Annotated in this window: 114 protein-coding genes, 9 tRNA genes, 1 pseudogene and 1 riboswitch (1 of these 125 running past the window's edge); of the genes and pseudogenes, 35 read left to right on the top strand and 89 right to left on the bottom strand. The window is 66.5% G+C overall.

The window, feature by feature from the left end; translation table 11 throughout:
• Nucleotides 1-216, top strand: partial view of an Mth938-like domain-containing protein gene (locus AC5P7U_RS15120; RefSeq protein ID WP_006431648.1) — the 3' portion only. The gene continues 159 nt to the left of window position 1, outside the view; only the last 216 of its 375 coding nucleotides appear in the window; the start codon falls outside the window, past its left edge; the stop codon is at nt 214-216.
• A gap of 27 nt (nt 217-243) precedes the next feature.
• Here AC5P7U_RS15120 and AC5P7U_RS15115 read toward each other — a convergent pair whose 3' ends face one another.
• From AC5P7U_RS15115 to surE, 5 genes are all read right to left on the bottom strand, one after another.
• Entirely contained in the window at nt 244-732 is a 489-nt protein-coding gene (locus AC5P7U_RS15115) for a YqhG/Tai3 family protein (RefSeq protein WP_006431645.1), read from the bottom strand.
• A gap of 180 nt (nt 733-912) precedes the next feature.
• Nucleotides 913-1,698: a peptidoglycan DD-metalloendopeptidase family protein gene (locus tag AC5P7U_RS15110; protein ID WP_197564658.1), complete on the bottom strand. Its 786-nt coding sequence runs from the start codon at nt 1,696-1,698 to the stop codon at nt 913-915.
• Complete coding sequence (locus tag AC5P7U_RS15105) at nt 1,695-2,309, bottom strand: YqaA family protein (RefSeq protein WP_006431543.1); 615 nt, start codon at nt 2,307-2,309, stop codon at nt 1,695-1,697. Before AC5P7U_RS15105 ends, AC5P7U_RS15110 begins: the two co-directional genes overlap by 4 nt.
• Before the next feature lie 18 nt (nt 2,310-2,327).
• The gene (locus AC5P7U_RS15100; RefSeq protein ID WP_006431541.1) at nt 2,328-3,005 is read right to left on the bottom strand and encodes a protein-L-isoaspartate(D-aspartate) O-methyltransferase; all 678 of its coding nucleotides are present in this window, start codon (nt 3,003-3,005) and stop codon (nt 2,328-2,330) included.
• The gene (gene surE / locus AC5P7U_RS15095) at nt 3,002-3,781 is read right to left on the bottom strand and encodes a 5'/3'-nucleotidase SurE (protein WP_008266466.1); all 780 of its coding nucleotides are present in this window, start codon (nt 3,779-3,781) and stop codon (nt 3,002-3,004) included. The genes AC5P7U_RS15100 and surE overlap by 4 nt, the downstream gene beginning before the upstream one ends.
• Nucleotides 3,782-3,990: 209 nt before the next feature.
• Here surE and AC5P7U_RS15090 point away from each other — a divergent pair, with 209 nt between their 5' ends.
• On the top strand, nt 3,991-4,530 hold the full coding sequence (locus AC5P7U_RS15090; RefSeq protein WP_049458012.1) for a Smr/MutS family protein: 540 nt from the start codon (nt 3,991-3,993) through the stop codon (nt 4,528-4,530).
• 69 nt (nt 4,531-4,599) lie between these two features.
• Here AC5P7U_RS15090 and truD read toward each other — a convergent pair whose 3' ends face one another.
• The 10 genes from truD to AC5P7U_RS15040 form a co-directional block, all read right to left on the bottom strand.
• Nucleotides 4,600-5,631 carry a tRNA pseudouridine(13) synthase TruD gene (gene truD, locus AC5P7U_RS15085; protein ID WP_006431486.1) on the bottom strand — a complete coding sequence of 344 codons (1,032 nt, stop codon included), beginning with the start codon at nt 5,629-5,631 and terminating at the stop codon, nt 4,600-4,602.
• The gene (gene ispF, locus AC5P7U_RS15080; RefSeq protein WP_006431485.1) at nt 5,628-6,125 is read right to left on the bottom strand and encodes a 2-C-methyl-D-erythritol 2,4-cyclodiphosphate synthase; all 498 of its coding nucleotides are present in this window, start codon (nt 6,123-6,125) and stop codon (nt 5,628-5,630) included. The genes truD and ispF overlap by 4 nt, the downstream gene beginning before the upstream one ends.
• A 34-nt stretch (nt 6,126-6,159) precedes the next feature.
• Entirely contained in the window at nt 6,160-6,858 is a 699-nt protein-coding gene (ispD, locus tag AC5P7U_RS15075; RefSeq protein ID WP_197564657.1) for a 2-C-methyl-D-erythritol 4-phosphate cytidylyltransferase, read from the bottom strand.
• On the bottom strand, nt 6,855-7,208 hold the full coding sequence (ftsB, locus tag AC5P7U_RS15070; RefSeq protein ID WP_006431483.1) for a cell division protein FtsB: 354 nt from the start codon (nt 7,206-7,208) through the stop codon (nt 6,855-6,857). Before ftsB ends, ispD begins: the two co-directional genes overlap by 4 nt.
• Before the next feature lie 4 nt (nt 7,209-7,212).
• Complete coding sequence (gene eno / locus AC5P7U_RS15065) at nt 7,213-8,505, bottom strand: phosphopyruvate hydratase (RefSeq protein WP_006431482.1); 1,293 nt, start codon at nt 8,503-8,505, stop codon at nt 7,213-7,215.
• A 96-nt stretch (nt 8,506-8,601) separates the two neighbouring features.
• Nucleotides 8,602-8,931 (bottom strand): hypothetical protein, encoded by a 330-nt coding sequence (locus AC5P7U_RS15060; protein ID WP_006431481.1) that lies wholly within the window; start codon nt 8,929-8,931, stop codon nt 8,602-8,604.
• On the bottom strand, nt 8,931-9,278 hold the full coding sequence (locus AC5P7U_RS15055; RefSeq protein WP_197564656.1) for a hypothetical protein: 348 nt from the start codon (nt 9,276-9,278) through the stop codon (nt 8,931-8,933). Before AC5P7U_RS15055 ends, AC5P7U_RS15060 begins: the two co-directional genes overlap by 1 nt.
• The gene (gene kdsA, locus AC5P7U_RS15050) at nt 9,275-10,105 is read right to left on the bottom strand and encodes a 3-deoxy-8-phosphooctulonate synthase (protein ID WP_006431480.1); all 831 of its coding nucleotides are present in this window, start codon (nt 10,103-10,105) and stop codon (nt 9,275-9,277) included. Before kdsA ends, AC5P7U_RS15055 begins: the two co-directional genes overlap by 4 nt.
• An 89-nt stretch (nt 10,106-10,194) precedes the next feature.
• Nucleotides 10,195-11,859, bottom strand: a complete 1,665-nt coding sequence (gene pyrG, locus AC5P7U_RS15045; RefSeq protein ID WP_006431479.1) for a CTP synthase — start codon at nt 11,857-11,859, stop codon at nt 10,195-10,197.
• 400 nt (nt 11,860-12,259) lie between these two features.
• The gene (locus AC5P7U_RS15040) at nt 12,260-12,493 is read right to left on the bottom strand and encodes a hypothetical protein (RefSeq protein ID WP_006431442.1); all 234 of its coding nucleotides are present in this window, start codon (nt 12,491-12,493) and stop codon (nt 12,260-12,262) included.
• A 171-nt stretch (nt 12,494-12,664) separates the two neighbouring features.
• Between AC5P7U_RS15040 and parE the strand changes: the two genes are divergently transcribed.
• The 3 genes from parE (at nt 12,665) to AC5P7U_RS15025 (ending at nt 16,890) form a co-directional block, all read left to right on the top strand.
• Nucleotides 12,665-14,554: a DNA topoisomerase IV subunit B gene (gene parE / locus AC5P7U_RS15035; protein ID WP_006431439.1), complete on the top strand. Its 1,890-nt coding sequence runs from the start codon at nt 12,665-12,667 to the stop codon at nt 14,552-14,554.
• 150 nt (nt 14,555-14,704) lie between these two features.
• Nucleotides 14,705-15,283, top strand: a complete 579-nt coding sequence (locus AC5P7U_RS15030) for a GNAT family N-acetyltransferase (protein WP_197565138.1) — start codon at nt 14,705-14,707, stop codon at nt 15,281-15,283.
• Between the two features lie 110 nt (nt 15,284-15,393).
• The gene (locus AC5P7U_RS15025; RefSeq protein WP_197565137.1) at nt 15,394-16,890 is read left to right on the top strand and encodes a S10 family peptidase; all 1,497 of its coding nucleotides are present in this window, start codon (nt 15,394-15,396) and stop codon (nt 16,888-16,890) included.
• Between the two features lie 210 nt (nt 16,891-17,100).
• Here the strand turns inward: AC5P7U_RS15025 and AC5P7U_RS15020 are convergent, their stop codons facing one another.
• Together AC5P7U_RS15020 and AC5P7U_RS15015 are read right to left on the bottom strand one after the other, a co-directional pair.
• On the bottom strand, nt 17,101-18,222 hold the full coding sequence (locus AC5P7U_RS15020; RefSeq protein ID WP_006431323.1) for an inorganic phosphate transporter: 1,122 nt from the start codon (nt 18,220-18,222) through the stop codon (nt 17,101-17,103).
• Nucleotides 18,223-18,235: 13 nt separating this feature from the next.
• Nucleotides 18,236-18,862, bottom strand: a complete 627-nt coding sequence (locus tag AC5P7U_RS15015) for a DUF47 domain-containing protein (protein ID WP_006431321.1) — start codon at nt 18,860-18,862, stop codon at nt 18,236-18,238.
• A 292-nt stretch (nt 18,863-19,154) separates the two neighbouring features.
• Between AC5P7U_RS15015 and AC5P7U_RS15010 the strand changes: the two genes are divergently transcribed.
• Both AC5P7U_RS15010 and AC5P7U_RS15005 read left to right on the top strand, forming a co-directional pair.
• On the top strand, nt 19,155-20,459 hold the full coding sequence (locus AC5P7U_RS15010) for a hemolysin family protein (RefSeq protein WP_197564752.1): 1,305 nt from the start codon (nt 19,155-19,157) through the stop codon (nt 20,457-20,459).
• A complete protein-coding gene (locus tag AC5P7U_RS15005) occupies nt 20,443-21,102 on the top strand; it encodes an exopolysaccharide biosynthesis protein (protein WP_164085881.1) in 660 nt (219 codons plus the stop codon). The genes AC5P7U_RS15010 and AC5P7U_RS15005 overlap by 17 nt, the downstream gene beginning before the upstream one ends.
• A gap of 92 nt (nt 21,103-21,194) precedes the next feature.
• On the opposite strand, the gene AC5P7U_RS15000 is transcribed toward AC5P7U_RS15005, so the two are convergent.
• The 4 genes from AC5P7U_RS15000 to AC5P7U_RS14985 form a co-directional block, all read right to left on the bottom strand.
• The gene (locus AC5P7U_RS15000; protein WP_006431271.1) at nt 21,195-21,692 is read right to left on the bottom strand and encodes a pyridoxamine 5'-phosphate oxidase family protein; all 498 of its coding nucleotides are present in this window, start codon (nt 21,690-21,692) and stop codon (nt 21,195-21,197) included.
• A gap of 69 nt (nt 21,693-21,761) precedes the next feature.
• Nucleotides 21,762-22,757: an LLM class flavin-dependent oxidoreductase gene (locus AC5P7U_RS14995; protein ID WP_308307928.1), complete on the bottom strand. Its 996-nt coding sequence runs from the start codon at nt 22,755-22,757 to the stop codon at nt 21,762-21,764.
• A 208-nt stretch (nt 22,758-22,965) separates the two neighbouring features.
• Nucleotides 22,966-23,733, bottom strand: a complete 768-nt coding sequence (locus AC5P7U_RS14990) for a sulfurtransferase (protein ID WP_414555014.1) — start codon at nt 23,731-23,733, stop codon at nt 22,966-22,968.
• Between the two features lie 280 nt (nt 23,734-24,013).
• Entirely contained in the window at nt 24,014-24,379 is a 366-nt protein-coding gene (locus tag AC5P7U_RS14985; protein ID WP_006430802.1) for a DUF6164 family protein, read from the bottom strand.
• Between the two features lie 70 nt (nt 24,380-24,449).
• On the opposite strand from AC5P7U_RS14985, the gene AC5P7U_RS14980 reads away from it, so the two are divergent.
• Together AC5P7U_RS14980 and AC5P7U_RS14975 are read left to right on the top strand one after the other, a co-directional pair.
• Nucleotides 24,450-24,884, top strand: coding sequence for an FKBP-type peptidyl-prolyl cis-trans isomerase (locus tag AC5P7U_RS14980; RefSeq protein WP_049456389.1), 435 nt, complete (start codon nt 24,450-24,452; stop codon nt 24,882-24,884).
• Nucleotides 24,871-26,118: a TIGR03862 family flavoprotein gene (locus AC5P7U_RS14975; protein ID WP_197563457.1), complete on the top strand. Its 1,248-nt coding sequence runs from the start codon at nt 24,871-24,873 to the stop codon at nt 26,116-26,118. Before AC5P7U_RS14980 ends, AC5P7U_RS14975 begins: the two co-directional genes overlap by 14 nt.
• Before the next feature lie 70 nt (nt 26,119-26,188).
• On the opposite strand, the gene AC5P7U_RS14970 is transcribed toward AC5P7U_RS14975, so the two are convergent.
• The 4 genes from AC5P7U_RS14970 to AC5P7U_RS14955 form a co-directional block, all read right to left on the bottom strand.
• Nucleotides 26,189-26,650 carry a GNAT family N-acetyltransferase gene (locus AC5P7U_RS14970; protein ID WP_197563455.1) on the bottom strand — a complete coding sequence of 154 codons (462 nt, stop codon included), beginning with the start codon at nt 26,648-26,650 and terminating at the stop codon, nt 26,189-26,191.
• Between the two features lie 85 nt (nt 26,651-26,735).
• The gene (locus tag AC5P7U_RS14965; RefSeq protein WP_197563453.1) at nt 26,736-28,358 is read right to left on the bottom strand and encodes an FMN-binding glutamate synthase family protein; all 1,623 of its coding nucleotides are present in this window, start codon (nt 28,356-28,358) and stop codon (nt 26,736-26,738) included.
• Nucleotides 28,359-28,413: 55 nt separating this feature from the next.
• The gene (locus AC5P7U_RS14960) at nt 28,414-29,700 is read right to left on the bottom strand and encodes a nucleotide sugar dehydrogenase (protein ID WP_197563451.1); all 1,287 of its coding nucleotides are present in this window, start codon (nt 29,698-29,700) and stop codon (nt 28,414-28,416) included.
• A gap of 141 nt (nt 29,701-29,841) precedes the next feature.
• Nucleotides 29,842-30,276: a BLUF domain-containing protein gene (locus AC5P7U_RS14955; RefSeq protein ID WP_006430513.1), complete on the bottom strand. Its 435-nt coding sequence runs from the start codon at nt 30,274-30,276 to the stop codon at nt 29,842-29,844.
• Nucleotides 30,277-30,407: 131 nt separating this feature from the next.
• On the opposite strand from AC5P7U_RS14955, the gene AC5P7U_RS14950 reads away from it, so the two are divergent.
• Nucleotides 30,408-30,494: transfer RNA gene (locus tag AC5P7U_RS14950), tRNA-Leu, on the top strand.
• Between the two features lie 56 nt (nt 30,495-30,550).
• Nucleotides 30,551-31,021 carry a hypothetical protein gene (locus tag AC5P7U_RS14945; protein ID WP_197563449.1) on the top strand — a complete coding sequence of 157 codons (471 nt, stop codon included), beginning with the start codon at nt 30,551-30,553 and terminating at the stop codon, nt 31,019-31,021.
• A 4-nt stretch (nt 31,022-31,025) separates the two neighbouring features.
• Here AC5P7U_RS14945 and hemN read toward each other — a convergent pair whose 3' ends face one another.
• Together hemN and AC5P7U_RS14935 are read right to left on the bottom strand one after the other, a co-directional pair.
• Complete coding sequence (hemN, locus tag AC5P7U_RS14940) at nt 31,026-32,435, bottom strand: oxygen-independent coproporphyrinogen III oxidase (RefSeq protein WP_006430510.1); 1,410 nt, start codon at nt 32,433-32,435, stop codon at nt 31,026-31,028.
• Nucleotides 32,436-32,479: 44 nt separating this feature from the next.
• Nucleotides 32,480-32,920: a group III truncated hemoglobin gene (locus AC5P7U_RS14935; protein ID WP_197563447.1), complete on the bottom strand. Its 441-nt coding sequence runs from the start codon at nt 32,918-32,920 to the stop codon at nt 32,480-32,482.
• Nucleotides 32,921-33,098: 178 nt separating this feature from the next.
• On the opposite strand from AC5P7U_RS14935, the gene AC5P7U_RS14930 reads away from it, so the two are divergent.
• Both AC5P7U_RS14930 and AC5P7U_RS14925 read left to right on the top strand, forming a co-directional pair.
• Nucleotides 33,099-33,386: a hypothetical protein gene (locus tag AC5P7U_RS14930; protein WP_197563445.1), complete on the top strand. Its 288-nt coding sequence runs from the start codon at nt 33,099-33,101 to the stop codon at nt 33,384-33,386.
• Nucleotides 33,383-34,432 carry a 4Fe-4S dicluster domain-containing protein gene (locus AC5P7U_RS14925; RefSeq protein ID WP_197563443.1) on the top strand — a complete coding sequence of 350 codons (1,050 nt, stop codon included), beginning with the start codon at nt 33,383-33,385 and terminating at the stop codon, nt 34,430-34,432. The genes AC5P7U_RS14930 and AC5P7U_RS14925 overlap by 4 nt, the downstream gene beginning before the upstream one ends.
• Before the next feature lies 1 nt (nt 34,433).
• Here AC5P7U_RS14925 and AC5P7U_RS14920 read toward each other — a convergent pair whose 3' ends face one another.
• Together AC5P7U_RS14920 and AC5P7U_RS14915 are read right to left on the bottom strand one after the other, a co-directional pair.
• On the bottom strand, nt 34,434-34,670 hold the full coding sequence (locus AC5P7U_RS14920; protein ID WP_008267971.1) for a hypothetical protein: 237 nt from the start codon (nt 34,668-34,670) through the stop codon (nt 34,434-34,436).
• Between the two features lie 353 nt (nt 34,671-35,023).
• A complete protein-coding gene (locus AC5P7U_RS14915; RefSeq protein WP_080376007.1) occupies nt 35,024-35,233 on the bottom strand; it encodes a helix-turn-helix domain-containing protein in 210 nt (69 codons plus the stop codon).
• 111 nt (nt 35,234-35,344) lie between these two features.
• Between AC5P7U_RS14915 and AC5P7U_RS14910 the strand changes: the two genes are divergently transcribed.
• Together AC5P7U_RS14910 and crcB are read left to right on the top strand one after the other, a co-directional pair.
• On the top strand, nt 35,345-35,746 hold the full coding sequence (locus AC5P7U_RS14910) for an XRE family transcriptional regulator (RefSeq protein WP_040008084.1): 402 nt from the start codon (nt 35,345-35,347) through the stop codon (nt 35,744-35,746).
• Nucleotides 35,747-35,768: 22 nt separating this feature from the next.
• A riboswitch (Fluoride riboswitch) is annotated at nt 35,769-35,832 on the top strand.
• An 82-nt stretch (nt 35,833-35,914) separates the two neighbouring features.
• On the top strand, nt 35,915-36,307 hold the full coding sequence (gene crcB / locus AC5P7U_RS14905; RefSeq protein ID WP_006430497.1) for a fluoride efflux transporter CrcB: 393 nt from the start codon (nt 35,915-35,917) through the stop codon (nt 36,305-36,307).
• Nucleotides 36,308-36,310: 3 nt separating this feature from the next.
• On the opposite strand, the gene AC5P7U_RS14900 is transcribed toward crcB, so the two are convergent.
• Nucleotides 36,311-37,144: an AraC family transcriptional regulator gene (locus AC5P7U_RS14900; RefSeq protein WP_006430494.1), complete on the bottom strand. Its 834-nt coding sequence runs from the start codon at nt 37,142-37,144 to the stop codon at nt 36,311-36,313.
• Between the two features lie 221 nt (nt 37,145-37,365).
• On the opposite strand from AC5P7U_RS14900, the gene AC5P7U_RS14895 reads away from it, so the two are divergent.
• The 3 genes from AC5P7U_RS14895 (at nt 37,366) to AC5P7U_RS14885 (ending at nt 39,616) form a co-directional block, all read left to right on the top strand.
• Entirely contained in the window at nt 37,366-38,442 is a 1,077-nt protein-coding gene (locus AC5P7U_RS14895; protein WP_006430492.1) for an alpha/beta hydrolase family protein, read from the top strand.
• A gap of 90 nt (nt 38,443-38,532) precedes the next feature.
• Nucleotides 38,533-38,733: a hypothetical protein gene (locus tag AC5P7U_RS14890; RefSeq protein ID WP_040008088.1), complete on the top strand. Its 201-nt coding sequence runs from the start codon at nt 38,533-38,535 to the stop codon at nt 38,731-38,733.
• Nucleotides 38,734-38,851: 118 nt separating this feature from the next.
• Nucleotides 38,852-39,616, top strand: a complete 765-nt coding sequence (locus tag AC5P7U_RS14885) for an acyl-CoA thioesterase domain-containing protein (RefSeq protein ID WP_197563441.1) — start codon at nt 38,852-38,854, stop codon at nt 39,614-39,616.
• A gap of 15 nt (nt 39,617-39,631) precedes the next feature.
• On the opposite strand, the gene AC5P7U_RS14880 is transcribed toward AC5P7U_RS14885, so the two are convergent.
• Both AC5P7U_RS14880 and AC5P7U_RS14875 read right to left on the bottom strand, forming a co-directional pair.
• The gene (locus tag AC5P7U_RS14880; RefSeq protein ID WP_049456400.1) at nt 39,632-39,901 is read right to left on the bottom strand and encodes a hypothetical protein; all 270 of its coding nucleotides are present in this window, start codon (nt 39,899-39,901) and stop codon (nt 39,632-39,634) included.
• 125 nt (nt 39,902-40,026) lie between these two features.
• Nucleotides 40,027-40,731 (bottom strand): ArsR/SmtB family transcription factor, encoded by a 705-nt coding sequence (locus AC5P7U_RS14875; RefSeq protein WP_197563440.1) that lies wholly within the window; start codon nt 40,729-40,731, stop codon nt 40,027-40,029.
• A gap of 177 nt (nt 40,732-40,908) precedes the next feature.
• Between AC5P7U_RS14875 and AC5P7U_RS14870 the strand changes: the two genes are divergently transcribed.
• Nucleotides 40,909-41,478 carry a flavin reductase family protein gene (locus AC5P7U_RS14870; protein ID WP_312563049.1) on the top strand — a complete coding sequence of 190 codons (570 nt, stop codon included), beginning with the start codon at nt 40,909-40,911 and terminating at the stop codon, nt 41,476-41,478.
• A gap of 8 nt (nt 41,479-41,486) precedes the next feature.
• Here the strand turns inward: AC5P7U_RS14870 and AC5P7U_RS14865 are convergent, their stop codons facing one another.
• The 6 genes from AC5P7U_RS14865 to AC5P7U_RS14840 form a co-directional block, all read right to left on the bottom strand.
• Nucleotides 41,487-42,032 carry a DUF4124 domain-containing protein gene (locus tag AC5P7U_RS14865; RefSeq protein WP_006430428.1) on the bottom strand — a complete coding sequence of 182 codons (546 nt, stop codon included), beginning with the start codon at nt 42,030-42,032 and terminating at the stop codon, nt 41,487-41,489.
• Between the two features lie 110 nt (nt 42,033-42,142).
• A complete protein-coding gene (locus AC5P7U_RS14860; RefSeq protein WP_006430427.1) occupies nt 42,143-42,640 on the bottom strand; it encodes a GNAT family N-acetyltransferase in 498 nt (165 codons plus the stop codon).
• Between the two features lie 51 nt (nt 42,641-42,691).
• Complete coding sequence (locus tag AC5P7U_RS14855) at nt 42,692-42,991, bottom strand: hypothetical protein (protein WP_197563436.1); 300 nt, start codon at nt 42,989-42,991, stop codon at nt 42,692-42,694.
• 404 nt (nt 42,992-43,395) lie between these two features.
• Nucleotides 43,396-43,469, bottom strand: a tRNA-Cys gene (locus tag AC5P7U_RS14850).
• A gap of 66 nt (nt 43,470-43,535) precedes the next feature.
• Nucleotides 43,536-43,611, bottom strand: a tRNA-Gly gene (locus AC5P7U_RS14845).
• A 142-nt stretch (nt 43,612-43,753) separates the two neighbouring features.
• Nucleotides 43,754-43,829 (bottom strand) — tRNA-Gly (locus tag AC5P7U_RS14840).
• A 128-nt stretch (nt 43,830-43,957) separates the two neighbouring features.
• On the opposite strand from AC5P7U_RS14840, the gene AC5P7U_RS14835 reads away from it, so the two are divergent.
• A complete protein-coding gene (locus AC5P7U_RS14835; RefSeq protein ID WP_197563434.1) occupies nt 43,958-44,359 on the top strand; it encodes a hypothetical protein in 402 nt (133 codons plus the stop codon).
• Entirely contained in the window at nt 44,352-44,801 is a 450-nt protein-coding gene (locus AC5P7U_RS14830; protein ID WP_197563432.1) for a hypothetical protein, read from the top strand. The genes AC5P7U_RS14835 and AC5P7U_RS14830 overlap by 8 nt, the downstream gene beginning before the upstream one ends.
• A gap of 2 nt (nt 44,802-44,803) precedes the next feature.
• On the opposite strand, the gene AC5P7U_RS14825 is transcribed toward AC5P7U_RS14830, so the two are convergent.
• The 7 genes from AC5P7U_RS14825 to AC5P7U_RS14795 all read right to left on the bottom strand — a co-directional run bounded on the left by AC5P7U_RS14825 (nt 44,804) and on the right by AC5P7U_RS14795 (nt 52,094).
• Nucleotides 44,804-45,718, bottom strand: a complete 915-nt coding sequence (locus AC5P7U_RS14825; RefSeq protein WP_197563430.1) for an HlyD family secretion protein — start codon at nt 45,716-45,718, stop codon at nt 44,804-44,806.
• Nucleotides 45,715-46,443, bottom strand: coding sequence for an ABC transporter ATP-binding protein (locus tag AC5P7U_RS14820; protein ID WP_006430188.1), 729 nt, complete (start codon nt 46,441-46,443; stop codon nt 45,715-45,717). The genes AC5P7U_RS14825 and AC5P7U_RS14820 overlap by 4 nt, the downstream gene beginning before the upstream one ends.
• Nucleotides 46,444-46,453: 10 nt before the next feature.
• A complete protein-coding gene (locus AC5P7U_RS14815) occupies nt 46,454-47,593 on the bottom strand; it encodes an ABC transporter permease (RefSeq protein ID WP_006430187.1) in 1,140 nt (379 codons plus the stop codon).
• Nucleotides 47,590-49,053 carry an efflux transporter outer membrane subunit gene (locus tag AC5P7U_RS14810; protein WP_006430186.1) on the bottom strand — a complete coding sequence of 488 codons (1,464 nt, stop codon included), beginning with the start codon at nt 49,051-49,053 and terminating at the stop codon, nt 47,590-47,592. Before AC5P7U_RS14810 ends, AC5P7U_RS14815 begins: the two co-directional genes overlap by 4 nt.
• Before the next feature lie 368 nt (nt 49,054-49,421).
• Nucleotides 49,422-49,497, bottom strand: a tRNA-Gly gene (locus AC5P7U_RS14805).
• A gap of 116 nt (nt 49,498-49,613) precedes the next feature.
• A complete protein-coding gene (locus tag AC5P7U_RS14800) occupies nt 49,614-50,720 on the bottom strand; it encodes an FAD-dependent oxidoreductase (protein ID WP_197563428.1) in 1,107 nt (368 codons plus the stop codon).
• A gap of 162 nt (nt 50,721-50,882) precedes the next feature.
• On the bottom strand, nt 50,883-52,094 hold the full coding sequence (locus AC5P7U_RS14795; protein WP_197563426.1) for an NAD(P)/FAD-dependent oxidoreductase: 1,212 nt from the start codon (nt 52,092-52,094) through the stop codon (nt 50,883-50,885).
• A gap of 285 nt (nt 52,095-52,379) precedes the next feature.
• On the opposite strand from AC5P7U_RS14795, the gene AC5P7U_RS14790 reads away from it, so the two are divergent.
• Complete coding sequence (locus AC5P7U_RS14790; RefSeq protein ID WP_006429988.1) at nt 52,380-52,940, top strand: RrF2 family transcriptional regulator; 561 nt, start codon at nt 52,380-52,382, stop codon at nt 52,938-52,940.
• 59 nt (nt 52,941-52,999) lie between these two features.
• Here AC5P7U_RS14790 and AC5P7U_RS14785 read toward each other — a convergent pair.
• From AC5P7U_RS14785 to AC5P7U_RS14725, 13 genes are all read right to left on the bottom strand, one after another.
• Nucleotides 53,000-53,075 (bottom strand) — tRNA-Gly (locus AC5P7U_RS14785).
• A 146-nt stretch (nt 53,076-53,221) separates the two neighbouring features.
• Nucleotides 53,222-53,851, bottom strand: coding sequence for a CDP-diacylglycerol--glycerol-3-phosphate 3-phosphatidyltransferase (gene pgsA / locus AC5P7U_RS14780; protein ID WP_040008180.1), 630 nt, complete (start codon nt 53,849-53,851; stop codon nt 53,222-53,224).
• A gap of 19 nt (nt 53,852-53,870) precedes the next feature.
• Nucleotides 53,871-55,715 carry an excinuclease ABC subunit UvrC gene (uvrC, locus tag AC5P7U_RS14775; RefSeq protein WP_197563424.1) on the bottom strand — a complete coding sequence of 615 codons (1,845 nt, stop codon included), beginning with the start codon at nt 55,713-55,715 and terminating at the stop codon, nt 53,871-53,873.
• On the bottom strand, nt 55,712-57,124 hold the full coding sequence (locus AC5P7U_RS14770) for a hypothetical protein (RefSeq protein WP_495221231.1): 1,413 nt from the start codon (nt 57,122-57,124) through the stop codon (nt 55,712-55,714). Before AC5P7U_RS14770 ends, uvrC begins: the two co-directional genes overlap by 4 nt.
• Nucleotides 57,121-57,609, bottom strand: a complete 489-nt coding sequence (locus AC5P7U_RS14765) for a low molecular weight protein-tyrosine-phosphatase (RefSeq protein WP_197563422.1) — start codon at nt 57,607-57,609, stop codon at nt 57,121-57,123. The genes AC5P7U_RS14770 and AC5P7U_RS14765 overlap by 4 nt, the downstream gene beginning before the upstream one ends.
• A complete protein-coding gene (kdsB, locus tag AC5P7U_RS14760; RefSeq protein WP_006429926.1) occupies nt 57,606-58,379 on the bottom strand; it encodes a 3-deoxy-manno-octulosonate cytidylyltransferase in 774 nt (257 codons plus the stop codon). The genes AC5P7U_RS14765 and kdsB overlap by 4 nt, the downstream gene beginning before the upstream one ends.
• Before the next feature lie 75 nt (nt 58,380-58,454).
• Nucleotides 58,455-59,474: a tetraacyldisaccharide 4'-kinase gene (gene lpxK, locus AC5P7U_RS14755; RefSeq protein WP_006429923.1), complete on the bottom strand. Its 1,020-nt coding sequence runs from the start codon at nt 59,472-59,474 to the stop codon at nt 58,455-58,457.
• Nucleotides 59,474-61,222, bottom strand: a complete 1,749-nt coding sequence (gene msbA, locus AC5P7U_RS14750) for a lipid A export permease/ATP-binding protein MsbA (RefSeq protein ID WP_006429921.1) — start codon at nt 61,220-61,222, stop codon at nt 59,474-59,476. The genes lpxK and msbA overlap by 1 nt, the downstream gene beginning before the upstream one ends.
• Nucleotides 61,219-61,641, bottom strand: a complete 423-nt coding sequence (locus AC5P7U_RS14745; protein ID WP_004152323.1) for an ExbD/TolR family protein — start codon at nt 61,639-61,641, stop codon at nt 61,219-61,221. The genes msbA and AC5P7U_RS14745 overlap by 4 nt, the downstream gene beginning before the upstream one ends.
• Before the next feature lie 3 nt (nt 61,642-61,644).
• Nucleotides 61,645-62,307, bottom strand: coding sequence for a MotA/TolQ/ExbB proton channel family protein (locus tag AC5P7U_RS14740; protein ID WP_006429918.1), 663 nt, complete (start codon nt 62,305-62,307; stop codon nt 61,645-61,647).
• Nucleotides 62,308-62,310: 3 nt separating this feature from the next.
• A complete protein-coding gene (locus AC5P7U_RS14735) occupies nt 62,311-64,710 on the bottom strand; it encodes a DNA internalization-related competence protein ComEC/Rec2 (protein WP_197563420.1) in 2,400 nt (799 codons plus the stop codon).
• Between the two features lie 59 nt (nt 64,711-64,769).
• Nucleotides 64,770-66,113: a sensor histidine kinase gene (locus tag AC5P7U_RS14730; protein ID WP_006429913.1), complete on the bottom strand. Its 1,344-nt coding sequence runs from the start codon at nt 66,111-66,113 to the stop codon at nt 64,770-64,772.
• 1 nt (nt 66,114) lies between these two features.
• Nucleotides 66,115-66,786 carry a response regulator transcription factor gene (locus tag AC5P7U_RS14725; protein WP_006429911.1) on the bottom strand — a complete coding sequence of 224 codons (672 nt, stop codon included), beginning with the start codon at nt 66,784-66,786 and terminating at the stop codon, nt 66,115-66,117.
• Between the two features lie 145 nt (nt 66,787-66,931).
• Between AC5P7U_RS14725 and AC5P7U_RS14720 the strand changes: the two genes are divergently transcribed.
• Together AC5P7U_RS14720 and AC5P7U_RS14715 are read left to right on the top strand one after the other, a co-directional pair.
• Nucleotides 66,932-67,711 (top strand): MipA/OmpV family protein, encoded by a 780-nt coding sequence (locus tag AC5P7U_RS14720; RefSeq protein WP_006429910.1) that lies wholly within the window; start codon nt 66,932-66,934, stop codon nt 67,709-67,711.
• 30 nt (nt 67,712-67,741) lie between these two features.
• Nucleotides 67,742-68,026 (top strand): hypothetical protein, encoded by a 285-nt coding sequence (locus AC5P7U_RS14715; RefSeq protein WP_006429908.1) that lies wholly within the window; start codon nt 67,742-67,744, stop codon nt 68,024-68,026.
• Nucleotides 68,027-68,078: 52 nt separating this feature from the next.
• Here the strand turns inward: AC5P7U_RS14715 and AC5P7U_RS14710 are convergent, their stop codons facing one another.
• Nucleotides 68,079-68,219, bottom strand: a complete 141-nt coding sequence (locus tag AC5P7U_RS14710; protein WP_008268513.1) for a hypothetical protein — start codon at nt 68,217-68,219, stop codon at nt 68,079-68,081.
• A gap of 161 nt (nt 68,220-68,380) precedes the next feature.
• Between AC5P7U_RS14710 and AC5P7U_RS14705 the strand changes: the two genes are divergently transcribed.
• The 3 genes from AC5P7U_RS14705 to AC5P7U_RS14695 all read left to right on the top strand — a co-directional run bounded on the left by AC5P7U_RS14705 (nt 68,381) and on the right by AC5P7U_RS14695 (nt 69,777).
• Nucleotides 68,381-68,950, top strand: a complete 570-nt coding sequence (locus AC5P7U_RS14705; RefSeq protein WP_197563418.1) for a peroxiredoxin family protein — start codon at nt 68,381-68,383, stop codon at nt 68,948-68,950.
• 100 nt (nt 68,951-69,050) lie between these two features.
• Nucleotides 69,051-69,239 carry a hypothetical protein gene (locus AC5P7U_RS14700; RefSeq protein WP_197563416.1) on the top strand — a complete coding sequence of 63 codons (189 nt, stop codon included), beginning with the start codon at nt 69,051-69,053 and terminating at the stop codon, nt 69,237-69,239.
• A gap of 217 nt (nt 69,240-69,456) precedes the next feature.
• Complete coding sequence (locus tag AC5P7U_RS14695) at nt 69,457-69,777, top strand: hypothetical protein (protein WP_197563414.1); 321 nt, start codon at nt 69,457-69,459, stop codon at nt 69,775-69,777.
• 92 nt (nt 69,778-69,869) lie between these two features.
• Here AC5P7U_RS14695 and AC5P7U_RS14690 read toward each other — a convergent pair.
• From AC5P7U_RS14690 to uvrB, 3 genes are all read right to left on the bottom strand, one after another.
• Nucleotides 69,870-69,944 (bottom strand) — tRNA-Val (locus AC5P7U_RS14690).
• 98 nt (nt 69,945-70,042) lie between these two features.
• Nucleotides 70,043-70,117, bottom strand: a tRNA-Val gene (locus AC5P7U_RS14685).
• 106 nt (nt 70,118-70,223) lie between these two features.
• Nucleotides 70,224-72,248, bottom strand: a complete 2,025-nt coding sequence (uvrB, locus tag AC5P7U_RS14680; protein WP_006429643.1) for an excinuclease ABC subunit UvrB — start codon at nt 72,246-72,248, stop codon at nt 70,224-70,226.
• 170 nt (nt 72,249-72,418) lie between these two features.
• On the opposite strand from uvrB, the gene AC5P7U_RS14675 reads away from it, so the two are divergent.
• Nucleotides 72,419-72,913, top strand: coding sequence for a GspH/FimT family protein (locus AC5P7U_RS14675; protein WP_197563459.1), 495 nt, complete (start codon nt 72,419-72,421; stop codon nt 72,911-72,913).
• Nucleotides 72,914-72,961: 48 nt separating this feature from the next.
• Here AC5P7U_RS14675 and AC5P7U_RS14670 read toward each other — a convergent pair.
• The 11 genes from AC5P7U_RS14670 to grxD form a co-directional block, all read right to left on the bottom strand.
• Nucleotides 72,962-73,038, bottom strand: a tRNA-Asn gene (locus tag AC5P7U_RS14670).
• A 79-nt stretch (nt 73,039-73,117) separates the two neighbouring features.
• Nucleotides 73,118-73,540, bottom strand: coding sequence for a type IV pilin protein (locus tag AC5P7U_RS14665; protein ID WP_006429640.1), 423 nt, complete (start codon nt 73,538-73,540; stop codon nt 73,118-73,120).
• Nucleotides 73,541-73,578: 38 nt separating this feature from the next.
• The gene (locus AC5P7U_RS14660; protein WP_006429638.1) at nt 73,579-77,328 is read right to left on the bottom strand and encodes a pilus assembly protein; all 3,750 of its coding nucleotides are present in this window, start codon (nt 77,326-77,328) and stop codon (nt 73,579-73,581) included.
• A gap of 11 nt (nt 77,329-77,339) precedes the next feature.
• Nucleotides 77,340-77,858 carry a pilus assembly PilX family protein gene (locus AC5P7U_RS14655; RefSeq protein WP_006429636.1) on the bottom strand — a complete coding sequence of 173 codons (519 nt, stop codon included), beginning with the start codon at nt 77,856-77,858 and terminating at the stop codon, nt 77,340-77,342.
• Between the two features lie 2 nt (nt 77,859-77,860).
• Complete coding sequence (locus tag AC5P7U_RS14650; RefSeq protein ID WP_006429634.1) at nt 77,861-79,021, bottom strand: PilW family protein; 1,161 nt, start codon at nt 79,019-79,021, stop codon at nt 77,861-77,863.
• Between the two features lie 2 nt (nt 79,022-79,023).
• Nucleotides 79,024-79,497 carry a type IV pilus modification protein PilV gene (gene pilV / locus AC5P7U_RS14645; RefSeq protein WP_006429632.1) on the bottom strand — a complete coding sequence of 158 codons (474 nt, stop codon included), beginning with the start codon at nt 79,495-79,497 and terminating at the stop codon, nt 79,024-79,026.
• Nucleotides 79,494-80,009: a GspH/FimT family pseudopilin gene (locus AC5P7U_RS14640; protein WP_006429631.1), complete on the bottom strand. Its 516-nt coding sequence runs from the start codon at nt 80,007-80,009 to the stop codon at nt 79,494-79,496. The genes pilV and AC5P7U_RS14640 overlap by 4 nt, the downstream gene beginning before the upstream one ends.
• A gap of 160 nt (nt 80,010-80,169) precedes the next feature.
• Nucleotides 80,170-81,558 carry a nucleotide 5'-monophosphate nucleosidase PpnN gene (ppnN, locus tag AC5P7U_RS14635; protein ID WP_006429576.1) on the bottom strand — a complete coding sequence of 463 codons (1,389 nt, stop codon included), beginning with the start codon at nt 81,556-81,558 and terminating at the stop codon, nt 80,170-80,172.
• Nucleotides 81,559-81,810: 252 nt separating this feature from the next.
• Nucleotides 81,811-85,065, bottom strand: a complete 3,255-nt coding sequence (locus AC5P7U_RS14630) for a TonB-dependent receptor (protein WP_197563412.1) — start codon at nt 85,063-85,065, stop codon at nt 81,811-81,813.
• Between the two features lie 232 nt (nt 85,066-85,297).
• Nucleotides 85,298-86,074: an SDR family NAD(P)-dependent oxidoreductase gene (locus AC5P7U_RS14625; RefSeq protein ID WP_197563410.1), complete on the bottom strand. Its 777-nt coding sequence runs from the start codon at nt 86,072-86,074 to the stop codon at nt 85,298-85,300.
• Complete coding sequence (gene grxD, locus AC5P7U_RS14620) at nt 86,071-86,391, bottom strand: Grx4 family monothiol glutaredoxin (RefSeq protein ID WP_006429513.1); 321 nt, start codon at nt 86,389-86,391, stop codon at nt 86,071-86,073. The genes AC5P7U_RS14625 and grxD overlap by 4 nt, the downstream gene beginning before the upstream one ends.
• A 121-nt stretch (nt 86,392-86,512) precedes the next feature.
• Between grxD and AC5P7U_RS14615 the strand changes: the two genes are divergently transcribed.
• Entirely contained in the window at nt 86,513-87,091 is a 579-nt protein-coding gene (locus AC5P7U_RS14615) for a Fe-Mn family superoxide dismutase (RefSeq protein ID WP_197563408.1), read from the top strand.
• Between the two features lie 113 nt (nt 87,092-87,204).
• Here the strand turns inward: AC5P7U_RS14615 and AC5P7U_RS14610 are convergent, their stop codons facing one another.
• From AC5P7U_RS14610 to purE, 3 genes are all read right to left on the bottom strand, one after another.
• Nucleotides 87,205-87,546 carry a carboxymuconolactone decarboxylase family protein gene (locus AC5P7U_RS14610; RefSeq protein ID WP_006429504.1) on the bottom strand — a complete coding sequence of 114 codons (342 nt, stop codon included), beginning with the start codon at nt 87,544-87,546 and terminating at the stop codon, nt 87,205-87,207.
• Nucleotides 87,547-87,658: 112 nt separating this feature from the next.
• The gene (locus tag AC5P7U_RS14605; protein WP_197565088.1) at nt 87,659-88,807 is read right to left on the bottom strand and encodes a 5-(carboxyamino)imidazole ribonucleotide synthase; all 1,149 of its coding nucleotides are present in this window, start codon (nt 88,805-88,807) and stop codon (nt 87,659-87,661) included.
• On the bottom strand, nt 88,804-89,307 hold the full coding sequence (gene purE, locus AC5P7U_RS14600; RefSeq protein WP_005412808.1) for a 5-(carboxyamino)imidazole ribonucleotide mutase: 504 nt from the start codon (nt 89,305-89,307) through the stop codon (nt 88,804-88,806). The genes AC5P7U_RS14605 and purE overlap by 4 nt, the downstream gene beginning before the upstream one ends.
• A 58-nt stretch (nt 89,308-89,365) precedes the next feature.
• Between purE and AC5P7U_RS14595 the strand changes: the two genes are divergently transcribed.
• The 4 genes from AC5P7U_RS14595 (at nt 89,366) to AC5P7U_RS14580 (ending at nt 92,007) form a co-directional block, all read left to right on the top strand.
• Nucleotides 89,366-89,635, top strand: a complete 270-nt coding sequence (locus AC5P7U_RS14595) for a Trm112 family protein (RefSeq protein ID WP_005408847.1) — start codon at nt 89,366-89,368, stop codon at nt 89,633-89,635.
• Nucleotides 89,632-90,483 carry a carboxylating nicotinate-nucleotide diphosphorylase gene (nadC, locus tag AC5P7U_RS14590; RefSeq protein WP_197565087.1) on the top strand — a complete coding sequence of 284 codons (852 nt, stop codon included), beginning with the start codon at nt 89,632-89,634 and terminating at the stop codon, nt 90,481-90,483. Before AC5P7U_RS14595 ends, nadC begins: the two co-directional genes overlap by 4 nt.
• Nucleotides 90,484-90,587: 104 nt before the next feature.
• Nucleotides 90,588-91,589 (top strand): DUF2272 domain-containing protein, encoded by a 1,002-nt coding sequence (locus AC5P7U_RS14585; protein WP_197565086.1) that lies wholly within the window; start codon nt 90,588-90,590, stop codon nt 91,587-91,589.
• Nucleotides 91,590-91,656: 67 nt separating this feature from the next.
• Nucleotides 91,657-92,007 (top strand): DUF3301 domain-containing protein, encoded by a 351-nt coding sequence (locus AC5P7U_RS14580; RefSeq protein WP_049436544.1) that lies wholly within the window; start codon nt 91,657-91,659, stop codon nt 92,005-92,007.
• Between the two features lie 87 nt (nt 92,008-92,094).
• On the opposite strand, the gene AC5P7U_RS14575 is transcribed toward AC5P7U_RS14580, so the two are convergent.
• The 7 genes from AC5P7U_RS14575 to AC5P7U_RS14545 form a co-directional block, all read right to left on the bottom strand.
• Entirely contained in the window at nt 92,095-92,547 is a 453-nt protein-coding gene (locus AC5P7U_RS14575) for a ClpXP protease specificity-enhancing factor (RefSeq protein ID WP_053511667.1), read from the bottom strand.
• Between the two features lie 84 nt (nt 92,548-92,631).
• Nucleotides 92,632-93,267 (bottom strand): glutathione S-transferase N-terminal domain-containing protein, encoded by a 636-nt coding sequence (locus tag AC5P7U_RS14570; RefSeq protein ID WP_005415948.1) that lies wholly within the window; start codon nt 93,265-93,267, stop codon nt 92,632-92,634.
• Between the two features lie 134 nt (nt 93,268-93,401).
• Nucleotides 93,402-94,151, bottom strand: coding sequence for a cytochrome c1 (locus AC5P7U_RS14565; protein ID WP_197564751.1), 750 nt, complete (start codon nt 94,149-94,151; stop codon nt 93,402-93,404).
• Complete coding sequence (locus AC5P7U_RS14560) at nt 94,144-95,403, bottom strand: cytochrome b (RefSeq protein ID WP_006429450.1); 1,260 nt, start codon at nt 95,401-95,403, stop codon at nt 94,144-94,146. Before AC5P7U_RS14560 ends, AC5P7U_RS14565 begins: the two co-directional genes overlap by 8 nt.
• Nucleotides 95,403-96,023, bottom strand: coding sequence for a ubiquinol-cytochrome c reductase iron-sulfur subunit (gene petA / locus AC5P7U_RS14555; protein WP_004151998.1), 621 nt, complete (start codon nt 96,021-96,023; stop codon nt 95,403-95,405). The genes AC5P7U_RS14560 and petA overlap by 1 nt, the downstream gene beginning before the upstream one ends.
• A gap of 192 nt (nt 96,024-96,215) precedes the next feature.
• The gene (locus AC5P7U_RS14550; RefSeq protein ID WP_006429448.1) at nt 96,216-97,139 is read right to left on the bottom strand and encodes a lytic transglycosylase domain-containing protein; all 924 of its coding nucleotides are present in this window, start codon (nt 97,137-97,139) and stop codon (nt 96,216-96,218) included.
• 46 nt (nt 97,140-97,185) lie between these two features.
• Complete coding sequence (locus AC5P7U_RS14545) at nt 97,186-98,154, bottom strand: helix-turn-helix transcriptional regulator (protein ID WP_053511664.1); 969 nt, start codon at nt 98,152-98,154, stop codon at nt 97,186-97,188.
• A gap of 80 nt (nt 98,155-98,234) precedes the next feature.
• Here AC5P7U_RS14545 and AC5P7U_RS14540 point away from each other — a divergent pair, with 80 nt between their 5' ends.
• On the top strand, nt 98,235-98,855 hold the full coding sequence (locus tag AC5P7U_RS14540; RefSeq protein ID WP_197564750.1) for a glutathione S-transferase family protein: 621 nt from the start codon (nt 98,235-98,237) through the stop codon (nt 98,853-98,855).
• Between the two features lie 106 nt (nt 98,856-98,961).
• Entirely contained in the window at nt 98,962-100,377 is a 1,416-nt protein-coding gene (gene miaB / locus AC5P7U_RS14535) for a tRNA (N6-isopentenyl adenosine(37)-C2)-methylthiotransferase MiaB (protein ID WP_197564749.1), read from the top strand.
• A 73-nt stretch (nt 100,378-100,450) separates the two neighbouring features.
• On the opposite strand, the gene AC5P7U_RS14530 is transcribed toward miaB, so the two are convergent.
• From AC5P7U_RS14530 to AC5P7U_RS14505, 6 genes and pseudogenes are all read right to left on the bottom strand, one after another.
• Nucleotides 100,451-101,563, bottom strand: coding sequence for an ABC transporter permease (locus AC5P7U_RS14530; RefSeq protein WP_495221230.1), 1,113 nt, complete (start codon nt 101,561-101,563; stop codon nt 100,451-100,453).
• On the bottom strand, nt 101,560-102,483 hold the full coding sequence (locus AC5P7U_RS14525; protein ID WP_006429369.1) for an ABC transporter ATP-binding protein: 924 nt from the start codon (nt 102,481-102,483) through the stop codon (nt 101,560-101,562). Before AC5P7U_RS14525 ends, AC5P7U_RS14530 begins: the two co-directional genes overlap by 4 nt.
• Before the next feature lie 20 nt (nt 102,484-102,503).
• Nucleotides 102,504-103,460, bottom strand: a complete 957-nt coding sequence (locus AC5P7U_RS14520; RefSeq protein ID WP_197564748.1) for an HlyD family secretion protein — start codon at nt 103,458-103,460, stop codon at nt 102,504-102,506.
• 368 nt (nt 103,461-103,828) lie between these two features.
• Nucleotides 103,829-105,196, bottom strand: coding sequence for a hypothetical protein (locus AC5P7U_RS14515; RefSeq protein WP_197564747.1), 1,368 nt, complete (start codon nt 105,194-105,196; stop codon nt 103,829-103,831).
• Nucleotides 105,197-105,471: 275 nt separating this feature from the next.
• Nucleotides 105,472-106,908, bottom strand: a complete 1,437-nt coding sequence (locus tag AC5P7U_RS14510) for a hypothetical protein (RefSeq protein WP_197564746.1) — start codon at nt 106,906-106,908, stop codon at nt 105,472-105,474.
• Nucleotides 106,909-107,024: 116 nt separating this feature from the next.
• Nucleotides 107,025-107,756: pseudogene (locus tag AC5P7U_RS14505) on the bottom strand (phospholipase D-like domain-containing protein); the annotation flags it as partial.

Here is a 107,756-nt window from a genome sequence, read left to right as displayed (position 1 = left end):
CTGGCCGACCTGGAGCCGATCCTGGCACTGAACCCGGCACTGATCGTGCTTGGCACCGGCGACCGCCAGGTGTTCCCGCCGGCCGTGGTGATGGCCGCCTGCCTGTCGCGCGGCATTGGCCTGGAAGTGATGAACAATCCGGCCGCCGCACGCACTTTCAACATCCTGGCCGCTGAAGGCCGCAAGGTCGCCGCCGCCTTCATCCTGGAAGGCTGAGTTCGAGTCGCCGGGTGCGCCCCGGCGCTAGCTGCCCGAAGCTGTGCAGCGGAAGGCCGAGAACGCCTTGAGCCGGCCAATCAGGTTGCCACCCTGCCCCCAGCGGATATCCATGACCTTCCAGTCGCGGTCCTGCCGCTGCAGCAGGACCCGGTCGGTCCAGTGATAGTCGCCCACGGCCATGTCAACGCGGATCCAGGTGGCGTCACCGCTTGATCGGGGCATTCCTGCGGATATCGTTTCCGGCCGATCCGGTGCCAGCAGATACGGGCTCTGGTCGAGCATGTGCGGCTTTTCGTCGCGCGCGGCCAGCGTGCTGCAGGCCCTTTCGTAAGCGCGCTGGGCATCAATGGCCGCGCGCAGGGCATCGCCCAGCAGTGGCGGAATGGCTGTTTCGTTCGACGCCGGCGCCTGGATGGCGTCATAGAGACGGGTGACCACGTCACGCGGATCGCTGGCGGCTGCGGCCAGCGGCGCGACGATGAGCAGCGCGAGAGCGGAAGCAAAGCGGAACATGCGGCACCGGGGCGGATGGGACCACTCAAGAATGCCGGGTATTCCATCCGCAGCAAAGGTGAGCCTGCGACACACAAAATCGCAAGCGACCGCATCTCTGCGCTACCCGAGTCGAGCATGGCTCGACGCTACAGGTCAGGAGGGCCGGGCATGGCCCGGCCGCTACCTGATCCAACGGCGTCAGCGTGCCGGCAGGTACTGCTGCGGGTCGACCGGCTTGCCGTTGTAGCGGATCTCGAAGTGAACCATGTCGCGGTTCGCACCGGTGCGGCCCATCTCGGCGATCTGCTCCCCCGCCTTCACGCTCTGGCCTTCATTCACCAGGCGCTTGCGGTTGTGGCCATAGGCCGACAGCCACTGGTCGCTGTGCTTGATGATGATCAGCTCGCCGTAGCCGACCAGGCCGGCGCCGGAATACACCACCACGCCATTGGCCGTGGCCTTCACCGGCTGGCCGCTGGTGCCGGCGATGTCCACGCCCTGCTTGGTCGCGTCGCCGGCCACGTAGCGGCCAACTATCGCGCCATCGGCCGGCCAGCGCCAGGCGATGTTGCTCTTCACCGGACCCGCCGGTGCGGTGGTCGGCGCGGTGCTGCCGGCAGTGCTGCCACCGGAACGCGGCGCGGTGACCACCGTGGTCGGCGCGCGGCCGCCGCTGGCACCGGCCGGATACAGGCGGATCACCTGCCCCGGATGGATCGTCGAGGGGTTGTCCAGGCTGTTCCAGGCGATCAGATCGGCCGGAGTGATGTCGTGGATGCGGGCCAGCGCATAGATGGTGTCACCCTTGCGCACGACCACGGTCTGCCCCGGCTTGGGCACCGAGGTCTTTGGCGTGGTCACGCCCCCGCTGCTGCCGCCGCCACCGGGGCGGACCACAGTCGCGGTGCCACAGGCGGCCAGGGTGGAAACCAGCAACGCCAGCGCGCCGATGCGCACTCCCTTGCTCAGACGATCAGGACTCATGCGAACTTCGACCTCCATACAAGCCAGGCGATCAGCACCACCACCAACGCGGTGGCGATCCAGCCCAGCGGTTCAATCCAGCGGCGCAGCGCCGCTTCGGCACGCGCGCCACCGATCCGGATGACCGCGGCCAGCACGTACACGCGCTTGCCACGACCGATCAGCATGCTCAGCAGGTACTGCGGCATCGGTACGCCGACGATACCCGATGCCCACGTGAAGACCTTCATCGGGATCGGCATGAAGCCGCCCAGCACCAGGAAGGTGAACACCGCCCACGGCGATTCGGCCATCTTTGCCTGCACGGTGGTGATGCCCTGCTCGATCGCCGGCAGCATGCCCAGCGCCTCGAACAGCGGCTTGATCGCCTCGAAGGCGAAGTGACCCAGCGCGTAGCCGACCACGGCGCCGACCATCGACCCGGCCAGGCTGAGCGTGGCGAACCACCAGCCGCGCTTGGGCTGGGCCACGCACATCGGCGCCAGCATCACCTCCGGCATCACCGGGAAGATGATCGCTTCGAAGAAACTCAACACCGTCAGGTAGGTCGGCGCGCGTTCGTGCGCCGCCCACTTCATCGCCCGCTCGTACAGCGGCCCGAAAATCTTCATGCAACCCTGCTCCGTGGATTAGTCGAGCATGCCAGACAGCAGCGGCACGAAGGTGACCGGCGCCAGCACGCGTTGTTCGATGCTGCCGTCGGCCTTGCGGTCCAGCTGTACCAGCGACTGCGCTCCGGGGCCGCCGACCGGCGCCACCAACCGGCCGCCCTCGGCCAGCTGTTCGACCAGTGCGTCAACCAATGCCGGCGCCGCAGCAGTGACCACGATGGCATCGAACGGGCCGTGCTCGGCCCAGCCGACGCGGCCGTCGTCATGCTTGGTGCGGATGTTCATGCCCAGCGCACGGAAGCGCTTGCGCGCCTGCCGCAGCAGGTCTCCGATGCGCTCCACGGTGTAGACCTCCAGGCCCAGCGCGCCGAGGATGGCCGCCTGGTAGCCGGAACCCGTACCGACCTCCAGCACCCGCTTCGGCGCACCCTGCAGCACCGCCTCGGTCATCCGCGCCACGACCCACGGCTGTGAAATCGTCTGGCCGTGGCCGATCGGCAGCGCGGTGTCTTCGTAGGCGCGCGAGGCCAGCGCCTCGTCAATGAACAGATGGCGCGGCACCACCCGGATCGCATTCAAGGTGGGCTCGTCGACGATGCCAGCCTCGCGCAGGCGATCGACCAGGCGATCACGCACGCGCTGCGAGGTCATGCCGATGCCGACAGCTTCCGGCTGCAGGCGCAGGCGTGGACTCATGCCGGCCGGTCCAGTGCGGCGCTGAGGCCGCCGACCCAGCTGGCCACCTTCTCCAGCGCCTGGTAGCGGGTCAGGTCGACCTGGATCGGGGTGATCGAGATATGCCCGGTGCGCACCGCGTGGAAATCTGTGCCGGGGCCGGAGTCCTGCTCACGACCAGCCGGGCCGATCCAGTACACCTCGTTGCCGCGCGGGTCCTTCTGCGCGATGCAGCCTTCGGCGCGATGGCGGTTGCCGAGCCGGGTGACTTCAAAACCCTTGACCTCGTTCCACGGCAGGTCCGGCACATTGACGTTGAGGATGGTGTCGGCCGGCAGCGGATCGGCCTTGAGCCGGGCGACGATTTCCACGGCGGCACGCGCAGCGGTCTCGAAGTGCTTCGGATCGTGGTTGCGGCTGACCAGCGAGACCGCCACTGCCGGCAGGCCGAGGAAGCGACCTTCCATTGCCGCCGAGACGGTGCCGGAATAGATCACGTCATCGCCCAGGTTGGCGGCGTTGTTGATGCCGGACACGACAATGTCGGGCTCGAACTCCAGCAGGCCGGTCAGCGCCAGATGCACGCAGTCGGTGGGCGTACCGGCCACCGAAACGGTGTAATGGTCGATGCGCTTGAGGCGGATCGGCAGGTCCAGAGTGAGCGAGTTGCTGGCGCCGGAGCGGTCGCGGTCGGGTGCGACCACCGTGACTTCGTGGCCTGCCTCGCGCAGGACCGAGGCCAGCATCCGGATGCCTGCGGCGTCGACGCCGTCGTCGTTACTGACCAGGATTCGCATCTTCGATTTAACCGCTTGATTTTCCAAGAATTCGATTCCGTCACCGTGCAGTGTGGGCGGGACCGCCGTACTCCCCTGCGGAAGCCGTCGACCCTGCAAGGGCATCGTCTATTGTGCCGCATGCGAGCCGCGGGTCCTACCCTGCCGGCAGTCAGGGCCGACATCGAACCGTCATAGGCAGACCTGCGCCGGCGGTTTACCCTGTGCGCATGTCGCACCCTGAAGACGAAGATCCAGCCGCCCTGTTCCGTGCGGCCATCGGCGAAGTGACGCCGCTGCGCAAGGATGCCGAGCCGGCCCCGGCCGCGCCGCGGCCCAAGCCGCGCGCGCGCATGGCCGAACGCGACGAGGCCGAAGCGGCTGGCGAGTTCGCCCGGCTGCTGCGCGACAGCTCGCCACTGGAAGCCGGCGACGTGGCCAGCTATCGGCGCGACAACCTGCCGCCGCGCCTGTTCCAGCGGCTGAAGCGTGGACAGTACTCGGTGCAGGACGAACTGGACCTTCACGGCGCCACCGCCGCGCAGGCCGAGTCACTGCTGCGTCAGTTCCTGCTGGAGGCGCATGCTCACGAATATGGTTGCGTACGCATCATTCACGGCAAGGGCCTGCAGTCAGATGGCGGCGCGCCGGTGCTGAAGAACCTGGTCGATCGCCATCTGCGCCTGCGCAACGATGTGCTGGCGTTCCATTCGGCACCGACCGGGCAAGGCGGTACCGGCGCAGTGCTGGTGCTGCTGGCGCGCAGATGAAAAAGGGGACGGAGGGAATTAAGTCGTTTGTGCCACAAGCGACTTAATTCCCTCCGTCCCCTTTTTCAGTCAGGCCTGCGATGCGTCTTCGACCGGGCCGAGTTCGTGCAGTACCGCGGTGGCGTAGCAGCCCGGCGGCAACGCGAACGACAGCTCCAGCACGTCATCGGCCAGCCACTCATGCTGCAGCAAGGCCGGTCGCAGGCGCAGCGCGCGGCGCTCCTGTTTCAGGCGTGCGTCTTCCAGGCCGGCCCGCAGCGCTTTCGATTCCTCATCGTCCAGCGCGCCCAGTTCGAGCTCACGTGCAGCATCGGTGCTGCGCAGCTCGCCCTCGCCCCACAGCGGTGCGCTGGGATGGATGTCGAAGCGCGCCAGGCGTTCGGCCAGCACATCGGTATAGGGCTCGGGGCCGAACACGCTGCGGCTGCCGTCCAGCATCCACACTTCCCCGTCCAGCGGCTGGTCCCAGCTACCCTGCTCCACCCGCGCGGCCAGCACGCGGTTGAACAGTGCGGAACGGGCAGCCGACAACAGCAGCGAACGCTGGTCCTTGCGCATGCGACGGCCACCGAACATCGCCAGGGCCGCAGGCACGTTGCCGCCGTCGCGGCCGAAGCGCTGCTCACCGAACCAGTTCGGCAGGCCTCGCTCGGCAATCTGCTGCAGGCGTTCGCTGATCGCTGCGCGATCCCCCTTCACGTCGCGCAGCACCAGCTTGAAGCGGTTGCCGGCCAGTGCGCCGCGCTGCAGCTTGCGGTTGTGCCAGGTGGCGTCGAGCACTTCAATCTCATCACTGGCCAGCGCGGCGAGATCCGGCGCGATGCGTTTGGGCAGGTGCACGCTGAAGCGCTGGGTGGTGACGGCGTGGCGATCCTTCATGCCGGCATAGCTGACCGCCATTTCCGGCAAACCGGCCCACATCGCCAGCAGCTTGGCCACGTGCACGGTATTGGCACCGCGCTTGCGGATGTGCAGCAGAAGGTGCTCGCCTTCGCCGGTGGCCTCGAAGGCCGGCAGTTCGTCGACCTGGAAATCTTCAGGGGTGCTGCGGATGCGTGCAGTGAGCAGCGGCGCGCCAAACGCCAGCGGTACCGGAATCATGCCGCCACCAGCAGCACCACCGCCTGTGCGGCGATGCCTTCACCGCGGCCGGTGAAGCCGAGCTTTTCCGAGGTGGTGGCCTTGACGCTGACCGCATCCAGCGGCAGTTGCAGCAGCCCGCCGATGCGCTCGCGCATCGCCAGCGAATGCGGGCCGACCTTGGGTCGCTCGCAGATCACGGTGATGTCAGTGTTGCCGACGCGCCAGCCGCGCTCGCGCAGCAGGCTGTCGCAGTGGCGCACGAACTCACTGCTGTCGGCGCCCTTCCAGCGGTCATCACTCGGCGGGAAGTGCTGGCCGATGTCACCCAGTGCCAGCGCACCGAGCATGGCATCGCACAGGGCATGCAGGATCACGTCGCCATCGCTGTGCGCGAGCACGCCGCAGCTGTGTGGCACGTTCACGCCGCCAAGCATGATGTGATCGCCCTCGCCGAAGGCATGGACGTCGTAGCCCTGGCCGATGCGGACGGGCGGGAACGGTGCGGTGCTCATGGATACTACCCTTGCTGCAGGGCCGCGCGGGCAATCAGCCGGCGCGGCGGGAAAGTACGAATTCGAACCGGTCCAGATCGGCCGGGGTGGTGACCTTGAAGTTGTCTTCGCTGCCTTCCACCAGCAGCGGGCGCTGGCCCTGGCGCTCCATGGCCATGGCCTCGTCGGTGACCTCGACACCAGCGGCCGCAGCCTCGGACAACGCACGGCTGAGCTGGTGGCGGCGGAACAGCTGCGGGGTCAGCGCACGCCACAGCCGTTCGCGCGGCTCGGTGCCATCGATGCCACCATCGTCGCCCGCACGCTTGAGCGTATCGCGCACCGGCGCGGCCAGGATCGCGCCGACCGGATCGGCACGGCCCACCTCAAGCAGGCGACCGAGATCGGCCAGCGACAGGTTCGGCCGCGCGGCGTCGTGGACCAGCACGAACTCATCGGCGCGCACCGACTCCGGCAGCGCCTGCAAGCCGGCCAGTACCGAAGCGGCGCGGGTCGCGCCACCGATGCAGGTCAGCACCGGCTTGCCCGCCCACTCGTTCCAGCCCGGCCAGTCGGCGTCGTCCTGCCCGACCACCACCATCGCCCCGGCCACGGCCGGATGCGCCAGCAGGGCGTCCAGAGTGTGGGCGAGCAGGATCTGCCCGCCCGCCTGCAGGTACTGCTTGGGCAGTGGCGCGCCAAAGCGGGTGCCTCGGCCGGCGGCCGGAACCACCACCCAGATCGCCGCGCTCACGGCACGTCCGCCGGATGTTCGGCGGCCTGGGCATTGGCACCTGCCGCAGACTGCGCCGGTGCAACCGGCGCATCTTCGACCACGCGGTAGAACTTCTCGCCGGGCTTGATCATGCCCAGTTCGCTACGCGCGCGTTCCTCGATGGCGGACTGGCCTTCCTTGAGGTCCTTCACTTCGGCAGCAAGCGCATCGTTGCGCTGCTGCAGGCCCTCATTGTCCCGCTCCTGGTTGGCGACCTGCGCTTCGAGCATCATCACTTCACCCGAATTGCCCGGACCGAACCAGAAGCGGTACTGCAGCCAGCCCAGCAGCAGGGCCAGCACCAGCAGCATCCAGCGCCAGTCGCGCATCGGCTCAGCGCTTCAGCGAAACGAACGCGTCACGACCGGCGTAACGCGCGCCGGCACCAAGGGCTTCCTCGATGCGCAGCAGCTGGTTGTACTTGGCCACGCGATCGCTGCGGCACAGCGAGCCGGTCTTGATCTGGGTTGCGGTGGTGGCAACCGAGATGTCGGCGATGGTGGTGTCTTCGGTTTCGCCCGAACGGTGCGAGACCACGGCGGCATAGCCGGCACGGTCGGCCATGGCGATCGCTTCCAGGGTTTCGCTGAGGGTGCCGATCTGGTTGACCTTGATCAGGATCGCGTTGGCGGTGCCCGAGTCGATGCCTTCCTGGAAGATCTTCGGGTTGGTCACGAACAGGTCGTCACCGACCAGCTGCACCTTCTTGCCAATGCGATCGGTCAGCAGCTTCCAGCCGGCCCAGTCGTTCTCGGCCAGGCCGTCTTCAATGGTGATGATCGGGTACTGCGCGGCCCAGTCGGCGAGGAAGTCGACGAACTGCTCGGAGGTCAGGCGCTTGTTCTCGCCGACCAGGTTGTACTTGCCGTTCTCGAAGAATTCGCTGGAGGCCACGTCCAGGCCCAGCAGCACGTCTTCACCGGCGGTGTAGCCGGCCTTGCCGATCGCCTCGAGGATGGTGTCCAGCGCTTCGACGTTGCTGCGGAAGTCCGGTGCGAAGCCGCCTTCGTCGCCGACCGCCGTGCTCAGGCCATGGCCCTTCAGCACCGACTTCAGCGAATGGAAGATCTCGGTACCGGCACGCAGCGCTTCGGAGAACGAGGTGAAGCCCACCGGCAGCACCATGAACTCCTGGAAGTCGACGTTGTTGTCGGCATGCGCGCCGCCGTTGATGATGTTCATCATCGGCACCGGCAGCGACGGGGTCACGCCGGTCTTGGCGGCCAGATACTGCCACAGCGCCTGCTTGCTCGATGCGGCAGCAGCGTGCGCGGCCGCCATCGAAACACCCAGCAGCGCGTTGGCACCCAGGCGTCCCTTGTTCTCGGTGCCGTCGAGGTCGATCAGGCGACGGTCAAGGCCAGCCTGGTCGGTGGCTTCAAAACCCTTCAGCGCGTTGGCAATGGCACCGTTGACGTTGTCGACGGCCTTGCGCACGCCCTTGCCCAGGTAACGGGTCTTGTCGCCGTCACGCAGCTCGACCGCTTCCTTGGTGCCGGTCGAGGCGCCGGAGGGAACCGCGGCACGACCGAACGAACCGTCCTCCAGGATGACTTCGGCTTCCAGCGTGGGGTTGCCACGGCTGTCGAGGATTTCACGGGCGTGGATGCTGCGGATCGTACTCATGGTCGGGCCGGTTACCTGTATGGAGAGGGGGCGACAAAACGAATGCCGCGTGATTATCCCCGGCTGCCCGCCACTTGCCAAATGGCCTGATCGGCGTCAGCCCCAGCTGGACCCGATCACGATCAGGACCAGCGACAGCAGCATCACCAGCAGCGCACCGGCAATGGCTGCCCAGATGGGTCCACGCTGCCGTCGCCAGGCCAGCACCATCGCCACCAGACTGCCGACGAACGACAGGCCGAGCATGACCAGAGCGGCCAGAATCCAGTACTGCATGGCCCGCATGCCGTGGTTGCCGTCACCCGGCGAGCCGAAGCTGGCCGCAAAGGCCAGTACGCCCAGCAGGAGGGACGCCCACGCAGGCACCGACAGCCCCAGCGCGATCAGGCCCCAGGGCCAACCGCGCGCCGACGCGCTCGTATTCATCAAAGAAGACCGTAGAACAGGGCGCCCAGCCACAGCGACAGCAGGATGATCGCCAGGCCCGCCGCCACCTTGCCGCGATTCAGCCGCCAGGCCAGTACGGCGGACACGGCGCAGCCCACGGCAGCCAGCAGCTCTGCCACCATCAATGCCATGAAATATGCGCGCAGATTGATCGCGCTGCCGCCATCACCGGGCGGCCGCACCGACGCGGCGCCGATCAGCACCAGGCCGAACATGCCCACCGTGAACAGCACCGCCAGGCCGAGTGCGATCAAGCCCCACGGCCATTGCGTCCAGTACCGACGGTGACGCTGGGCGTCCAGCGCCACCCACGGGTCGCGACTCACGCGAAGCGCGAGAAGCCGTGCTTCTTGGTCACCGCATCGAGCTCCATCAGGGTCTCGAGCAGGGCTTCCATCTGATCCAGCGGCCACGCATTGGGGCCATCGGACAGAGCCTTGGACGGATCCGGATGGGTTTCGGCGAACAGGCCGGAGATACCCACCGCCACCGCCGCACGGGCCAGCACCGGCACGTGCTCGCGCTGGCCGCCCGAACTGGTGCCCTGGCCGCCCGGCAGCTGCACCGAATGGGTGGCATCGAACACCACCGGGCAACCGGTATCGCGCATCACCGCCAGCGAACGCATGTCGCTGACCAGGTTGTTGTAGCCGAAGCTGGCACCGCGCTCGCAGACCATGATCTGCTCGTTGCCGGTAGCCTTGGCCTTCTCCACGACCGGCTTCATGTCCCACGGCGCCAGGAACTGGCCCTTCTTGATGTTGACCGGCTTGCCGGCCGAGCACACCTTGCGGATGAAGTCGGTCTGGCGGACCAGGAATGCCGGGGTCTGCAGTACGTCCACCACCGAGGCCACTTCGTCCATCGGGGTGTACTCGTGGACGTCGGTCAGCACCGGTACGCCGATCTGCTTCTTCACTTCGGCCAGCACCTTCAGGCCTTCTTCCATGCCCGGGCCGCGGAAGGCAGTGCCCGAAGTGCGGTTGGCCTTGTCGAAGCTGGACTTGAAGATGAAGTTGACGCCGAGGCGGTCGGTGATCTCCTTCAACTTGCCGGCGGTATCGAGCTGCAGCTGCATCGACTCGATCACGCAGGGGCCGGCGATCAGGAACAGGGGCTGGTCCAGCCCGACCTCGAATCCACACAGTTTCATGGCGTTTCCTTGTTGTCCGCAGCACCGGCCATGCCGGTGCGCTGGGGGTTGAAGCATGCAGGATGGGGGCCGAAGCCCCCATTCACAAGTCAGGCGCGCACTTCGGAAAGCAGCTTGCCGCCCGCCTTGCGCTCACGCGCGGCACGGATGAAACCGATGAACAGCGGGTGGCCGTCACGCGGCGTGGACAGGAATTCCGGATGCGCCTGGCAGGCCAGGAACCACGGGTGCGCATCGCGCGCCAGCTCGACCACTTCCACCAGGGTGTCGTCCATCGACTTGCCGGCGATCACCAGGCCCGCATCCTCCAGCTGGGTGCGATAGCGGTTGTTGAACTCGTAACGGTGGCGATGGCGCTCGGCGACTACATCCTTGCCGTACAGCTCACGGGCCAGCGTGCCCGGCTTCAGGCGCTGTTCCTGCAGGCCCAGGCGCATGGTGCCGCCCAGGTCGCTCTTGTCGTCACGCTTCTCGACGTCGCCGGTAGCGGTGCGCCATTCGGTGATCAGGCCGATCACCGGGTTCGGCGACTGGCGATCGTTCTCGGTGCTGTTGGCGCCTTCCAGGCCGACCACGTTGCGGGCGTAATCCACGACCGCCGCCTGCATGCCGTAGCAGATGCCGAAGTACGGTACGTGCTGCTCGCGGGCGAACTTCGAGGTCAGCACCTTGCCTTCAAAACCACGGTCGCCGAAGCCACCCGGCACCAGGATGCCGTCGACGTCGGCCAGCGCGGCCATGTCGGTGCCTTCCAGGTCCTGGGCTTCCAGCCACTTCAGGTTGACCTTGGTGCGCTGGCGCAGGCCACCGTGCTTGAGCGCCTCGCCCACCGACTTGTAGGCATCCTGGTGGTCGACGTACTTGCCGACCACGGCAATGGTCACTTCGTCCAGCGGGTGCAGGGTCGCGTCGACCGCGTCCTCCCACATCGACAGGTCGACCGGACCGGCCTTGTCGGCCAGCTTCAGCTGGTTGACCACGATCTCGTCCAGGCCCTGCGCGTGCAGGCCGGACGGAATGCGGTACAGCACGTCCACGTCCGGCACGCTGATGACGGCGCGTTCGGAAACGTTGGTGAACTGCGCGATCTTGCGGCGCTCCGAATCCGGCACGGCCTGCTCGGAACGGCACAGCAGCACGTCCGGCTGGATGCCGATCGAGCGCAGTTCCTTCACCGAGTGCTGGGTCGGCTTGGTCTTCAGCTCGCCGGCGGCGCCGATGTACGGCACCAGGGTGAGGTGCATGAACAGCGCCTTTTCCGGGCCGCGCTCGGTGCGTACCTGGCGGATCGCCTCCAGGAACGGCAGCGATTCGATGTCGCCCACGGTGCCACCGATCTCGACCAGGGCCACGTCGTAGCCTTCGGTGGCTTCGTCGATGCAGCGGCGGATCTCGTCGGTGATGTGCGGAATGACCTGCACGGTCGCGCCCAGATAGTCGCCGCGGCGCTCCTTGCGGATCACGTTCTCGTAGATGCGGCCGGTGGTGACCGAGTTCTTGCGGCTCAGGCGGGTGCGCACGAAGCGCTCGTAGTGGCCCAGGTCAAGGTCGGTCTCGGCGCCGTCGTCGGTGACGTACACCTCACCGTGCTGGAACGGACTCATGGTGCCCGGGTCGACGTTGATGTACGGGTCGAGCTTCATCATCGTGACCTTCAGGCCACGGGCTTCGAGAATGGCGGCCAGTGACGCCGCGGCAATGCCTTTGCCGAGCGAGGACACCACGCCGCCGGTTACGAAAATCAAGGGAGTCATGGCTGCAAGCATCCTGTCTGGAAATGGAAAACGGCAGCACCACGCGCGCCCTGGGGGCGGGCATGGAGCCTGAAGGGGGTTTTCCGGTTCGCCGGGGCAGCGAGGGAGGTGCGCAACCGTGCGGCGGCAGGCGCCGGACGGGGACCACCGTGCGAGGTCGGGGCGGCCGTGCCGGCCCTATCGACCGTCACCTGCGACCCGCATTGCTGGCGACCACGCATGGTCGCGCCAGCCCATTCGCAAAGGGTGGACACGCACTTACTCCCGGAAAGCCGTAGTTTACAGATTGATGGCCGCCAACCCAAGGGGCAGTTGCGGCCAACACCCAAAAGAAACGCCCCGCTGAGCGGGGCGTCGGGGAGCGAATCCCTTGCGGCAAGGGCTTCGGAGGGCGGAAGGATTACTTCTTCTTCCGTGCCTCTTCTTCCTCTTCCTGCTGCGGGGCCGGCTGGCCCTGCGCCTTCATTTCGGCAGTGGCCTGCGCGCGGCGCTTGGCCTTGGCATCCGCCTCGGCCTGCGCCTTGTCGGCCTGGTCACCCTGCTGCGGGGCCGGCTGGCCGGCGTTCTGTGCCACCACCAGCGGCACTGCAACGGCGGCAGCGGCCAGGATCGCAATGGTCAGCAACTTCTTCATGAGGTCCTCCTCGCGGTATGGCTTGGACGTTTCGACCCAACCGGGGTCGCCGGCGTTCAGATTCCAGCGGCTGCCATTTTACCCCCTCCCCGGCGCCGAGGCTGAACCGCAGGCGTGCAAATTCCCCGTCCACACCGCACACTTGCGCGTCGCTCCGCGCTTTGAAGATAGATGAACGCACGCTATAACGCCGCCGATATTGAAGTCCTGTCCGGCCTTGACCCGGTCAAGCGCCGTCCTGGCATGTATACCGACACCGCGCGCCCGAACCACCTGGCGCAGGAAGTGATCGACAACTCGGTGGACGAGGCCCTCGCCGGCCACGCCCGTTCGATCGAGATCACCCTGTACAAGGACGGCAGCGTGGAGGTCAGTGATGACGGCCGCGGCATGCCGGTGGACATCCACCCGGAAGAGAAGATTCCGGGCGTCGAACTGATCCTGACCCGCCTGCATGCGGGCGGCAAGTTCAGCAACAACAACTACACCTTCTCCGGCGGCCTGCACGGCGTCGGCGTCAGCGTGGTCAACGCGCTGTCGACCCTGGTGGAAGTGCACATCAAGCGCGAAGGCGCCGAACACCGCATCACCTTCCGCAACGGCGACCGCGCCACCCCGCTGGAAGTGGTCGGCAGCGTCGGCAAGAAGAACACCGGTACCCGCGTGCGCTTCTGGCCGGACCCGAAGTACTTCGATACGCCCAAGTTCGCCGTGCGCGCCCTGAAGCACCTGCTGCGCGCCAAGGCGGTGCTGTGCCCGGGCCTGACTGTCAAGCTGACCGACGAAGCCACCGGTGAAGTCGATACCTGGTACTACGAAGACGGCCTGCGCGATTACCTGAAGCTGGAACTGGGCGAGCGCGAATCACTGCCGGCCGACCTGTTCGTCGGCAACCTGAAGAAGGACACCGAGGTGGTGGACTGGGCCGTGGCCTGGCTGCCGGAAGGTGAACTGGTACAGGAAAGCTACGTCAACCTGATTCCCACCGCGCAGCACGGCACCCACGTCAACGGCCTGCGCACCGGCCTGACCGAGGCGCTGCGCGAGTTCTGCGACTTCCGCAACCTGCTGCCGCGCGGCGTCAAGCTGGCCCCGGAAGACGTGTGGGACCGCGTGTCGTTCGTGCTGTCGCTGAAGATGACCGACCCGCAGTTCAGCGGACAGACCAAGGAACGCCTGTCCTCGCGCCAGGCCGCCGGCTTCGTCGAGGGCGCGGCCCACGATGCCTTCAGCCTGCTGCTGAACCAGAACGTGGAGCTGGGCGAGAAGATCGCGCAGATCGCCATCGAACGCGCCAGCGCGCGCCTGAAGACCGAAAAGCTGGTCGTCCGCAAGAAGGTCACCCAAGGCCCCGCGCTGCCCGGCAAGCTGGCCGACTGCATCAGCCAGGACCTGTCGCGCACCGAGCTGTTCCTGGTGGAAGGTGACTCGGCAGGCGGCAGTGCCAAGCAGGCCCGCGACAAGGACTTCCAGGCGATCATGCCGTTGCGCGGCAAGATCCTGAATACCTGGGAGGTTTCCTCCAACAGCGTGCTGGCCTCGGAAGAAGTGCACAACCTGGCCATCGCCATCGGTTGCGACCCTGGCAAGGATGACATCAGCGGCCTGCGTTACGGCAAGGTCATCATCCTGGCCGACGCGGACTCGGACGGCCTGCACATCGCCACGCTGCTCACCGCGCTGTTCCTGAAGCACTTCCCGGCGCTGGTCGACGCGGGCCACGTGTTCGTGGCGATGCCGCCGCTGTTCCGCATCGACGTGGGCAAGCAGGTGTTCTACGCCCTGGACGAGGAAGAAAAGCGCTCGATGCTGGACAAGATCGAACGCGAGAAGATCAAGGGCGCCATCAACGTGACCCGCTTCAAGGGCCTGGGCGAGATGAACCCGCCGCAGCTGCGTGAATCCACCATCCACCCGGATACGCGCCGCCTGGTGCAGCTGACCGTGGACGATGGCGAGCAGACCCGCTCGTTGATGGACATGCTGCTGGCCAAGAAGCGCGCGTCTGACCGCAAGGGTTGGCTGGAGACCAAGGGCGACCTGGCTTCGTTGGAAGTCTGACGCCATCCTCTGGTAGTGCCGGCCGCTGGCCGGCAGTCGAGGTTGCCGGCCAGCGGCCGGCACTACCGGTCCCTCCGCTCCGGTGCCATCCGCCCCCATCGGCAAACCCGGCAGCGCCATAATGCGCGTCCATCCGCGTGGACCACCGTATTGGCCAGCCACTCGCAGCTGTTCCCCGGCCTGCCGCTGCACAGCGCGCGGCTGGTCCTGAGCCCGATCCGCCGCGACGACGCTGCCGCGTTGTTCGTACTTCAGTCGGACCCGGACGTGATGCGCTGGTGGAACCACCCGGCCTGGACGCGACCGGCCGAGGCGCGCGAACAGATCGATGACGATCTTGCCGCCCATGCCATCGGCACCCAGCTGAAACTGGCCGTGCGCGAATCCATGGACGGCCCGGTGCTCGGCATCTGCGTGGTGTTCGCCGTGGACCGAGACGCCGCGCGCGCCGAGATCGGCTATCTGCTGGCGCCCGACCAGCAGGGCCAGGGCTACATGCACGAGGCGCTGCAGCAGGTGCTGGCCTATCTGTTCCGCACGCTGCGCCTGCATCGGGTCGAAGCCGAGATAGACCCGCGCAATGCGCCCTCGGCACACGTGCTGGAACGGCTGGGCTTCCACCGCGAGGGCGTGCTGCGGCAGCGCTGGCGCATCCAGGGGAAACTGGCCGACTCGGCCGTCTATGGCCTGCTGGCCGATGACGACGCGGCTGCCGCCCTGCCCGCTTGACCCAATCTGGCCGCTGGGAGCTGCAGCCTGCGGCCATGCCTTTGGACACATACGGCGCGGCCCTCCCCCGGCCTAGCATCGGAACCCCCTTCCGCTGCCGAAACGGTGCCATGAAGTCCCTGCTGCATATCGCCGCGCTCTGCGTCGGCCTGCTCATCGCCCCTGCCAGCGTGCTGGCCGCGCCCGACGCCGAGGCCAAGTCCGACCCGAAAGACGACAAGACCGAAGCGCCCGCGCTGCCAGCCGATGCGTCGGCGCGCCAGAGCATGCGCCTGGCCGGCCGCACCCTGGACTACACCGCCACCGTCGGCACCCTGCCGGTGCGCGATGCCAAGGGCAAGGTGATCGCCGACGTGGTGTTCACCGCCTACACGATGCCGGGCAAGGACCGGCCGGTGACCTTCGCGCTCAATGGCGGCCCCGGTGCGTCGTCGGTCTACCTCAATATGGGCGCGATCGGGCCCAAGGTTGTGACCTTCGGTTCGGAAGGCGACAGCGCCTCGGCGCCGGCCACCCTGCATGACAACCCGGGTACCTGGCTGGACTTCACCGACCTGGTGTTCATCGATCCGGTCGGCACCGGCTTCAGCCGCGCGCGTATCGGCGATGACGAAGCGAAAAAGCAGCTGTACAACCCCGGCGCCGACATCGAGTACCTGTCGCGCTCGATCTACGACTGGCTGCTGCGCAACCAGCGCATGGCCTCGCGCAAGTACCTGACCGGCGAGAGCTATGGCGGTTATCGCGGCCCGCGCATCACCCACTTCCTGCAGACCCGGCTGGGCGTGGCGATGAACGGCCTGGTGCTGGTCTCGCCCTACCTGAGCCCGACCCTGGAAGACAACGCCGATGTCTCGCCGATGGCCTGGATGCAGACGCTGCCGTCGATTGCCGCAGCCCACCTGGAACGCCAGGGCAGGCTGACCGATGCAGCGATGCGCGAAGTGGTCGAGTACACGCGTGGCGACTACGCGACCGCATTGATGAAGGGCCGCAGCGATCCGCAGGCGACCGAAGCGATGCTGCGCCGGGTGACCGAGCTGACCGGGCTGGACCCGCAGTTCGTGCGCCGCGCGGGCGGCCGCCTGGAGACCCAGGCCTACCTGCGCGAAGTGTTCCGCGACAAGGGCACGCTGGGCAGTCGCTACGATTCCAACGTGACCGCATTCGATCCGTTCCCGAACGATCCGGAGCAGCGCGCCAATGATCCGCTGCTGGACAGCATCATCGCGCCAACCACCACGGCGATGGTCGACTTCGTGACCCGCGTGGTCGGCTGGAAGGTGGATGCGCGCTACCAGGCACTGAACTACGACGTGAACCGGCTGTGGGACCGCAATGGCGAGCTGCGCCAGGGTGCGGTGACCCAGCTGCGCCAGGCGGTGGCGATCGATCCGCATCTGCAGGTGCTGATCGTACATGGCTGGAACGACCTGTCGTGCCCGTTCATGGGGTCGATCCTGACCGTGGACCAGATGCCGGCGATGGGCAGCAACCCGGATCGCGTGCAGGTGCGCAGCTATCCGGGCGGGCACATGTTCTACAGCCGGGCGGACAGCCAGGCGGCGTTCCGCAGGGATGTGCAGGCGATGTTCCAGCGTAACTGAGGGAGTTCCCGGCCGGGCCTGCGGCCCGGCACCCGCTGACGGCAACGGCAAAAGCTGGGTTTCCGTGGATTGGCGAGGTGGGGTGGGGTTGATCGTCTGTTGTTGGTGGGTGTCGACCTTGGTCGACACGATGGAAGCGGAAAAATTCTCCGCCCATGAAAAAAGCCCGCCGGAATCCGGCGGGCTTTTTCGTTTATCAGGCTGCTGGCCTCAGGTCCAGCCGAACAGCTCGAACAGCTTCAGGATCAGGTAGGCACAGCCACCGGCGGCCGGGATGGTCAGGATCCAGGCCCAGACGATGCGCTCGATCACGCCGAACTTCAGCGAACGCGGGTTCTTGGCGAAGCCGACGCCCATGATCGCGGTGGAGATGCTGTGGGTGGTCGAGACCGGCATGCCGAAGTGGGCGGCCAGGGTCAGGATGGTGGCCGAGCTGGTTTCCGCGGCGAAGCCGTGGATCGGATGCAGCTTGACCATCTTGTGGCCCAGGGTCTTGATGATCTTCCAGCCGCCCGAAGCGGTACCGGCGGCCATCACCACCGCGCAGGTCAGCACGATCCACATCGCGATGCCGTCACCGGCATGCGCGTCCGGGTGCATGAAGGCCAGCCATGACGGCAGGTCGTTCAGTGCGCCGGTGGCTTCGGCACCAATCAGCGTCATCGCGATGATGCCCATGGTCTTCTGCGCATCGTTGTGGCCGTGGGCAAAGCCCATGTAGGCCGCCGAAGCGATCTGCGCCTTGCCGAAGAACGCGTTGACGATGCGCGGACGGGCCAGGCGGCCGATGGCACCACCGATCTTGGCCAGGCCGGCGATCAGCCCCCACAGCAGCACCATCACCACGATGCCAAGCAGGAAGCCGGCAATCGGCGAGGTGATCATCGGCACGAACACCTTCCACAACAGGCCCTTGTTCTGCGCCCAGCTGCCCAGGCGCTCGGACCAGATCAGCGCGTCCCAGTTGTTGTGCGCAGCGGCCAGGCCGGCGCCGCAGAGGCCGCCGATCAGCGCGTGCGAGGACGAAGACGGCAGCCCCTTCCACCAGGTGATCAGGTTCCAGATGATGCCGCCCAGCAGGGCGCACAGGATCACCTGCGGAGTGACGTCGACCACGTTGGTGTTGAGCAGGCCCGAGGCGATGGTCAGCGCCACCGCAGTACCGGTCAGTGCACCGATGAGGTTCATGAAGGCGGCCAGCATCACCGCCCAGCCGGGCGAGAGCACCTTGGTCGCCACCACGGTGGCAATGGAGTTGGCAGTGTCGTGGAAGCCGTTGATGAACTCGAAGACGAGCGCGGCCAGGATCACCACCAGGACAAGGGTCAACATGCGGCGGCGTCCGTCAGCTGTTCTTCAACACGATCTGGTATGCCACCACGCCGGCCTCGCGGCAGCGGTCGATGGCCTTTTCCAGGATCTCGAAGAATTCCTTCAGCAGGAACATCTGCAGGTTGTCCAGGCGGCCCGAATAGATGTCGCGGTACAGCTCGAGCATCAGCCGGTCGGCCTCGTTCTCCAGCGAGCGCAGCTTCTCGTTGAGCGCGGTCATCCGGTCCAGGTTCATGTGGCGCAGGTCGGCCACCATCTCCACCACCACACTGGCAGCCTGCTCCAGCATCGCCGCGCGCGGCGCGAAGTCGATGTGCTCCAGGTGGGTCGTGGCCAGCGAATAGCGATCGGCGAACTTCTCGATCTGCTTGGGAATCTTGTACAGCGCCGAACCCAGCGCTTCGATGTCTTCGCGCTCGATCGGGGTCATGAAGCTGTCCACCAGCGCCTGGCTGATCTTGTCCGAGGCCGCGCGTTCGCGCAGGCGGGCCAGCTTGAAAGCGTCCAGCGCCGGCTGGCGGTCGGCCTCGCGCAGCATGGAATGCAGCGCCTTGGCGGCGTCGGAAGCCGCGACGGCGGCCTCATCGAGCAGGGTGTAGAACTGTTTGCCGGAACCGAAAATGGTCTGCAGAGAGAACATTGAGAAACCTGTCAGCCGTCGCGGGAAGGACGGCACCAGACGGAATTATGACGGCTAGATGACCATCTCGGGTATCCCTGCCCCCTTTCCGGGCCTTGGCCCGCCCAACCTGAACAGGCAGTTGCCACCCTGCCACGCCCCTTTGCTAAGATGCCAGCGCGCCTTCGGGCGCACCTTATGGACGACGACCCTTATCCCCCAGCGCCGCGCCGGACCCCGCTCCTGAGCGCCAGCCGCCATCGCAAGCACCCGCCCTCCCTGCCACCAACCGGGGACGACGCCCGTGTTTGAAATGATCCTGATTGTCTTCGCGCTTGTTCTGCTGAACGGCTTCTTCGCCATGTCCGAGATGTCGGTCATGACCTCACGCAAGAGCCGCCTGAAGCAGATGGCCGCAACCTCCAAGCGGGCCGCCAAGGCACTGGAGCTGTCGGAAAAGCCGGAGAGCTTCCTGTCCACCGTGCAGATCGGCATCACCGTGATCGGCGTGCTGACCGGCTACCTCGGCGGTGAAGCGCTGGGCGAGGCCTTCGCCGGCTGGATCCAGGGCCTGATGCCGGGTTTTGCCTACGCTGGCAACGTCGGCACCGCACTGGCGGTGAGCCTGATCACCTTCATCACGCTGATCTTCGGCGAACTGGTGCCCAAGCGCCTGGCGCTGACCCGCTCGGAGGCCATTGCCGGCCTGGTGGCGATGCCGATGAGCTGGCTGGCCAAGCTGGCCCTGCCCTTCGTCTGGCTGTTGTCGAAGACCACCCAGCTGGTGCTGCGCCTGTTCGGCCTGGGCAAGGATGAAGTCGCCTCGGTAACCGAAGAAGAGATCCGCATGCTGGTGGCCGAAAGCCACGAGGCCGGCGTGATCGACGCCCACGAGCGCGACATGATGAACCGTGTCATGCGCCTGGGCGACCGCACCGCCGACAGCCTGATGACCCCGCGCAACCGCATTGCCTGGCTCGACACCCAGGCCGGGCTGGAGCGCAACCTGGAGATCATGGCCGAGCACGAGTTCTCGCGGTACCCGGTGTACCGCGACAACGACATGGACGTGGTCGGCGTGCTCGAGCTGAAGTCGCTGGCCACGCGCATGGCGCGCGGCGACACCGCGCTGTTCCAGACCCTGCGCGAGCCGCTGTACGTTTCCGAATCGACCCATGCGATGAAGCTGCTGGAGATCTTCCGCGAGGAACAGCAGTCGATGGCGCTGGTTGTGGATGAGTACGGCGAGATCCAGGGCCTGGTGACCATCAGCGACCTGATGGGGGCGGTGGTCGGCCGCCTGCAGGCGGTGGAGAACGCCGACGAGGATGCGCTGGTGGTGACCCGCGAGGATGGCTCGCTGCTGGTGGATGGCTCGCTGCCGATCGAGGACCTGCGTGAGCTGATCGGCAGCAACGACCTGCCCGATGCCGAGGACGGCGACTACTACACGCTGGCCGGCATGTGCATCCACTACTTCGGCCGCATCCCGCATGCCGGCGAATACTTCGACTGGGCCGGCTGGCGATTCGAAGTCGTCGACCTGGACGGTGCGCGGGTGGACAAGCTGCTGCTGCGCACGCTGTCCGACGAGCAGGCCGATGAGCTTACCGCCTGAGGCCGGCCAGGGTCCGGGCGCCGAGCGCCCGGCCTACCGCAACGAGGGCATCCGGACCCTGCTGGAGATGTTCGCCTCGGGCGACCCGGCCGAGCACATGCCGCTCGGCCAGATCCTGTGCAACCTGCAACAGAGCGCGTTCGGCGTGTTCCTGTTCGTGGCGATCCTGCCGTCGTTCATCCCGATCCCGGGCATGGGCGGCGCGGTCAGCGGCCCGCTGGTGATCCTGATCGGCCTGCAGATGCTGTGCTGCCTGCGGCGCCCCTGGCTGCCCGGCTTCATCGCCCGGCGCGGGCCGAAGCGCGGCACCATGCACCGCTTCCTCGACCGCATCGACCGCCCGCTGCGGCGCCTGGACAAGATGCTGAAACCGCGCCTGTCGCAGCTGCTGACCCCGCTGCCGGCGCACGCGTTTACCGGCCTGCTGCTGGTGCTGTTGGGCGTTCTGCTGTCGCTGCCGATCCCGTTCACCAACTTCCTGTTCGGCTTCCAGCTGCTGCTGTTCGCGCTGGCATTGCTGGAACGCGATGGCGCGCTGATGCTGTTCAACTGGATTGCCGCGCTGGCGGCCATCGCGTTCTTTGGTTTCAGTTCCGGGCAACTGGTGGGCTACACGGTGGAGCTGTTCCAGCGCTGGTTCTGAACCGGAGCCCGGTAGAGCCGGCCGCTGGCCGGCTGCCACGTTTGCAGGATTGCCGGCCAGCGGCCGGCACTACCGGTACCGGACATCAGCCATCAGCGCAGGTCGATGAATCCGTTGTCGGCCAACTGTCCCGGTTCGTCCTGCACCGCCGACAGCACGAACGTCAGCGCCTTGCCCAGCAGCGTACCCGGGCCATCCCAGTACTCGGCCGAATCGGCCCGCACATGGATCAGGCGCAGGTTGGGATCCTCCTTGCCACCAGGGAAGAACAGCTTCATTGCCGGCGACCACAGTTCCTCGATCTTCGCGCGATCATCCACCACGCGAGCGCGACCGGACACCGACACATACGTGTTCTTCGAGGGCGAGGCATAGGCCACGTTCACCCGCGGATCGAGTGCGATCTCGGCCACCTTCGGGCTGTCGGCGGTGATGACGAACCACAGGTCACCGCCGAACGCGACCTGCTGGGTGGCCAGCGGCCGGCTGTAGAGGCGGCCATCCACCCCGGTGGTGGTGAACATCGCCACCTCCACGTCCTTGATCAGTTCGGCCAGCTGGGCGATGTGTTCGGCACGGGTATCGGCCATGGGGGGGGCTCCATTGGGATGAGCCCCCATCAGACGCGGTGTGGCTGCAACAGCCCGTGACGCAAGTGTTCAGCCCGCGTGGCGAGCGTGCCAGGCGTGCATCGCCAGTTCGAACGAACGCAGGCGCGCACGGTGGTCATACAGGTTGGCGGTGAGCATCAGTTCGTCGGGCGCGTGCCGTTCGACGAAGGCGGCGATGCCGTCGGCCACCTGCTGCGGATCACCCAGCACGGTGCAGGCCAATGCCCGCTCCACGCCCAGTTTTTCATGCGGTTCCCAGAAGGTTTCGATGTCGTCGATCGGTGCCGGGATCTTGCCCGGGCGACCGCGCCGCAGGTTGACGAAACTCTGCTGCTGGCTGGTGAACAGGCGGCGCGACTCGGCTTCGCTGTCGCTGGCAACAACGTTCAGCGCCAGCATCGCGTGCGGCTGCTTCAGCGTGGCCGAGGGGCGGAACTCGCGGCGATAGACCGCCAGCGCTTCGTCCATCACGTCCGGGGCGAAGTGCGAGGCGAACGCGTACGGCAGGCCCATCGAAGCGGCCATGCGCGCCCCGAACAGGCTCGAACCCAGGATCCAGGTCGGTACGCGCAGGCCGCCACCGGGAACCGCCTGCACGGCCTGGCCGGGCTGCACCGGCTCGAAATAGTGAAGCAGCTCGCGCACGTCCTGCGGGAACTGGTCGGCACTGTCGAAGTAGCGGCGCAGAGCGCGTGCGGTGGGCTGGTCGGTGCCGGGCGCCCGGCCCAGGCCGAGGTCGATGCGGTCGGGATACAGCGAGGCCAGCGTGCCGAACTGTTCGGCCACCTGCAGCGGCGCGTGGTTGGGCAGCATGATGCCGCCGGCACCGACGCGGATGCGCTTGGTGCCACCGGCCACATGGCCGATCAGCACGGCCGTGGCCGCACTGGCGATGCCGGGCATGTTGTGGTGTTCGGCCAGCCAGTAGCGGCGGTAGCCCAGCGCATCGGCGTGCTGGGCCAGTTCCAGCATGTTGGCGAAGGCGGCGGTGGTGTCACTGCCCTCGCAGACCGGGGCCAGGTCGAGAATCGACAACGGGATCATCAGCGGTTTTCCGTCACAGGATTCCCCATGCATGGGGTCGGCCAGGCACGGCGGCCAGTGACGATGGCGGGATGCTGATTCCTGCGGGATGGGTTCAGGGCCCGCCGGGCAGGGCCTGGGGCGCCACGCGTGTCGGGTAGTGCCGGCCGCTGGCCGGCAGACAGACAGCCCTTGCAGCCGGCCAGCGGCCGGCTCTACCAAAGTGCGGTCAGAACGCGCTGGGGCGCGGTTCGGGCAGTGGCTGGTCGACCATCGGCTTCAGCTCGGCATCCAGCGCCACGCGCTCGTCGAACACGAAACAGCGGCCTTCGTAGCCCTCGCCACCGACGTCCTCGAAATAGCCGAGGATGCCGCCGTCCAGCTGCAGCACGTTGTCCATGCCGTCGTTGACCATCCACAGTGCGGCCTTCTCGCAGCGGATACCGCCGGTGCAGAAGCTGACCACGGTGCTGCCCTTCAGCGCCTCACGGTGCGGCGCCAGCGCCTCGGGCAGGTCGGTGAACTTGTGGATGGGCAGCACCAGTGCATCCTTGAAGGTGCCGTATTCCACTTCCTGCAGGTTGCGGGTGTCGAGCATCACCACCGGCTTGCCGGCGTCGTCGTGGCCCTGCCGCAGCCAGCGCTGCACCGTGGCCGGATCGACCGCCGGAGCACGCGGGTACTCCAGCGGCTGGCCATCATCGCGGCGGAAACTGATGATCTCGTCCTTCACCTTGGCCTTCAGCCGCGCAAACGGCTGGTGCTCGCTGAGGCTGGTCTTGACCCGCATATCGGCAAAACGTGCATCGGCGTGCAGCGCCGCGTAGAAGCCCTCGACCGACGCCGGCGCACCGGCGAGGAACAGGTTCAGCCCCTCGCCCGCCACCAGGATCGTGCCCCGCAGCCCAGCCGCCTCGGCACGCGCCAGCAGCTGGTCGCACAGGACCTGGGGAGCGTCGATGACGGCGAAATGGTAGGCGGCGGTATTGGCGATCATTCCGCCATTTTAGCGCCAGACCATCCCAGGAGCGGACTTGCCCGTTCATCCACGCATGGCATGGATCTGCGGAAGACCGCGGAGACTGTCAGGGCGGGGCGGTGTGGGCAGGCGGGACCGTTGGCGCCATGGATGGCGCCATCGAGCCCCCAGGGATGGGTTTACGGCGTGTCCCGCCTGCCCACACCGCCCTGCCATCCCACGGAATGCCTGCTTTTGCTGTTGCCGGCCAGCGGCCGGCACTACCGGGTGCCGGGTGCAACCCGGCCGGAAGCCCCCTTTACCCCCGCAACAGCATGAACGGCAGCAGCACCAGCGCCGCCGCGCCCGCCATCCCCAGCAGCACCAGCACCACGAACACCGGCCGCCTCCGCAACAGGCTGCCGAACGTCTCCGCCGTGCCGTCGCGCAGCGCCTGCTCGCGTTCTGCACGCACGCGCTCGCCGCGCGCGCCCTGATACTCGGCCATCAGCGCCTTCGCACGCGGATGATCGGCATCCTCGCGCAGCCACAGGCCGCCGTTGGAGATACCCCAGGGGCTGGGTTCGGTGCGATACCAGGCGATGCCATGCTGATCCAGCAGCGTGCAGACATCGGCATATTCGTCGTCGCCGACGTTGCGCAGATTGAGCAGAAGTTTTGCCATGCTCCCATGATACCCGGCACCGATGCGCTACCCTTGCCGCCCTCACCCTGCGCCCTTCCGGAGACGCCCGATGCGCCGCCTGCTGCTTCCCCTGCTGCTGTCCCTCGCCGCCGCTGGCTGTTCGACCGAGCCCTCCGGCCCGCCGCCGGGTGGCACCCTGACCACCTTCGAGCGCATCGACAGCGTGCCCGGCACCGGTGCCGAGGCTGTCGCCGGCAGCAAGGTCACCGTGCACTACACCGGCTGGATCTACGACAACCGCACCGAGACCAGGCACGGCAAGACCTTCGACAGCTCGGTCAGCCGCGGCGAACCGTTCACTTTCGCACTCGGCGCCGGCCAGGTCATCCGTGGCTGGGATGAAGGCGTGGCCGGCATGAAGGTTGGCGGCAAGCGCACGTTGATGATCCCGCCGGACTACGGCTACGGCGACCGCCGGGTCGGCCCGATTCCGGCCGGCTCGTCGCTGGTGTTCGACGTCGAGCTGCTCGATGTCAAACCGTAATACCGCAATGCAGCGTCGGGTCGCCGTGATCGGCGGTGGCCCGGCCGGCCTGTTCGCCGCCGAGCGCCTGCGTGCGGCCGGGCTGGACGTCGACCTGTACGAGGCCAAGGGTTCGCCCGGCCGCAAGTTCCTGATCGCCGGCAAGGGTGGGCTCAACCTCACCCATTCCGATCCGCGGCCGCTGTTCGACAGCCGTTACCGCGAGCAGGCGGCGGCCGTCGGCCAGTGGCTGGACGGCTTCGACGCACAGGCACTGCGTGACTGGGCCGCCGGTTTCGGCGTGGAGACCTACGTGGGCAGCTCCGGCCGCGTGTTCCCGGTCGACCGCAAGGCCGCGCCACTGCTGCGCGGCTGGGTGCGCCGGCTGAAGGAACAAGGCGTACGCCTGCATGCCAACCATCGCTGGATCGGCTGGAGCAACGACGGCGCGCTGCGCTTCGTCACCGAAGCGGGCGAGATCGATGTCCATGCCGATGCCACGGTGCTGGCGATGGGCGGCGGCAGCTGGCCGCAGCTGGGCAGTGATGGCGCCTGGGTAGCGCCTCTGCAGGCCCGTGGCGTGGACATTGCGCCCCTGCAGTCGGCCAATTGCGGTTTCGACGTGGAGTGGACGCCGTTCTTCGCCCAGCGCAATGCCGGCGCACCGTTGAAACCGGTGGTTGCGCACTGGATCGACCTGGCCGGACAGCCGCAATCGTTGCAGGGCGAATGCGTAGCCAGCGAATACGGTATCGAAGGCAGCCTGGTCTACGCGCTGGCGGCTGACCTGCGCGAGACCATCAACCGCGATGGCCACGCCATGCTGTGGCTGGATCTGGCGCCGGGCCGCGACGAGGCACGCCTGCTGGCCGACCTGTCGCGCCCGCGCAAGGGCCGCAGCTTCGGCGAGCACCTGCGCCGGCAGGCCGGCCTGGATGCAGTGAAGGCGGCGCTGGTGTTCGAGATCCTCGGCAAGGAGGCCGGCAACGATCTGACTGCCGTGGCCTCCACGCTCAAGCGGCTGCCGTTGCGCCTGCTGCGGCCACGACCGATGGCCGAAGTGATCAGCACGGCCGGTGGCGTACGCCTGGATGCACTGGATGATGGCCTGATGCTGCAGGCCTTGCCCGGCGTGTTCTGTGCCGGCGAGATGCTCGATTGGGAGGCTCCGACCGGCGGCTATCTTCTTACTGCCTGTTACGCCAGCGGCCTGCGTGCGGCGGAAGGTGTGATCGGATGGTTGGCCGGGCGGTAAAGCCTGCCCTGTAGAGTCGAGCCATGCTCGACTGGATGGAAAAGGAGTCGAGCCTACAATCGCCGGGCGGTCACCACGGCCGGCGCATGCTCACCGAGGCCAGCGCCACGCCGCTGGGATGCGGGTAGGCTTCCTCACGCACGGTAATGAAGCCCTGCCGTTGGTAGAACGGCACGGCATTGAGCGAGGCCGACAGCACCACCTCACGCTCACGGTCGGCCATCGCCAGCAGGCGCTGCATCAGGGCCTGGCCGATCCCCTTGCCGCCCCGGTCCGGATCAACGAACAACGCATCGACTTCATTGGCATCGGTATCGAACACGCCGAAGCCAAGCAGGGCGCCCTGCGCATCCTCGGCCACCACGCAGCCGCCCTGCCCCAGCAGCCGCGCGTACTGCGACGGCGGTGGCGAGGCCGACCAGGGCGCGATCACCTCCGGCGGGTAATGGCTGCTGCAGGTCTCGCGCACACACCGCGTGCGCAGCGCCCACAGCGTGGCTACATCATCGGCCGTGCCTGTTCTGAACTGCATGACATCTCCTTGTAGAGTCGAGCTTGCTCGACTGTTCTTCGTTCCAGGCACGCAGTCGAGCATGGCTCGGACTCTACAACGGCAGCTACCGAGACTTGCTGGCGCGCAGTGCCTGGATCTTCGGCGGCGGCTGGAACGAGTCGCTGCGCGCATCGGCCCAGAATGCATGGAACACCGCGTGGTCGGGCACCTTGTGCAGCAGCTCGCCCGGTTCCAGGTAGCGGTACAGGGAGGCCAGCGAACGGATCTCGACCGGCGAAACGCGACGCAGGATGTGCTCAGGCCCCAGTTCGGCCGGATCGTTCAGCCCGGCCGCACACAGCAGTTCCTTCAAGGCATGCAGTGTGTGCTCGTGGTAGCTGTGCACGCGCGTGGCCTTGTCTGGTGCGTCCAGATGCTTCCAGCGCGCCGGATTCTGGGTGGCGATGCCGGTCGGGCACTTGTCGGTGTGGCAGCTCAACGACTGGATGCAACCCAGCGCGAACATGAAGCCACGCCCGGCATTGCACCAGTCGGCGCCCAGTGCGATGGTGCGCGCGATGTCGAATGCACTGGTGATCTTGCCGGCCGCGCCGATGCGGATGCGCTCGCGCAGGTCCAGGCCGACCAGCGTGTTGTGCACCAGCAGCAGCGCTTCGTGCATCGGCACGCCGACGTGGTCGACGAACTCGGCCGGTGCCGCACCGGTGCCGCCCTCGGCACCGTCGACCACGATGAAGTCGGGAAGCAGACCGGTTTCCTGCATCGCCTTGGCGATACCGAACCATTCCCAGGGGTGGCCGATGGCCAGCTTGAAACCCACCGGTTTGCCACCGGACAACTCGCGCAGGCGCGCGACGAACTGCAGCAGTTCGACAGGTGTCGAGAACGCCGAGTGACGCGACGGCGACACGCAGTCCACGCCCATCGGCACGCCACGGGTCACCGAGATCTCGGCGGTCACCTTCGGTGCCGGAAGCACGCCACCGTGGCCCGGCTTGGCGCCCTGCGACAGCTTGATCTCGATCATCCTGACCTGATCGCGGGTGGCGTTGGCGACGAAGCGCTCTTCGCTGAAGGCACCCTTTTCGTCACGGCAACCGAAATAGCCGGAGCCGATTTCCCAGACCAGATCGCCGCCCATCTCGCGGTGATAGGGCGAGATCGAGCCTTCGCCGGTGTCGTGGTAGAAGCCACCGCGGCGCGCCCCTTCGTTCAACGCACGGATCGCATTGGCCGACAGCGAGCCGAAGCTCATCGCCGAGATGTTGAACACGCTGGCCGAATAGGGCTTGGCGCAGTTGGCGCCGATCAGCACGCGGAAATCATGCTTGGCGATGGAGGTGGGTGCCAGCGAATGGTTGATCCACTCGTAGTCCACCGCATAGGTGCTGCGCAGGGTACCGAACGGCACCGTGTCCATCTCGTTCTTGGCGCGCTGGTAGATCAATGCACGCTGCTGCCGCGAGAACGGCACGTCTTCCAGGTCGCTCTGCACGAAGTACTGGCGGATCTCCGGGCCGATCGATTCCAGGCCGTAGCGGAAATGCGCCATCACCGGATAGTTGCGGCGCAGCGTGCTGCGCTTCTGCAGCAGATCCCAGGTCCCCAGCGCCACCATCGCGGCAGTCAGGCCGACGCCCCAGTACCAGGCCGGCCAGATCGTGGCCAGCCACAGGCATATCGGGAACATCAGGATGGCGAGCAGGTAGACGATATACCGGTGCATGGCTTTCCTCGGTTGCAACTGTCCCCGAGTCTACCGCGCCGCCCGTCCGCCGGGTTTACAGGCGATCGTCAACCACGTTGCGCGGCCAGGCCGATTTCACGTCGTAGACCAGTCCCCCGGGGGCCAGCAGGCCCCGGATCTGGGCTTCATCCATCGCCTTGAAACGGGCATGGGCCACTGCCAGCACCACTGCGTCATAGCTTCCCGCCACGGGTTCGGCCAGCCAGTGCACACCTTCATCGGCCAGCGCCGCGGGGCCGACCCACGGGTCACTGACTTCAACCCGCGCACCGGCATCGCGCAGGCGCTGCGCAAGCTCCAGCGCGCGGCTGTTGCGCAGGTCAGGGCAATCCTCCTTGAAGGTCACGCCCAGCACCAGGATCCGCGCCTGTGCCGGCGCACGACCATGCTCGGCCAGCATCGCCAGCACGCGCGCCGCCACGTGCTCGCCGACACGGTTGTTGACCTGCCGCGCGGTATGGATCAGGTCCGGGTGGTAGCCCACGCTCTCGGACTTGTGCAGCAGGTAGTACGGGTCCACGCCGATGCAGTGGCCGCCGACCAGGCCCGGCCGGAACGGCAGGAAGTTCCACTTGCTGCCCGCCGCATCGAGCACATCCTGGGTATCGATGCCGAGCCGGTCGAAGATCAGCGCCAGTTCGTTGACCAGCGCGATGTTGACGTCACGCTGGATGTTCTCAACCACCTTGGCCGCTTCGGCCACGCGCATCGACGGCGCCGGAAACGTGCCCGCCGCGATGATGCGCTGGTACAGGCCATCGATCACCGCAGCGGCTTCTGGCGTCGAACCGGAGGTGATCTTGCGGATGTCGGACAGGCGCCGCTGGCGATCGCCGGGGCTGACCCGTTCCGGGCTGTAGCCGCAGGAGAAATCCTGGTTGAAGCGCAGGCCCGAGCCCTGCTCCAGCAGCGGCACGCAGACTTCCTCCGTGGTGCCCGGATACACCGTGGATTCGTAGATCACCAGATCGCCCTCGCGCAGATGGCTGGCGATCAGGCGGGTGGCCGAACGCAGCGGCTCCAGATCGGGCTGCTCGCAGGCATCGATCGGGGTCGGCACGGTCACGATGTAGACATTGCAGGCATCAAGCAGGGCCGCATCGCTGCCGTACTGCAGCTGATGCGCGCTGGCCAGCTCTTCAGCCTCCACTTCCAGCGTGTGGTCCTGGCCCCTGCGCAGCTCGGCGATGCGGCCGGCATCGATATCGAAACCCAGGGTCGGCCAGTGGCGACCGAACGACACCGCCAGTGGCAGGCCGACGTAACCCAGGCCGATCACTGCCAGGCGCGGCGCCACGGCCGCCGCGACCGGCGCGCTCATCGGCGCATTTCCTGCAACGGATGCAATCGCGCTCGCGTTGCCATGGCTTCGGCCCACACACTCATTCGCTGTACCACTCCGGGAAACCCACACCAGAAAGGCTACAGCCTAAGGCCCCGGCGCGCCGCCGCCAAGGCGGGCTCAGGAGCCCAGCGCGACCGCCGCCGGCTCCAGCTCGCCGTCTGCGCCGGTCCAGGCCTGCAGCAGGCGTTCGAAGCCACCACTGCCGAGCAGGAAACCCGGCCATGCCGCCTCGACGATCTGCGATAGCAGGTCCGCCTCGATCCTGCGGGTACCCATCGACCAGCGCGGAAACGCCCGCTGCAGCACCGGTGCCCGGCACAGCATCTTCACCTGTCCATGGCTGCGCGCATTGACGATGCGCTGGAACACCGAATCGATGCCATCTTCCGGGCCTTCCAGATACTGCAGGAAACGCGTCCCATCGAACATCAGGACACCGGTGACACCCGCTACGCGATTGAATGCCGTGGCATCGGCCAGCAGGCGATCAAGATCGGTTGTCTGCAGATCGGCACGGGCCTCACTGGCATAGGCAATCGCGTGTAGCGACATCAGGTGGCTCCCCCCCTGGGAACGATGGCTGGGACTATGACATGAATAGGAACGACAGTTAAGCACGCCACTCCCCCTGGAGGATCAGGCCACGGCGCGGTGGGTGGGCTACAATCGGCGCCGCGCTGCAGGCCCGGATGGCGAAACTGGTAGACGCATCGGACTTAAAATCCGCCGGGGGCAACCCCATGCCGGTTCGATTCCGGCTCCGGGCACCAACATCGCAGCACAGGATGGCGTCCGCCCTTCGGGGCATTGCACAAGGAACCCGCACATGAAGACTTCTGCCCTGATGCTTGCCCTGCTCTGCACCTCCAGTCTTCCGGCGATGGCGCAGTCGTCGCTGACCCAGCGCGTGACGTCCGATACGTCCCGAACGGAATACAGCGACGGCTCCACGGCGACAAGCAGGCGTGACATCTCCGGGAACGTACACCGCCGCTACAGTGATGGCAGATCGTCTTCGACGAGACAGATCGACATTTCGGGGAACACCCGCACCGAGTACAGCGATGGCAGTTATTCGACCTCGAGCAAGGACAGCTCCGGCAACGTCCGTACCCGCTACAGCGACGGCAGCACCTCGTACTCGCGCACCGATATCGGTGGAAGGACCCGCACCGAGTACAGTGACGGCAGCTATTCCACCTCCTATACCGACATAGGCGGCCGGGTCCACACGACCCACTGCGGCTATGGCATGGCCGCTCGCAATCCGGAGCGCGGTGTCGGCAGGAAGCGCTGAGTTTTCAGATCGCACGCGAGTAACGCGGCTGCTCATGCGCCGCGCGCAGGTACGGATCGAAGCACATCGCCAGCAGCCGCAGCAGCGGCCGTCCCGGCTCGCTGGCACGCACCACGCCCTCGCGATACTCCGCCAGACCGTCCTCCTGCAGCCGCTGCACCGACCGCAGGTCTTCGGCGAAGTACCGCTCGAAATCCACGCCGTGGCGCTGGCCCAGCACAGCGCCATCCACCTCGCCCTGGCACATCAGCTGCTGGATCAGTTCCGCGCGCAGCTGGTCGTCGGCGCTCAATGCCACGCCGCGCCAGACCGGCAGCTGGCCCTGGTCCACCGCGTCCTCCCACGACGGCAGGTCGCGCGGATTCTGGCTGTAGGTGGCACCAATGTGGCTGATCGCACTCACGCCCAGGCCCAGCAGATCGGTATCGGCGTGGGTGGTGTACCCCATGAAATTGCGATGCAGCTGGCCTGCGCGCTGCGCGCGTGACAGATCCTCTTCCGGCAACGCGAAGTGATCCATACCGATGTACTGGTAGCCAGCCGCGGAGAGCTTCTCGACCGCCAGGCCCAGCAGCGCCAGCTTGTCTTCCGGCGAGGGCAAGCGGCGTTCGTCGATCTGCTTCTGTGCGCGGAACAGGTGCGGCAGATGTGCGTAGCCATACACCGCCAGGCGATCCGGGCGCAGGGCCAGCACCCGCTCAAGGGTACGGCCGAACCCCTCCAGGCTCTGCCCGGGAAGGCCATAGATCAGGTCAACGTTGACCGAGCGCATGCCGCTGTCGCGGCAGGCCTGCAGGATATCCAGCGTCTGCTGCACGCCCTGTATGCGGTTGATCGACTCCTGTACGTGCGGATCAAAGTCCTGCACACCCAGGCTGGCGCGGTTGAAACCCAGCCGCGCCAGCATGGCGACGTCGTGGGTATCGATGAAGCGCGGGTCGAGTTCGATCGAGAAATCACGCTGTGGCGAATCGCTGAAATCGAAGCGGCGGCGCAGGCCTTCCACCAGGGTGGTCATCGCCTCGGCATCGAGGAAGTTCGGTGTGCCCCCGCCCAGGTGCAGCTGGATGACCTCACGGCCGTCCTCGAACTGCGGCGCCAGCAGGTCGGCCTCGGCCAGCACGCGCGAGACGTAGCTGTGGCCACGGCCGCGATCGCGGGTGATCACCCGGTTGCAGCCGCAGTAGAAGCAGGGGCTGGAACAGAACGGCACATGCACGTACAGCGACAGCGCGCGGGCCAGCTGGTTGCTGTCGGCGATCGCCTGACGCAGTGCCGGCGCGTCGAAGCCGTCGTGGAAATGCGGCGCGGTCGGGTACGAGGTATAGCGCGGCCCGGGCCGATCGTGGCGGCGCAACAGGTCGGGGTCGAAGGTCCAGGCCAGGCCGCCGGCAGCGGGAGAGAACGTGTCCATGGCGCCAGCATCGCGCCGGGCGGCCGTCGCCGCCTTGACCCAGATCAATCCTTGGCGGGGATGCCCAGCACCGGCAGGCCGACCTGCGGCCAGCGCAGCATCTGGTAGCGTTTCCAGAAGGTGTCACCGATGCGTGCGGCCACGTCGTTGGCCAGCGCCTGCATCGGCGGGTTGTTGCATTCGGCGGTGGTGATGCGGAACAGCACCAGCCAGCGGTCGAACAGGTCCTTGTCCAGCTCGATGGCCATGTGCTTGGACATCGGCGAGCCCTTGAAGCGACGGGTAGCGCGCAGCATCGCCGACCAGAAGTCGACCAGCTGCGCCAGGTGCTCCGGCCAGTCGTGGACATGTGCCTCGAACACCGGCCCCAACCGCTCTTCTTCGCGCACGCGCGCATAGAAGTCGTGGACCAGGCGGGTCACTTCCTGCTCGGTACACAACTCGAGCGAGGCAACGGGGATGACAGGCGGAGGCGTAGCGTTCATCGGGTACCCAAAGCGTGCCGGCAGTGTGCCGCAGCCGGCCGGCACCGCCGTTGATCCAGATCAATGTCGGCGCAGTTCGCTGCCCCTAGGCTGGCACGCTTGCAGGAAGCATGCCCTGCGGATGCTGCGCCGGATCAGGCGGAGTATACGCGCCGCCCCCTTTCCGATCCGGGACAGCATGAACAGACCCTCCCTCAGCCGTCGCCAGCAGTTGGTCCAGCAATGGGGCGCGATCCTCTGGCCCAGTTTCATCGCTGCCGGCGTGGCCAGCGTGGTGTTCTTCGCCTTCGTCGATCCGTTGCGCCTGCAGGCCATCAGCTTCCCGGAAACCACCATCAGCCGCGAGCTGGGCTATACCGCAGGCTTTTTCATGTTCTGGACGGTGACGGCGCTGTCCAGCGCGGTCACCTGGTACCTGCAACGGCCGATGCCAAGCGACGACGACGACGAGCTGCCACTGGGATGAGTACGCCCTGCTCCGCGACGGCACGCCCGCGACACTGGCGAAGCAACCTCAGCGCAGGCCTGCTTGCACTGTTCTATACCCTGCCCTGGTTGCGCTGGGACGATCATCAGGCCGTGCTGCTGGACATCAATGCCCGGCGCTTCGACCTGTTCGGCTGGACGCTGTGGCCGGGTGACGTCGGAGTGATGATCGGTCTGTTGGCGGTGCTGGCGGTGAGCCTTGCGCTGCTCACCCATCTGGCCGGACGCATCTGGTGCGGCCATGCCTGCCCGCAGACGTTGTGGCGAGGTGCCTTCGACTGGATCGGCCGCACCGTGTCCCGGGCACTGCCGCCGGCACTGGCGCGGCCGGCCACGCAGCTTGCATGGGGCCTGCTGTCGTTGTGGACCGGAATCACCTTTGTCGGCCTGTTCAGCCCGATCGCCGGGCTGGTGGCTGCCGCGCCGCACGCCGCCTGGAGTGGCGGGGAAACGTTCTGGGTACTGTTCTACGCCGCTGCCACCTGGGGCAATGCCGGCTTCCTGCGTGAGCAGGTCTGCCGTTCGCTGTGCCCGTTCGCACGCCTGCAGCCATTGCTGACCGATCCACACACACCACGCGTGCTGTATGACGCCCGTCGCGGCGAGCCACGCGGAGCGCGCCCATTTGGCCAGGGCGGTGTACTCGGTCGCGGCCGTGGTCTGCTCGACCCGACCACCGCGCAGGACTACGCGTTTCGTGCCGCGCATCCGCTGCTGGCAGGACCGATGCCGACCTTCAGCGCTGACCGCCTGGGTGACTGTACCGACTGCAACGCCTGTGTCAGCGCCTGCCCGATGCAGCTGGACATCCGCCAGGGGCCGCAGGCCGATTGCCTGGCCTGCGGCGCCTGCCTGGACGCCTGTGCACAACAGCAGCACCGGGCTGGTTTCGGGTCGGGGCTGCTGCGCTACTGCAGTCCGCAGGTGATGACCGGCCAGCCGCCGCGCTGGTGGCGACCGCGGACCCTGGCCCTGTTGTCTCTGCTGCTGGCGCTGCTTGCCTGTGGCGCTTGGCGCCTGCTCTGAATCAGCGCGGCCCGTCGGCGTGCGGCGGAACCAGCTGCGCACGGCGGACGATGCCCAGCTGCTCGATGATCAGCGCCATTTCATTGGTGACTTCGGTACGCTCGGTGCCCTGCGGGACCAGGCGATCGAGCACCTGCTGGTAGGTATCCCAGAACGCCGGACCGCATCCGTGTTTGTGATAGCTGGCTTCCAGTTCGCGGCGTACCCGTTCAGCCAAGCCATGCATGCCGTATTCCATACGACCTCCGTTGGACTTGTTCTGCATCGTTGACGGTCTACCGACTCACTTGCGTGCTACTGAAAGACTCCCGGGCTTCACGTCCGGTTGATGCCAATTAGTCATAAATTTCACGACAGGTCAATTACATGCATCGACTTTCGTGATCGAAATTATTAATCGTTCACAAAACAACATACGGTGCCCCGGCCATGCCGGATGGGTTGAACCCGACGTGCCACCTGCCCGGCAGACGACGACCTTCTATTGACCACACTGATCGAGTTCTCTGGAACCATCGAATTTGCCCATTTTGCTAAGTCTACTTAGCAAATGCCGCTTAGTGTGCTAGATGCGACAAAACACGGCGCAAATCAGATGGATTCGCTGCCTGGCGCGTCGGTTGCAGGGAACAGATGCGGGTAGCGCTGACGCAGGATGTACTGCCGCAGGGCAGGAATCGGAAGGTCCTTAGGCCATTGCGACACTGCGGATCGGCTTATGCCAAAGAAGCGGGCCAGTTCGGCATCGGTCCTCAGTCCCAGCCGGGTACGCACCTGCCGTTTGCTCCAGAATTCGGTCACGGTCGGTTCTTCTGTTAACCAGACTTATTCTTGCGGCAAGGTTTCTTGGCATTCCACGCGTTAAGCTGGCTTGCATAGATGAATACTCTCGGCCAACGACTCGCCGCCGCCATGAAGAAAGCCGGGCACCCTCGCCCGGCCGACCTGGCCCGCGCCGCAAAATCCACAACGGCAACCATCAGCAACTGGCTCAATGACCATGTGAGCGCCTCCCATGTGAAGGCCGCACAGCTGTTCCGCATTGCGGACGCAGCCAAGCTGGACGCGCGCGAGCTGCTGTACGGGGTGACCGGGCGCGGCGTAGGCGAACCCGGCAATGCCTACATCCCCAGCCAGGCCCATCTGGATGTCTGGCAGGACGCCTACGAGCTGGTCAGCCACCTGGTGGCCGAGAACGGGCTGGAGATCGACCACCGTCGCCATGCCGCGCTGGACCTGCTTGCGTTCGAGCTGTTGATGGATGGCTTCAGCCGCAGCAAGGTCGCCCGCGTACTGACGACCTCGATGACGTAAACGCACTGCCGCTGGTAGCATGGGCCGCGATGGGGATGGAGCTCCCCCGATAACCGCCTGCAAGGGCTGATGGCTCCTGCCAAGACGAACCCGGTGTTCGTCGACGGCAGGCCGTGCCTGCCCTCGGCGTTCGCCATCGGACCTGCGAACCCGTACTCGAGGCACACGATGCAAGCGTTGAACAATTATTTCCTGGTCTTCATCGGAGGCGGCCTGGGTGCCTGCCTGCGCCACGCCTGCAACCTGATCGGCGCCCGCGTGGCGGTCGGCAGCCCCTGGCCCTGGTCGACCTTCCTGATCAACATCAGCGGCGCGCTGCTGATGGGCGTGGTGGTCGAGGCTTTTGCCCTGCGCAACGGCGCTTCACCCCAGCTGCGACTGCTGCTGGCCACCGGCATTCTGGGCGGTTACACCACGTTCTCGACCTATGCGCTGGAGATCGGCCTGCTGCTGCAGCGCGGCCAGCATGGGCTGGCAGCGCTGTACGCCGGGGGCTCGGTGGCCCTGGGCCTGGCGGGCCTGTTCGGCGGCATGAAGCTGGCCCGGCTGGTGCTGGGCTGACGATCAGGCAGCGCTGGCGCGCGCCTGCACACGCCATTCCCGGGGCGACTGCCCGGTGTGTGCCTTGAACGCCCGCGACAGGGCGGCCTCGCTGCCATAACCGACGTCGTCGGCGATCCGCTTCAAAGGCCGGCCCTGGCGCAGTGCCTGCTGGGCCAACCCCACCCGCCAGCCCTGCAGGTAGTGGCCCGGCGTGGTACCCATCGCCTCGCGGAAACTGGCCGCGAACACGCTGCGCGACATGCCCGCCACATCGGCCAGGTCTTCCAGCGTCCACGCCTGTGCGGGCGCTTCGTGCATCGCCACCAGCGCCAACCGCAGGCGCGGATGACCGAGCCCGGCGAACAGGCCACCACGCATCTCGCCACCTTCCATCAGCTGGCGCAGTACCTGGATCATCACCACCTCGAACAGCCGGTTGACCATTGCCGCACGCCCGCAGCGCTGCTCGAAGGCCTCTTCGAACAGCAGCTCCAGCGCGGCATGGCCGCCGTACAGATCGGCCAGCGGCAGGCAGATGAAATCGGGCAGCGCAGCGCTGATCGGATTAAGCCGGCCGCCTTCGAAATGCAGGTTGGCGCAGGCCATGTCGGCACCCTGCTGCGGTTCGGTGATGAACCGGTGGGGCATCGGCCGGGGGTACAGCAGCAGGCTGGGGGCGTCGACCTGCACCGTCTGCGAGCCATGGCTGACCTGCAGCGGGCCCCGCCGCACCAGGTGCAGCTGGCCAGCCTCATCCTCGCCTTCCAGGGTGTTGATGCCGCACAACGCGCCGGCATGGAACACCGAGGCGGTGACCGAGAAGCGTTCGAGCAGGATGGCGAGGCGGTCGACCATGACAGGACTCCAGATCAAACGGAATTACTTCAATACGACAGATCGTATCGGATTCACCGCGCCACTGGGCGAACCGGCCGGCGGCTCTACCTGAAAGTGCCGCGAGGGCTGCATGGCCGTGACGGCCACGCGACCGACCGGCACTTCCCTGCGGCAATGCAGCGCGCGCAGCATTCCCGGGGCATCTATGCTCGGCGCCATTCCCGGATGGAACGACCACGATGCGCTGCTTGCTTCGTTGCGCCCTCGCTCTCGGCCTGCTGCTGCCGTCGACATCGTTGCTGGCCGCGCCAGCCACTGCACCACGCGCACTCAGTGGCGAACTGCAGGGAGCGCCGTGGCGCCTGGACGTGCCGGCCGGATGGAACGGCGACCTGGTGATGCTGGCGCATGGCTATGAGCCGGTGGGCGTGCCGCGCACCACGCCGATGACCGCCAACGACAGCACCGCAACACTGCTGGCCGCCGGTTACGCAGTCGCGCAGAGCGCGTATTCCAGCCAGGGTTGGGCCGTAGCCGATGCGATCACCGACATGGAGCGCCTGCGCCGGCACGCGCTGGACGAACTCAAGCGCGTGCGCAGCACCTGGATGCTCGGATTCTCGATGGGCGGCGCGGTGGCCATCGCCAGCCTCGAGCGATATCCGCAGCACTACGCCGGGGGCGCCTCGCTGTGCGGCGCCAACCTCAGTGGCGAGCAGATCGCCGCCAACCTGCTGACCACGCTGGTCGCGTTCGATTACTTCTTCCCCAACGCAGACGGCCTGCCGACCACCGGGCTGGCTTCGCCGGAAGCGGCCGCGCTGCCACAGGCAACCCTGTATCAAGGCATTGCCAATGCGCTGCAGCGGAACCCGGAACATGCCGCCGTGCTGGCCAGGCAGTTGCAGGTCTCTACTGACGCGCTGGCCGGTACGATCAGCCTGCACGCACTGGTCCTGCACGAACTGGCTGCGCGCAGTGGCGGCATGCCGGTGGGCAACAGGGGCGTGATCTACCGCGGCTTCGGTGACGATACGGCGTTCAATGCCGGTGTACGGCGTGTCGACGCCGTGCCTGCCGCGCAGGCCGATGTCCGCACGAAGCTGGCACTGAGCGGTGCCTTGAAGCGGCCGTTGGTGATCCAGTTCAACCACAACGATCCCACCATCGTGCCGCACATGCAGGCGGTGTATCCGCAGCTGGCGGCGCAAGCCGGCGCACGGCCCTTGCCACGGGTCCTGCCTGCGGCGGGCGCCGGGCATTGTGGTTTCTCTGAAGCCGACGTGCTCGAGGCGTTGAAGGCTGCACAGCGGTGAAAACAACGCGTGTCGCGGTGCGTCAAGGCCGCGCTGGAAGGACTGCTATGGTAGCCCCGCCCATTGATGGGCAGACAAAGGACTGACGTGATGATCAAGACGACCTTGAAGACCGTGATGCTCCTTGGCATGGCCGTGACCGGCCTGGCCTTCGCCGCAGGACCCTGTGAATTCTGCAGCCAGCAGTACGAGTACTGTCTGCGCGCAAACTCAGGCCCACTGGCCAAGACACCCGCAGAATGCCTGGCCCAGTACAAGATGTGCCGCGAAATGGATTGCCAGTCGTCCTGACCGGCATCCGGCCGGCTCCTGCGGGAGCCGGCTCCTCCCGCTGCGGTGCCGAACGCTTACGATGCAGAGACCGGTGGAGTTCCTGCCACCTTCCTTCCCTGCTGAAGCAACGCACTCGATGGCCTTCTTCGAACGACTGAGCGAGACCCGCTACCTGCCGACCGAACATACCGGCGGCGCCTGGAACATCCGCGAGCAGCACATCGCGCCGGCGATCGGCCTGCTCGCCCACCACCTGGAGCGTGATGCCGCGGCGCGTGGCCATGGCTTCCTGATCGCGCGCCTGTCCTACGACATCCTCGGCACCATTCCGATCGAAGCGATGGAGGCCGACGTACAGGTGCTGCGAGGTGGCCGCACCATCGAGCTGGTCGAGGCCACGCTGCGGCATGACGATCGCCCGGCTCTGCGCGCGCGCGCCTGGTTGATGCGCCCGAACGACACCGAGGCGATCGCCGGCACGCCGATTCCAGGCATTGCTCCACCGGAATCGATGCCGGCGTGGGACCCGGGCACGGTCTGGCCCGGTGGCTTCATCCAGAGCATCGAGATCCGTCGCCACGACCAGGGCCCCGGCCGCGCAACCTACTGGGCACGCGCAACACAGCCGCTGCTGGATAGAGAAATGGTCAGCCCATTGGCCCGCGCCGCGACGCTGTTCGACCTGTCCAACGGCATGGCGGTACGTGCCGATCCGAAGGAGGTCGCCTTCCCCAACCTGGACCTCACCGCTCACCTGTTCGGCATGCCCGAAGGCGAGTGGCTGGGCTTCGACACGTCGGTGTCGTTCGGCCGCCTCGGCATCGGCCTGACCAGCACCGTGCTGCATGATGCGCGCGGCCCGATCGGAGCACTCGGCCAGGCGCTGACGGTGCGCCCGTAAACGCAACGGGCGGCGTCAGCCGCCCAGCGTACCCATCGTGAAGGTGTAACCCGAACTCATCAGGAACTCGCGCATGCGCATTTCCGCGCGGCGCGGTGAGGCCAGATTGGCCGGTGCATACAGCGCGTAGACCACGCCCGCGCCCTCAACGGCCTCGCGGCGCACCCCGCAGTGCCGGGTCTCCGAAGCAATCACCCATCCATCCTTCAACCGGTCGGGGCCAATCGACTGGCCGTTCATCAGCCGGAACGTCAACCAGCGTACTTCCGCAGCGGATTTGTTCATTGCCGGCGCCCCGGCTGTGTATTGCGATTCATCGTGTCCTTGCTCGCCATTGCAGCTCCCTAAGACTTGGAACTCGACCATAGCGCCTCCCCATGTCGCGGGCGGATGAGACTGGTCAACGCCGCTCAGGATGGCAGGCCAAACCGCTTCCACAGCGCCTCGCGCCCGGGCGGTGTCAGTCGCAGTTCTCGCCGGCCGTCCACGCGCCGCAGCCAATCATTCTTCACGAAGCTGTCCAGCATCGCCTCACCGACCAGCCCGGCCAGATGCGGGCGCCGCTCCGTGCAATCCAGGCAACCGCGGCAATAGCGTGCGGGCTTGCTGGTTGCAGGGCGCTGCAGCACCTCGACCAGCGGCTGGCCGAGCGCCTTCAGGAACTCGGCCCCCTCCGGAGTCACTTGCCAATAGCCATCACACGGCAAAAGGTGCCCGGCCTGCAGCAGGCGATCGGTGATGGCCACGGCATGCACACCCGCCAGATGCCTGTAGCAGGAGCGCGCCTCGCGCAGCGCCGGCATGCTGCGCGACGCAGCCGCGGTGCAGGACGGCGTGCGGTCGGCAACCCGCAGGATGCCCTCCAGCATGTCCGCGACCTCGGTGGACGCCAGTCGATGGTAGCGGTGGCGGCCCTGCGGGATGGCGACCAGCAGATCGCCTTCGATCAGGCGACGCAGATGCGTGCTCGCCGTCTGTGGCGTCACCCCGGCCACCCGCGCCAGTTCCATCGCGGTGTAGGCGCGGCCATCCATCAGCTGCAGCAGCATCGCGGCGCGTGCCTGGTCACCGACCAGGGCACCGACGCTGACAAGGGAACCGGAGGTGTGGACCATGCCGGCATTGTGGCATGCAAGGCCCAGCCGACAGTTCGATGCAGGCCGAAGCATTGCCGGCCCGCCTCGGCGCACAGTCACCACCCCGCTCTTCCGAGAACCGCATTGACGAATCCTTCGATCCCGCGTCGGCGCATCACCCCTTCGGTCCTCTACCCGGGAACGCCCGTCGTGTTGATGACCACGCTCAATCCAGACGGCAGCAGCAACATCAGCCCGCTCTCATCGTTCTGGGCACTGGGCAACCGGGTCGTGCTGGGGCTCGGCACGCAGGGCCAGGGTTATCGCAACCTGCAGCTGCGCAACGAGTGCGTGCTGAACTTTCCCTCCTCTGCGCAGGCGGCCCAGGTCGAGGCCATCGCGCGCGCGACCGGGCGTGACCCGGTGCCTGATGCCAAGCAGGCGATGGGCTATGTGCATGTCCGCGACAAGTTCGCGTTGGGCGGCTTCAGCAGCGTGCCGTCCGCCCAGGTGGCACCTGCGACGATTGCCGAATGCCCGTTGCAGGTGGAAGTCACGGTGATGGCGATGCACGCACCCAGCGAGGACGATGGCCAGCACTTCGTGATCGTCGAAGGCCGCGTCCGCTGCGTGCATGCGCATGAGGCGATCACCCATGCAGGCAGCCAGCACATCGATGTCGCCCGCTGGAAACCGTTGATCTATCTGTTCCGCCACTACCTGGGCGTGGGTGAACCGGTCGGGCGCAACTTCCGGGCGCAGACGCCGGAGCAGGCTCCGGCGTAGCGGCCGGATCAGCGCGAGGTCGCGGGCGTGTTGCTGAACGTGTCGCGCACCGAGCGCTCCCGTTCGCGGCGGGTCGCAGCGCACTGCTCGCGTGCGTTCGACATCTGGGTATCCGCGGCAACCCGCTCCGCACTCATCGATTGCTGCAGGCTGGCGATCTGTGCACGAATGCCTGAATCCTGGGTGGCACCGGCCAGTTGGGTGCCCGCCGTAGCCAGTTGCCGGTTCAGTTCAGCAATCTGGCGGCCCATCTGTTGGCTGCGTGACTCCAACGGGCCGTAGATGCGGGAGCGCTCGCCCTGCACGCAGTTGCGCTCGGCGATACCGGCGTCGGCCAGCGCGGTGTTCTGGTACACGGCGGCGCGGTTCGACGCCTCCCCCGCAGATTCGGTCGAGGGACGGGTGGAGCGCAGCTTCATGGGCTCAGCACCGGCGGCGCATGGATTCTGGCTGTACACCGTTTCCCCGGATGCGCCCTTGCACTTGTAGACCTGGGCCGACGCCAGCGGCGCGCCACCCGCCATCAGGGCTACCGCAAGCAGAATTCCCTTCATCCCTCACCTCTCCCTGGTTCGCAATGGACCACCAGCGCACGATACGGCGGATCGGGGATGCCTGCACGTGCCGCCGGGCTGTCCTGGCATTTCGCAGGCCCCCTCGGCCGTCAGGCCAGTGCAATCCAGTACGACACCATGTCCACATAGCGGCCATCGCGCTTCACCGCGCGCGGCTCGATGCCGGATTCGATGAATCCCAGCGACGCGTACAGTCCGCGCGCGGCAGCGTTGTCTGCCAGCACCGTGAGGGTGAGCGACTCGATGTCCTCCGCGCGTGCGGCGGCAAATGCCCCAAGGAACAGCTGCCGGGCGATTCCGTGCCCACGATGCCCTGCGCTCACGTGGACGCTGTGAATTTCCGCCGTGTGCCGCCGTGACAAACGTACGGGCCGCACATAGCGCAGGAAGCCAACCAGCTGTGCCTGGTCAAAGGCGCCGAAGTAACGGGTATGGGCGTCATCAAGTTGAGTCCGCATCACCTGTGCGGTCTCACCGCTGGCCTCGGCCAGCGTGGACAGGAACGCAGCGGGTGATTCACGCAGTGCCTGCAGGCGGGCTGCCCACAGCGTGTCCGCGTCGTCGTGTTGCAGTGGCCGGATCAGCATCCCGCGTGCCTGTAGGCGTTCGTGCGCAGTGGCCAGCGTAGCAGTCCGACCTCAGCGACGTGCATGCACCCGGCGCAATTCCAGCGCAGCGAAGGTGTACCAGCCGAACGCCGGCAGCAACGCAATGCGCTGGGTCAGGCCCCGGTACGGCGGCGGATCAAACCCGGACGTCATCAGCCACAGGTAGCCCATGCCCAGCAGCGACGTCGCCGGCGCCACCCAGGCCATGCGCGGGGATGCGTCGGCACCGAGTGCCACCTGGAACAGCAGCGGGGTCAGGATCGAGAAGATGCCGATGGCATACAGGCCGTGCAATGGGCTGCCGGTGGTGAAGGCGCCGTTGCTGAACATGGCGGCGCCGAACAGCACGGAGGTGAGCGCAGCAGGCGCGAATCGCCGCCCCCGGCAAGCAGCGCCAAGCTGAAGAGGATGATGGCCGCTCCACTCAGCATCGGCGCGGCCTGCAACGCTCTGGCCGGCAGGCCCGGCATCAGCCCCAGTTCGCTCAGATGCTGTGACATGGAGTCGTAGCCAGGCACCGTGAACGCAAACCCGATCAGGGCCAGCATGGCGCCCAGCGGAAGGTACTGCGCTTGCCGGATCGCTGCGTCACGCATGGGGCACACCACCATGGGCCAGGGAACGCGGACGGTAGCAGCTGTACCTGTGCGGGTGCATATGCAGTTTGGCAGGGGCACTTCGCGAGGGGCTGCACAGAAAAGAAAAAGCCCTGACCGGAGTCAGGGCTTTTCAATTGGAGGCCTCAAGCGGAATCGAACCGCTGTAAACGGATTTGCAATCCGGTGCATAGCCACTCTGCCATGAGGCCAACGTACTGCGCGCCAGGAACAGGGCCCTGACAAGACAAAACCCCAAGATGGGGCCTGTCGGAACATGGAGCGGGAAACGAGACTCGAACTCGCGACCTCAACCTTGGCAAGGTTGCGCTCTACCAACTGAGCTATTCCCGCGTAAGCCGACATGGTACCGGAAATCCGGGACACACACCAGCGATTTCACTTTTCTGACTGCGCGCAAAGCCTTGTGGCCCAACGTGCCCCGCCTTGCCGTGGCGGGAGAAAAACAAGGCCCCTACCGGGGCCCTGTAGAATCTGGAGCGGGAAACGAGACTCGAACTCGCGACCTCAACCTTGGCAAGGTTGCGCTCTACCAACTGAGCTATTCCCGCAGATTCTTCGACCTGCGTCGAAGGAGCGCTATTGTGTCCAAATTCCTTCACGCCGTCAACAGTCTTCACACGATGCGGTCACGGGCGTCCGCACTGGGGTACGCTGCCCCGCCCAGCTCCCTTCGGCCATGTTCCTTCGCGGCAAGCCCCTGTTGATCGCCCTGCTGCTGCACCTGCTGGTGGCACTGCTGTACTGGGCGCTGATTCCGCTGGGGATGAACGCCTATCGCGACCATTTCGGATTCACCTCCCATCGCGACATCGGCCTGGGCATCGCCCAGTTCCACCTGTTCTGGATGTTCCTTGCTGCCCAGCCATTGATCGCAGTGCTGCGGCCGCTGTTCGCGAAGCTGCTGGTACTGGCGATCCCGCTGGCGTTCGCGACGTGGACGCTGATGCACAACCATCCGCTGCGCCTGCTGTATTTCACCGTCGGGCCCGGCCTGCTGGCGCTGGCCGCCATCGCGGTAAGCCTGCGCTGTTCGCCTGTCGGAACCTCACGCCCCATCACGGACATCGCCGATGCCTAGACGCTACGTCCGCCTGTTCTGGCTGCTGGTCTCGCTCACCTGGCTGGCACTGATCGCCGCGCTGGTCAATGCCGGCTTCACCCCGGACTACTGGCTGCTGCATCGCCTCGAAGGCATCGAGCCGCGCTACCCCACCAGCAGCGTCATCGTATTCGCGTTGCTGGGAACGGTTGAGCTGGTCGTGGCCGCACTCATCGTGCGGCCCTGGAAGCTGAAGCGGCTGTGGCTGCGCCTGCTGATCGCCTTCGCCCTGCTGCTGGCGTGGTCGGTACCGTGGATGCTGTCGGCCATGCACCAGCCTCCGGTGCACGGCATGCACCTGCTGTGGTTGCTGCTGCTCGACGTAGCCCTGCTGCTGGCACTGTGCGGGGTATCAGCAGTGAGTGCCTGGCGGGCGCTCAGGCACCGCGCGGGAGACGGCGCGGCCCCGCTGCAACGCTAGGGTTACCTCCGGAACTCCACCCGCACATGCTGGCCGAAGCGCGCCTTGGCCGTGCCGTCGAACTCCAGCACGCACTCCACCACCTTGGCCACACCGCGCCCCGCGTCTTCGGGCAGGCGTGCCTGCGCGAACACCGGGCTGATGCGCACCACATGTGCGGACGGCAGCGTACTTGTGTTCTCGGCGCCGTCGCTATCCGGCACTACGGTGGCCTTCATGCCCACCTGCACCGCGTCGGCATAGGCGGCGCTCAGTTCTGCACGCACCTGCAGCGGCCGTGCCGGCAGCAGCGAGATCGCCGGCTTCCCCGCCTGCACGAAGGCGCCGAGACCCGGCACCTGCCCGACCACGGTGCCGGCCTCCGGTGCGCTGAGCGACATCTGCTGCAGTTTCAACTTGGCGTGTTCCAGCTTGTGCTGGGCCATGTCGACCTGCGCGCCGGCCACGTCGACGTCGGCACGCACGCCGGCCAGCTGCTGCTTGGCCGCATCGGCCTGCTGGTTGGACGACACGCCTTCGCTGGCGCCCGTGGACAGGCGGGTGGCGTTGCGCTCCAGTTCGCGCAGCTGCGCCTGGCTGCCCTTCAGACGGTCATTGGCCAGGGCGAGATCGGCGGTGGCCATCGCCACCTCCTGCTGCAGCAGGGCACCATCCAGCGACAGCAGCAACTGCCCCTTCTTCACCGTGGCGCCCTCCTTCACCGGCGCGGCGGTGATCGAACCATCCACCGGCGGCGCCAGCGCGATCAGGCCACCCTCGACGTCGATGATGCCGCGCGCCACGGCGACCTTGCCGGCGGTGGCAGTGCTTGCTTTACCTGCAGGTGCCTGGGCGGGCGCGTCCCTGGAACAGGCGCCAAGCAGCAATGCCGCGGACAGGGCCAGGCTGAGGGGGAGCAGGTGCGACGTCTTGGTCATGGGGCGGACTCTACAGTTTCGTTCTGGCGGCGGTCATCACGGACCATGCCGTCTTCCATGGCGATCACCCGATCGGCATGCCGGATCAGGCGCGGATCGTGGCTCACGCACAGCACGGTGGCGCCATGCGCGCGTGCATAGCGATGCAGGATGTCGATCACGCGCTGGCCGTTCTCGGCGTCCAGCGCGCTGGTGGGCTCATCGGCGAAGATCAGCGTCGGTGATTTGGCGAAGGCGCGGGCGACCGCAACGCGCTGCTTCTCGCCGCCGGACAGCTGCGCCGGGCGCATATGGCTGCGATGGCTCAAGCCGACTTCTTCCAGCGCCCTGCGGGCCAGCGGCTCGCTTTCGCGATTGCTCATGCCACGGTAGCCCAGCGGCAGCTGCACCTGTTCAAGCGCAGTCAGCGCAGGGAACAGGTTGAAGCCCTGGAACACAAAGCCAACGTGGTGCAGGCGGAAACGCTCGACCTCGCTGCGGGTCATGTGGCCCACATCCTGGCCCAGCGCATGCACGCGGCCACCATCCGGTGAAGACAGGCCAGACAGCAGCGACAACAGCGTGCTCTTGCCGCAGCCGGACGGGCCCGACACCAGGGTCAGCTCGCCGGGGTAGATGTCCAGCGACAGGCCGCGCAGCACGGGCACCTGCACATCGCCGGACATGAAGCCCTTATCCAGTGCGTCTGCCTGCAGGGTCGGGGCGACGGCGGGTGTGGAAGTCATCGGCCGGTCCTCAACGCAGCAGCAACGATGGATCGGAGCGGACCACGCTGCGGACCGCCATGATGCTGGACAGCATGGCCATCACCGCGACCAGTGCCACGCAGCCGATGATGACCATCGGCGTCAGCTGTACCGGCACGCGCTGGGTCTGCGCGATCAACAGCACGACGGTGCTGAACGCCGCCGCCAGCAGCATGCCGACGCCGCCGATCAGCAGCGCCTGCTCGAACACCACCCGCGCCAGCGCATAGCGGCCTGCGCCGAGCGCATTGAGCGTGGCGTATTCGCGAACCGAGCCGGCCACTACCGAAGCAAACGACTGGTTGGTGATCACCGCGCCGACGAAGCAGACGATGACCGCCATGAACAACACCGCGATGCCGGCACCGGTATCGAACAACCAGTACTGCTGCGAGCGGCTGGCAAACTCGGGCGCCGTCCAGAACTCGACCGGCGTCGCCTGGCCCATCGACGCGGCCAGACGATCGCGCACGCGGTCGGCCAGCTCCGGCGAACGCAGGCCCGCCACGAAATAGGTACTGCCTTCATGCGGGTCGGTACCGGCGATGGCACGCGCGGTATCCAGCGACGCCAGCACGTTGACGCCACCAAGGCCACGCAGCCCCGGTTGTGCGGCGACCACACGCACCGCCTTGCCGTTGATCCAGGCACGGTTGTTCTGCAGGTCCACACCCAGCGTATCCAGATCGGCACTGTCGACGATCACCGCGCCCGGCTCGCGCAGCTGCGCGCGCAGGTCGGCCGGCAGGATGCGCGCGAACATCATCGCGTCATCCTGGGTGGAGATACCGGACAGATACACCGAGACGTTGCCGGTGCCCTGCGCACTGGAGCGCCATTCGCCATCGACCCATTCGTAGGGTTCGACGCGGGTGACATCCGGGTCCATGCGCAGGTGGCTTTCCACGTCCGCGCTGATCGCGTGGCCGTAGTTGACGCTCTGGGTGCCGGGAAAACCGGCCCAGATGTCGGCCGAGGACGCCTTCACGTAGATCGCGGCGGTACCGAAGATGCCCAGCACCAGCGCCGCCTGCACGATCAACAACACACCGGCGAAGCACATCGCCAGCACCACCGGCAGGAACCGGCGCCACTCGTAGGCCAGGGTCTTGCGGGCCAGTGCGATCATTGCGACTCGCCCTCCGCCTCGACCGGCAGCGGCGCGCCGCCCAGGGCGCGGTACAGCGAGGCGAATGCCAGCACACGCGCACCCTGCGCACCGATCAGATCGGCCTGCGAGGACAACGCAGCGCGCTGCGTGTCGAGGCCATCGAATTCGCTGGACAGGCCCAACTGCACCTGCCGCACCTGGCGCTTGACCTGCTGGCCGGCAGCATCATTGGCCGCACGCAGCGACTGGATGCTGCTGTCCTGGCGTGCCAGGCTGCCCAGTGCGCCCTCCACTTCGCTCACCCCTTCCAGCACCGCCTTGCGGTAGCCGAGCAGTGCAGCATCCAGCTGCTTCTCATCGGCATGGAAGCGTGCACGACGCTGGCCCCAATCCCACAACGGAATATCGATGTACGGGCCGATCGAGGGACTGGAGTCGGAATTGGAGCGGGCGTTCTGGGTGAGGTTGTAGGCGTACAGGATCGAACCGCCGAGGCTGACCCGCGGATACATCGCCGCACGTGCGGAACCCTTGCTCGCCGCAGCCTGCATCACTTCCGATTCGGCCAGCAGGATCTGCGGACGGTGACGCAGCAGATCGGCCGGTACCTGCTGCAGCGAGAATGCGCCCAGCTTCGGCGGCGTGCGATAGGCGCGCCAGGCCGGGTCGGGGCCATCGCGGCCCAGCAGCAGGGCCAATGCTCGGGCGGCATTGTCCGCATTCTCGCGGGCCTGCGCCGTCGCCGCGCGGGTGGCTGCCTGGCGAGCCCGCAGCCGATCAAGTTCGCCCGGCTCATCCAGGCGCAGGCGCTGGCGAACCAGCGCCAACTGCTCGCCGCGATCATCCACCGCCTGCTGCCGGGCCAGCAGGTCCTGCTGGGCCTGCGCCACTGTCAGATCCAGGTAGCTGCGCACCACGTCGGCGATCACCGCAACCTGCGCAGCACTGCGCAGCGCCTCGGCATTGCCGGCCGAGGCCTGCGCGCTCAACTGCGCACTCTCGGCGGCACCGAACAGGCCCAGGTCCCAGATCGCTTCAATGCCCGCATGGAAGTAGGTATCGACTGCGGCGGCGTCCTGCACCTGCTTGGCGCTGGCCGAGATCTCCGGCAGGAAGCGTGAGTCCGACGTGCCGGCGACGATCCGCACCGCCTGCAGGCGCAGCGTGGCCTGCTGCAGGTCGAGGTTGCCGGCAATGGCCTGGTCCACCAGGCCATCCAGCGCCGGGTCGGCCAGCACCTTCCACCATTGCCTGGCGTCCACCGCCACGCCCTGCCCCTGTGGCACCTGGGCCCAGGCGCTGGGCGTGCGGTCGGGCAGGTCCGGCACCGGTACCGACATGCAACCCGCCAGGGCCAGGCTGGCCAGCAACGCGCCGGGGCGCAGCACCGCCTGCAGGGAGAATCCGCGCCCGGTCCTGGGCACTGCCACTGGAGTGATACGCCTGACCACCAGCCCGCCAACGTGTAGAAGGAGCATGAAGGCTACCGTGCGATTGTGGAGCGAACATGGAGAAATGGTCCGAAAAACGTCACAGCACGCGTGCGGTTCAGGCAACGCTGGCGTTGGCCTTTCGCCAGCCTTTCACCACATGGGACGCGCAGAACGCTGGTGCAGATTCCAAGCCATTGAACCCTGCTGCCGCCCACCCCCGAGCCTTGCACCCGCGATCGTCCCCACGACCGCACGCCCGCCATTCCGATTGCGATACTGATGTCGGGATCATCCCGCAGGCGCACTGATACCACGCCTTCCATGAAGATGCCGTGGCCTGACTGTAGCGAGTGCAGCAGCCGGCATCATGACAAACGAAAAACGCCCCCTTGCGGGAGCGTTCTTCTTGAATCTGGAGCGGGAAACGAGACTCGAACTCGCGACCTCAACCTTGGCAAGGTTGCGCTCTACCAACTGAGCTATTCCCGCAGATTTCGTTCGACCTGCGTCGAAGGAGCGCTATTGTGTCGATATTGCTGCACGGCGTCAACAGGGATTTTCACGTCACATGTGGGGTCGCACTCGGGCGTCACGGCCGGCTCCCTTCACATGCGAAGACCGCGACGGTGGAAGTAGATCTGCTCGGCGATGCGCCGTGTAGCCGCCGTATGCAGCAATGCGTTGAGCGGCCAATCGGCCTGCAGATGATCCATCGCCCGGCGCAGCAGGCGCTTGCCGCGGAACGCCGGCGCCGCCTGCCGCGCCACCCGCTCCGGCTGCGGGCCGCTGCCCCGCAGGTGCCGACCGATGGCATCGCCCACGGCCCAACCGTGCCGCCATGAGGAATGGATGCCGCCGGCCGAGAGCGGCGAGACGATGCCCGCGGCGTCGCCGGTCAGGATCACGCCAGGGCCGGTGATCGGGCCTTCCGGCCGGCCGCACGGCACCAGGCCGGCGCGGGTAGCCGAAGGCCGCGCGGCGGGCGGAATGCCGACCACATCGCGCACGTGCTCAAGGAAGCCATCGATATCCGGCGGCCGCACCTGTGCCGGGTCATGGCGCAGTGCCAGGCCGACCTGCAGGCCCGTCGGATTCTGTGCGACCCAGCCGATATAGCCCGGTGCGAAGCGCTTGCTGACGAAGCAATGCAATGCATCGCCCTGCGGCAATTGCAGGCCAGCGAACTCGCGCTCGACGCCGTAAAGGTTGTCACGCACCTGGCCGAGGCCGGTTCGCTGGGCCACGCGCGAACGCGCGCCATCGGCGCCGACCAGGTAGGCGCAGCGCCCCGCTCCCTTCACCTGCCAGCCGTCGCCACTGCGACGGGCATCGGTGAAGGACTGTTGCAGTCGCAGGTCCACGCCATTCGCGCGCAGCTCACTGGCCAGCCAGCGCATCAGGCTCGGCGTATCGGTGGTGAGAAAGTAGTAGCCCGGCGCAGCCAGCAGCACGCTGCGCAGGTTCGGCGCATACAGGCGCACATTCGCAACGCGTTGCACAAGGTGTTCGGGCATTCGACCCAACCAGGTCTGCTCCATCGCTTCCTTCACCACGATGCCGGTGGTGTGCAGGCGTTCGCCGGGATCGGCTTTGCGTTCCAGCACGCAGACGCGCAGGCCGTACTGGACAGCGGCGAGTGCGCAGGCGGCACCGGCGAAACTGGCGCCGACGATGACCACGTCATGGTCGTAGGTGGAGGGGATGTGGGGCATCGCTGCATCACCGGCTGGAAACGAGGAATACAGCTTCAGTCCAGCGCATGGTGGGACGATGGGATGACGGTGAAGTGGGGATGAAGCGATGCCCTGCGCGTGATGCACCGGAAGAGCAACGCTCCCTTCGGGGAGCGTTGCCTGCAGAGCGTCCTGGCGCTATCAGGCGACCACGATCCTGAGCGGGTCGGCCAACGCAAGGATCTCCGCACGCTCACCACTAGGCGGATAGATCCATTCGGTGTTGATGCGGGTCTTCAGCGCCTTGGCTTCCGCACCGGACAGCACGACCTGGCGATCCCAGCCTTCGGTGTAGACGGCACCCCACGGCCCCAGGTCCAGGCAGGTCACGTACTTGGGCTGCGCATACGGAATCATCGCTTCCCCGATCAGATCGGCTGCAACATTGTGGCCAGCCGAGCGTCCCAGGTTCATCGCGTGCTGGCAGGACATCGTCGCTACGTTGCCATCGTCGTCCGTGGCGGCATGCGCGCAGTCGCCGGTGGCGAACACCGCATCGACGCCCGTCGCCTTGAGGGTGCGATCCACGTGCAGGCGACCCACGGCGTCGTGCTGGCCGGGGATCTGCGTGGTCAAGGCGCTGGCGCGTGCACCGGCCGTCCAGATGACGGTCGCGGCGTCGATGCGCTCACCGTTCTCAAGGGTCACGCCGTTGGCATCCACGCAGGCCACGCCCGACCCCAGCTGCCAGGAAACACCGAGCTCGGTCAGGGCCTGGGTGATGACCGGACGCGGACCTTCGCCGAGGTCCGGGCCCAAGTCCTCGGCGCGCTCGACCATGATGACGTTCACTGCGGCATCGGCACCGAGTACGTCGCGCAGGCGCGCCGGAATTTCGGCTGCGGTTTCGATGCCGGTGAAGCCGGCGCCCGCGATCACCACCGTGTTGCGTCCTGCGCTTTCCGGGCGGCCGGCAAGACCCTCCAGATGCGCCTGCAGTCGTGCCGCGTCGGCGATCTGATCGACATTGAAGGCGTGCTGCTGCAGGCCGGGAATCGGCGGGCAGTTCAGGCGGCTGCCAGCGGCCAGCACCAGGCGATCGTAGTGCAATGCCTGCGTTGCGGCATCGGCTCCCACGCCCACCACCTGCACTTGCCGGTTGGCGACGTCGATGTGCTCGACGCGGCCGGCAAGGTAGCGCACGCCGACCGCATCGAAGATGGCCTGCAGCGGCGCCTTCATGCGCTCAGGTCCCTTTTCGTAGAGGCGTGGGCGCACATGCAGCTCCGGCGACGGCGCAACCAGCACGATCTCTACATCACGGCGCGCCGCCTGGTCGAGAAGACGGGCGGCGGCGAGCGCGCTCCACATGCCGGCAAAGCCGGCGCCGATGACAAGAATGCGTTGGGACACGGAGGGAAATCCTTCTGGGAATCAGGGTTCAGGCGCCCGGGTGCGCGGACGGCACGGGCGTGGGCGGTGTGCTGCAGCGTCGTACCATATAACGCGGATCATATGAGTCCGCATTATGTCGCGCAAGCGCCTGACGGCGGCGCGGTTCAGGCCGACGCCTTCCTGCCCTACTCCTTTTCCCCACCACAACGCCAATGAAATCAAAGATCTGCATGAAGTTCCGCAGGGTTGCGGCGGGTAACTCAGGCCCCTATAGTCCGCGTTATATTTTTCTGGATCGGTCCCATGGCCCACATCGGAACGGGCGTCGAGTACGCCCTGCACTGCCTGCTCTGGCTGGTCCCGCCGCTGGAACAGCGGCCCAGCAGCCGCGACCTCGCCGAACTGCAGGGCGTGCCGGCAGCGTTCATGGCGAAGATCTTTCCGAAGCTGGAGAAGGCCGGCATCGTCGAGTCCACTGGCGGCATCCGCGGCGGCTACCAGCTGGCGCGTGCGCCCGAAGACATCAGCGTGCTGGATGTGGTCGACGCCGTTGAGGGACAGAAGGCGCTGTTTGATTGCCAGGAGATCCGCGGGCGCTGCGCGCTGTTCGATGGCAGTCCACCGCGCTGGGCCAACCGCGGCGTGTGCGGCATCCACGCGGTGATGATCAATGCACAGAAGGCGATGCGCGAAGAACTGGCGCGTTCCAGCCTGGCCTCGATTGCCGAGGGTGTGCAGGGCAAGGGGCGCCCGGCGAGCTTCGCAGGCGATGTGCAGGAGTGGTTTGCCGACCGCCAGGCGGCACGCGAGGAAGCGCGCATCACCGGCATGCGTGCGCGCACGTCGACGCAGGACGACGATTGATCGCAGTGACGCGCACGCAAACGAAAAACGCCCCCTTGCGGGAGCGTTCTTCTTGAATCTGGAGCGGGAAACGAGACTCGAACTCGCGACCTCAACCTTGGCAAGGTTGCGCTCTACCAACTGAGCTATTCCCGCTTGGGAGGCGAAATTCTACCTGTTCCAGGAATGGCGTCAAGCGGTTTTTTCAGGCGAATGCGAGGCACCTGGCATTGCCCATCTACGCCTGGCATGGATGCATGCCTTTCCAGTAGATCCACGCCATGCGTGGATGTCGCGCCCGATCAACCGTTGCCCAGCTTCTTCTGCCGCGAACGCTCGCGCGCAGCGCGCTCGTCCTCGCGCAGGCTCGGCCAGGCGGCGTGCAGGTACTGCAGGCCCGACCACAGGGTCAGCACGGCGGCAATCGCCAGGGTCCAATCGCCGATATGGAACACCGGCCAGCCCATCCAGATGTCCTGCACCGGTACGTTCGGCGCCACCGAATACAGCAGGCACAGCAGCGCGACCATCTGCGCGGTGGTCTTGACCTTGCCGATCATCGCCACGCGTACCTTGGCACGCTGGCCCAGCTCCGCCATCCACTCGCGCAGCGCCGACACCGCGATCTCACGGCCGACGATCACCGCCGCCCAGAACGCCATCCACGGCGTCGGATGACCCTGCACGATCAGGAACAGCGCCACTGCCACCATCAGCTTGTCCGCGACCGGGTCCAGGAACGCGCCGAACGCCGACTCCAGCTGGTAGCGGCGTGCGATCCAGCCATCGAGCCAGTCGGTGATCGCGGCCAGGCCGAAGATCGCCGCCGAAGCGAAGTTGGTCCAGGTGTAGGGCAGGTAGAACACCAGCACCAGCACCGGGATCATCACGATCCGCAACAACGTCAGCCAGGTGGGGAGGGTCAACTTCATGGCGTGCGTGCTTCTCTCTCTACTCGGCCGCATCGGGCGTGGCCAACCCGTGCAGGTTAGCGTAGATACGTGCCGCGAGGGCGTCATTGATGCCTTCCACCTTGGCGATTTCCGCTTCGCCAGCGGCTTTCAGGCCCACAAGGCCACCGAAATGCTTGAGCAGGCTGGCACGGCGGCGCGGCCCGATACCGGGGATGTCCTCCAGCTTGCTGGTCATCCGCGCCTTCTGCCGGCGGCCGCGGTGGCCGGTGATGGCGAAGCGGTGCGCCTCGTCGCGCACCTGCTGGATGAACTGCAGCGCGGGATTGGCAGCGCCCGGGCGCAGCTCGCGGCCGTCGGGCATCACCAGCGCTTCATGGCCGGCGCGGCGCTCCACGCCCTTGGCCACACCCACCAGCAGCACGCCTTCCACGCCCAGGTCTGCCAGCGCCGCCTGCGCCTGCGCCAACTGGCCGGCGCCACCGTCGATCAGCAGCACGTCCGGCAGCACGCCCTGCTCTTCCACGGCACGGCGGAAGCGGCGGTCGATGGCCTGGCGCATGGCGGCGTAGTCATCGCCCGGCTCGATACCGCTGATGTTGAAGCGACGGTACTGCGCGCGCACCGGGCCGGCGGCGTCGAACACCACGCAGGAGGCCACGGTGGCTTCGCCGAGGGTATGGCTGATGTCGAAGCACTCCACCCGCTTGACCGGCTCGGCCAGGCCCAGCATGTCGCGCAGCGCATCGCTGCGTGCGTGCTGTGCGTTGCGGCTGTTGAGTTCGGTGGCCAGGGTCAGCTGCGCGTTGCGGCTGGCCAGTTCCACATAACCGGCACGCTCGCCACGCACGTTCCACTTCAGCTGCACCTTGCGATCGGCCGAGGCCGACAGCGCTGCGACCAGCAGGTCGGCATCGGGAATCTCGCGGTCCAGCAGGATCTCGCGCGGCGGCTCGAATTCGATGTAGTACTGCGAGACGAACGCAGCCAGGACTTCTTCCGGGCTTTCCTCGCCATTGGTGCGCGGGAAGAACGGACGGGTGCCCAGGTTGCGGCCATCACGGAACGCCAGCAGCAGCACACAGGCCTGCGAGCCCTGCATGGCCACCGCCAGCACGTCAAGGTCGGCGGCGCGGCCATCCACGTACTGACGGGTCTGCATGCTGCGCAGCGAGGAAATCAGATCGCGCAGGCGCGCGGCCTGCTCGAATTCCAACGCCTCGCTGGCCGCCTGCATCTGCTCGCCCAGCTCGCGGGTCAGCTCGTCGCTCTTGCCTTCCAGGAACAGCGCGGCACGACGCACCGACTCGGCATATTCGGCTGGCGCCACCAGTTCGACGCAGGGCGCGCTGCAACGGCCGATCTGGTACTGCAGGCACGGCCGCGAACGGTTGCGGAACACGCTGTCCTCGCAGCTGCGCAGCTTGAACAGCTTGTGCATCAGGTTCAGCGTCTCGCGCACTGCGGTGACGCCCGGATAGGGCCCGAAATAGCGGCCGGGAATGGCACGTGGACCGCGATGCAGCGCGATGCGCGGCCAGTCCTCGCGGGTCAGCAGCACATGGGGATAGGTCTTGTCGTCGCGCAACGAGACGTTGTAGCGCGGCGACAACGACTTGATCAGCTGGTTTTCCAGCAGAAGCGCCTCGGCTTCCGAGCGCGTGACGGTAACGTCCATGCGCGCGATCTGCGAGATCATCGACATGATCCGCGCGTTCTTCGGGCTGCCGTTGAAATAGCTGCCGACGCGGTTGCGCAGTGCACGCGCCTTGCCCACGTACAGCAAGGTGTCGTCGGCCGCGTACATGCGGTACACGCCGGGCGCGGTGCTGAGATGGGCCGCAAAGGCCTTGCCGTCGAAGGCCGGGGCGGGAACGTCGGTCATTCGCTGATCGGCACTTCGCTGAGCACGCCACTTTCAGGGTCCAGGCGCAGTACGGCGTGGGCGTCGGTCTCGGCGATCCACACCGCGCCTGCGCCCACGGCCAGCCCGGCCGGGCCCTGCAGGCGACGCGGCAGCGGCTGGGTGGTGAGTTCGCCACCGCCCAGGCGAAGCGTGCGCAGGCGGCCGTTGCCGGAATCGGCGATCCACAGCAGTGGAGCGTCCGGACTCAAGGCGATCGCCTGCGGGAACTGCAGGCGGGCCTGCGCGCGCGGGCCATCCTCATTGCCGAAGCGCCAGGGCCCCTGCCCGACCAGCGTCTGCACCAGATCGCCGCGCAACTGCAGCGCACGGATCGAGGAACCCAAAGCGTCGGCCACATACAGCACCTGCTGCACCACCGCCAGCGCGGTGGGCTGGGCGAAGGCGGCCAGGTGGCCACTGCCGTCGCGCTCGTCGATGGCACCACTGCCGGCGCGCCACTGCAGGCTGCGCTGGCCCAGGTGATAGCTCCAGATGCGGTTGTCGCCGGCCATGGCGATATGCAGCTGGTTGTCGGCGATGGCCAGGCCGATCGGATGGTCCAGCGATACCTGCCGCGCCTGCGCAACCGGGCCCTCTACCGGCGCGCCGGGGCGGCCGTTGCCGCACAGCGTGTCGACGATGCCGGTGAGCAGGTTGATGCGTCGCACCGCATGGTTGCCGGTGTCGGCCACGTACAGCGCGTCGCGTTCAAGGACCAACGCCTGCGGGCGATGGAACGCCGCCTCGGCAAGGTTGCCATCCATGAAATCGGCGGTGCCCAGCCCGAACTGGCGCAGGATGCGGCCACCATGGCTGCATTCGAGGATGCGGTGATGGCCGCTGTCGGCGATGTACAGGCGTTCGGTGCTGACAGCCAACCCCAACGGAAAACGCAGGGCCTGGCGCGGCTCCGGATGCAGTTCGCTGCCTCCCCGCGGCGGCGCCGAAGGGGCGCCCTGGCACAGCGCGTTCAAGGCACGCTCAAGCTCACCGGGCGCGCCCTGCCCGACCAGCCGTTGCTGCTCGCGGCCCTGCGCGTCCAGCAGCACCATCGTTGGCCAGGCGTTGATGCCGAAGCGACGCCAGCCATCCCAGTCGGCATCCAGCAGCAGCGGCATCGTCAGGCCCTGCCGGCGCAGCAGCGTCAAAGCGGCCCCCGGGTCGCGCTCGAAATCAAAGCGCGGCACCTGCAGCACCAGCGGCTGCAACTTGCCCGGGTGGCGTGACAGCCACTGGCCGAACTCGGCCAGCCGCTGCGCGCTCCAGGCGGAGGCGGCGTTGACGAACAACAGCGCCACCGGCCGACCGCGCAGTTCGGTCAGGGTGCAGGGGGTGGCGTTGAGCCAGGTGGCGAACTCGGGCAGGTCCGGGACGGGCTGGACGTTCATGGCCCGATTATGCCGGAGTCGGCGTCATGCAACAGTCGTGCCACGGCACGTTCTGCCGCAGTGTCGACCAGCGTCCAGACCTGTTCGAAGTGATCGTTGCTACCGGTGTAGGGATCCGGGATCGCGACTCGCCCCTTCCCGCCCGACCACGGCAGGTACAGCGCCAGCCGCTCGCGCTGGGCGGGCGTCGCCAGCCGAGCGGCATCACGCATATTGGCTTCGTCGGCGCACAGGACCCAGTCGAAGCGGTCGAAATCCACGGCCCGCAGCTGGCGTGCACGCAGGCCACCAATGTCCACGCCGTGCCCGGCCGCACAGGCGATCGCGCGCCGATCCGGCGGCTCACCGACGTGCCAGTCACCGGTACCGGCCGAGTCGACCTGCACCTGGCCGGCCAGCAGCGAGGCGTCCAGGCGTGCGCGCAGCGCACCTTCGGCCATCGGCGAACGGCAGATGTTGCCGAGGCAGACGACCAGCAGTCTCATCGCGCGGCCATCGCCTGCAGCAGCGCTTCGGCGCGCTCGAGGTCCTCGGGGGTATCGATGCCCGGCGGGAACGGTTCCGGCGAGATCGCCACGCTGATCGGATAGCCGGCCTCCAGCACCCTCAGCTGTTCCAGCGATTCGACCTGCTCCAGCTGGCCCGGCGGCATCGCCGCGAACTGCTGCAGGAAGCCGGCGCGATAGCCATAGATGCCGATATGGCGCAGCCAGGCATGGCCGTCCGGCAGGGTGTCGCGGCCGCGGGCGAAGCCATCGCGGTGCCAGGCGATCGGCGCACGGCTGAAGTACATCGCCTCGTTGCGCACGTTGCGCACCAGCTTGACCACGTTCGGGTCGAACAGGGTGTGCGCGTCCTCGACGGAGGTGGCCAGGGTCGACATCGGCGCATTGCCGTCGACCAGCGCGTCGGCCACTGCCCGGATGCCGGCCGCAGGCGCGAAAGGTTCATCGCCCTGCAGGTTCACCACCACGGTGTCGTTCGCCCACCCGGCAATACGCGCGCACTCGGCCAGGCGGTCGGTGCCGGACGCGTGCGACGTCGCGGTCATCGCCACCTTCACTTCGGCCAGCCCGGACAGCGTGTCGGCAATGCGCTGGTCGTCGGTGGCGACCCAGACCTCGCCAGCGCCCGCCTGCAGCGCGCGGCGCGCCACGTGCAGGACCAGCGGCTCACCGCCCAGCAGGCGCAGCGGCTTGCCCGGCAGCCGCGATGCGGCATAGCGGGCCGGGATGGCGACGACGAATTCGGTCATGCGGGCGGTACTCGGCAGGCTCGTTGCAACAGGAATGCGGCCGGCGACGGGTGAATGCAAGCGCCGCCGCGCCACTCAGTTCGGTCTCAGCTTGTCCAGGCGGTCGGTCAGCGCCACCCAGAACGCAGCAGGCAGCTCGGCGCGCAGCGGGACGGCGTAATGCCAGTCGTTGCCGAACTGACGGCACTTCACCGCGTCCTTCTCGGTCATCAGCACCGGCAGCTGGCTGCCGAAGGACAGGTCCTGCGGCTGATACGCCTGATGGTCGGCGAAGGCATGCGGCACCACGCCGATGCCACGCGCGCGCAGCATGTCGAAGAAGCGCTGCGGATGGGCGATGCCGGCCACCGCGTGCACACGCTGGCCCTTGAAATACGACAGCGGGCGCGCACGGCCACCGGCCAGCGGCTGCGCACTGTCGATGTGCAGGGCCATCGGCCACTGGCCGAATCCACAGGCCTGGGCGGCGGCGTCCTCATCGGCCTGGCCGAGGTTGACCACACGGAAGTCGCACTCGGTAGCGCGGCTGACCGGCTCACGCAGCGGCCCGGCCGGAATCATCCGGCCATTGCCGTAGCGGCGCTGGGCATCGACCACTTCAATCTCGATGTCGCGTGCCAGACGATAATGCTGCAGGCCATCGTCGCAGACGATCACATCGCATCCTGCCTCGATCAGCGCCTTGCCAGCGGCAACGCGGTCACGGTCCACGCGCACCGGCACGCCGGTCTTCCACGCGATCAGCACCGGTTCGTCACCGCCCTTGGCGGTCGGCGTGTCGGCCTGCACCCACAGCGGCTTGTCGGCATCCTCGCGGCCATAGCCACGGCTGGCCACGCCCGGCTTCCAGCCGGCGGCGCGCAGCCGCTCGACCAGGGCGATCGTCAACGGCGTCTTGCCGGTCCCTCCCGCAGTGATGTTGCCCACCACGATGACCGGCACCGGCAGCGTGTAGTGCTTGCGCCAGCCGCGCCGATAGGCACGCCGGCGCAGCGCGGTCACACCGGCGTACAGCGGCGCCAGCAGGCGCATCGCCCAGGGAACCGGGCTGCCGTCATACCAGTAGGGCGGGGTCTGGGTACCCTTGCCAGCCATCAGTCCTGCCTTTCGCGGAACTGCATGCTGTGCAGATGCTGGTACAGGCCGCCCATGCCCAGCAGCTCCTTGTGGGTGCCACGTTCAACGATGCGACCGTGGTCCATCACCAGCACCTGGTCGGCATGCTCGATGGTCGACAGGCGGTGCGCGATGACCAGCGTGGTGCGCTCGGGCATCAGGCGCTGCAGTGCATCCTGTACCAGCCGCTCGGATTCGTTGTCGAGCGCAGCAGTGGCTTCATCGAGGATCAGGATCGGGGCATCACGCAGGATCGCGCGCGCGATCGCCAGGCGCTGGCGCTGGCCACCGGACAGCAGCGCGCCGTTCTCGCCGACCGGGGTCTGCAGCTGCTGCGGCAAGCGCGCGATGAATTCCCACGCATTGGCCGCTTCGGCGGCCGCGCGGATCTGATCATCGGTCGCGTCCATGCCATAGGCGATGTTGGCGCCGATGGTGTCGTCGAACAGCATGACCTTCTGCCCGACCATCGCCACCTGGCGGCGCAGATCGGCCAGCGGATAGTCGTCCAGCGCCACGCCGTCGAGGGTGATGCGCCCGCCACTGGGTTCGTAGAAGCGCGGCACCAGCCGGATCAGGCTGGTCTTGCCGCTGCCGGATCGGCCAACGATGGCGGTCACCGTGCCCGGCTTGGCAACGAAGCTGATGTCATCCAGCGCGATGCCACTGTCGGCGCGGTAGCGCAGCATGACGTGCTCGAACGCCAGTTCACCCTGCACGCGCTGCACCGTGTTGCGGCCTTCGTCGCGCTCGACCGGCATGTCGAGGATGCCGAACAGGCGCTCGGCAGCGGACACGCCACGCGAGATCGAGGACTGCACGCTGGTCAGGCGGCGCAGCGAGGGAATGATCGCGGTCATCGAGATCATCAGCCCCATGAACTGGCCGGCATTCAGACGGCCGGCAAGCGCTTCGCGGGTCGACACCCAGACGATCACCGCCAGTGCCAGCGCGGCCAGGAACTGGACCACGCTGGACGCGCCGGCACGGGTGATTTCCACCTTCATGTTCAGTGCCAGCATGCGGTTGGCCAGGCGCGAGTAACGCGACATCTCATGCTGCTGGGTGCCGTGCACCTTCACTTCCTGCTGCGCGGCCAGCGACTGCTCGGCGGTCTGCGCCATCGTGCCCATGCCGTCCTGGATGCCGCGGCTGATACGCCGGTAGCGCTTGCCGACGTAGGACACGATCACGCCGATCATCGGCACCACCACCAGCATCGCCACGGTGACCTTGACGCTCATCTGCAGCATCACCGCCAGCATCGCGATGATGGTGAGGGTATCGGCGACCACGGTCTTGAGTGCATCGGCGCTGGCCTGGGTGACCTGCTCGGTGTCGAAATTCAGGCGACTGACCATCACCGGGGTCGATTCGGTATCGAAGTGCGAGGACGGCAGGTGCAGGTACTTGGCCAGTACCTGCTCACGCAGGTCGCGCACCACGCTGCGGCCGGTCTTGGCCAGTGCGTAGTCGCTGACCCAGGTGGCGGCACTGCGCATCAGGAACAGGCCGAGGATGGTCAGCGGCAGGATCACCGCCATCCTTGGCTCGGGATTGACGAAGCCGCGGTTGACCAGGGGCTCCATCAGTTTGGTGAAGAAGTAGCCGGCCACCGACTCCACCGCCATGGCGATGACAGCGGCGACCATCAGCACCCAGTAGGCACGGGTATATCCCAGCAGACGCTTGTAGATCGGCCACACCGGCGCGTGTTTGGAACTCATGGACGCACCTCGGGTGCTGTTGCAATGGCAATACGTCGGAAGCCGAGCTGGCCCAGCGCATCCTGCGCGGTCACCACGGCCTGGTAGGGAGTGCGTGCATCGGCGCGCAGCAGCACGGTCTGCTCGCGATCACTGCCCGCCACGGCGGCAATGGTCTGCTTGACCGACTCGACGTCGCTGCGCAGCACTTCCTGGTCATTGATGAAATAGCGGCCCTCGGCGTTGATCAGCACGCTGAGCGAGCGCGGCGGCTCGTTGGTCTGCTGCTGGCTGGCGGTCGGCAGCTGCACCTGCAGCGTCGAACGCGCGTCGAACGTGGTGGTGACCACGAAGAAGATGATCAGCACCAGGATGACGTCGATCAGCGGCACCAGGTCGATATGCGGCTCATCCTGTGACCGGTCGTTGCCGATACGCATCGATCAGGCCTTCGCCGTGGCAGCGTTGGATGAACGCACCGCTGCGGCCGGGTTCATCACCCCGGGGCGGCCGTCGAGCGTATCCAGCAATGCGCTGGCTTCCTGCTCCATCTCCACCACGTAACCATGGATGCGGCCCTTGAAGTAGCGATGGAACATCAATGCCGGGATCGCCACGATCATGCCGGTGGCGGTGCAGACCAGAGCCTTGCCGATACCACCGGCCAGCTGGTTCACGTCGCCCACGCCGTGGTCGAGGATGCCCAGGAACATCTGGATCATGCCGATCACCGTGCCGAGCAGGCCCAGCAACGGGCCCGCCGAGGCGATGGTGCCCAGTGCGTTGAGGAAACGTTCCATGCGGTGCACAAGGTGGCGGCCGGTGTCCTCGATGCGCTCGCGGATCTGGTCACGCGGGCGATTGCGCGCTTCCAGCGCGGCGGCCAGCAGCGCGCCCAGCGGCGAGTTGGCACGCAGGGTCTGCAGATGGGCCGGATCAAGCTTGCCGCGCGCGGCCCAGTTGCGCACTTCCTGGCCGAGGCCGGGCGGCAGCACTTCCGTCCGCCGCAGGGACCAGAAACGCTCCAGGATGATCGCCAAAGCCAGTACGCCCAACAGCAGCAGCGGCACCATCGGCCAGCCACCGGCCTTGACCAGTTCCCACACGTTTCAACCCTCCGGCCCAACGGCCGCTTGTTCGATCGACGATAGGATAGCAGCCGACCGCGCCCGCCCAGCGGCATCCCACCAACGGGATGCGTGGACACGCTGTTCACGCAGCTGCAGCCCTTGCGCGCCAAGCCATACGCGGATCGCCCCGGCGTCGGCGGTCGCCAGCACCTCGGCTCCCTGCGCCTGCCAGCGCTGGACCACCTCCCGGCGCGGGTGGCCGAAGCGGTTCTGGTGCCCGGCCGAAACCAGCGCCAGCCGCGGTGCCACCGCCGCCACCCATCCCGCGCTGGAGCTGCCGCCGCTGCCATGGTGCGGCACCAGCACCACGTCGGCCTTCAACGCCGCTGGTGTCGCCTGCAGCAGTCGCTGTTCCGTCGACCGGCCGATGTCACCGGGCAGCAGAACAACGCCATGACGGCTGGCGATGCGCAGCACGCAGCTGTCTTCGTTGCCGGCCTGGCGGCTGCCGGGCGCCGGGTGCAGTACCTGGAAATCAACACCGTCCCACTGCCAGCGCATTCCCTGCTGGCACGGCAGGGCCCCGGCAATCGCACTGCCGGGCGGGGCCAGCGCCTGCAGCCTGGGCAGTTGCCGCCGCAGGCTGGGCAGGTTGCCGATGTGATCCAGATGGTCATGGCTGAGCATCACCTGCTGGGGAGGCCCCTGGCCCAGCGCGCGCAGGGCCGGGACCAGGATCCGTTCATTGCCGTCGCCGCCGTTCGGCGGCCCGACGTCGTACCAGAGCGCGTGCTGCGCCGTGCGCACCAGCACCGCCGCACCCTGGCCGACATCGTGCACCAGCAGCTCCAGCTCGCCCTCTGCGGGCGCCTCGCGCGCCGGCCACAGCAGCGGCAGGCACAGCAACAGACCGCTGAGTGCACCGCCTGCCCCGCGCGGCAGCAGCCACCAGAACACCCCCAGCAATGCCGCCGGCACCGCCCAGACGGGCGCTTCGGCCAGCCACCACATCGCCCGCGGATGCAGCGCCAGGGGCTGCAGGGCCTGCCAGCTGAGCTCGAACAACCCAGCGGCGGCACGCCACGCCCATCCGCCCGCGCCGTCGTGCAGGGTGTGAAGAGCGGTCCCCAACAGCGACAGCGGCACCACCAGCAGCGTCCACCACGGGATGATCGGCAGATTGACCAGCGGCCCCAACCGCGCGGTACCGCCGAACAAGGCCACGCACAGGGGCAGCAGGCCCAGGCTGGCCACCCCCTGCGCCGCCAGGAAGCCGCGCACGCCACCGCCGATGCCTTCCGGCCCGGTGCGCGGCAGGCACCACAACAGCCACAGCACCCCGCCAAAGCTCAGCCAGAACCCCGCCGACAGGACCGACATCGGCGCCGGCAGCAGCATCACCATCGCAGCCAACGCCAACCCCTGCCCCGCAGCAACCGGGCGGCGTCCGGCCCGGGCCAATGCAACCAGGCCGATCATCAGTGCCGCGCGCACGGTCGGCAGCGCGCCGCCAGCCGCAACGGCATAGGCGGCCGCGGCCAGCGCGGCGCCCCACGCGGCGGCCTGCGGCCGTGGCCGGACCCGCCCCAGCGCCGGGCACAACCACCACGACACGCGGCACAACAACACACCGAATCCAGCCACCACGCCCACGTGGAATCCGGAAATGGCGACCAGATGGGTCAGGCCCAACGCGCGCAGGTGCTCCCAGTCGGCATCGGACACGCCACGGGTGTCGCCCAGTGCCAGCGCCTGCACGAACCGTGCAGCCGGATGCGCCACCTGCGTGGCAATCGCGGCGCTGCTGCGTTCACGCCAGGCCTGCAGGCCCCGTGCGGGCAGCCGCTCACGAGCGCTTGCCGGATCACGAACCGTGCCATTGCCGGAAATGCCCCGCTGCAACGCATGCCGCTCGGCATCGAAGCCACCCGGATTGATCCGTGAACGCGGCGCCCGCAGGCGCAGTGACAATTCCCAATGCGCCCCGGCGCGAACCGCATGGCGCCCTCCCCCGCCGCCAGCGCTTGCAGGCCCGCGCCACGGATCGTTCCAGGTGACCTGCAGGCGCGTGCCGCGCAGCGATGGGAGCGCCCCGGCCTCGTCCACGTGCAGCAGGAAACGTGTGTAATCCGGCCCGCTGTGTGGAAGGTCGACGACGCGTCCCAGCACCCGCACGTCCTGCGCCGGCGCAGCGGGAGGCATCTGCCGGTGCAGCGCCCAATGCCCGTGCAGCGTCGCCCATGCCAGCCCGAACACGGCCATCGCCCAGCCCCGGCCCCGCCAGCGCGCCAACCAGCCGGCAACAGCGGTAACCGCCAACGGCGCACACAGCCACAGTGGCAGCAGCACCGGCAGCTGCATGCAGGCCAGCGCGCCCAGCACCAGCCCTGCGGCACTGCCCCCACCGAACAGGGGGGGAGCGGATCGTTCGGAAACCATCCGTGCAGCCTGCAATCGGCCACGACGGCTTGCCTATCGGGCAACGCCCCGCGCGGCTGTCAGCGCCGAACGGTGCCGCGATGGAAATTGACCCGGAAGCTGGCGCCGCCGCCGGTCGCTTCGCCGACACTGACCGAGCCGCCGTGGTGCTGCACGATCTCCTTCACCAGATGCAGGCCCAACCCACTGCCACTGCCAGCCGCGCGCAGCCGGTGGAACGGCTCGAAGATCGCCTCGCGATCATTGACCGGAATGCCGGCACCCTGATCGCTGACCTCCAGCAGGCCGCGCTCATCCAGGCGCACGCAGATGGTGCCGCGCCCGCCACCGTGAACGATGGCGTTGTGCACCAGGTTGGCGATCACCCGCCCCAGCGCCAGGCTGTCGCCGTGGATCCACACCGGCGCGTCCGGAGCATCCACCTCGAAGCCATAGCCCGCCCCTACCACCAGCGGCGCCAGCTCGGCAGCGGCTTCGCGCACCAGCAGCGCCAGGTCCAGCCGTTGCAGCGCACCGACATTTCGGTCAAGCCGCTGCAGGTCGAGCAGATGCTCGGCCACGTTGCCGAGGCGGGCAACGTCGGTGAGCAGCTGTGACTTGAGTTCGCCCTGCGGCAGCTGTGACAGGCGCGCCTGCACCACCGCGATCGGCACGCGCAGCTCGTGTGCGGCATCGGCGAGGAACTTGTCGCGCGCCGCGTAGCCCTGCTGCACCTTGTCGATCGCATCGTTGAACGCTTCCACCAGCGGCGCAACCTCGGTCGACACCAGCTGCGCATCCAGCCGCGCGCCCGGCTGGCCGATATCCAGCTCCTTGGCCTGCTGCGCGGAACGCCGCACACCGCGCATCGCGCGGTGGATCACCGTCGGCATCACCAGCAACGTGACCACGATCAGCGGCAGGAAGAACCACAAGCCGATCAGGCGCAACACCATCAGTGCGCCATCCAGCAGCCCACCCTTCGGTGCGCCCCCCACCATCACCGTGATGCGCCGACCATCCTCGTTGCGGATCATCACCCTTGCCACATCCAGGTAGGGCGGCACCAGCGAACCGAGTTCGGTGGCACCCAACGCCGGCAACCGTGCCAGCAACGGCGCGTGGATGGCCGGAATCGTGCCGCGTTCCAGCCAGATGCCCTTGTCATCGACCGCCGCGAACCAGAGATTGCCTCCCGCATCCGCGTCCAGCCTGCGCCAGCGCGCCTCGTCCAGCATCAACCTGCCGCCCTCACTGTGCACGGCCTTGGCCACCGCCTCGGCCATGAACATGTCCATGCCCCAGGAGTCCTTGTCACCCCAGGTCAGGATCAGCGCGACCACCGCGAACAGCACGGTGAATGCCTGCGCCAGGAACAGCCGCCAGGCCAGGCCGAGCGTGATGGAACGGATCGGGCGCGCCATCTCAGGCCTCCGCCAGCAGGTAGCCGACGCCCCGGATCACGTGGATCTCCACGCCCGCCCCGGCCTGCTGAAGCGCCTTGCGCAGCTTGGAGATGTGCGCGTCGAGTGCATTGGACTGGATCTCATCATCGAAGCCGTAAACCGCCGCTTCCAGTGCGCTGCGGGTAACCGTGCGCCCCTGCCGCATCGCCAACGCCTGCAACACCAGCACCTGCCGGCGCGGCAGCGGCAGCGGCTGGCCTTCCACCTGAGCCTGCAGCGATTCGAAGTCGAATTCGAGCCGTCCCAGCCGCAGGCTCGGCGTCACCATCGCAGACGGCCGCCGCGACACCGCGCGGATGCGCGCCATCAGTTCCTCGATCGCCACCGGCTTGACCAGATAGTCATCGGCACCGACGTCCAGCCCTTCGACCTTGTCCGACAACGTGCCCTTGGCCGTCAGCATGATCACCGCCAGGTTCGGGCGCAGTGATCGCGCAGTGGCGACAAAACCGGCGCCGTCACCATCGGGAAGCTGGCGGTCCAGCAGCATCAACTGGTGCACCGGATCGCGCAGCGCGATGGCCGCCTCGGCCAGGCTGCCGACCACGTCGGCCACCACGCCCTGCCGCTCCAGGCCCGATTGCAGGGCACGGGACAGATCAGGATCGTCTTCGACCAGAAGGATGCGCATCAGGGACTCGGCTGCCGGAAACGGTGCCGATCATAGTGCCTGGCGCCTGCTTTGGGCGTCATTGCGTGCCGATTGCCCAGGCGCAATGTTCTGACAATGTTGGGCCCGCACCATGCACAGCCATCCCCCGCAAAGTGGCTGATCGATGCCGTCGCTGTCCCCGACCCTGCTGCGCCCCCTGCTGCGCCCCCTGCTGTTCTCCGCTGCCATCGGCCTGCCGTTGATCACGCAAGCCGCCGACCGCAGCCCGGGCGTGCAGGCTGGCATCACCGCGGGTGCGACGTCCGGCGCGTATGCGCACTACGACGTCAAACCGCTGGTCGTACCGGCGATTTCCTGGCAGGGCCAGCGCTTCTTCGCCAGCCCCGGCTCGCTGGGCATGTATCTGTACAAGGGCCAGGGCCTGCGGCTGTCGGCAGCACTGACGCCGTACACGCTGCGCTTCAAGACCGACGACGTGAATGATCCGCAGCTGCGCCGCCTGCACAGCCGGCAGATGTCGGCCATGGCAGGAATCAACGGTGAATACAGCGCCGACTGGGGCATTGTCGAGGCCGGTGTGATGCGTGAGATCACCGGGCATGGCGGTGGTTTCGAATCGCGCCTGCATTACAGCTATCCGATCCAGGCCGGCCGCTTCACCTGGGTGCCACGGGTGGGCGTGGTGCACTCCAGCGCACGCCTGCTGGACTACTACTACGGCATCAGCGACGAGGAAGCACTGCGCTCGGGCTTGGCAGCCTATCGCCCGGGTAGCACGACATCACCGAGCCTGCAGATCGCGGTCAGCACGCCGCTGGGCACCAAGTGGCGTGCAACAGGCGTGGTCGCCAACCAGTGGTTCGGCGATGCGGTGAAGGACAGCCCGATGGCACGACGTGGTACACAGACGTCGGCCTTCGTTTCCCTGATGCGCTCGTTCTGATCGAGCGCCTGCTACGGACAAGGACCCCCCATGGCCTCCGTCTCCCCTGCTGCAGAAGCGCACGCGATCCTGCGTGCTCCCGACCTGGAAAGCGCCGAGCGCGCCTACCTGGGACTGATGCCCGACCTGGAACACGTGAACGCGCTGGCGCGGCGCGCCCTGGGACTTTCGCGCGTTGCCGATGCGGCGCGCGGCTACGCGCTGTCGATGACCCTGGTCGGGCTGCGCCTGCAGGAACTGGAAATGGGTGAGGCCATCGCGAAGGAACAGCGCCAGGCGACCCTGCGCAGCCTGCGCCAGGCCTTCAACGCCTGAGCGCAGGGTAGCAACGGCGCCTGCAGCCGGTGCTGCAGCGCCGCGCAAGGACTCAGCGGAAGGTGGTCCAGGCCAGGACCGCAGCCAGCAGGGCCACCCAGACCACCGCCTTGAACGTGCCCTCCAGCATGTTGCCGCCGAACAGCAGTTCAAGCACTGGATTGGGCCGGGACACCGGGACATGATCGCTCATCGGGAAATCCTTCTGGTAATGAGGGAAGGCAGGCGCGCATGCCTGCGCGGGTGCCACTCTAGTACAGGCGCGGCTCCCGTGCGCGCGTGGCGAACATCGACTTAACATCCCGTGCGCCAGTTCCGGTATGTTCGGGCCAACGCTGCGTTCAAGGATGATCGATGATCAAGCGCGTCCTGTTCCCCGTTGTGGCCCTGTTGCTGTCGGCGCTGATCGTCGCGCTGGGATGGCAGAACCGCCAGCTGCGGCAGATCAACCAACAGATGGCCTCGCAGCTGCAGGACATGCGGCTTGAAACACACGGCCTGGCACTTGGCAGCCTCGCCGCCCCGCTTGCACTGGCGACCACGCAGCAGGCCCGCGTGCAGATTGGTGGCCCACGCGCCACCCCGCAGATCCTCTATTTCTTCTCCACGGCCTGCCGCTACTGCCTGGCCTCGATGCCACATGTGCGGAAGATTGCCGCTGCACGGGGCGCCAGTGAGCTGATCGGCGTGGGCCTTCCTCCCTACGACGAACTGGCCGGCTACGCCGGCACGCACGATCTGCGCTTCCCGATCGCCATCGACAGCGGAGGCGATGCATCGAAGCGCTATCGCGCAACGGTCACGCCGATGCTGATCGTGCTGGGTAACGATGGCAGCGTGGCCTACAAGCATGTCGGCCAGCTTGATGAGCAGGTCGTACAGGCCGCCATGACGTCGTTGGCGCCGGACCTTGCCCTACCCTGACCAGACAGACCCCGATACCTCGTCATTGCTCCCGCGCCACCACTGGCACTCACGTGCCTTCGGCAACTGCAACACCACAACGCCAACCAAGGAGATACACATGATCGGAAAGAAAGTCCTTTCGTCCGTCGCCGGTATCGTCGTTGTCGCGGCCATGGCCTTCGGCGCCACCCAGGCCTTTGCCGTCGCGCCCAAGACCGGCTACGCGCCGGGCTGCGAACCGCACCCGAGCTGTCCGTTCGGAAATTCCGGCAAGCCCGGCCAGGTACTGTGCTGTGATCCGTTGTAACCCCATCCGTTCCGAAGCCCGGGTTCTCTGACCCGTTGCCACCGCCGCGACGCTGTTCCAGCTCCGCGGCGGTGGCAGGGCCAGGGGGATCATGGCCCCCCCGGATTCATCCTCCCCGGACAGGCTTGAAGCGCGCTTTACCGGCTTTCGTCGCATACCGGTTTCACCGCGCAGGAGGCAGTGCCACGCTGGACTCCCTTCTCCGGAGCACCGTGCCATGCCGATGCTTGCCCTGCTGCTGTTGTGCGCTGGATTGTTCGGCCGCGACGCCGACGCCGGGGATACCTCACTACGCCGCCAGATCCTGCAGGCCGACGCCGAACACGCAGGTGCGCCGGCGGCACGCGATCCGGCGACCCTGCAGCTGTACCGGCTGCGCCAGGACCGCGTTCTGCGTGTTGGCTACCAGCCTCTGGCCGCAGACGGCCAGCAGCGGCGGTCCAGGTCGGCGCGCTTTGCGCAGGTCTGGGAATGCGTCGAAGGCCATTGGAAGCTGCAACGCGTGATCAGCCTCGATGAATGGGTCGCCCAGCGCTGATACGCAGCGAGGCAACCCTCACACATGAAAAAAGCCGGCCAAGGCCGGCTTTCTCGTGATCCACCGCTGCACCGGTCATGCCGGGAGCCAGGTGGTGGGCGGTACAGGGTTCGAACCTGTGACCCCTACCATGTCAAGGTAGTGCTCTACCGCTGAGCTAACCGCCCATCTTGTTCTTGCCGCCCGAAAGCTGGCCTTGCTACGTAAAAACCCGGCGCCAGGGCCGGGCTTTGCAGTTCACGACAGCCCCTTTCCAGAGACTTCGTGGTGGGCGGTACAGGGTTCGAACCTGTGACCCCTACCATGTCAAGGTAGTGCTCTACCGCTGAGCTAACCGCCCGTTTTGCTTCTGCATTTCCGCGATTGCGTCGGTGCAGGCCGCGTATATTACGGATGCCAGCCGTGAAGCGCAACACTTTTGTGAAGATGCGGCTGCCCTGCCACGTTCAGCCCAGGCTGGCTTCCTTCAGCTGCCGGATCTGGTCGCGCACGCGTGCCGCATCCTCGAACTCCAGGTCCTTGGCATGCTGGTACATCTGCTGTTCCAGCGCCTTGAGCCGGGTGGCCAGCTGGGCCGGGCTGAGCGACCGGTAGTCGGCCCCTTCCTCTGCCACGCCTGCCCGGCTCTTGCCCTTGCCCTTCTTGGCTTCCTTTTCGGCCGCATCGGAACGGGCGCCTTCCAGCACGTCGACAATCGGCCGCGCCACCGAGCGCGGCACGATGCCGTGTTCCTCGTTGTACTCGACCTGCTTGGCGCGGCGGCGGTCGGTCTCGTCGATCGCCGCCTGCATCGAACGGGTGATCTTGTCCGCATAGAGGATCGCCTTGCCGCGCACGTTGCGCGCCGCTCGGCCGATGGTCTGGATCAGCGAGCCGGTGGAGCGCAGGAAACCCTCCTTGTCGGCATCGAGGATCGCCACCAGCGACACCTCGGGCATGTCCAGGCCTTCGCGCAGCAGGTTGATGCCGACCAGCACGTCGAACTTGCCCAGGCGCAGGTCGCGGATGATCTCCACGCGCTCGACCGTGTCCACGTCCGAATGCAGGTAGCGCACGCGGATGCCATGCTCGGTGAGGTACTCGGTGAGATTCTCCGCCATGCGCTTGGTCAGCGTGGTGACCAGCACGCGGTCGCCAGCCTTGATGCGCTCGTTGGCCTCGCTCATCAGGTCATCGACCTGGGTACCGACCGGGCGGATCTCCACCACCGGGTCGATCAGGCCGGTCGGGCGCACCACCAGCTCGGTGATCTCGTCACCCGCTTCACGATATTCATAGGGACCGGGCGTAGCCGACACGTAGATCGCACGTGGGCAGCGCTCTTCCCACTCCTCGAAGCGAAGCGGACGATTGTCCAGCGCAGAGGGCAACCGGAAGCCGAATTCGACCAGGGTCTCCTTGCGCGAGCGATCGCCCTTGAACATCGCGCCGATCTGCGGAATGGTCACGTGCGATTCGTCGATCACCAGCAGTGCGTCGGGCGGCAGGTAGTCGAACAGGGTCGGCGGCGGCTCGCCGGCATTCTTGCCGGTGAGGTGACGCGAGTAGTTCTCGATGCCGTTGCAGAAGCCGACCTCGGCCATCATTTCGATGTCGAACTGGGTGCGCTGGGCCAGGCGCTGCGCCTCGACCAGCTTGTTCTCCGCGTACAGCTGCTCCAACCGCTCCTTCAGCTCGACCTTGATGGTGTCCACCGCCGCCAGCACTCGCTCGCGGGTGGTCGCGTAATGGGTCTTCGGGTACACGGTGAAGCGCTGCATGTTGCGCAGCGTCTCGCCGGTGAGCGGGTCGAACAGGGTGATCTTCTCAACCTCGCCATCGAACAGCTCCAGGCGCAGCGCCTCGCTGTCCGACTCGGCCGGGAACACATCGATCACTTCGCCGCGCACGCGGAACGTACCGCGCTGCAGTTCGTACTCGTTGCGCGTGTACTGCAGCTGGGTCAGGTGATTGATCAGGTCGCGCTGGTCGATGCGCTCGCCCTTGGACAGGATCAGGCGCAGCGACAGGTAATCCTCGGGTGCACCCAGGCCATAGATCGCCGATACGGTCGCCACCACGATCGCATCCGGGCGCGACAACAGGGTCTTGGTCGCGGCCAGGCGCATCTGCTCGATGTGCTCGTTGATCGAACTGTCCTTCTCGATGAAGGTGTCCGATGACGGCACATAGGCTTCCGGCTGGTAGTAATCGTAGTAGCTGACGAAGTACTCCACCGCGTTGTGCGGGAAGAACGCCTTGAACTCGCCATACAGCTGCGCCGCCAGCGTCTTGTTCGGCGCCATGATCAGCGTCGGCTTCTGCACGTTCTGGATGACGTTGGCGATGGTGTAGGTCTTGCCCGAGCCGGTGACGCCCAGCAGGGTCTGCTTGGCGATGCCCGCTTCGAAGTTGCTGGTCAGCTTCGCGATGGCATCGGGCTGGTCGCCCGCCGGCGAGTACGGCGAGACGAGTTCAAAACGGTCGCTCATGGTGTTGCCAGTTCCCGGGAAGGGTGAGTATACGGGGCCAGGAGTGACGGCCGGCTGAGGGGTTTCCGGGCAGCCGAGCGCGGCGCTGCCTGATGGCGCAGTCCCTGCGCGGCAGCGAGGCTGGATGCATGCGCCTCCCTCCTGCTTCCAGCCCCGACACGCAGCACGGCATCCATCTGCTCGAACTGCTGGTGGTGGTGGCGGTCCTTGCTGTCCTGCTGGCAGCCGGCTGGCCCGCGCTGCGGGAACTGATGCTGCATCAACGGGCGGAATCCACCCGCCTCAGCCTGCAGTCCGGTCTGGCCACCGCGCGCTACCAGGCCATCATGCGCAGTGCGCTGATCGGCCTGTGCGCAAGCCCCGACGGGTACCACTGCGGCGACGATTGGAGCCAGGGCTGGATCGTGTACAGGACCGATGGCCGGCGAGAGCCCCCCTCCTCCACCGACTCCATCCTGCTGCACCAGTCCGGCCTGTCCAGCGTCAGGATCAGCGCGGCCAGCAGCAGCGGCCGGCCGCAGATCTACTTCCAGCCGGATGGCCGCAGTCCCGGTGCGAACCTGACGCTGCGCATCTGCGCGGACGACCGGGAGCACGCCCGGGTCATCGTCAGCAACAGCGGCAGAATCCGCTCGACCCGCAGCCAGGACGGCCCACCCTGCTGACAACAAAAAAGGCCTGCGGATAACCGCAAGCCTTTGATGCGTAATGCTTGGCGCCCGAAGTTGGACTCGAACCAACGACCCCCTGATTAACAGTCAAGTGCTCTAACCGGCTGAGCTATTCGGGCGGGGAGGCGCATTGTAATCACCTCGAACAGAGAGTGCAACACTCTTTCACGCACCCTTGCAGGCAGCTTCCCGCTCGCGTCACCAGCAGTCGGACAGTGTTGCCTGCGACGTCTTCACGTTGGCCTGGTTGAGCGTCAGGTCGCCACATTTGTCCTTGGTCTGGGCATTGGCCGCCGCTGCAGTGAACGTGAACGTCGACTGCCCGGTCTCCATGGACAGGGTGTAGGCCGCGGTGCCACCCTCGCGTGGCGAGTTGATGGACTCAGCTCCGCCGGGGAAGGTGAAGCCCACATAGGTGTTGTTGATGGTGTGGTAGCGCTCGGCCAGCTGCGCGTACTCCACCAGATCGGCCTTGGCCTGCGCACGCCGCGACTTGAGCACATGCGCGCTGTAGTTCGGATAGGCGATCGCAGCAAGGATCGCCACAACCGCCACCACGATCATCAGTTCGATCAGGCTGAAACCGCGGGCCAGGCGGCCCGCCATCCACGGTGTACGCATTGCGGTGGCTCCTGGTGCCTGCAAAGAAGGAACGTCGATCACTGGATCTGCCTCCACGACTGGCGACCGCAGGGGTACGGCAGGTACATCGGCTCCGCGCCAGCCACCGAAATCTGCATCATGCAGGCATCGCCCGGGGGCTTCGGCGGCGGACTGCCAGGCTTGCCCGGGTCCGGCGGCGCCAGCCGTGGCACCACCGAAGTGGTGACATCCCGCACCGGCGCGTTGCCGCCCGTACTCAAGGGCACGCCAGCCGTGCCTGCGCCGGGCGACGCGCCATCAGGAGCACCAAAGCGCACCTGTGACATCGCCGCCTCGCCACTGCTGGCCTGCAGGCCGAACACCCAGTTCGCACCATCCACCGAACAGCCCTGGGACTCTGAAGGAATGTAGGTCGGCATGAACACCACACCCGAAACAATGCGCGGATTACCCACCGCACGCTCCTTGCCTGACAGCGTCACAGTCCAGCCACGACTCTGCGCCGGAACAGTCCCTGGCGAAAGGGTGCGCATGCCATTGTCGAACTGTGCCGTGAACGGACGCAGGTTGGCTGAGGTCAGCGTCGTTCCGGGCTGCCCGGCGTCGGTGTCGTTGATGCCATACAGCGCCTGCACCGCCGCGTCGTTCTCATCGCCGTAGTAGGAGAAGCTGCCGGTGCCGAAGATCAGCATCACACCACCGGAGGCCCCCGTGGTCACCGTCATGCCACCGGTAATCGGCTGGCGGTAGGTCCGCTGGTCGCTGCGATCGACATGGGTATCGGTGGTGAACAGCGGCGCCGTCGGTGCTGCATCATCGCGCAGGTCGAATTTCCAGATCGCACCCCGCTTGTCAGCAGCATAGACGGTATCGGCCAGGCCGTCGCGCACCCGGTCGTTCTGGCTCGTCCCACCCCAGCGATCGACCACGACGATATTGCCCAGGCCATTATTGCCGGCAGGCAGGTTCTGACCCGACTCGACCGCCTCGATCATGCGGATGGTCGGCGTGCTGCTGGCCAGCATGTCGACAACGAACAACACGGCCTTGCCACTCCTGCTTTCATAGCCGTTGCCAAATATCGCGCGGAAGCCCACCGAACCGTCGGCGTTCTTCATCGGCACGATCACCGGCTTGCCCAGCACGTGGCCGATGTTGGCGCGCACCTCTTCATCCAGTGCGGCGTTGAGATCGCTGATCTCCCACAGCAGCGAGCCGGAACCGCCGAACTGGGCAGGATCGGACACATCCAGTGCGAACACGCTGCGCCCGCCAGCTCCGGCCGTGCCTACCAGCGAGGTGGTCCAGCCGTTGCTGCCATAGGTATCGCTGACCGTCACCGGGCCATCGACGTAGTAGCGATGCTGGAAGCGCTGGACGTTCTGGTTGGTGGGGTCGTTGGGCAGCAGCAGGTTGCCCATGTGGCCCAACGACGTGGACGGAATGTACGCAAACAGCTCCTTGCCACCTTCACCATCCATCTCCCCGTCGGCCCCCATGCCGCCATCGAAGGCGTGCAGCATGCCGTCGTTGGCAGCGGCATAGACCATATACCTGTGGTCATTGCGCTTGGTGACCATGTAGTCGGCATAACTGGTGCCCATCGAGCCTGGCAGGCGGCGGAAACCGTAGTCATCCAGCGGCGAGCTCAGGGCCGGGGTGGAGGTGATGATGTCGCCCAGTACCGTACTGCGGTCGCGCAACTTGCCGCCGTTGCGCTTCTCATGGCTGACATCTCCGCGCAGGTATGCCACTGCCGTCGTCGAGTCCGTCGCCAGTCCTTCCAGTTCCGAAGCGCTGCAGATCAGGATGCCCGGATACATCACACCCGACTTGTCGCACAGATTGGCCAGGCTGACATTGCCACCGGTGAAGTCCACCAGCGCACCATCGCGCCAGAAGCGAATGCGGCGCGATGCGGCCGCCGGCATCTGCGCGGCCGCTTCCCACGCTTCTTCAGAAACGATTGCGCGGGTGGTCGCATCAACCTTCAGCTTGAAGGCATGCAGCTTTCCATACCAGTCCGTGCCGTTGTTGGTTGCCTCGTAGAACGGCTCCACCGACAGCGAGCCCACGCCGATGCGCGCACCGGTCAACGAACGCGAACCGGACGGCGTTGCGCCCTGGGCGACGTTGCTGATGATACGACGCATGGCAGCAGTGATCTCGCCCGGGCGCGTGGCATTGACCATTTCGCCGTGGCTGTCATACACCGCGTTCCACAGCTCGTCGACTGCCTCCGGCTTGAGGTTCTGCGTTGTGGTCGGGAAATTGGGCTTTGTCACGTAGGGGTCAGGACTCAGGACCCAGGGCCGCTCCGGGTCCGGCAGGTACTTGACGCCGAACTCCTTGCCCTGCGTACCCAGCGTCACACCGTAGAAATTCATGTGCAGCTGCTTGTTGCAGTCCAGTGAAGCGTCCGGACTGGAACCCTTGCACTCTGCAGGAACCGGCACCGAACCGTTATCAAGCGAAGGAACCAGAGGGCCCTTGTAGTACGGTGCCACCAGATCCTTCATCAATGTCGTGTTTCCATCTTCATTGATGTAACCATCGGTGAACAGCATGCCCGCATTCTTCTGGCAGGCCAGAAGCACAGGAGCCCCTTCATCCGTGCGCTGGAACTGCTGGCCCAGGTAGTCGGCGGCAGAACGATTGGGCGTACTGTCGTCGGCCCGCATTTCACGGGTGATTTCGCTGAGCAGCTTCGCCCTTTGCGACTCGGTCGTCATGTCGAACATGGTCACTGGACGTCGACCATTGATGCGGAACCAGCCCACTCGCAGATTGGTGGTGTCATACAGCGCATTGGTGGCTGCGCCGATCAACGCCTCGCGGCGAGTCCGGTACAGGCTGAACCAGTTTGCGAAGCTCTGCATGGCATTGTCGTACTTCGCTTGGTTATTGCCGAAGTTCGCAAGCTTGATCTCGTACTTGTACAGCGTCCCCGGCCGGCCACCCGGCGAACTGGCAATAGCTACCGGTGTGGCGGTATAGCCGTAATCCGCAGGAAGCGTAGCGGGATTCTCAAGGAAGAACGTCGCCGGGTAGAAAGCCACAGCAGCGTCGCAGCTTGAGCTGTTGATGGAAGTCTCACGGGTGACTCTGTCAAACGTTCCCTCCCCCTGCACAGCTCCACCGCTCAAGCTGCACCGGCCGCGCTCGATACGGGTGCCTACCGGCAGTTTCATCCCGGAACGGAAGCGGAATCGCCAGCTTCCCGAATCCCTGCCGCCAGTCTGCATGCTGGTCAACAGCGAGTCCGCCGTCAGATTCAGCGCACCACCGATCTTGGCGGGCGCGCCGGCCGGCCGGGGATCGAGAGGAGCACTGGCCGCTTTGATCTCCAGGTAATTGGAGGTTGCCGGTGCAGACAGTCCCGTCTTCCAGCCCGGGTAGCTCTCACGGGGATCGTAATAGGATGAATTGACATCTGGCGAACGCGCGAATCCAAAGTTATCCAACGGCGGGATAGCCACATTGCTATCCCGCCCATAACTCGGAAACACATACAGGTAACGCTGCCCCGAACCATCGAATCCGTTGGCTATTCCCTTGTTGTAGAAGCTGCTGCCATCCCAGCGATAAGCACCGTCGCGCGTATTGTTCAGCGTTTCCCACAGCATCGAACCGGAATCGTCCAGCGCCATCAGGAACGCTGGCGGCGTCTGCACCTGGATGTTAAGCGGCGCCTGTGCCAGCGTGCCCTGGGCCTGGGCGGCCATCAGGCTGTAGATGAAGTAGCCTCCCCCCAGCGCCAGTGCGGCGCCGCCTGCGGCCATGAAGCGGAATTTGCGCGAAGCCATGGCCTGCGTCCTCAGAGTTTGAATACGGTGTCGATCACCACCGACGACGAGCTCGCATCGGCATCGTCGGTAGCGAACCCGGTGATCTGGTAGATCGGTGTGGTGTCGTCCAGCGGCCGGCCCATGTCCAGCGACGATTCGCCGACTACGCAGCTGTCGATCTGCCGCACGTTGACGGCCGGCGCCGTCTCGTCGCGCCGGTCCTCCGCCCAGCTGGCCGGATCGAAGCCGTCATCGCAGACACGCGATACATCCCCCGCCTGCAGCAGGCTGCCCTCGCTCACGCTTTCGCGATTGGTGATCTGCTCGACCGAACGCTCGGCCGCCCGCACCACGCCTTCCGAATTCTGGAAAGCGCGGTTGGCCGCCCGGTAGTTGGCCGCCATCTTTTCCTGCATGCCGGCCACCTGCATGCCGGCAATTCCGAGCAGCGCCAGCAGGATGAGCATCACCAGGGCCACATACAGCACCGCACCGCGCTGCTGGGCGGGAGCGGCGACAGGCCGGAAGGAACGCGGGAAAGGAGTCATGGTCAGTTTCCGAACAGGCGATTGCGCAGCGCAATCGACACTTCATAGCTGGAGCGGTAATGACCGTCGGACTTGTCGCCGTTGGCAAAGCCCACGCCGAGCACAGACAGCGCATTGGCCGAGCGGGTCGAGGACGACGGCGACGGACTGCGTGCCAGCAGCCCCACCTGCACCTGCCCCACGCGCAGCCATTGAGCGGCACCCGCGGCATCGGCATCGGTGCTGACGCCGTCGGCCGCAGCAAACTGCGTGATGTTGCCGGCCGGTGGCGTGTCCAGGCCGATGTTGGCGGTGTTGTCCAGGCCGTACATCAGCTGCAGGCTTTCGATGCCTTCCACCAGTTCTTCGTTGATCGAGTAGGCGCCATCACTGTCGGCGCGCGCGCGGCGCAGGCCCGGCTGCTTCGTCTCCGGATTGATGCCCACGTAATAGACCATCGACTCGGCGCGATACAGCATTGTCTGCCCGGTGGGCTGCGCGGCATAGCGCGACAGGTCGAGCGAGGCGGCGGTGACCCGTGCGGCGCTCAACGTGCCCGCGAACACATCCGCGTGGCCGCAGTCGGCGATGCCGAACAGCGTCGGATCGCCCACGCCACCGCCGGTCAGGCGGGCGACGCGGGTGCTGTCCATGTCCAGCAGCGCGTTGCCGCCGTCCGCGGAAATGGCCGTGACCGGCACGCCTTCCGGCGCGAAAAAGCGCAGGACCAGCACATCGCTGCCGCCGGCCGGTGCCGGGATGAGCCCTTCGATCGCGGTAGGCAGACCGGTCGGAGCCGACCAGTCCGCCCCCAGCGTCAGACTCCCGCCCGGCGTCGTCTCGGGCGCGTCGAAGCCCTGGATGGACACGCTGAAATCCAGCGGACTGCCATCGCCCGAGGTTGCCCCCAGGTGTGACACCGGGTCGCCCTGGTTCTTCACCACATGGGCCTGGTCGTTGACGCATCCCATGTGTCCGGCCATGCGGATGTCGCGCTCCAGGAAATCCAGCGCGAAGCGCGCGTTTTCCTGCACGCGGGAAGCGCCCTCGGACAGGCGGGAGGCCGTCTGCGAGGCGATGAACACCTGGACCACGCCCAGCATCAGCACAAGGCTGATCACCAGCGCGACCATCAGTTCAACCAGCGACAGGCCGGTCATGGCGGCACGACGGTTCATGGCCATGCTCACAGCTCCGTATCCAGGGCGAAGGTGGTGGCCTTGTCCGGATCGTCCGGATCCCAGCGCTGGTCGCCCCAGCTGACGGCCACCTTCACCTTGCCGCCGTTGTAGGTGACTTCCGCGCCGGCGTCATCACCCAGCGCCTTCACCACCTGGCACTGCCAGCGCGCGACCTTGGCGGAAATGGCGACGTCGCCGGTGTCGGCACTGCATGCCTTCTCCGCGGTCTTGCTGCCTGCCGCGAACGACGCAGTGGTGTACCACGCCGCCTGGTAGCGGTTGCTGCGCATCTGCTCGGTCAGGTCATAGGCAAGATTGGTGGCCTGGGTGCGGTAGTTGGCGCTCTGCACGAAGCGGACGTTCATGGTCTGCAGCAGCGCGAAACCCAGCAGGCCGAATGCCAGCACGATGATGGCGATCAGCACTTCGAGCAGGGTGAAGCCCCCTGCCTGCCGCGCGCGGATGGAACGGGATTTCATGGGCAGGCTTCCTTGGTGCTGCGGATCTGCCCGGAGGCGTTCACCGTCAATGTGCGCTTGTGCAGCGCGTCCTTGCTGCAGACATCCGGCTCCAGCAGGATCTCCTGATCGGTGCTGGCCCTGCGGCGCCCGCGGCCGTCGAAGGCGATCACCTCCGACGGCCCGCTGACCGTCAGCTTCGGACTGCCATTGACGAAGCGCAGGACGGTCTCACCCGACGACATCTCGCCATCACCATTGGTATCGGCGAAGGCCAGCATGCCGCCGGACCAGCTGCCGTCGCAGCTGGCGCCATCGCTGCTGCCGCACACGCCGCCGCCGCGGTTGCTGCGGATCGCCTCGCTGCGGGCCAGGCTGAGCAGGCCCAGGATTTCATTGTTGCCCGAGGTCACCCGGCTGGAACGCAGGGTGCCCTGGAAGCTCGGAAACGCGATCGCGGCCAGGACCGCCACCACGGCAATGGTGACCATCAGTTCGATCAACGTGAAGCCGCTTTCCCGGCGCAAAGACATTGGACGCTCCCCAGCGTATTGATGGCCACGATGGGCCATCGCCCTGCCACCGGCAAGCGGCGGCAGGATGAACGGTCAATCCGGGACGACGGGCGTCAAAGGCTTGACGACCCGCCCTCCCTTTCCGGCCCGGCGCGATCCCCATCGCGCCGGTGCAGGCTCAGGCCAGCACCTGGTAGCAGGGCTGGTATTCGCCGGAGATCTTCATCCGGCGCTGCTCGACGAAGGCGCGCAGCAGCGCGTCCAGGGCCTGCATCATGTCGGTGTCGCCATGGATCTGGAACGGCCCGAACTGCTCGATGCGGCGCATGCCGTCTTCCTTCACGTTGCCGGCCACGATGCCCGAGAACGCCCGGCGCAGGTCGGCCGCCAGCGCGTGCGGCGCACGCCCGTGGTGCAGGTCCAGCGCGGCCATCGCCTCGTGGGTCGGCACGAACGGCTGCTGGTACTCCCACGGAATCTCGATCGACCAGTTGAAGAAGAACGAATCCTTCTGCGCCAGGCGGTGTTCGCGCACGCGCTTGATGCCGTTGGCCATCTTCTTCGCCACCGCCACCGGGTCACCGATGATGATCTCGTAGCGCTCGGCGGCTTCATCGCCCAGGGTCAGGCGGATGAAGCGGTCGATCTGCTCGAAGTACGGCGCGGCCACGGTCGGGCCGGTGAGGATCAGCGGGAACGGCAGGTCCTTGTTTTCCTCGCGCAGCAGGATGCCGAGCAGGTACAGGATTTCTTCGGCGGTACCGACGCCACCGGCGAACACGATGATGCCGTGGCCGATGCGGACGAAGGCCTCAAGGCGCTTCTCGATGTCCGGCATGATCACCAGGTGGTTGACGATCGGGTTCGGCGACTCTGCGGCGATGATGCCCGGCTCGGTCAGGCCGATGTAACGCGTCACGGTACGGCGCTGCTTGGCGTGGGCGATGGTGGCGCCCTTCATCGGGCCCTTCATCGCGCCCGGGCCGCAGCCGGTGCAGATGTCCAGGCCGCGCAGGCCCAGCTCGTAGCCCACCTGCTTGGTGTACAGGTATTCGTCGCGCGAGATCGAGTGGCCGCCCCAGCACACCACCAGGTTCGGATCACCCGGGTTGAGGATGCGGGCGTTGCGCAGCAGCCCGAACACCGCGTTGGTGATGCCTTCGGACGACTCCAGCTCGGCCGCATAGGCCGGGCCCATCTCGATGGCCATGTAGGCCAGGTCGCGCACCACCGCGAACAGCAGTTCGGCGACACCGCGGATGATCTCGCCATCGACGAAGGCCATCGCCGGCGCGTTGACCAGGTCGATGCGCACGCCGCGATCCTGCTGCGCCACCTGGATGTCGAAATCGGGATACAGATCGCGCGCCGCACGCGGATCGTCAGAGGCACTGCCGCTGGTCAGTACGGCCAGCGCGCAGCGGCGCAGCAGCTCGTGCATGCCGCCGGCGGAGGCATCGCGCAGGCGCGCCACTTCGGCCCGCGACAGCACATCCAGCCCACCGCGCGGGTAGATCCGTGCGTCCTGCACCGGCAGCGCACGGGCTGCTTTTTCGTTCGTGGTCATATCCAATTTTTCGCTTCCTTCAAGGTTTCCGACTGTACTGCCGCCCCCTTAAAAAGCAAAACGGCCGGGAAACCCGACCGTTGGATATATGCTGCCCGTGATCACCTGCCTGGGACCGCTTCGGCGGCATTGGCGCCGCGCACATTTCTGGATGCTACGCCCATGCAGAGCCGCCCGCAAGGACTTTCGCCTGAACGGAAAACGGCCGGGTTTCCCCGGCCGTTTCCATTTACATCATCAGGCTCTGAAGGATCAGAACTTGTACTTCAGGGTCAGCTGCATCGACCAACGCGACACGCCGGTGTTGCCCTTGTCGTTGTTGTTTTCCTGGATGGTCGGGGTATCGGTGCTGCCGGTGAAGTTGTAGATGTACTTGCCGGTGGCCGGATCGATACCTGCGTAGCTGGCCACGCGGGCGGTCGAGTTGAAGCCGTAATCTTCGATGCGGCCCCACTTCTTGTTGAGCAGGTTGCCGACATTCATGATGTCCAGCGCCAGCTCACCCTTGTGCTCCTTCACGAAGCCCGGGAATTCCTGGGCAATGTGCAGGTCGAAGCTGTTGACCCACTTGGTGCGGAAGGCGTTGGCCGGGGCGATCTGGCCCTGGTACTTCGCCAGCTGCGGGTTGGCGGCCAGCCAGTCGAAGAAGGCCTTCTCCATCGCCGCGCCGCCGGTGAACTTGACGTCGCCCGGGCCGTTCGGCACATAGAACAGGTCGTTGAAGTAGCCGGCACCGGTGGTGGCAGCGGCATCGCCGTTCATGTCGTTGTAGTAGATGTAGCTGAACGGACGACCCGAACGACCTTCGTAGAACAGGCCCACGGTGGTGTTGTAGTTGCCGAAGAACGCCTTCTTCCAGTTGATCGAACCGGTCACGCGGTCCTTGATGGCGTAGCGCGAATCATAGGCCACGTTCTCGTTGGCGGTGCCGATCAGGGTGCTGCCCCAGTTGGAGGTGTTCTGCGAGCTGGTCAGCGGGCTGACTTCCTTCGCGGCGGTGTAGGTGTAAGCCAGCGACCAGCCCCAGTTCTCGGTCAGCGGCTTGTTCAGGCCAGCGGTGAACTGGCGGCTGCTGCCCTTGTCGGTGTTGCGCATCAGCAGCACGTCGCCCATGTCATTCGGACGGTTGGCCTTGCCACCCACGGTGCCACCGCCGACGGCGGTCGCGCCTTCGCGGATCGAGCAGTTGGTGCCGGCGCACGGCACGTAGCCTGCATCATTCCAGTACAGCTCGCGACCGTCCTGGCCGATGCGGGTGTAGGACGGGCCACCGGCGTTCTTGTACAGGTCCAGGCGCTCGAAGTAGATGCCGCTCTTGACCTTGGTGTACAGGAACTCAGCCGACGCGACGATGCCATACCACGGCAGCTCGTGGTCGAAGGCAAGGTTCGACTTCCACACCGACGGCAGCTTCAGGTCCGGCGCAGCGATGTCGACGTTCTGGCGAGCACCGGCACCCGCAGCCGGGATGTACGGCGGATTGGTGTTCGGGGTGAAAATGCCGGTCTGGTTACGAACGGTGTACTCGGTGTAGTTCAGGCCGGTGTTCTGGTAGGCGCCTGCCAGCCACACGTTCGGGGCCGCGCCACCGAACAGGCCCACGCCGCCGCGCAGCTGGGTCGGACGATCGCTGTCGAAGGTGTAGTTGAAGCCGAAGCGCGGCTGCACCAGCTTCTTGTCGGGCAGCTTGGTGTTGTCGTAGCCGTACAGCTCCATGATGCGCGGGTTGTACAGGCGCTGGTTGCTGAAGTCCGGCATGTCGATGCGGACGCCGCCCTGCACGGTCAGGTTGCTGTTGACCGCCCAGCTGTCCTGAATGAACAGACCGGTGTTCTTCAGGGTGTAATTGGCCGGGATGTCGTCGTAGCTGCCACCCGCGCGCGGGGCACGCACCACGTACTGGTTGACGCGGCCCGCTGCGAAATCAGCCAGGTTGTTGAACACATACGCGCCGTTGACGTTGCGGCCGTAGTAGTTCATCAGGTCGTTCTTGGAGTAGTCGAAACCGAACTTGACGGTGTGGTCGCCGATGTACCAGTTGGCGGCACCGAAGGCGCTCAGCTCCTTGCTCTCGACCGCATTGACATGCGAGTTCTGCTCGGTACCGAAGTACAGCGAGTCATTGCCGCTGGCACCGAAACCACGGACCTGGATCTGCGGCAGGCTGGACGGGGTGGTACGGACCGAGGTGTATTCCTTGTGCGAGATCTTGAACTCGGTCGAGAAGTTCTCGGACCAGTCGCTGAACAGTTCACCCATCCAGGATTCGTAGGTCTTCGGCTGCTGGTACCAGAAGGTGCTCAGCGAGATCGCGCTGTTGCTGATCTGCGGGAAGCGGACGACGTTCTGCTCAAGCTTGTTGTAACGCACCGCGGCGCGGTGGTTCTCGTTGATGTTCCAGTCGATCTTCAGCGCGTACTCTTCCACCTCGGTCTTGTTGGCCGGGGGATTGAGCGAGCCTGCGTCGAAGCCGTAGCCAGTGGCGATCTGCTGCGCACGGGTGATGTCGGCATCGGTGATGGTGCCCTTGCCGTACGGCGAATCGGACAGGCTGACGCCCGGAGCCGAGCGCTCCATCTTCTCGTAGTTGGCGAAGAAGAACAGCTTGTCCTTGACGATCGGGCCGCCGAAGGTCATGCCGTAGGTCTTCTCGTCATCGAAGCCGTTGAAGCGGACGCCGTCCAGCTCCTTGCGGACCATGTCCTTGTCGCGGTACGCGTAGTACACGGTGCCGCCGAAGTTGTTGGTACCCGACTTGGTCACCGCATTGATCACCGCACCGGTACCGCCGGCGATGGTGGTGTCATAGTTGGCGATGTCGATGTTGATTTCCTGGATCGCATCCATCGACACCGGCTGACGCTCGGTCGGCAGGTTGTTGGATTCCAGGCCGAACGGGTCGCCGGCGCCGATGCCGTCGATGCGGATGGCGTTGTAACGGGTGTTCTGGCCACCGACCGAGATCGCGCCGTCAGCCTTGCTGACCTGCGAGATGCGCGGATCCAGGCGGATGTAGTCCTGGATGTTGCGGTTCACCGACGGCAGCGACTCCAGCGTCTCGCGGTTGACGTTGGTGCCGGTGCCCATCTTGTAGGCGCTGAACAGGTCGCTGCCCACGGCAGCGGCAACAACATTGACCGCGTCCAGGTTGGTGGCAGCCAGGTCACCGCCCAGGTTGGCGTTGACGGTGTTGACCTGGTTCAGGTTCAGGTAGACACCTTCTTCGGTCTTGGTGCCAGCACCCGGCTTGGTGATGGTGATGGTGTACGGACCACCCACGCGCAGGCCGCGCGCATTGTATCGACCCGACGCATCGGTGGTGGCACGCGAAACGGTGCCCGACTCGGTGTGGGTGATGGTGACTTCAGCACCGGCGACAGGCTGGCCTGCGGCGGACATCACCTGGCCGCCGACACCGGCGGAGGTGCTCTGGGCGAAGGCGGGAGCGGCGGCGAGTGCAGCCACGAGACCAAGGGTAAGCTTGGACATCCGGAGTGGGTGGGTCATTTTTCGGTAGCCTCGATGCGAGTTGGCGATGGCGGAAAAAAAGCGCATCCAAACAGCCCTGCGGGTGGCTGGTCGGAGAGTTATCTGGGGTTCCCTACCGCTTGGCTGAAGGCAGCCATAACGGTTAACACTAGATTAACACGCTACGCCATCAATGTGACGGTTGTGCGACAAACGGCACCGGATCGCAACGCAATCGTGACGGGTTCTTCACTCCGTCTTTCCCCGGAACTCACCCGCCGGGGAATGCTCCACTGGCATCGAGAATCTGGCCCCGCCAGGCCTGACCGGCCAGGGACAGCAGGGTCACGGCGGCCGCGGCCGCCTGCCCAGGCCCCTGAGCCGCCGGATCCTGGTCAACCGAATAGGCACGGGCACGCAGCGCCGTGCGCAGCGGCCCCGGGTACAGGCCACTGACCCGCACCGGGCTGCGGCCGAGTTCGTCGTGCAGGCTGGTGATCAGGCCACGCAGGCCATGCTGGGCCACGCCGTAGCCGCCCCAGTAGGCCTGCCCGACCCGCTCCGGAGCGTCGACGGCAAACACCAGGGCGGCATCCTCACGTTGCCGCAGCAGCGGCAGGCAGGCCTGGGCCAACCACGCCGGGGCGGTCAGGGTGACGTGCACCGCGCGGGCGAAACTGGCAGGGTCGGCCAGCTCGAACGGCGTCAGGCCGGGGAAATGCGCGGCGCAGACCAGCAGCCCGTCCAGCCGCCCCAGCTCGCGCTGGAGCGCCTGGGCCAGCTCGGCATAGTCATCCGGGCCTGCCCCTTCAAGGTCCAACGGGTACAGCAGCGGTTCCGCGCCGACGGCCTGGACCTGGGCGTAGACCCGATCCAGCCGGCGCGGCTTGCGCCCCAGCAGCACGACCGTGGCCCCGGCGGCCGCAGCAGCCACCGCTGCGGCACTTCCCAGCCCACCGCCGGCGCCGGCAACCAGCACCACGCGATCCTGCAACGGGCGGCCATCGAGCGCCCCGTCGGTCGGTGACGTCGATGGCCAGGCACTCATCCCTGGGTCGCCTCTTCGACGATGCGCTTGAGCTCGCCGGATTCGAACAATTCCAGAACGATGTCGCAGCCGCCGATCAGTTCACCGTTGATGAACAGCTGCGGGAAGGTCGGCAGGTTGGAGAAGCGCGGCAGGTTGGCGCGGATCTCGGGCTCCTCGAGCACATTGACGGTGCGCAGGGTGGCAGCGCCGGCCGCCATCAATGCCTGTACGGCGCGGCTGGAGAAGCCGCACATCGGGTACTGCGGGGTGCCCTTCATGAACAGCACGAGCGGGTAACGATCGACCTCGGCCTGGATTTGCTGCATCACCGCCACAACCACACTCCTTGCTTCGCCGGACAAACCGACCGCGGTGGTCGGCTAGACTGCCCACGGTAGCCGCCATTGTAAGCGGATGGAACCGGCTGCCGCCGCCCCTCTGGCCACGAACCTGTCCATGCCCGTCGAATTGCCCACCCTGCCCTACCTTTCCGGCTCCCTGCAGCCGCATCTGTCCGCACAGACCCTGGAACTGCACCACGGCCGCCACCACCGCGCCTATGTCGATGCGGTCAACGCCGGCATCCTGGGCACCGAGTGGGAAGAAGCGTCACTGGAAGAGATCGTCCGCCACGCCCAGGGCAAACTGTTCGATGCCGCCGCCCAGGCCTGGAACCACGGCTTCTACTGGCAGTGCCTGCGCCCTCGCGGTGGCGGTGAGCCGCAGGGCCGGCTGGACGAACTGGTCAAGCGCCAGTTCGGCGACGCGCAGCGCCTGCGCGAGGAATTCAACCGCACCGCGCTGGGCCTGTTCGGCTCCGGCTGGGTCTGGCTGGTGCAGCACCCGGGCGGGCAGCTGGGCATCCAGGCCACCCGCAATGCCGGCACCCCGCTGACCGGCGACAGCACCCCGCTGCTGTGCTGCGACGTCTGGGAACACGCGTACTACACCGACTACCAGAGCGACCGTTCGCGTTACCTGGATGCGTTCTGGCAGATGGTCAACTGGGAATTCGCCGAGAGCCAGCTGCGCTGAGGCGGCTGTTCGACCGGGGGTAGTGCCGGCCGCTGGCCGGCAACCCACCGGGCGCTCAAGGATGCCTGGGCTGCCGGCCAGCGGCCGGCACTACCGGGAAACCGAGCGTGGCACTACGCGCTCTCGTGCGCAGCCACCGCGTCCATCACCCGTGCCGAATACACCAGCGCGGCGCCGGCATTGAGCGACACGGCCACGCCCAACGCTTCGGCGATCTCCTCGCGGTTGGCGCCGTGCTTCAGCGCAGCGTCCACGTGCACGGTGATGCACCCGTCGCAGCGGGTGGTGACCGCCACTGCCAGTGCGATCAGCTCACGGGTCTTGGCATCAAGGTGGTTGGTCTGGGCGCCCGCGTTGGACAGGGTGGCGTACCCCTTCACCGTATCCGGCGAGAGCTTGCCGATCTCGCCGATGCGGCCCTTCAGTTCCTTGCGGTAGGCATTCCAGTCAAGCATGGTCGTGACTCCTGGGAAAGGAGTTCCACGCTATCACCGGGAACGTTGCGCCGATGCCTGCACCGGCGCGCCACATCGTTGCATTGCCGGCCAGCGGCCGGCACTACCGGGCTCAGCGCTTGCGCAATGCGTGCACGGCCGGCGCCACCTGGGCCTGACGACCCAGCTCCAAGCCGACCTGGTCCAGCGCATCGGCCAGTGCCGCAGCATCATCATCGCGCAGCGTGGCATGACCGACCTTGCGGCCCTCGCGTGGCTCCTTGCCGTAGTCGTGCCAATGGCCGCTGGCCTGGCCCAGTACCGGCGCCGGGTCCGGCATCGTGCCCAGCCAGTTCAGCATGCAGGCATGCCCAAGCATGCGGGTGCTGCCCAGCGGCAGGCCCAGCACGGCGCGCAGATGGTTCTCGAACTGCGAGGTCTCGCTGCCTTCGATGGTCCAGTGGCCGGAGTTGTGCACTCGCGGCGCCATCTCGTTTGCCAGCAGCTCGCCGTCGCGGCAGAACAGCTCCAGCGCGAACACGCCCACGTACTGCAGGTGCTCTGCAACGCGGCGGGCATAGCCGATCGCGGCCTGCTGCTCGGCGTCGGACAGCACGGCCGGCGCCACGCTGGCGGACAGCACGCCGTCGACATGCCAGTTGCCGGTAACCGGCCACGCCTCGAAGCTGCCATCGCGGCCACGCACGGCGACCACGCTGACCTCGCGCTGGAAGGCCACGAAGCCCTCCAGGATCAGGCCCGTGTGCTCGACCTGCGCACCCAGCGCATCCCACGCAGCGTCGATGTCGGCCTCGCTGCGCAGGCGGAACTGGCCCTTTCCGTCATAGCCGAGGCGGCGGGTCTTGAGAATGCACGGCAGGCCGAACGCGGCCACCTTCTCAGCCAGCTCGTCGCGGCTGCGGATGTCGGCGAAGGCCGGCAGCGGGATGCCCAGCTGCTGGAACAGGGTCTTTTCGCTCAGCCGGTCCTGGGCCACGGCCAGCGCGGCCGGCGGCGGGTAGACCGGCACGCGGTCGGCCAGGAACTGCGCGCTGTCGGCGGGCACGTTCTCGAAATCGAAGGTGACCACATCCACCTTCGACGCGAAGTCCGCCAGCGCCTGGCGGTCATCGAAGGCGCCGACCGTCAGGGGCGCCAGCGGGCCACTGCAGGCGTCGGCCGCCGGATCGTACAGTTCGAAGCGCAGTCCCAGCGGCGCACCGGCCAGGACCATCATGCGGGCGAGCTGGCCGCCGCCCAGGATGCCGACGGTCAGGCTCATTGGCGCGGGTCGTCGTGGGCCATCACGTCTTCGGTCTGGCGCGCACGGAAGGCGTCGAGCGCCTGGCCGATCGCCGGCTGGTCGCTGGCCAGCATCGCTGCAGCGAACAGCGCGGCATTGGAGGCGCCGGCATTGCCGATGGCGAAGGTGGCGACCGGGATGCCGGCCGGCATCTGCACGATCGACAGCAGCGAATCCATGCCGTTGAGGGCCTTGGACTGCACCGGCACGCCCAGCACCGGCACGGCGGTCTTGGCGGCGATCATGCCCGGCAGGTGCGCGGCCCCGCCGGCACCGGCGATGATCGCGCGCAGGCCACGCGGGCCCGCCTGCTCGGCGTAACTGAACAACACATCCGGCGTCCGATGCGCGGACACCACCTTCACTTCGAACGGAACACCCAGGGCTTCAAGCTTCTGGGCGGCGTGCTGCATGGTTTCCCAGTCGGAACGGGAACCCATGACGATGCCGACAAGCGGCGCGATCGGGTTGGGGGTCATTGGCCGTCACCTGCCTTAAAGACGTATTCTAGCCGTCTTCCACGCAAGACGAAGAACCATGGATCGCAAGCTGCTCGACCTGCTGGTGTCGCCCGACACCCGCCAGCCCCTGTCCCTGCTGGATGGCAAGGGCCTGGAAGCCCTCAACAAGGCCATTTCCGCCGGCGCGGTGAACAAGGCCGATGGCAACCCGCTGGCGCAGCCGCTGCGCGAAGCGCTGGTCACCCGCGACCGCAAGCAGGTGTTCCGCGTCGACGACGGCATCCCGGTGCTGCTGGCCGAGGAAGCCATCCCGACCGCCCAGATCGCCGACTTCCCGGCCGCATGAGCGCGCTGCCGACGCCGGATGCGGCCGTTGTCGCCGCCGATGTCGCGCGTGCGCTGGCCGAGGACCTGGGCAGCGGTGACGTCACCGCCGCCCTGCTGCCCGACCAGGCCGACAGTGCCTACCTGCTGTGCAAGCAGGATGGGGTGATTGCCGGCCGGCCCTGGTTCGACGCCACCCACCGTGCGCTCGACCCGGACGTGCGCATCGAATGGCAGGTTTCCGAAGGCGACGCGGTCACCGCAGGCACCGTGCTGGCCCTGCTGTACGGGCGCAGCCGCAGCCTGGTCAGCGCCGAGCGCACCTCGCTGAACTTCCTGCAGACGCTGTCCGGCACCGCCACCACAACCGCCCGCTATGTGGCCGCCGTGGCCGGTACCGGCACGCGCATCCTCGACACCCGCAAGACCCTGCCCGGCCTGCGCCTGGCGCAGAAGTACGCCGTGCGCTGCGGCGGCGGCGACAACCACCGCTTCGGCCTGTACGACACGGTGATGCTGAAGGAAAACCACATCCGCGCCGCCGGTTCGCTGGCCGCCGCGGTCGCCGGCGCGCGCCGGCAGTGGCCTGCGCTGCCGCTTGTGGTCGAGGTGGAGGATCTGGCGCAGCTGCGCCAGGCCCTGGAGGCGGGGTGCGAACGCATCCTGCTGGATGACTTCAGCCCCGACCTGCGCCGCGAGGCCGTGCGCATCACCGCCGGCCGTATCCCGCTGGAAGTCTCCGGCAGCGTCGGCCTGGGTGGCCTGCGCTCGATCGCGGAGGATGGCGTGGACTGCATTTCCATCGGCGGCCTGACCAAGCACGTGCAGGCCATCGATCTGTCGTTGAAGCTGGGCCCGCCGCCGGGTTGAGGTGGCGGTCGCATGGTGCCGGCCAGCGGCCGGCACTACCACTCTCACACCCTGCGTTCACGACGGCACTGCGACGCTGCGGCCATCCCCCACAGGAGCCGCGCATGCGCCGGATGCTCTTGCCTGCCTGCCTTCTGCTCGCGGCCGCCCCCTTTTCCGCAGCGGCTGCGGAGGCCTGTGACGTACCGCCCCGCTACGGCCTGAGCCCGTTGGCAGTGGCCATCCGCAATACCGCCTGCAATGAACACCGGCTGTGGTTCCGGCCTTTCATCGATCGCGATGGTCGCGCTGCAAGCCTCAGCGTCACCGAGGCCGAGAGCGAGCATCTTGCCGACAACGGCCTGATCGCCTGGCAGCGCGTAGCCGGCTATTGGCGCGACAGTGGCACGCTCAACGCGATGGGCAGCATCGCCGGCGCCAGCAGCTGCCTGGCGCCACTGGGCACGCGCTACACCGACAGCGACTGCCGCGCGTTCCTGGTCGACAACCCCTGGTCTGCCGCCTTCATTTCCTGGGTGATGGTGCGTGCCGGCGTGCCCGGCTTCAACACCTCGCCGCGCCACATCGACTACATCCGTGCCGCCTACCAGGGCGGCCCTTCCGGCGTGCCCTATCGGCTGGTCGATCCCGCGACCGCAAAGCCCGCGCCGGGCGATCTGCTGTGCTTCCTGCGCGACCGCAGCACCACGCTGAGCTACAGCGGGCTGGTACAGGCGCTCGGCAACGGTTCGGTCGGCCACTGGAAATCACATTGCGAAGTGGTGGTGGCGGCCAACCTCGGCGGCGATCAGACCCTGTATCTGGTGGGGGGCAACGTGATGAATACCGTGGCGATGCGGCTGCTGCCGCTGGACCGCACCGGGCTGATCCAGCTGCCGCCGGCACGCGAACGCAGCAGCACCGGCATCGACCCCAGCTGCACACCGGGCCGCGAAGACGAATGCAGTTTCAACCGCCAGGACTGGGCCGCGCTGCTGCAGCTGACCGCCACCTCGCCGTTGTTGATGCCCTCGCCCACTGCGACGCCGATGCAGACCGCGCCGCCGCCGCAACCGGCCATCGTGCCCGCGCAGCCAGTGTCCAGCGAACCGCAACCGCGGCGGTGACTGCAACGCTTGATCCAGCGCGCGTTCGCCGCCATCTTTGCCGGATCGACCTCTGACCGCTGACGCCATGCCCACCCTGCTGCTGTTGCTGATTGCCGGCGGAATCATCTATTTCTTCTGGAACGCCGCCCGTTCGGCCGCCGAGCGCGCGGTCGAGCTGGGCCGCAATGCCTGCCGCGCCGCCGACGTGCAATGGCTGGACCAGGCGGTGCACGCCACCGGCCTGCGATTGTCGCGTGGCGAGGATGGCCGGCTCGGTTTCGAGCGCACCTTCAAGTTCGAGTATTCCTATGACGGCATCGATCGCCACGTGGGCCGCATGGTGCTGCGCGGCGACCAGCTGATCTCGTTCACCGGCCCCGGCGCGGCGCGGATCAGCCAGATCCGGCCGGATGTGGACGACGCCGAGGATGTGTAAGGTTTGAAGGCGTGCCGACCAACGGTCGGCACCCACCTCTGAACCGGCAAACGAAAAACGCCGCCCATCGGGGCGGCGTCGGAAAGATTACTTGACCACGCGCAGGTTCGGGCGCCCCTTGGGCGGCGGGCTGGCCGGCGGCGTATCGTCCGGCGGCGCACCTTCGTCATGCAGCAGTTCATCGCTGGTCGGCGCAGTCTCGTTGCCCGGGATGTCGTCCGGCAGCGCCATGCCCTGCCCGGTCTCGCGGGCGTAGACCGCCAGCACGGCGCTGATCGGCACCTGCACCGGATAGCTGGTGCCGGAGAAGCGCGCCGAGAAGCTCACCATCTCGTTGTCGATCATCAACCGCACGACGGCACGTTCTGCGATGTTGAGCACCACCCGGCCATCCTTGACCGCCGAAGGCGGGACCTGCACGCCGGGGACGCCGGCGTCGACCAGGATGTGCGGGGTCAGCTGGTTGTCGTTGATCCATTCCACCAGCGCCCGCAGCAGGTACGGGCGGTGGCTGGTCATGTGGAAGAAGTCTTCGGTCATGCGTGAAGTGTACGCGCCCGGCGCCCCGCCGGGGCGGATCGCCTGCACACCGGTCGGCGTGCAGACGGGTAAGGCATGGCCGGATCAGACCGGCAGATCGCGCAGCTTCTTTTCCTGCTCGGTCAGGCTGCGGACGAAACCCGGGTGGCGGAAGATGCGGTTGCCGTAGTCCTCGATCGCCTTGCCGTCCTTGGGCAGCGGCACATCCAGTGACTGCAGGCGCCAGATGATCGGTGCCATCGCGCAGTCGGCCAGGCTCATTTCCGGATTGAGGAAGAACTTGCTGGCCTTGAACAGCGGCAACGACGCAGTCAGCAGTTCCTTCAGGCGCTTGCGACCGGCCTCGGCCTGGGTCTTGTTGCCCAGCTGGATGGCCTGCACCTGTGGCACCCAGTCGTGCTCGATGCGCAGCATGGCCAGGCGGATGCGTGCGCGCGAGAGCGGATCGACCGGCATCAGCGGCGGATGCGGGTAGCGCTCGTCCAGGTATTCGCTGACCACCGACGCGGCGTACAGCACCAGTTCGCGCTCGACCAGGGTTGGCACCGAGTGGTACGGATTGAGGTCGATCAGGTCTTCAGGCGGGTTCTGCGGATCGACCGGAACGAAGTCGAAGGTGACCCCCTTGGCCGCCAGGACCAGGCGTACACGGTGGCACAGCACATCGTCGTTCGAGGAAAACAGCGTCAGTGTATTGCGCATGCGTACGCTCGCCGCCATCAAAGGCTCTCCTACGACAGGAGACCGCCTGCCGCATCGGCGCCGCCAGCACCGTGCCAGCGGTCGACTCCTCCCCGAGTGTGCAACCGACCATCACAAAAGCCAATAGGCCCGTGCGATGGCCGGCCGCAGAATCAGTGGACGTCCTTCCAGTATTCCTTCTTCAGCAGGTACAGCAGGAAGGTCAACAGGGCCAGGAACAGGATCACCCACACGCCCAGCTGCTGGCGCTTGAGCGCGGCCGGCTCGCCGGCATATTCGAGGAAGTTGGTGATGTCCCGCACCGCCTGGTCGTACTGGCCGGCATCGACCGAACCCGGCGTTTCGAGCTTGAGCCCGGTCACCGGCGGGTCCATGCCCGGCGCTTCGGGCTTGCCGTGCACGGCGTGCTGCAGGCCCTGCATCTCCCACAGCGGGTTGGGCATGGACGCGTTGGCAAACAGCGCATTGTTCCAGCCCAGTGGCCGGCTGCTGTCCAGGTAGAACGACTTGAGGTAGGTGTAGACCCAGTCGCTGCCCCGCACCCGCGAGATCAGGCTGAGGTCCGGCGGCATCTTGCCGAACCATTTCTCGGCATTCTCCTTGGGCATCGCCACCGGAATCGGGTCGCCGATCGCCGAGCCGGTGAAGTTGAGGTTGTTCATCACCTCTTCCTCGGTCAGGCCCAGGTCCTGCGCCATCCGCGAATAGCGCAGGTACTTCAGCGCGTGGCAGCCGGAGCAGTAGTTCATGTACAGCTGCGCGCCGCGCTGCAGCGATGCGCGGTCACCGAGGTCGTTGCCGGCCTGCAGCAGCTTGGTGCCGCCCTCGGCGGCGGCGGCCAGGAAACTGCCCAGCATCAGGGTGGCCGCCAGGGCCAGCCGGACCATCCAGCGCTCAGTCATGCGTGGTCACCCTCTCCGGTACCGGCTTGGTCTTGTCCAACCTTGTCCATAGCGGCATGGTGATGAAGAACGCGAAGTACAGGAAGGTCAGCACCCGCCCGATGTAGGTCTCGTGCACGTCGGTGCCGGGGCCGGAACCGATCACGCCCAGCCACACGAAGCACACCGCCAGCACGCCCAGCATCACCTTCGAGATCCAGCCGCGGTAGCGCACCGACTTCACCCGCGCCTTGTCCAGCCACGGCACCAGGAACAGGATCGCGATGGCCGAGAACATCACCAGCACGCCGCCCAGCTTGTTCGGCACCACGCGCAACATCGCGTAGTACGGCGTGTAGTACCAGACCGGCTTGATGTGTTCCGGGGTGACCAGGCGGTTGGCCTCGGTGAAGTTGTCGTGTTCCAGGAACAGGCCGCCGAAACCAGGCGCGAAGAAGATGATGAAGGCCGCGATGATCAGCAGGAAGCCGGCGCCGACACCATCCTTGAGCGTGTAGTACGGGTGGAACGGAATGCCGTCGGCCGGGGCGTTCGGCGACCAGCGGTTGCCCTTCGGACCCTTCTTGATCTCCACGCCATCCGGGTTGTTCGAACCCACTTCGTGCAGCGCGCCCAGATGCAGCACCACCAGCAGCAGCAGCACCAGCGGCAGGGCGATGACGTGCAGCGCGAAGAAGCGGTTGAGCGTGGCGTCGCTGGGCAGGTAGTCGCCCATGATCCATTCGGTCAGGCCGTTGCCGATCACCGGTATCGCGCCGAACAGCGAGATGATCACCTTGGCGCCCCAGAACGACATCTGGCCCCACGGCAGCACGTAGCCCATGAAGGCTTCGGCCATCAGCACCAGGTAGATCAGCATGCCGAGGATCCACACCAGTTCGCGCGGTTTCTGGTAACTGCCGTACAGCAGCCCGCGGAACATGTGCAGGTAGACCACGATGAAGAACAGCGAGGCCCCGGTGGAGTGCATGTAGCGGATCAGCCAGCCCCACTCCACGTCCCGCATGATGTATTCGATGGAACCGAACGCCTCGGCGGCGTTGGTCTTGTAGTGCATCGTCAGGAAGATGCCGGTGACGATCTGGTTGACCAGCACCAGCAGCGCCAGCGAACCGAAGTAGTACCAGATGTTGAAGTTCTTCGGCGCGTAGTACTCGCTGACGTGCTTGCGGTACACCGGCATCAGGCCCGGCGCGCGGGCATTGACCCAGTCGGCGACGCCGCTGGCGGTACGGCTGAGGATATTGGCCATCAGGCAGCCCCCTGCGGATCGACACCGATGATGATGGTGTTGTCGTCCTGGTAGTGGTGCGCGGGCACCTTCAGGTTGATGGGCGCCGGCACGTCCTTGAAGACGCGGCCGGACATGTCGAAGCGCGACTTGTGGCAGGGGCAGAAATACCCCCCCTTCCACTGCGGGTCGTAGGGCTCGGGCCGGATCTCGGCGACCATTTCAGGCGAGCAGCCCAGGTGCGTGCACAGGCCGACCAGCACGGAGATGTCCGGCTTGATCGAGCGCAGCTCGGGATTCTGCTTCAGCACGTAGTCCGGCTGCTGGTCCTTCTCGCCGGACTCGGGGTCCTTGAGGCGGCCATCCAGTCCGTGCAGCGCATCCAGGATCGCCTTGGACCGCTTGACGATCCAGATCGGCTGGCCGCGCCATTCCACGATCAGGCGTTGGCCTTCCTGCAGGGCGCTGATGTCGGCCACCACCGGTGCGCCGGCAAGCTTGGCGCGGGCACTGGGGTTCCAGGACTTGATGAAAGGAACTGCGGTGAATCCGACGCCGACGGCGCCCACCACGGCTGTGGTGGCAGAAAGAAAACGCCGACGTCCGGTGTTGACTGGATCGTGTACCCCATCGTTGGCCATCCGGCACTCCGATATTGATTAGGTAGCTTTAAGGCTGCCAGCGGATCCGGTGGGGGCCAGAGCCGCATTGAATCTTGGACGAGTGTAGCGGAACCGTCGCGCGCCACACAACGCACTGCAACAATCTTTTGAAGGCGTGCCGACTGACAGTCGGCACCTACCGTTTAGAGCGTGCAGACCAACGGTCGGCGCCTACTGGTGGCTCAGGGCACTGCGGTAGCGGTCCGCCAGCTGGCCGACCCGGCGCACGTAGTACTGGGTCTCGCTGTACGGCGGCACGCCACCATGACGGTCGACCGCGCCCTCGCCCGCGTTGTAGCCGGCTGCCGCGAGAGTCAGGTCACCGTTGAAGCGCTTCAACAGCCACGCAAGGTACTGCACGCCGCCGCGGATGTTCTGCCCGGCGTCGTAGGAGTCACTGACGCCGAAGCGGGCGGCAGTCGGTGGCATCAACTGCATCAGGCCCTGCGCACCGGCTCGGCTGAGCGCGGTCGGGTTGTAGGCCGATTCGGCATGGATGATCGCGCGTACCACCGCCTCCTCGACACCGAACTCGCGCGCTGCCGAGGTGATTTCGCCCTGGAACGCCGTGGTGTTCAGGCGCACCGTGCCGAAGTCCACGCGCGGATTGACCCCACAGGCGTAGCAGCGCTCCATGAAGCTGTAGCGGATGGTCCGCACCGGCCCCAGGTTGGCCACCTGGGTCGGCCGCGCACTGGTGTAATGGCGCACGCCGTCCTTCATGAAGGAATAGACCTGGCCGCTGACCATGCGCCCACCGCGCGAGGCGGTTGCGGCCGTGGGCACGGAGGCAGGTGCGGGTGCGGGTGCAGCCACTGCGGGCGTCGCAGCGCTGGCCGCCACGGCCACCGGATTGCGCTCGATGCTGGCCACGGTGGTGGCTGGCGCGGGTTTCGGTGCGGCCACCACCGGGCGCGACACCGGGCGGGTATCGCGGCTGTAGCTGATGGCGCTGCAGCGGGCCCCGGCCACGCGCTTGCTGACGTAACTGGTGACGCCATCGGCGCCCTGGCACTTGTACAGGGTACCGGCGCTGGCCGGCGCAGCGGTCAGCGCAGCGATGATGATCGCCGTTGTCCCCAGTATCCCCTTCATGGCGGCGAGTGTCCCAGCTTCGCCGGGGCTTGCCAAGCGACGTGGCTCAGGCTGTGACCGTCGGCACAGCCAGCAGCTGGCCCAGGCCCGCCAGGCGCTGCGCCAGTTCGTCGCGCAGCTCCGGTGGCGTGGTCCACAGCGCCACGGGCACGCGGTCCAGGCTGAGGATCTGCGCCAGCATCATGCCGCGGCTCTCGGCCCCCATCCGCAGCAGGCAATGATCGGTGCCATCGGCCTCCAGTACCCCGCACCACGGCGGAATCCGGCCTTCCAGCTCGGAATGGCTGCCGGCCAGGCGCAGGATGGCCTGCAGCGCGAACGGCGCCTGGCTGACGGCCTGCCGCACCATCACATCCGGCGGCGCCGGGGTGCGCCGATGCAGGCCCGGCTCGGTACATTCGCGCACCGCGCCCATCCGGTCCACGCGCAGGGTGCGCCAGTCCTGGCGGCCCAGATCCCAGGCCAGCAGGTACCAGCGGCGGCCATAGTTGACCAGATGCTGGGCTTCGACCTCACGCTGGGTGACCGCGTCCTGCGCACTGCGGTATTCGAACGCCAGCCGCGAGGCCTGCCGGCAGTGCTGGGCCAGCCGTCCGAGCAGGCGTGCATCGGTGGCCGGCAGGTCCGACAGCGTGGCGGTGGCGGCATGCACCTCGCCGGCCTGCTGGCGGCGACGGGTTGGCACCAGCGGATCGAGCTTGGACAGCAGGCCGCGCGCGGTGTCGTCGATGCCGGCGACGGTGGCCGAGGCCGCGCGCAGGGCGATGGCCAGGGTGGTTGCTTCCTCTTCGTCCAGCAGCATCGGCAGTACCGGTGCACCGGCTCCCAGCTGGTAGCCGCCGCCGACTCCGGCCGAGGCCTGCACCGGGTAGCCCAGTTCGCGCAGGCGCTCGATGTCACGGCGGATGCTGCGCCGGTCCACGCCCATGCGTTCGGCCAATTCGGCCCCCGACCACTGGCGGCGGGCCTGCAGCAGGGCGATCAGGCGCAGCAGTCGATGGGCGGTATGGCGCATGAAGGATCGAGGACAGAAGTCGTCCGCAATAGTGCCCCAGGATGGCTTCCAGTTCACCACCCACCGCAAGGAGCAATGCCATGACCTCACGCCAGATCACCCTGTACCACGCCACTCGTTCACGCTCGAGCGGCGCCGTGGCCCTGCTCGAAGCGCTGGGCGCCGACTACCGCATGCAGGTGTTGGACCTGAAGGCCGGCGCCAACCTGGCCCCGGCCTACCTGGCCATCAACCCGATGGGCAAGGTGCCGGCCATCGTCCACAACGGTGCGCTGGTGACCGAACAGGTGGCGATCTACCTGTACCTGGCCGACCTGTACCCGGAAGCGGGGCTGGCACCGCCGATCGGTGACGCCCTGCGCGGGCCCTACCTGCGCTGGATGGCCTTCTACGGTGCCTGCTTCGAGCCGGCGATGATCGACAAGGCGATGCACCGCGAGCCGCCGCCGCGCCTCATGTCGCCGTACAACGACGCCGAGACCGTGCTGCAGGTGATCGAGGCCCAGCTGGCGCAGGGACCGTACCTGCTGGGCGAGACGATGAGCGCCGCCGACGTGCTGTGGGGCAATGCGCTGGCCTGGACCAGTGCCTTCGGCCTGGTGCAGCCGGCACCGGCAACGGCCGCCTACATCGAACGGATCAGCGCGATGACGGCGTTCGACCGCTCGCGGCAGATCGACGCGGAGCTGGCGGCGGCGTAATCGCGTCGCCCCCCCGCCGGGGCCGACCAGCCACCGGCGGACGGCGGGAGGGCCGGGATGCGGGTAGAATTGCCCGCTTTCCCGCCACCCGAATGGATTAAGCGCCATGACCGGGACGCCAGACGTCTTTCCGCCCGCCCCCGGCGGTACCCCGCTCGTTGCCCTGCCCGCCGGTCCGCGCAAGCCCGACCAGGTGAAAGGCAAGCTGTACATCAAGACCCACGGTTGCCAGATGAACGAGTACGACTCGGCCAAGATGGCCGACGTGCTTGCCGCCAGCGATGGCCTGGAACTGACCGACACCCCGGATGACGCCGACGTCATCCTGGTCAACACCTGTTCCATCCGCGAGAAGGCGCAGGAAAAGGTGTTCAGCCAGCTGGGCGTGTGGAAGGGCCTGAAGAACAAGGGCCGTGAAGTGATCATCGGCGTGGGCGGCTGCGTCGCCTCGCAGGAAGGCGAGGCGATCATCAAGCGCGCGCCGTTCGTGGACCTGGTGTTCGGCCCGCAGACCCTGCACCGCCTGCCGGAACTGATCCGTGCCCGCCGCGAGCAGAAGCGCCCGCAGGTGGACATCAGCTTCCCCGAGATCGAGAAGTTCGACCGCCTGCCCGAGCCGCGCGCCGAGGGCGCCTCGGCCTTCGTGTCGATCATGGAAGGCTGTTCCAAGTACTGCTCGTTCTGCGTGGTGCCCTACACCCGCGGCACTGAAGTCAGCCGTCCGTTCGAGGACGTGGTGGTGGAAGTGGCCCAGCTGGCCGCGCAGGGCGTGCGCGAGATCAACCTGCTCGGCCAGAACGTCAACGCCTATCGCGGCCCGTATGGCGATGGCGAATTCGCCGACCTCGGCCTGCTGATCCGCACCATCGCCGAGATCGACGGCGTCGGCCGCATCCGCTTCACCACCTCGCACCCGCTGGAGTTCAGCGATTCGCTGATCGACGCGTTCCGCGACGTGCCGCAGCTGGCCAACTTCCTGCACCTGCCGGTGCAGGCCGGCAGTGACCGCGTGCTGTCGGCGATGAAGCGCGGCTACACCGCGCTGGAATTCAAGTCGAAGATCCGCAAGCTGCGCGCGGTGCGCCCGGACATCTCGATCAGCTCGGACTTCATCGTCGGCTTCCCCGGCGAGACCGATGCCGATTTCGAGAAGACCATGAAGCTGATCGAGGACATCGGCTTCGATCACAGCTTCTCCTTCATCTATTCGCGTCGACCGGGAACGCCGGCTGCGGACCTGGAGGACACGATCAGCGATGCGGAGAAGCACGCGCGCCTGTCGCGCCTGCAGGATCGCATCAATGCGCACGCCGCCGGCATCTCCGAGAAGATGGTTGGCACCGTGCAGACCGTGCTGGTGGAAGGCCCGTCGCGCAAGAACCCGAACGAGTTGACCGGCAAGACCGAGAACATGCGTTCGGTGAACTTCCCGGCACCGGCTCGGCTGATCGGCCAGTTCGTGGATGTGGTGATCACCGAAGCGCTGACCAACTCGCTGCGCGCGCGGGTGGTGGCGGAGTAAGGCGTGCCGACCAACGGTCGGCACCTACCGGCATTGATGCCGGCCAGCGGCCGGCACTACCGGATGGCATGCTTCAATCCAGGCGCTTGCGGAAGCGCAGGATCGCCAGCGTCATCATCACCACGATGAAGGCCAGCAGCGCCAGTGCGTCGTGCCACAGCTCCCACAGCGAGGCACCGCGCAGCATGATGCCGCGCACCAGGCGCAGGAAGTGGGTCAGCGGCAGCACTTCGGCCAGCCACTGCACCGGCCGTGGCATGCCGGCAAACGGGAACATGAAGCCGGACAGCAGGATCGACGGCAGGAACAGGAACAACGTCATCTGCATCGCCTGGAACTGCGAGCGCGCGCGCGTGGAGATCAACAGGCCCAGCGCCAGGTTGGCCAGCACCAGCAGCACCGCGGCCAGGTAGATGTCCAGCAGGCTGCCGCGGATCGGTACCTGGAACAGCCAGGTGCCCAGCAGCACCACCAGCGTGGTCTGCAGCAGGCCGATGGCCGCATAGGGCAGCACCTTGCCCACCATCAGTTCGCTGCGCGATACCGGCGTGGCGATCAGCAGCTCCATGTTGCCGCGCTCGCGTTCGCGCACCACCGCCACCGCCGTGAACATCACCAGGGTCATGGTCAGGATCACCCCGATCAAGCCGGGGACGATATTCACCGCAGAGCGCCGCTGCGGGTTGTAGAAGCTGGTCACGCTGACCTGCCCACTGGCGATGCTGCCTTCGCGCAGCGGTCGCGTATTGCTGGTCGGGCGCGTATCCAGCGGCACCTGCGCCAGCTGGATCGCCGCACTCTGCACCACGGTATCGCTGCCATCGACCAGCACCTGCACCGCTTCGCGCCCATCGAAACGACGGCGCTCGAAATCGGCCGGCACCACGATGCCGACGCTGATCTCGCCGCGGCGCAGCGCCTGCATCAGCTGGTCCGGGCTGTAGGCTTCGCTGCGCGGGGTGATCACACCGGTGGCGACCATGTCCTGCACCAGCGCGCGCGAGGCCGCGCTGTTCGCCTGGTCGGCCACACCCGCATCAAGATGGCGCAGGTTGAGGTTGATCGCATAGCCGAACAGCAACAGCTGCATCACCGGAATGCCGACGATCATCGCCAGCGTGATGCGGTCGCGGCGCAGCTGGCGCAGCTCCTTGAGCATGATCGCCCACAGCCGGCGCAGGTTCATGCCGCCGGCTCCCTGCCACGACCTCGGGTAGCGGCGACGAACACGTCTTCCAGGTTCGGCGCCACCGCCTCGATATGCGCCTGTGGATCGGCACCGGCCAAGGCGCGCTGCAGTGCCGCCGTGTCGGCCGCGTCTTCGCTGCACAGCACGCGCAGCTGCGTGCCGATCTGCGCCACGCTCAGCACGCCGGGCAGTTCGGCCAGCGCGCGGCTGGCCTGGCGCGGCTGCGAGGAAGTGACCTGCAGCGTGCGCCCTTGCAACCGCGCACAGAGTTCGGCCGGCGTGCCATCAGCCACCAGCGCGCCGCGATCCAGGATCGCCAGACGGTGGCAGCGCTCGGCCTCGTCCATGTAGTGGGTCGACACCAGCACGGTGGTACCGGCATCGGCCAGTTCGAACAAGGCCTCCCAGAAATCGCGGCGGGATTCCGGGTCGACCGCGCTGGTCGGCTCGTCCAGGAACAGCAGTTCGGGCGAATGCACCACGGCGCCGGCCAGGGCCAGGCGCTGCTTCTGCCCACCGCTGAGCGTGCCGGCCAACTGTGGCTGCCGGTCCTGCAGCCGATACTGCTGCAGCAGCGCATCGACACGCTGCCGGGCCTGCGCGCGCGGCAGGTCCTGGATCGCGGCAAGGAACTCCAGGTTCTCGCGCACCGACAGGTCTTCGTACAGCGAAAAGCGCTGGGTCATGTAGCCGATGCGGCGGCGCAGCGCCTCGGCCTGTTCCGGCACCGACAGGCCCAGCACCTCGATCTGCCCCGCGCTCGGCTCCAGCAGGCCGCACAGCATGCGGATCGTGGTCGACTTGCCCGAGCCGTTCGGGCCGAGGAAGCCGTAGACCTGGCCGCGAGGCACGGTCAGGTCGACATTGTCCACGGCCAGCAGATCGCCGAAGCGCCGGGTCAGGCCCTGCGCATGCACGGCAATGTCGTCGCCGGTGTTCAGAAGCTCACCCGCACCGGCAATCCGGCCGGCAGTTTCTGCATGTCGGTCGCCTCGTCCACTTCGATCTCGGCCAGGTAGCTCAGGCGCGCGACGTCATCGCCGGTCAGCGCGTAGTACGGGGTGAACGAGGGTTCGCTGCGGATCGAGCGCACATGCCCCTTCAACGCAGCGGCCTGCCCTTCCAGATGCACCTGCGCGGCCTGCCCGACCTTGACCTGCAACCGTAGTGGCTGCGGCAGGTAGACGCGCGCATAGGGGCGCTCGCCGACCAGCATCACCGCCAGTGGTGCGCCGATCGGCGCCTGGTCGCCCTGCCGATAGGGCAAGGCGTCGACCACGCCATCGCGGGGGGCGCGCAGCTGCAGCTTCTGCAGGTTGACGCCCTGCATCACCTGCTGGGCCTGTGCGGCATCGGCGGCCGCCTGGCCCTGGGCGATGTCCTGCTCGCGGCTGCCATGCACCAGCTCCAGCCAGGCCTGCTCGGCGGCGCGCACGCTGGCCTCGGCATTGCCGGCGGCGGCCCGTGCGCGGTCCAGCTCGGCGGCGGCGATCAGGCGTTGGCGCGCCAGCGGCTGCACCCGCCGGTAGTAGGCACTGGCTTCCACCGACTCCGCCCGTAGCGCGGCCAGCTGTGCCTGGGCCTGCGCGATCTGCTCCTGCCGTGGGCCGATCTTCAGTTCTTCCAGCTGCGCCTGCGCGCGCGCGGTGTCGGCCTGTGCGGCGGCGAACTGGGCATCGCCACGGGCCGGATCCAGCTGCATCAGCACGGTGCCGGCCTTGACCGGCTGGCCTTCGCGCACCTCCACCGCTGCGATCACTTCGGCCGCCGGGGCTGGCACGGTGATCCGGTCCCATTCCAGCGTTCCCAGTGCAGTCGGCGGCGCCTGGCCACAGCCTGCCAACAGGGCGAGGCCCACCAGTCCGAACCCACGCATGCCGTTGCCCATGACCATCCCCTCCAGCGACGGCGCTACGGTGCCATCAGCCCCGTGCACCCGCGATGATGCCGATCCGCCCTGGCGGTTTTTTCACCACACCGTGGAAGGCCTTGTGCCGTCAGGGTCTGGTCCACCTATCCACAGGTTGATTCGGCATCATTCCACAGCCGGTGTGGAAAAGCGCCAGGGGGATGGGCGGATTGCTCGCCTGGCAATGGAACGTGCGCCGGCGGCAGGATGGATCGCGCGGTGGGGTGATCACCAAAACGCTGAGCACCCCGCTGCGCGCCCGTTGTGGCGGCCTGATTGCCCAGATCGGATCCCGCTGGAACGCCGATCCCACCAGCACGGGAAGCCACAGCGGATGTGGAAAAGCTGCGACGTCAGAGCGGAGAGCCTGCGGCCAGAGGCCGGTCACGCCATCCATAGGCATCCTTCAGGAAACCACTGACCTCGTTGTTCTGGTAGACGACAACGCTACGATCACCTTTGCCGCAGTGCACTTCATCGCCAGCTTCCGCGCCTGCTGCAATTTTCCCGCACACCAGCACGCGCTCGGGACGTCCTCGCCGGTCGAAGTGAAACACCCTGTAACCTTTGCCCGACCCTTGGAGCACGCGTGCATCGAATCCGTCTGCAGCGATGGCGTCTTCCGGCATCGGTACGTCAGGATTCACCCCGCCATTGATGACCTGCACCAGGCGTCCAGCCTTATCGTAATCCTCCTGGCGATAGACCGGCCCGGAATCGCTGGCCCAGGCCCGCCGACGCAGTGCGTGGGAATCTGCATCAAGCACTTCGTGAACCCGCATCTTCTCCGCAACGCGATGACTACGGATCCGGGGATAGGTCGACAGTTGCGAGAACCCATTCATTCCCACCTCGGCGGGAATGGTGACGTTGACGAAGTCGTACCGCAGGTCTGCACCCTTCACGCCCAGCCGGGTGACGGCATCCTGATAGAGAGGCTGCGCATCGGCCGGCAACAGATCCCCTTCGATGCTGTTGATCGCGTAAACCCCCAGTTGCTGATCCATCCGGGCCATCGCATAGGTCTCATATCCGTAGACGCTTCGCTCGGACGGCCTTATGTACTCCGCAACGCCGGTCCACCCGGACGTACCCCTGACCGATGCCATGACATTCCGCCCCATCGATGGCGACGGCGGCGTTGATCTGACGGAGGCATACATCCGGCCATCATCGTCGAGCAGATATCGTTGCACCAGTGCGTTGCCTTGATCCATCTGATCACAGGTCAATCCCTCTCCACCTTGACGCAGACTGGCCGGAGTTGGCTGCGCCGACCATGTCGGGCGACTGTGCTTGTCATACTTCATGCAGTTCAATGTCTGGCTGAACAACATGCCATCCGGTCCACGCCCGTGCTTGCGGATCTCGACGAGGCGTTCCTGGTCGTCGTAGAGATAATCACGCGCTTCGGCGAGCACGAAGTCCTTGGATATTGTCCGGAGAAGTCCGGCAGCCGCTGTTCTCGCTGAAGGATCAATCTCGACGGCGGTAGGAGGGGACAAAGGCACTTCGCGGGACACCAAGCCGCCCGTTTCCGAATTCCAGCTACCAGATTTCCGGCTCCGCCACAGCTCCTCGCGGCAGACACGTTCACCGGCCCCGTCTTCCGACTGGACGTACACAATGCTCCCACCCAGCAGGGAGAAGGGAAGCGTGCGCGACGCCGAATTCGAACGACTGAGCCTGATCTGCGGAAGCGAGAGGCGACCATCGGCCATGGGCGATGCTTCTCTCAGCTCCGTTGCATAGTCATCGATCAGAGGGGACGTCAGAACGCTGATGTACTCCATCTTCCAAGGGGAAACCCAGGGATCGTTTGCCACCTTATCCCCACAGGCCCAGGCCGAGGGGCTGAGCACGGCACACGCCAGCATTACGCCCCCTGCCCGCCGCCCCGCCACTGACCACCCCCGCTTCTGCGGAGGTCTCGTACCCATCGACTTCATATGACTGCCTCCTGGCATGCATCCCTGTACGTAAAGCCCATTACTCGTCATTCGCCCGGCAAACCGAGCTTCGTGGTACCAAAGCCATACTTCGTTTCCATCAGCTTCTTCACCGGGCCCATTCCCTCCACGCTCATCTTGCCGTCCGGCGTGCCGCAGCGTGTACCGACCTGCGTCCTGGCGTACTGCAGCTCGGCTTCACGGCTGCGCTTGGGCCGAGGATCGGGCTCCCACCAGGGGAAATGGGCGTAGGGCTTGTTGGTCGAGACTTCGTAGCGCCAGCACACGAACGACAGGGTCTCTCTACCGGCAGCGTCATAGTCGTACACGCGGTAAGAGCTGTAGCCGTTGGTGAGCGGCGTGAGCTTCAAGGCACCCTTCTCGGCGTAGGTGCGCAGGTTCTCGGTGTAGCCGTCATCATCGGAAACCGGGCCGGACAGAATCACCCGCGTGAGCTTGCCATTTGCGTCGTAGTTTTCCTGACGATTCAGGTCCAGCGTGCGCCACTGGCGTTCGCGGGGGTGCTTCGCGCCGGGAGCGAATACTTCGAAAATCCTGCTACCCGAACGGTGCAGATACTCACGCACACGGGTATAGCCTGTGACTCCCTCAAAGTGTCCCTTGGCGACCTCTGGAGGGACGCGTTCACCGGGGAACGTGTACCGCACCTCCTGCGACACGCTTCGACTGCGCTCTGCGAAAACTGAAGTGGCGTCAGATGGAACCAAGGTAGCGGAAGGGCTTTGCGCCCCTATAAGCCCTCGCTTTTCGCTGCCATAGAAGCGAATGCCGACGATTCGTTTCAATTCAGCATCGTCGACATTGACGAAGCCCCCCACCGTCCAGGCACCATCGGTCGCCTCGGTTCCAGGGCCGGTGTCCTCGCGGTAGGGGTCCTCACCCGGCTTACGGGTGGCCTGCTTGACTACATCGGAAGCCCGCAATCCATCCGGCCGATAAGTGAAGTAACGAGTAGTAGTGCGGGAAGGCATATCGCGGAGCTGCGAACACTGGAACTCTGGCCTATCCGAGACTATCAATCCAGAACTCTCATTTGCCACTTCTATGCGACCATTTTCGTCGTAGAGTGCACAGAACGTTGTGACCCTACGCCCTTTCGCGTCAACATTCTGAATCGAAGTCAATCTACCAGCCGAGTCATAATGGAGCTCATAGCTCCTGCTCAGCTCGAAATAGGGATAGACCGGCTTAACCGCAGGATGCAGGCTCTCAGGCGGCACTTGGCCAATCAATTTGGATTCCCGCCTCTTCCACTCTTCAACGCGGCATAGCCGTTGCCCTTGAGCGCTTTCTTCCAAGTAATAGATAGCACCACCATTCGAGTTGAACGGATCATTGTGCAACTCACCGAGTATTGGCTCGACACTAATCCGTACGTAAGGGGCATCTTCGTTCGCGCGACTGAGGCTGGCGCCTACCGCATCCACCTCGCCCGATGGGCTTGGCCTGAACTTGATCACCATCCCACCATTCTTAAACCGGAGGTCCTTCTCATTTGATGAACCGCAGTCTGCAAGCGCGGTTTGCACACCACACAGGGCCCCTAAGGCCACCATCGCCCTCAACAGTAGATGCCCACTCATACCTGCTCTCCGTGCCCCCAAGAACCATGGCGACCCGAGTACGCTAGTTCAGTTGACCGATCCCCCTCAATAGGCACGACTGCAATGATCTCGTTCGGCATCGCTGCAGCCGGATCATCCATGTCACTCCCCCAGAGGAGTGGCATGGTCACCCAGAAACCCTGAATCCCGCGGCGCGTTGCGGTACCTCTCAGAAAATCCGTCGCCTTACGCACATCATGCCGCCCCACTGCATCGGTCACGTAGTCGTTCACAACACTTGGCTCCTTCATGAAATCTGACTGCAGATCTGCCGGCTGCGCGTAGAGCATGCGCTTGACGTGCCCCTTGTCACTCAAACCTGCTGCGGGGAACCCATGAAACACGGAATCGTAGCGCGGGAACGAATCGCGAGGGACATTCGTGAAGACACGCTGATAAGCTTCCGAATTGGCATCCGCAAGTTCCCTGATTCCCGTCCAAGTTCTGGCACTTGCCGGTTTTTCGACCTCCAGGGTTGGAACTATTTCACTGAACCAAGGGTAGTAGTCTTCGGTTGCATTAGAAAAGACGAATTGCCTCCCCCCCTTCTCAGGCTTCGTCTCAAGCGCCTGCCCCAGGAACTTCTTCCAGAGATTCATCCGCAGATCCCGCGCAAACTTCCGGGTTATCACCTGCACGCCATTGCCCAGGTCCATCGACTTGGCCGCACCGTCCACGATCACTGCGGCGATCTCGGTGTCACCTGT

Source organism: Stenotrophomonas sp. YJH_SMC_57, assembly GCF_059369755.1.
This window is presented reverse-complemented; position numbering and strand designations above follow the sequence as displayed.

Excerpts from the sequence above, each read along its gene's own strand:
- AC5P7U_RS15115 (WP_006431645.1), bottom strand. The coding sequence starts at position 732 with ATGTTCCGCTTTGCTTCCGCTCTCGCGCTGCTCATCGTCGCGCCGCTG.
- AC5P7U_RS15110 (WP_197564658.1), bottom strand. The coding sequence starts at position 1,698 with ATGAGTCCTGATCGTCTGAGCAAGGGAGTGCGCATCGGCGCGCTGGCG.
- AC5P7U_RS15105 (WP_006431543.1), bottom strand. The coding sequence starts at position 2,309 with ATGAAGATTTTCGGGCCGCTGTACGAGCGGGCGATGAAGTGGGCGGCG.
- AC5P7U_RS15100 (WP_006431541.1), bottom strand. The coding sequence starts at position 3,005 with ATGAGTCCACGCCTGCGCCTGCAGCCGGAAGCTGTCGGCATCGGCATG.
- surE (WP_008266466.1), bottom strand. The coding sequence starts at position 3,781 with ATGCGAATCCTGGTCAGTAACGACGACGGCGTCGACGCCGCAGGCATC.
- AC5P7U_RS15090 (WP_049458012.1), top strand. The coding sequence starts at position 3,991 with ATGTCGCACCCTGAAGACGAAGATCCAGCCGCCCTGTTCCGTGCGGCC.
- truD (WP_006431486.1), bottom strand. The coding sequence starts at position 5,631 with ATGATTCCGGTACCGCTGGCGTTTGGCGCGCCGCTGCTCACTGCACGC.
- ispF (WP_006431485.1), bottom strand. The coding sequence starts at position 6,125 with ATGAGCACCGCACCGTTCCCGCCCGTCCGCATCGGCCAGGGCTACGAC.
- ftsB (WP_006431483.1), bottom strand. The coding sequence starts at position 7,208 with ATGCGCGACTGGCGCTGGATGCTGCTGGTGCTGGCCCTGCTGCTGGGC.
- eno (WP_006431482.1), bottom strand. The coding sequence starts at position 8,505 with ATGAGTACGATCCGCAGCATCCACGCCCGTGAAATCCTCGACAGCCGT.
- AC5P7U_RS15060 (WP_006431481.1), bottom strand. The coding sequence starts at position 8,931 with ATGAATACGAGCGCGTCGGCGCGCGGTTGGCCCTGGGGCCTGATCGCG.
- kdsA (WP_006431480.1), bottom strand. The coding sequence starts at position 10,105 with ATGAAACTGTGTGGATTCGAGGTCGGGCTGGACCAGCCCCTGTTCCTG.
- pyrG (WP_006431479.1), bottom strand. The coding sequence starts at position 11,859 with ATGACTCCCTTGATTTTCGTAACCGGCGGCGTGGTGTCCTCGCTCGGC.
- AC5P7U_RS15040 (WP_006431442.1), bottom strand. The coding sequence starts at position 12,493 with ATGAAGAAGTTGCTGACCATTGCGATCCTGGCCGCTGCCGCCGTTGCA.
- parE (WP_006431439.1), top strand. The coding sequence starts at position 12,665 with ATGAACGCACGCTATAACGCCGCCGATATTGAAGTCCTGTCCGGCCTT.
- AC5P7U_RS15025 (WP_197565137.1), top strand. The coding sequence starts at position 15,394 with ATGAAGTCCCTGCTGCATATCGCCGCGCTCTGCGTCGGCCTGCTCATC.
- AC5P7U_RS15020 (WP_006431323.1), bottom strand. The coding sequence starts at position 18,222 with ATGTTGACCCTTGTCCTGGTGGTGATCCTGGCCGCGCTCGTCTTCGAG.
- AC5P7U_RS15015 (WP_006431321.1), bottom strand. The coding sequence starts at position 18,862 with ATGTTCTCTCTGCAGACCATTTTCGGTTCCGGCAAACAGTTCTACACC.
- AC5P7U_RS15010 (WP_197564752.1), top strand. The coding sequence starts at position 19,155 with ATGATCCTGATTGTCTTCGCGCTTGTTCTGCTGAACGGCTTCTTCGCC.
- AC5P7U_RS15005 (WP_164085881.1), top strand. The coding sequence starts at position 20,443 with ATGAGCTTACCGCCTGAGGCCGGCCAGGGTCCGGGCGCCGAGCGCCCG.
- AC5P7U_RS15000 (WP_006431271.1), bottom strand. The coding sequence starts at position 21,692 with ATGGCCGATACCCGTGCCGAACACATCGCCCAGCTGGCCGAACTGATC.
- AC5P7U_RS14995 (WP_308307928.1), bottom strand. The coding sequence starts at position 22,757 with ATGATCCCGTTGTCGATTCTCGACCTGGCCCCGGTCTGCGAGGGCAGT.
- AC5P7U_RS14990 (WP_414555014.1), bottom strand. The coding sequence starts at position 23,733 with ATGATCGCCAATACCGCCGCCTACCATTTCGCCGTCATCGACGCTCCC.
- AC5P7U_RS14985 (WP_006430802.1), bottom strand. The coding sequence starts at position 24,379 with ATGGCAAAACTTCTGCTCAATCTGCGCAACGTCGGCGACGACGAATAT.
- AC5P7U_RS14980 (WP_049456389.1), top strand. The coding sequence starts at position 24,450 with ATGCGCCGCCTGCTGCTTCCCCTGCTGCTGTCCCTCGCCGCCGCTGGC.
- AC5P7U_RS14975 (WP_197563457.1), top strand. The coding sequence starts at position 24,871 with ATGTCAAACCGTAATACCGCAATGCAGCGTCGGGTCGCCGTGATCGGC.
- AC5P7U_RS14970 (WP_197563455.1), bottom strand. The coding sequence starts at position 26,650 with ATGCAGTTCAGAACAGGCACGGCCGATGATGTAGCCACGCTGTGGGCG.
- AC5P7U_RS14965 (WP_197563453.1), bottom strand. The coding sequence starts at position 28,358 with ATGCACCGGTATATCGTCTACCTGCTCGCCATCCTGATGTTCCCGATA.
- AC5P7U_RS14960 (WP_197563451.1), bottom strand. The coding sequence starts at position 29,700 with ATGAGCGCGCCGGTCGCGGCGGCCGTGGCGCCGCGCCTGGCAGTGATC.
- AC5P7U_RS14955 (WP_006430513.1), bottom strand. The coding sequence starts at position 30,276 with ATGTCGCTACACGCGATTGCCTATGCCAGTGAGGCCCGTGCCGATCTG.
- AC5P7U_RS14945 (WP_197563449.1), top strand. The coding sequence starts at position 30,551 with ATGAAGACTTCTGCCCTGATGCTTGCCCTGCTCTGCACCTCCAGTCTT.
- hemN (WP_006430510.1), bottom strand. The coding sequence starts at position 32,435 with ATGGACACGTTCTCTCCCGCTGCCGGCGGCCTGGCCTGGACCTTCGAC.
- AC5P7U_RS14935 (WP_197563447.1), bottom strand. The coding sequence starts at position 32,920 with ATGAACGCTACGCCTCCGCCTGTCATCCCCGTTGCCTCGCTCGAGTTG.
- AC5P7U_RS14930 (WP_197563445.1), top strand. The coding sequence starts at position 33,099 with ATGAACAGACCCTCCCTCAGCCGTCGCCAGCAGTTGGTCCAGCAATGG.
- AC5P7U_RS14925 (WP_197563443.1), top strand. The coding sequence starts at position 33,383 with ATGAGTACGCCCTGCTCCGCGACGGCACGCCCGCGACACTGGCGAAGC.
- AC5P7U_RS14920 (WP_008267971.1), bottom strand. The coding sequence starts at position 34,670 with ATGGAATACGGCATGCATGGCTTGGCTGAACGGGTACGCCGCGAACTG.
- AC5P7U_RS14910 (WP_040008084.1), top strand. The coding sequence starts at position 35,345 with ATGAAGAAAGCCGGGCACCCTCGCCCGGCCGACCTGGCCCGCGCCGCA.
- crcB (WP_006430497.1), top strand. The coding sequence starts at position 35,915 with ATGCAAGCGTTGAACAATTATTTCCTGGTCTTCATCGGAGGCGGCCTG.
- AC5P7U_RS14900 (WP_006430494.1), bottom strand. The coding sequence starts at position 37,144 with ATGGTCGACCGCCTCGCCATCCTGCTCGAACGCTTCTCGGTCACCGCC.
- AC5P7U_RS14895 (WP_006430492.1), top strand. The coding sequence starts at position 37,366 with ATGCGCTGCTTGCTTCGTTGCGCCCTCGCTCTCGGCCTGCTGCTGCCG.
- AC5P7U_RS14890 (WP_040008088.1), top strand. The coding sequence starts at position 38,533 with ATGATCAAGACGACCTTGAAGACCGTGATGCTCCTTGGCATGGCCGTG.
- AC5P7U_RS14885 (WP_197563441.1), top strand. The coding sequence starts at position 38,852 with ATGGCCTTCTTCGAACGACTGAGCGAGACCCGCTACCTGCCGACCGAA.
- AC5P7U_RS14880 (WP_049456400.1), bottom strand. The coding sequence starts at position 39,901 with ATGAACAAATCCGCTGCGGAAGTACGCTGGTTGACGTTCCGGCTGATG.
- AC5P7U_RS14875 (WP_197563440.1), bottom strand. The coding sequence starts at position 40,731 with ATGGTCCACACCTCCGGTTCCCTTGTCAGCGTCGGTGCCCTGGTCGGT.
- AC5P7U_RS14870 (WP_312563049.1), top strand. The coding sequence starts at position 40,909 with ATGACCACGCTCAATCCAGACGGCAGCAGCAACATCAGCCCGCTCTCA.
- AC5P7U_RS14865 (WP_006430428.1), bottom strand. The coding sequence starts at position 42,032 with ATGAAGGGAATTCTGCTTGCGGTAGCCCTGATGGCGGGTGGCGCGCCG.
- AC5P7U_RS14860 (WP_006430427.1), bottom strand. The coding sequence starts at position 42,640 with ATGCTGATCCGGCCACTGCAACACGACGACGCGGACACGCTGTGGGCA.
- AC5P7U_RS14855 (WP_197563436.1), bottom strand. The coding sequence starts at position 42,991 with ATGTTCAGCAACGGCGCCTTCACCACCGGCAGCCCATTGCACGGCCTG.
- AC5P7U_RS14835 (WP_197563434.1), top strand. The coding sequence starts at position 43,958 with ATGTTCCTTCGCGGCAAGCCCCTGTTGATCGCCCTGCTGCTGCACCTG.
- AC5P7U_RS14830 (WP_197563432.1), top strand. The coding sequence starts at position 44,352 with ATGCCTAGACGCTACGTCCGCCTGTTCTGGCTGCTGGTCTCGCTCACC.
- AC5P7U_RS14825 (WP_197563430.1), bottom strand. The coding sequence starts at position 45,718 with ATGACCAAGACGTCGCACCTGCTCCCCCTCAGCCTGGCCCTGTCCGCG.
- AC5P7U_RS14820 (WP_006430188.1), bottom strand. The coding sequence starts at position 46,443 with ATGACTTCCACACCCGCCGTCGCCCCGACCCTGCAGGCAGACGCACTG.
- AC5P7U_RS14815 (WP_006430187.1), bottom strand. The coding sequence starts at position 47,593 with ATGATCGCACTGGCCCGCAAGACCCTGGCCTACGAGTGGCGCCGGTTC.
- AC5P7U_RS14810 (WP_006430186.1), bottom strand. The coding sequence starts at position 49,053 with ATGCTCCTTCTACACGTTGGCGGGCTGGTGGTCAGGCGTATCACTCCA.
- AC5P7U_RS14800 (WP_197563428.1), bottom strand. The coding sequence starts at position 50,720 with ATGCCCCACATCCCCTCCACCTACGACCATGACGTGGTCATCGTCGGC.
- AC5P7U_RS14790 (WP_006429988.1), top strand. The coding sequence starts at position 52,380 with ATGGCCCACATCGGAACGGGCGTCGAGTACGCCCTGCACTGCCTGCTC.
- pgsA (WP_040008180.1), bottom strand. The coding sequence starts at position 53,851 with ATGAAGTTGACCCTCCCCACCTGGCTGACGTTGTTGCGGATCGTGATG.
- uvrC (WP_197563424.1), bottom strand. The coding sequence starts at position 55,715 with ATGACCGACGTTCCCGCCCCGGCCTTCGACGGCAAGGCCTTTGCGGCC.
- AC5P7U_RS14770 (WP_495221231.1), bottom strand. The coding sequence starts at position 57,124 with ATGAACGTCCAGCCCGTCCCGGACCTGCCCGAGTTCGCCACCTGGCTC.
- AC5P7U_RS14765 (WP_197563422.1), bottom strand. The coding sequence starts at position 57,609 with ATGAGACTGCTGGTCGTCTGCCTCGGCAACATCTGCCGTTCGCCGATG.
- kdsB (WP_006429926.1), bottom strand. The coding sequence starts at position 58,379 with ATGACCGAATTCGTCGTCGCCATCCCGGCCCGCTATGCCGCATCGCGG.
- lpxK (WP_006429923.1), bottom strand. The coding sequence starts at position 59,474 with ATGGCTGGCAAGGGTACCCAGACCCCGCCCTACTGGTATGACGGCAGC.
- msbA (WP_006429921.1), bottom strand. The coding sequence starts at position 61,222 with ATGAGTTCCAAACACGCGCCGGTGTGGCCGATCTACAAGCGTCTGCTG.
- AC5P7U_RS14745 (WP_004152323.1), bottom strand. The coding sequence starts at position 61,641 with ATGCGTATCGGCAACGACCGGTCACAGGATGAGCCGCATATCGACCTG.
- AC5P7U_RS14735 (WP_197563420.1), bottom strand. The coding sequence starts at position 64,710 with ATGGTTTCCGAACGATCCGCTCCCCCCCTGTTCGGTGGGGGCAGTGCC.
- AC5P7U_RS14730 (WP_006429913.1), bottom strand. The coding sequence starts at position 66,113 with ATGGCGCGCCCGATCCGTTCCATCACGCTCGGCCTGGCCTGGCGGCTG.
- AC5P7U_RS14725 (WP_006429911.1), bottom strand. The coding sequence starts at position 66,786 with ATGCGCATCCTTCTGGTCGAAGACGATCCTGATCTGTCCCGTGCCCTG.
- AC5P7U_RS14720 (WP_006429910.1), top strand. The coding sequence starts at position 66,932 with ATGCCGTCGCTGTCCCCGACCCTGCTGCGCCCCCTGCTGCGCCCCCTG.
- AC5P7U_RS14715 (WP_006429908.1), top strand. The coding sequence starts at position 67,742 with ATGGCCTCCGTCTCCCCTGCTGCAGAAGCGCACGCGATCCTGCGTGCT.
- AC5P7U_RS14710 (WP_008268513.1), bottom strand. The coding sequence starts at position 68,219 with ATGAGCGATCATGTCCCGGTGTCCCGGCCCAATCCAGTGCTTGAACTG.
- AC5P7U_RS14705 (WP_197563418.1), top strand. The coding sequence starts at position 68,381 with ATGATCAAGCGCGTCCTGTTCCCCGTTGTGGCCCTGTTGCTGTCGGCG.
- AC5P7U_RS14700 (WP_197563416.1), top strand. The coding sequence starts at position 69,051 with ATGATCGGAAAGAAAGTCCTTTCGTCCGTCGCCGGTATCGTCGTTGTC.
- AC5P7U_RS14695 (WP_197563414.1), top strand. The coding sequence starts at position 69,457 with ATGCCGATGCTTGCCCTGCTGCTGTTGTGCGCTGGATTGTTCGGCCGC.
- uvrB (WP_006429643.1), bottom strand. The coding sequence starts at position 72,248 with ATGAGCGACCGTTTTGAACTCGTCTCGCCGTACTCGCCGGCGGGCGAC.
- AC5P7U_RS14665 (WP_006429640.1), bottom strand. The coding sequence starts at position 73,540 with ATGCGTACACCGTGGATGGCGGGCCGCCTGGCCCGCGGTTTCAGCCTG.
- AC5P7U_RS14660 (WP_006429638.1), bottom strand. The coding sequence starts at position 77,328 with ATGGCTTCGCGCAAATTCCGCTTCATGGCCGCAGGCGGCGCCGCACTG.
- AC5P7U_RS14655 (WP_006429636.1), bottom strand. The coding sequence starts at position 77,858 with ATGACTCCTTTCCCGCGTTCCTTCCGGCCTGTCGCCGCTCCCGCCCAG.
- AC5P7U_RS14650 (WP_006429634.1), bottom strand. The coding sequence starts at position 79,021 with ATGGCCATGAACCGTCGTGCCGCCATGACCGGCCTGTCGCTGGTTGAA.
- pilV (WP_006429632.1), bottom strand. The coding sequence starts at position 79,497 with ATGAAATCCCGTTCCATCCGCGCGCGGCAGGCAGGGGGCTTCACCCTG.
- AC5P7U_RS14640 (WP_006429631.1), bottom strand. The coding sequence starts at position 80,009 with ATGTCTTTGCGCCGGGAAAGCGGCTTCACGTTGATCGAACTGATGGTC.
- ppnN (WP_006429576.1), bottom strand. The coding sequence starts at position 81,558 with ATGACCACGAACGAAAAAGCAGCCCGTGCGCTGCCGGTGCAGGACGCA.
- AC5P7U_RS14630 (WP_197563412.1), bottom strand. The coding sequence starts at position 85,065 with ATGACCCACCCACTCCGGATGTCCAAGCTTACCCTTGGTCTCGTGGCT.
- AC5P7U_RS14625 (WP_197563410.1), bottom strand. The coding sequence starts at position 86,074 with ATGAGTGCCTGGCCATCGACGTCACCGACCGACGGGGCGCTCGATGGC.
- AC5P7U_RS14615 (WP_197563408.1), top strand. The coding sequence starts at position 86,513 with ATGCCCGTCGAATTGCCCACCCTGCCCTACCTTTCCGGCTCCCTGCAG.
- AC5P7U_RS14610 (WP_006429504.1), bottom strand. The coding sequence starts at position 87,546 with ATGCTTGACTGGAATGCCTACCGCAAGGAACTGAAGGGCCGCATCGGC.
- AC5P7U_RS14605 (WP_197565088.1), bottom strand. The coding sequence starts at position 88,807 with ATGAGCCTGACCGTCGGCATCCTGGGCGGCGGCCAGCTCGCCCGCATG.
- purE (WP_005412808.1), bottom strand. The coding sequence starts at position 89,307 with ATGACCCCCAACCCGATCGCGCCGCTTGTCGGCATCGTCATGGGTTCC.
- AC5P7U_RS14595 (WP_005408847.1), top strand. The coding sequence starts at position 89,366 with ATGGATCGCAAGCTGCTCGACCTGCTGGTGTCGCCCGACACCCGCCAG.
- nadC (WP_197565087.1), top strand. The coding sequence starts at position 89,632 with ATGAGCGCGCTGCCGACGCCGGATGCGGCCGTTGTCGCCGCCGATGTC.
- AC5P7U_RS14585 (WP_197565086.1), top strand. The coding sequence starts at position 90,588 with ATGCGCCGGATGCTCTTGCCTGCCTGCCTTCTGCTCGCGGCCGCCCCC.
- AC5P7U_RS14580 (WP_049436544.1), top strand. The coding sequence starts at position 91,657 with ATGCCCACCCTGCTGCTGTTGCTGATTGCCGGCGGAATCATCTATTTC.
- AC5P7U_RS14575 (WP_053511667.1), bottom strand. The coding sequence starts at position 92,547 with ATGACCGAAGACTTCTTCCACATGACCAGCCACCGCCCGTACCTGCTG.
- AC5P7U_RS14570 (WP_005415948.1), bottom strand. The coding sequence starts at position 93,267 with ATGGCGGCGAGCGTACGCATGCGCAATACACTGACGCTGTTTTCCTCG.
- AC5P7U_RS14565 (WP_197564751.1), bottom strand. The coding sequence starts at position 94,151 with ATGACTGAGCGCTGGATGGTCCGGCTGGCCCTGGCGGCCACCCTGATG.
- AC5P7U_RS14560 (WP_006429450.1), bottom strand. The coding sequence starts at position 95,403 with ATGGCCAATATCCTCAGCCGTACCGCCAGCGGCGTCGCCGACTGGGTC.
- petA (WP_004151998.1), bottom strand. The coding sequence starts at position 96,023 with ATGGCCAACGATGGGGTACACGATCCAGTCAACACCGGACGTCGGCGT.
- AC5P7U_RS14550 (WP_006429448.1), bottom strand. The coding sequence starts at position 97,139 with ATGAAGGGGATACTGGGGACAACGGCGATCATCATCGCTGCGCTGACC.
- AC5P7U_RS14545 (WP_053511664.1), bottom strand. The coding sequence starts at position 98,154 with ATGCGCCATACCGCCCATCGACTGCTGCGCCTGATCGCCCTGCTGCAG.
- AC5P7U_RS14540 (WP_197564750.1), top strand. The coding sequence starts at position 98,235 with ATGACCTCACGCCAGATCACCCTGTACCACGCCACTCGTTCACGCTCG.
- miaB (WP_197564749.1), top strand. The coding sequence starts at position 98,962 with ATGACCGGGACGCCAGACGTCTTTCCGCCCGCCCCCGGCGGTACCCCG.
- AC5P7U_RS14530 (WP_495221230.1), bottom strand. The coding sequence starts at position 101,563 with ATGAACCTGCGCCGGCTGTGGGCGATCATGCTCAAGGAGCTGCGCCAG.
- AC5P7U_RS14520 (WP_197564748.1), bottom strand. The coding sequence starts at position 103,460 with ATGGTCATGGGCAACGGCATGCGTGGGTTCGGACTGGTGGGCCTCGCC.
- AC5P7U_RS14515 (WP_197564747.1), bottom strand. The coding sequence starts at position 105,196 with ATGGCCGATGGTCGCCTCTCGCTTCCGCAGATCAGGCTCAGTCGTTCG.
- AC5P7U_RS14510 (WP_197564746.1), bottom strand. The coding sequence starts at position 106,908 with ATGGTGATCAAGTTCAGGCCAAGCCCATCGGGCGAGGTGGATGCGGTA.